The organism is Flavobacterium sp. KMS (assembly GCF_000813005.1).
Taxonomy (GTDB): Bacteria; Bacteroidota; Bacteroidia; order Flavobacteriales; family Flavobacteriaceae; genus Flavobacterium.
Genome location: NZ_JSYP01000009.1, coordinates 1 through 115,343 on the forward strand (window position 1 = coordinate 1; position 115,343 = coordinate 115,343).

General features: G+C 32.7%; 103 protein-coding genes and 1 tRNA gene (1 of these 104 running past the window's edge). 52 read left to right on the plus strand and 52 right to left on the minus strand.

The window, feature by feature from the left end:
* Positions 1–339: 339 nt before the first annotated feature.
* The 6 genes from accC to pdxA form a co-directional block, all read right to left on the minus strand.
* Positions 340–1,686 (minus strand): acetyl-CoA carboxylase biotin carboxylase subunit, encoded by a 1,347-nt coding sequence (gene accC, locus OA93_RS10235; protein WP_039113095.1) that lies wholly within the window; start codon positions 1,684–1,686, stop codon positions 340–342.
* 89 nt (positions 1,687–1,775) lie between these two features.
* A complete protein-coding gene (gene accB / locus OA93_RS10240) occupies positions 1,776–2,255 on the minus strand; it encodes an acetyl-CoA carboxylase biotin carboxyl carrier protein (RefSeq protein WP_035617503.1) in 480 nt (159 codons plus the stop codon).
* 22 nt (positions 2,256–2,277) lie between these two features.
* Positions 2,278–3,276, minus strand: a complete 999-nt coding sequence (locus OA93_RS10245) for a beta-ketoacyl-ACP synthase III (RefSeq protein WP_039113096.1) — start codon at positions 3,274–3,276, stop codon at positions 2,278–2,280.
* Positions 3,277–3,448: 172 nt separating this feature from the next.
* A complete protein-coding gene (rpmF, locus tag OA93_RS10250) occupies positions 3,449–3,643 on the minus strand; it encodes a 50S ribosomal protein L32 (protein WP_007137315.1) in 195 nt (64 codons plus the stop codon).
* Positions 3,644–3,652: 9 nt separating this feature from the next.
* Positions 3,653–4,195: a DUF177 domain-containing protein gene (locus OA93_RS10255; RefSeq protein ID WP_039113097.1), complete on the minus strand. Its 543-nt coding sequence runs from the start codon at positions 4,193–4,195 to the stop codon at positions 3,653–3,655.
* Positions 4,196–4,302: 107 nt separating this feature from the next.
* Positions 4,303–5,352, minus strand: coding sequence for a 4-hydroxythreonine-4-phosphate dehydrogenase PdxA (gene pdxA, locus OA93_RS10260; protein WP_039113098.1), 1,050 nt, complete (start codon positions 5,350–5,352; stop codon positions 4,303–4,305).
* A 58-nt stretch (positions 5,353–5,410) separates the two neighbouring features.
* Between pdxA and OA93_RS10265 the strand changes: the two genes are divergently transcribed.
* On the plus strand, positions 5,411–5,998 hold the full coding sequence (locus OA93_RS10265) for a riboflavin synthase (protein WP_039113099.1): 588 nt from the start codon (positions 5,411–5,413) through the stop codon (positions 5,996–5,998).
* A gap of 35 nt (positions 5,999–6,033) precedes the next feature.
* Here the strand turns inward: OA93_RS10265 and OA93_RS10270 are convergent, their stop codons facing one another.
* Positions 6,034–6,249, minus strand: a complete 216-nt coding sequence (locus OA93_RS10270) for a hypothetical protein (RefSeq protein WP_039113100.1) — start codon at positions 6,247–6,249, stop codon at positions 6,034–6,036.
* A gap of 458 nt (positions 6,250–6,707) precedes the next feature.
* On the opposite strand from OA93_RS10270, the gene OA93_RS10275 reads away from it, so the two are divergent.
* Positions 6,708–7,997, plus strand: a complete 1,290-nt coding sequence (locus OA93_RS10275) for a cytochrome P450 (protein ID WP_052259423.1) — start codon at positions 6,708–6,710, stop codon at positions 7,995–7,997.
* A 63-nt stretch (positions 7,998–8,060) separates the two neighbouring features.
* Here OA93_RS10275 and OA93_RS10280 read toward each other — a convergent pair.
* The 4 genes from OA93_RS10280 to OA93_RS10295 form a co-directional block, all read right to left on the minus strand.
* A tRNA-Ile gene (locus OA93_RS10280) sits at positions 8,061–8,134 on the minus strand.
* A gap of 145 nt (positions 8,135–8,279) precedes the next feature.
* Entirely contained in the window at positions 8,280–8,681 is a 402-nt protein-coding gene (mce, locus tag OA93_RS10285; protein ID WP_039113101.1) for a methylmalonyl-CoA epimerase, read from the minus strand.
* A 9-nt stretch (positions 8,682–8,690) separates the two neighbouring features.
* On the minus strand, positions 8,691–11,066 hold the full coding sequence (locus tag OA93_RS10290; protein WP_039113102.1) for a hypothetical protein: 2,376 nt from the start codon (positions 11,064–11,066) through the stop codon (positions 8,691–8,693).
* Positions 11,026–12,030: a hypothetical protein gene (locus tag OA93_RS10295; protein WP_039113103.1), complete on the minus strand. Its 1,005-nt coding sequence runs from the start codon at positions 12,028–12,030 to the stop codon at positions 11,026–11,028. The genes OA93_RS10290 and OA93_RS10295 overlap by 41 nt, the downstream gene beginning before the upstream one ends.
* Before the next feature lie 205 nt (positions 12,031–12,235).
* Here OA93_RS10295 and OA93_RS10300 point away from each other — a divergent pair, with 205 nt between their 5' ends.
* The gene (locus OA93_RS10300) at positions 12,236–13,903 is read left to right on the plus strand and encodes an Ig-like domain-containing protein (RefSeq protein WP_039113104.1); all 1,668 of its coding nucleotides are present in this window, start codon (positions 12,236–12,238) and stop codon (positions 13,901–13,903) included.
* A 156-nt stretch (positions 13,904–14,059) separates the two neighbouring features.
* Here the strand turns inward: OA93_RS10300 and OA93_RS10305 are convergent, their stop codons facing one another.
* Positions 14,060–14,317, minus strand: a complete 258-nt coding sequence (locus tag OA93_RS10305) for a hypothetical protein (protein ID WP_039113105.1) — start codon at positions 14,315–14,317, stop codon at positions 14,060–14,062.
* A 257-nt stretch (positions 14,318–14,574) separates the two neighbouring features.
* On the opposite strand from OA93_RS10305, the gene OA93_RS10310 reads away from it, so the two are divergent.
* On the plus strand, positions 14,575–14,769 hold the full coding sequence (locus tag OA93_RS10310; RefSeq protein WP_131474473.1) for a hypothetical protein: 195 nt from the start codon (positions 14,575–14,577) through the stop codon (positions 14,767–14,769).
* Between the two features lies 1 nt (position 14,770).
* Here the strand turns inward: OA93_RS10310 and OA93_RS10315 are convergent, their stop codons facing one another.
* Positions 14,771–15,541, minus strand: coding sequence for a nitrilase family protein (locus tag OA93_RS10315; protein ID WP_039113107.1), 771 nt, complete (start codon positions 15,539–15,541; stop codon positions 14,771–14,773).
* A gap of 248 nt (positions 15,542–15,789) precedes the next feature.
* Here OA93_RS10315 and OA93_RS10320 point away from each other — a divergent pair, with 248 nt between their 5' ends.
* The 8 genes from OA93_RS10320 (at position 15,790) to OA93_RS10355 (ending at position 26,432) form a co-directional block, all read left to right on the plus strand.
* Positions 15,790–18,945, plus strand: coding sequence for a SusC/RagA family TonB-linked outer membrane protein (locus OA93_RS10320; RefSeq protein WP_039113108.1), 3,156 nt, complete (start codon positions 15,790–15,792; stop codon positions 18,943–18,945).
* A 12-nt stretch (positions 18,946–18,957) separates the two neighbouring features.
* Positions 18,958–20,490: a SusD/RagB family nutrient-binding outer membrane lipoprotein gene (locus tag OA93_RS10325; RefSeq protein WP_039113109.1), complete on the plus strand. Its 1,533-nt coding sequence runs from the start codon at positions 18,958–18,960 to the stop codon at positions 20,488–20,490.
* Between the two features lie 14 nt (positions 20,491–20,504).
* On the plus strand, positions 20,505–21,824 hold the full coding sequence (locus OA93_RS10330) for a gluconate:H+ symporter (RefSeq protein ID WP_039113110.1): 1,320 nt from the start codon (positions 20,505–20,507) through the stop codon (positions 21,822–21,824).
* A gap of 4 nt (positions 21,825–21,828) precedes the next feature.
* Positions 21,829–22,296: a RidA family protein gene (locus OA93_RS10335; RefSeq protein WP_039113111.1), complete on the plus strand. Its 468-nt coding sequence runs from the start codon at positions 21,829–21,831 to the stop codon at positions 22,294–22,296.
* A 234-nt stretch (positions 22,297–22,530) separates the two neighbouring features.
* The gene (locus OA93_RS10340) at positions 22,531–23,562 is read left to right on the plus strand and encodes a sugar kinase (RefSeq protein ID WP_039113256.1); all 1,032 of its coding nucleotides are present in this window, start codon (positions 22,531–22,533) and stop codon (positions 23,560–23,562) included.
* A gap of 14 nt (positions 23,563–23,576) precedes the next feature.
* Positions 23,577–24,224 (plus strand): aldolase, encoded by a 648-nt coding sequence (locus OA93_RS10345; RefSeq protein WP_039113112.1) that lies wholly within the window; start codon positions 23,577–23,579, stop codon positions 24,222–24,224.
* 4 nt (positions 24,225–24,228) lie between these two features.
* A complete protein-coding gene (locus OA93_RS10350) occupies positions 24,229–25,344 on the plus strand; it encodes a D-TA family PLP-dependent enzyme (RefSeq protein WP_039113257.1) in 1,116 nt (371 codons plus the stop codon).
* A gap of 17 nt (positions 25,345–25,361) precedes the next feature.
* Positions 25,362–26,432 (plus strand): membrane dipeptidase, encoded by a 1,071-nt coding sequence (locus OA93_RS10355; RefSeq protein ID WP_039113113.1) that lies wholly within the window; start codon positions 25,362–25,364, stop codon positions 26,430–26,432.
* Here OA93_RS10355 and OA93_RS10360 read toward each other — a convergent pair.
* Complete coding sequence (locus OA93_RS10360) at positions 26,429–27,202, minus strand: DeoR/GlpR family DNA-binding transcription regulator (RefSeq protein ID WP_039113114.1); 774 nt, start codon at positions 27,200–27,202, stop codon at positions 26,429–26,431. The genes OA93_RS10355 and OA93_RS10360 overlap by 4 nt on opposite strands.
* 203 nt (positions 27,203–27,405) lie before the next feature.
* Here OA93_RS10360 and OA93_RS10365 point away from each other — a divergent pair, with 203 nt between their 5' ends.
* On the plus strand, positions 27,406–29,709 hold the full coding sequence (locus tag OA93_RS10365; RefSeq protein WP_039113115.1) for a family 20 glycosylhydrolase: 2,304 nt from the start codon (positions 27,406–27,408) through the stop codon (positions 29,707–29,709).
* Positions 29,710–29,777: 68 nt separating this feature from the next.
* On the opposite strand, the gene OA93_RS10370 is transcribed toward OA93_RS10365, so the two are convergent.
* The 3 genes from OA93_RS10370 to OA93_RS10380 are packed head-to-tail and all read right to left on the minus strand — an operon-like array spanning position 29,778 to position 33,251.
* Positions 29,778–30,524 (minus strand): succinate dehydrogenase/fumarate reductase iron-sulfur subunit, encoded by a 747-nt coding sequence (locus OA93_RS10370; RefSeq protein WP_035617551.1) that lies wholly within the window; start codon positions 30,522–30,524, stop codon positions 29,778–29,780.
* A 49-nt stretch (positions 30,525–30,573) separates the two neighbouring features.
* Positions 30,574–32,574, minus strand: a complete 2,001-nt coding sequence (locus OA93_RS10375) for a fumarate reductase/succinate dehydrogenase flavoprotein subunit (RefSeq protein ID WP_039113116.1) — start codon at positions 32,572–32,574, stop codon at positions 30,574–30,576.
* 11 nt (positions 32,575–32,585) lie between these two features.
* Positions 32,586–33,251 carry a succinate dehydrogenase cytochrome b subunit gene (locus OA93_RS10380; protein ID WP_039113117.1) on the minus strand — a complete coding sequence of 222 codons (666 nt, stop codon included), beginning with the start codon at positions 33,249–33,251 and terminating at the stop codon, positions 32,586–32,588.
* Positions 33,252–33,570: 319 nt separating this feature from the next.
* Here OA93_RS10380 and OA93_RS10385 point away from each other — a divergent pair, with 319 nt between their 5' ends.
* Positions 33,571–34,932: a hydroxymethylglutaryl-CoA synthase gene (locus tag OA93_RS10385; protein WP_039113118.1), complete on the plus strand. Its 1,362-nt coding sequence runs from the start codon at positions 33,571–33,573 to the stop codon at positions 34,930–34,932.
* Between the two features lie 188 nt (positions 34,933–35,120).
* Here OA93_RS10385 and OA93_RS10390 read toward each other — a convergent pair whose 3' ends face one another.
* Genes OA93_RS10390 through OA93_RS10405 form a run of 4 tightly spaced genes read right to left on the minus strand, consistent with a single transcriptional unit; the run spans position 35,121 to position 38,117 of the window.
* The gene (locus tag OA93_RS10390) at positions 35,121–35,558 is read right to left on the minus strand and encodes a GNAT family N-acetyltransferase (RefSeq protein WP_039113119.1); all 438 of its coding nucleotides are present in this window, start codon (positions 35,556–35,558) and stop codon (positions 35,121–35,123) included.
* Between the two features lie 44 nt (positions 35,559–35,602).
* Positions 35,603–36,232: a hypothetical protein gene (locus OA93_RS10395; protein WP_131474474.1), complete on the minus strand. Its 630-nt coding sequence runs from the start codon at positions 36,230–36,232 to the stop codon at positions 35,603–35,605.
* 1 nt (position 36,233) lies between these two features.
* Positions 36,234–37,595: a polymer-forming cytoskeletal protein gene (locus OA93_RS10400; protein ID WP_039113121.1), complete on the minus strand. Its 1,362-nt coding sequence runs from the start codon at positions 37,593–37,595 to the stop codon at positions 36,234–36,236.
* A gap of 57 nt (positions 37,596–37,652) precedes the next feature.
* Complete coding sequence (locus OA93_RS10405) at positions 37,653–38,117, minus strand: GNAT family N-acetyltransferase (RefSeq protein WP_039113122.1); 465 nt, start codon at positions 38,115–38,117, stop codon at positions 37,653–37,655.
* 223 nt (positions 38,118–38,340) lie between these two features.
* Here OA93_RS10405 and OA93_RS10410 point away from each other — a divergent pair, with 223 nt between their 5' ends.
* The 5 genes from OA93_RS10410 to OA93_RS10435 all read left to right on the plus strand — a co-directional run bounded on the left by OA93_RS10410 (position 38,341) and on the right by OA93_RS10435 (position 42,823).
* Positions 38,341–38,748 carry a helix-turn-helix transcriptional regulator gene (locus tag OA93_RS10410; RefSeq protein WP_039113123.1) on the plus strand — a complete coding sequence of 136 codons (408 nt, stop codon included), beginning with the start codon at positions 38,341–38,343 and terminating at the stop codon, positions 38,746–38,748.
* A 15-nt stretch (positions 38,749–38,763) separates the two neighbouring features.
* Positions 38,764–39,129, plus strand: a complete 366-nt coding sequence (locus tag OA93_RS10415; protein ID WP_039113124.1) for a hypothetical protein — start codon at positions 38,764–38,766, stop codon at positions 39,127–39,129.
* The gene (locus OA93_RS10420) at positions 39,122–40,138 is read left to right on the plus strand and encodes a putative phage abortive infection protein (protein ID WP_039113125.1); all 1,017 of its coding nucleotides are present in this window, start codon (positions 39,122–39,124) and stop codon (positions 40,136–40,138) included. Before OA93_RS10415 ends, OA93_RS10420 begins: the two co-directional genes overlap by 8 nt.
* 505 nt (positions 40,139–40,643) lie before the next feature.
* On the plus strand, positions 40,644–41,936 hold the full coding sequence (locus OA93_RS10430) for an aminopeptidase P family protein (RefSeq protein WP_039113128.1): 1,293 nt from the start codon (positions 40,644–40,646) through the stop codon (positions 41,934–41,936).
* A gap of 104 nt (positions 41,937–42,040) precedes the next feature.
* Entirely contained in the window at positions 42,041–42,823 is a 783-nt protein-coding gene (locus tag OA93_RS10435; protein WP_039113129.1) for an alpha/beta hydrolase, read from the plus strand.
* Here the strand turns inward: OA93_RS10435 and OA93_RS10440 are convergent.
* From OA93_RS10440 to OA93_RS10475, 8 genes are all read right to left on the minus strand, one after another.
* The gene (locus tag OA93_RS10440; protein WP_039113130.1) at positions 42,820–43,491 is read right to left on the minus strand and encodes an ATP-binding cassette domain-containing protein; all 672 of its coding nucleotides are present in this window, start codon (positions 43,489–43,491) and stop codon (positions 42,820–42,822) included. The two genes, OA93_RS10435 and OA93_RS10440, sit on opposite strands and share 4 nt — an antisense overlap.
* Positions 43,488–43,790, minus strand: a complete 303-nt coding sequence (locus OA93_RS10445) for a hypothetical protein (protein WP_039113131.1) — start codon at positions 43,788–43,790, stop codon at positions 43,488–43,490. The genes OA93_RS10440 and OA93_RS10445 overlap by 4 nt, the downstream gene beginning before the upstream one ends.
* Positions 43,787–46,552, minus strand: a complete 2,766-nt coding sequence (locus tag OA93_RS10450) for a PD-(D/E)XK nuclease family protein (RefSeq protein WP_039113132.1) — start codon at positions 46,550–46,552, stop codon at positions 43,787–43,789. Before OA93_RS10450 ends, OA93_RS10445 begins: the two co-directional genes overlap by 4 nt.
* A 64-nt stretch (positions 46,553–46,616) precedes the next feature.
* The gene (locus OA93_RS10455; protein WP_039113134.1) at positions 46,617–48,068 is read right to left on the minus strand and encodes an OmpA family protein; all 1,452 of its coding nucleotides are present in this window, start codon (positions 48,066–48,068) and stop codon (positions 46,617–46,619) included.
* 112 nt (positions 48,069–48,180) lie between these two features.
* Complete coding sequence (gene kbl / locus OA93_RS10460) at positions 48,181–49,374, minus strand: glycine C-acetyltransferase (RefSeq protein WP_039113135.1); 1,194 nt, start codon at positions 49,372–49,374, stop codon at positions 48,181–48,183.
* Positions 49,375–49,445: 71 nt separating this feature from the next.
* Positions 49,446–52,604 carry a UvrD-helicase domain-containing protein gene (locus tag OA93_RS10465; RefSeq protein WP_039113136.1) on the minus strand — a complete coding sequence of 1,053 codons (3,159 nt, stop codon included), beginning with the start codon at positions 52,602–52,604 and terminating at the stop codon, positions 49,446–49,448.
* An 85-nt stretch (positions 52,605–52,689) separates the two neighbouring features.
* Positions 52,690–53,286, minus strand: coding sequence for a lipoprotein signal peptidase (locus OA93_RS10470; protein WP_039113137.1), 597 nt, complete (start codon positions 53,284–53,286; stop codon positions 52,690–52,692).
* Between the two features lie 93 nt (positions 53,287–53,379).
* Positions 53,380–53,601, minus strand: a complete 222-nt coding sequence (locus OA93_RS10475; RefSeq protein ID WP_039113138.1) for a hypothetical protein — start codon at positions 53,599–53,601, stop codon at positions 53,380–53,382.
* Positions 53,602–53,775: 174 nt separating this feature from the next.
* On the opposite strand from OA93_RS10475, the gene OA93_RS10480 reads away from it, so the two are divergent.
* Both OA93_RS10480 and OA93_RS10485 read left to right on the plus strand, forming a co-directional pair.
* Positions 53,776–54,132: a roadblock/LC7 domain-containing protein gene (locus OA93_RS10480; protein WP_039113139.1), complete on the plus strand. Its 357-nt coding sequence runs from the start codon at positions 53,776–53,778 to the stop codon at positions 54,130–54,132.
* 27 nt (positions 54,133–54,159) lie between these two features.
* Entirely contained in the window at positions 54,160–54,540 is a 381-nt protein-coding gene (locus OA93_RS10485; RefSeq protein WP_039113140.1) for a hypothetical protein, read from the plus strand.
* Between the two features lie 146 nt (positions 54,541–54,686).
* On the opposite strand, the gene OA93_RS10490 is transcribed toward OA93_RS10485, so the two are convergent.
* The 7 genes from OA93_RS10490 to gdhA form a co-directional block, all read right to left on the minus strand.
* Positions 54,687–55,067, minus strand: a complete 381-nt coding sequence (locus tag OA93_RS10490) for a TraR/DksA C4-type zinc finger protein (RefSeq protein WP_082001802.1) — start codon at positions 55,065–55,067, stop codon at positions 54,687–54,689.
* 7 nt (positions 55,068–55,074) lie between these two features.
* A complete protein-coding gene (ileS, locus tag OA93_RS10495; RefSeq protein WP_039113142.1) occupies positions 55,075–58,476 on the minus strand; it encodes an isoleucine--tRNA ligase in 3,402 nt (1,133 codons plus the stop codon).
* A 261-nt stretch (positions 58,477–58,737) separates the two neighbouring features.
* Positions 58,738–60,657, minus strand: a complete 1,920-nt coding sequence (locus tag OA93_RS10500) for a hypothetical protein (RefSeq protein ID WP_039113143.1) — start codon at positions 60,655–60,657, stop codon at positions 58,738–58,740.
* Positions 60,658–60,713: 56 nt separating this feature from the next.
* Positions 60,714–62,606, minus strand: a complete 1,893-nt coding sequence (locus tag OA93_RS10505; protein WP_039113144.1) for a PQQ-binding-like beta-propeller repeat protein — start codon at positions 62,604–62,606, stop codon at positions 60,714–60,716.
* 124 nt (positions 62,607–62,730) lie between these two features.
* The gene (recO, locus tag OA93_RS10510) at positions 62,731–63,444 is read right to left on the minus strand and encodes a DNA repair protein RecO (RefSeq protein ID WP_039113145.1); all 714 of its coding nucleotides are present in this window, start codon (positions 63,442–63,444) and stop codon (positions 62,731–62,733) included.
* 85 nt (positions 63,445–63,529) lie between these two features.
* On the minus strand, positions 63,530–65,818 hold the full coding sequence (locus OA93_RS10515) for a two-component regulator propeller domain-containing protein (RefSeq protein ID WP_039113146.1): 2,289 nt from the start codon (positions 65,816–65,818) through the stop codon (positions 63,530–63,532).
* 130 nt (positions 65,819–65,948) lie between these two features.
* Positions 65,949–67,292 (minus strand): NADP-specific glutamate dehydrogenase, encoded by a 1,344-nt coding sequence (gdhA, locus tag OA93_RS10520; RefSeq protein ID WP_039113147.1) that lies wholly within the window; start codon positions 67,290–67,292, stop codon positions 65,949–65,951.
* A gap of 323 nt (positions 67,293–67,615) precedes the next feature.
* Here gdhA and OA93_RS10525 point away from each other — a divergent pair, with 323 nt between their 5' ends.
* On the plus strand, positions 67,616–68,410 hold the full coding sequence (locus tag OA93_RS10525) for a hypothetical protein (RefSeq protein ID WP_039113258.1): 795 nt from the start codon (positions 67,616–67,618) through the stop codon (positions 68,408–68,410).
* 70 nt (positions 68,411–68,480) lie between these two features.
* Here the strand turns inward: OA93_RS10525 and OA93_RS10530 are convergent, their stop codons facing one another.
* Entirely contained in the window at positions 68,481–69,623 is a 1,143-nt protein-coding gene (locus OA93_RS10530; protein WP_039113148.1) for a cystathionine gamma-synthase, read from the minus strand.
* Positions 69,624–69,814: 191 nt separating this feature from the next.
* Between OA93_RS10530 and OA93_RS10535 the strand changes: the two genes are divergently transcribed.
* Positions 69,815–70,558, plus strand: a complete 744-nt coding sequence (locus tag OA93_RS10535; RefSeq protein ID WP_039113149.1) for a DUF3298 and DUF4163 domain-containing protein — start codon at positions 69,815–69,817, stop codon at positions 70,556–70,558.
* 109 nt (positions 70,559–70,667) lie between these two features.
* Here the strand turns inward: OA93_RS10535 and OA93_RS10540 are convergent, their stop codons facing one another.
* From OA93_RS10540 to OA93_RS10550, 3 genes are all read right to left on the minus strand, one after another.
* A complete protein-coding gene (locus tag OA93_RS10540) occupies positions 70,668–71,804 on the minus strand; it encodes an ATP-binding protein (RefSeq protein ID WP_039113150.1) in 1,137 nt (378 codons plus the stop codon).
* A 211-nt stretch (positions 71,805–72,015) separates the two neighbouring features.
* Positions 72,016–72,768 carry an SDR family NAD(P)-dependent oxidoreductase gene (locus tag OA93_RS10545; protein WP_039113151.1) on the minus strand — a complete coding sequence of 251 codons (753 nt, stop codon included), beginning with the start codon at positions 72,766–72,768 and terminating at the stop codon, positions 72,016–72,018.
* Between the two features lie 120 nt (positions 72,769–72,888).
* Positions 72,889–73,761, minus strand: coding sequence for an aldo/keto reductase (locus tag OA93_RS10550; protein ID WP_039113152.1), 873 nt, complete (start codon positions 73,759–73,761; stop codon positions 72,889–72,891).
* A gap of 212 nt (positions 73,762–73,973) precedes the next feature.
* On the opposite strand from OA93_RS10550, the gene OA93_RS10555 reads away from it, so the two are divergent.
* The 8 genes from OA93_RS10555 (at position 73,974) to OA93_RS10590 (ending at position 83,355) form a co-directional block, all read left to right on the plus strand.
* Positions 73,974–74,978, plus strand: coding sequence for a MoxR family ATPase (locus OA93_RS10555; protein WP_039113153.1), 1,005 nt, complete (start codon positions 73,974–73,976; stop codon positions 74,976–74,978).
* A gap of 82 nt (positions 74,979–75,060) precedes the next feature.
* Complete coding sequence (locus OA93_RS10560; protein ID WP_039113156.1) at positions 75,061–75,924, plus strand: DUF58 domain-containing protein; 864 nt, start codon at positions 75,061–75,063, stop codon at positions 75,922–75,924.
* A gap of 157 nt (positions 75,925–76,081) precedes the next feature.
* Positions 76,082–77,713: a hypothetical protein gene (locus OA93_RS10565; RefSeq protein WP_039113158.1), complete on the plus strand. Its 1,632-nt coding sequence runs from the start codon at positions 76,082–76,084 to the stop codon at positions 77,711–77,713.
* Entirely contained in the window at positions 77,713–78,714 is a 1,002-nt protein-coding gene (locus OA93_RS10570) for a VWA domain-containing protein (RefSeq protein WP_039113160.1), read from the plus strand. The genes OA93_RS10565 and OA93_RS10570 overlap by 1 nt, the downstream gene beginning before the upstream one ends.
* Positions 78,715–78,788: 74 nt before the next feature.
* Positions 78,789–79,823 carry a VWA domain-containing protein gene (locus tag OA93_RS10575; protein WP_039113161.1) on the plus strand — a complete coding sequence of 345 codons (1,035 nt, stop codon included), beginning with the start codon at positions 78,789–78,791 and terminating at the stop codon, positions 79,821–79,823.
* 48 nt (positions 79,824–79,871) lie between these two features.
* The gene (locus OA93_RS10580; RefSeq protein ID WP_039113162.1) at positions 79,872–80,651 is read left to right on the plus strand and encodes a tetratricopeptide repeat protein; all 780 of its coding nucleotides are present in this window, start codon (positions 79,872–79,874) and stop codon (positions 80,649–80,651) included.
* A gap of 103 nt (positions 80,652–80,754) precedes the next feature.
* Positions 80,755–82,509, plus strand: coding sequence for a BatD family protein (locus tag OA93_RS10585; protein WP_039113163.1), 1,755 nt, complete (start codon positions 80,755–80,757; stop codon positions 82,507–82,509).
* A 96-nt stretch (positions 82,510–82,605) separates the two neighbouring features.
* Positions 82,606–83,355: a tetratricopeptide repeat protein gene (locus OA93_RS10590; RefSeq protein WP_039113164.1), complete on the plus strand. Its 750-nt coding sequence runs from the start codon at positions 82,606–82,608 to the stop codon at positions 83,353–83,355.
* Positions 83,356–83,439: 84 nt separating this feature from the next.
* Here OA93_RS10590 and OA93_RS10595 read toward each other — a convergent pair whose 3' ends face one another.
* The 3 genes from OA93_RS10595 to OA93_RS10605 form a co-directional block, all read right to left on the minus strand.
* Complete coding sequence (locus tag OA93_RS10595) at positions 83,440–84,987, minus strand: VWA domain-containing protein (RefSeq protein WP_039113165.1); 1,548 nt, start codon at positions 84,985–84,987, stop codon at positions 83,440–83,442.
* 480 nt (positions 84,988–85,467) lie between these two features.
* Positions 85,468–86,034 carry a 5-formyltetrahydrofolate cyclo-ligase gene (locus OA93_RS10600; protein ID WP_039113167.1) on the minus strand — a complete coding sequence of 189 codons (567 nt, stop codon included), beginning with the start codon at positions 86,032–86,034 and terminating at the stop codon, positions 85,468–85,470.
* Positions 86,024–87,004: a succinylglutamate desuccinylase/aspartoacylase family protein gene (locus OA93_RS10605; protein WP_039113168.1), complete on the minus strand. Its 981-nt coding sequence runs from the start codon at positions 87,002–87,004 to the stop codon at positions 86,024–86,026. Before OA93_RS10605 ends, OA93_RS10600 begins: the two co-directional genes overlap by 11 nt.
* Positions 87,005–87,103: 99 nt before the next feature.
* On the opposite strand from OA93_RS10605, the gene OA93_RS24095 reads away from it, so the two are divergent.
* The 16 genes from OA93_RS24095 (at position 87,104) to OA93_RS10690 (ending at position 106,323) form a co-directional block, all read left to right on the plus strand.
* Positions 87,104–87,631 (plus strand): hypothetical protein, encoded by a 528-nt coding sequence (locus tag OA93_RS24095; RefSeq protein ID WP_131474475.1) that lies wholly within the window; start codon positions 87,104–87,106, stop codon positions 87,629–87,631.
* Positions 87,632–87,739: 108 nt separating this feature from the next.
* Positions 87,740–89,539, plus strand: a complete 1,800-nt coding sequence (gene uvrC, locus OA93_RS10615; protein ID WP_039113169.1) for an excinuclease ABC subunit UvrC — start codon at positions 87,740–87,742, stop codon at positions 89,537–89,539.
* A 4-nt stretch (positions 89,540–89,543) separates the two neighbouring features.
* Positions 89,544–90,044: a hypothetical protein gene (locus OA93_RS24100; RefSeq protein WP_052259426.1), complete on the plus strand. Its 501-nt coding sequence runs from the start codon at positions 89,544–89,546 to the stop codon at positions 90,042–90,044.
* 73 nt (positions 90,045–90,117) lie between these two features.
* A complete protein-coding gene (locus OA93_RS10625) occupies positions 90,118–92,487 on the plus strand; it encodes a patatin-like phospholipase family protein (protein WP_039113170.1) in 2,370 nt (789 codons plus the stop codon).
* Positions 92,488–92,743: 256 nt separating this feature from the next.
* Positions 92,744–93,901, plus strand: coding sequence for a homogentisate 1,2-dioxygenase (locus tag OA93_RS10630; protein WP_039113171.1), 1,158 nt, complete (start codon positions 92,744–92,746; stop codon positions 93,899–93,901).
* 125 nt (positions 93,902–94,026) lie between these two features.
* Positions 94,027–94,389 (plus strand): four helix bundle protein, encoded by a 363-nt coding sequence (locus OA93_RS10635; RefSeq protein WP_039113172.1) that lies wholly within the window; start codon positions 94,027–94,029, stop codon positions 94,387–94,389.
* 85 nt (positions 94,390–94,474) lie between these two features.
* Positions 94,475–95,635 carry a 4-hydroxyphenylpyruvate dioxygenase gene (gene hppD, locus OA93_RS10640; RefSeq protein WP_039113173.1) on the plus strand — a complete coding sequence of 387 codons (1,161 nt, stop codon included), beginning with the start codon at positions 94,475–94,477 and terminating at the stop codon, positions 95,633–95,635.
* 292 nt (positions 95,636–95,927) lie between these two features.
* Positions 95,928–96,695, plus strand: coding sequence for a DUF3108 domain-containing protein (locus OA93_RS10645; protein ID WP_039113174.1), 768 nt, complete (start codon positions 95,928–95,930; stop codon positions 96,693–96,695).
* Positions 96,695–97,636 (plus strand): tryptophan 2,3-dioxygenase family protein, encoded by a 942-nt coding sequence (locus OA93_RS10650; RefSeq protein ID WP_039113175.1) that lies wholly within the window; start codon positions 96,695–96,697, stop codon positions 97,634–97,636. Before OA93_RS10645 ends, OA93_RS10650 begins: the two co-directional genes overlap by 1 nt.
* A gap of 19 nt (positions 97,637–97,655) precedes the next feature.
* Positions 97,656–98,876, plus strand: coding sequence for a peptidoglycan DD-metalloendopeptidase family protein (locus OA93_RS10655; protein WP_039113176.1), 1,221 nt, complete (start codon positions 97,656–97,658; stop codon positions 98,874–98,876).
* A 35-nt stretch (positions 98,877–98,911) separates the two neighbouring features.
* Positions 98,912–99,532 carry a hypothetical protein gene (locus OA93_RS10660; protein ID WP_039113177.1) on the plus strand — a complete coding sequence of 207 codons (621 nt, stop codon included), beginning with the start codon at positions 98,912–98,914 and terminating at the stop codon, positions 99,530–99,532.
* Entirely contained in the window at positions 99,532–100,284 is a 753-nt protein-coding gene (locus OA93_RS10665) for a hypothetical protein (protein ID WP_039113179.1), read from the plus strand. Before OA93_RS10660 ends, OA93_RS10665 begins: the two co-directional genes overlap by 1 nt.
* A 134-nt stretch (positions 100,285–100,418) precedes the next feature.
* Complete coding sequence (gene pgi / locus OA93_RS10670; RefSeq protein ID WP_039113180.1) at positions 100,419–102,062, plus strand: glucose-6-phosphate isomerase; 1,644 nt, start codon at positions 100,419–100,421, stop codon at positions 102,060–102,062.
* A 320-nt stretch (positions 102,063–102,382) separates the two neighbouring features.
* The gene (locus OA93_RS10680; protein WP_039113182.1) at positions 102,383–105,199 is read left to right on the plus strand and encodes a TonB-dependent receptor; all 2,817 of its coding nucleotides are present in this window, start codon (positions 102,383–102,385) and stop codon (positions 105,197–105,199) included.
* 105 nt (positions 105,200–105,304) lie between these two features.
* Positions 105,305–105,727 carry a hypothetical protein gene (locus OA93_RS10685; RefSeq protein ID WP_039113183.1) on the plus strand — a complete coding sequence of 141 codons (423 nt, stop codon included), beginning with the start codon at positions 105,305–105,307 and terminating at the stop codon, positions 105,725–105,727.
* 86 nt (positions 105,728–105,813) lie between these two features.
* On the plus strand, positions 105,814–106,323 hold the full coding sequence (locus tag OA93_RS10690; RefSeq protein ID WP_039113184.1) for a septal ring lytic transglycosylase RlpA family protein: 510 nt from the start codon (positions 105,814–105,816) through the stop codon (positions 106,321–106,323).
* On the opposite strand, the gene OA93_RS10695 is transcribed toward OA93_RS10690, so the two are convergent.
* Positions 106,316–106,771 carry a DinB family protein gene (locus OA93_RS10695; protein WP_039113185.1) on the minus strand — a complete coding sequence of 152 codons (456 nt, stop codon included), beginning with the start codon at positions 106,769–106,771 and terminating at the stop codon, positions 106,316–106,318. The genes OA93_RS10690 and OA93_RS10695 overlap by 8 nt on opposite strands.
* A 75-nt stretch (positions 106,772–106,846) precedes the next feature.
* Here OA93_RS10695 and OA93_RS10700 point away from each other — a divergent pair, with 75 nt between their 5' ends.
* The 5 genes from OA93_RS10700 (at position 106,847) to nadD (ending at position 109,943) form a co-directional block, all read left to right on the plus strand.
* Positions 106,847–107,200 (plus strand): ArsC/Spx/MgsR family protein, encoded by a 354-nt coding sequence (locus OA93_RS10700; RefSeq protein ID WP_039113186.1) that lies wholly within the window; start codon positions 106,847–106,849, stop codon positions 107,198–107,200.
* 58 nt (positions 107,201–107,258) lie between these two features.
* A complete protein-coding gene (locus OA93_RS10705) occupies positions 107,259–108,119 on the plus strand; it encodes a YicC/YloC family endoribonuclease (RefSeq protein WP_039113187.1) in 861 nt (286 codons plus the stop codon).
* A 71-nt stretch (positions 108,120–108,190) separates the two neighbouring features.
* The gene (gmk, locus tag OA93_RS10710) at positions 108,191–108,763 is read left to right on the plus strand and encodes a guanylate kinase (RefSeq protein ID WP_035617693.1); all 573 of its coding nucleotides are present in this window, start codon (positions 108,191–108,193) and stop codon (positions 108,761–108,763) included.
* 61 nt (positions 108,764–108,824) lie between these two features.
* Positions 108,825–109,247, plus strand: coding sequence for a DoxX family protein (locus OA93_RS10715; RefSeq protein ID WP_039113188.1), 423 nt, complete (start codon positions 108,825–108,827; stop codon positions 109,245–109,247).
* 114 nt (positions 109,248–109,361) lie between these two features.
* The gene (gene nadD, locus OA93_RS10720; protein ID WP_039113189.1) at positions 109,362–109,943 is read left to right on the plus strand and encodes a nicotinate (nicotinamide) nucleotide adenylyltransferase; all 582 of its coding nucleotides are present in this window, start codon (positions 109,362–109,364) and stop codon (positions 109,941–109,943) included.
* 242 nt (positions 109,944–110,185) lie between these two features.
* Here the strand turns inward: nadD and OA93_RS10725 are convergent, their stop codons facing one another.
* From OA93_RS10725 to OA93_RS10760, 8 genes are all read right to left on the minus strand, one after another.
* A complete protein-coding gene (locus OA93_RS10725; RefSeq protein ID WP_039113190.1) occupies positions 110,186–111,655 on the minus strand; it encodes a nicotinate phosphoribosyltransferase in 1,470 nt (489 codons plus the stop codon).
* Positions 111,656–111,671: 16 nt separating this feature from the next.
* Positions 111,672–112,403: a metallophosphoesterase family protein gene (locus OA93_RS10730; RefSeq protein ID WP_039113191.1), complete on the minus strand. Its 732-nt coding sequence runs from the start codon at positions 112,401–112,403 to the stop codon at positions 111,672–111,674.
* Between the two features lie 34 nt (positions 112,404–112,437).
* The gene (locus OA93_RS10735; protein ID WP_052259427.1) at positions 112,438–113,040 is read right to left on the minus strand and encodes a macro domain-containing protein; all 603 of its coding nucleotides are present in this window, start codon (positions 113,038–113,040) and stop codon (positions 112,438–112,440) included.
* A 9-nt stretch (positions 113,041–113,049) separates the two neighbouring features.
* Positions 113,050–113,592 carry an RNA 2'-phosphotransferase gene (locus OA93_RS10740; RefSeq protein WP_039113192.1) on the minus strand — a complete coding sequence of 181 codons (543 nt, stop codon included), beginning with the start codon at positions 113,590–113,592 and terminating at the stop codon, positions 113,050–113,052.
* 5 nt (positions 113,593–113,597) lie between these two features.
* A complete protein-coding gene (locus OA93_RS10745; protein ID WP_039113193.1) occupies positions 113,598–114,233 on the minus strand; it encodes a DUF4291 domain-containing protein in 636 nt (211 codons plus the stop codon).
* Between the two features lie 65 nt (positions 114,234–114,298).
* Positions 114,299–114,769 (minus strand): macro domain-containing protein, encoded by a 471-nt coding sequence (locus OA93_RS10750; RefSeq protein ID WP_039113194.1) that lies wholly within the window; start codon positions 114,767–114,769, stop codon positions 114,299–114,301.
* A gap of 6 nt (positions 114,770–114,775) precedes the next feature.
* Positions 114,776–115,303 (minus strand): NADAR family protein, encoded by a 528-nt coding sequence (locus OA93_RS10755; RefSeq protein WP_039113195.1) that lies wholly within the window; start codon positions 115,301–115,303, stop codon positions 114,776–114,778.
* 3 nt (positions 115,304–115,306) lie between these two features.
* On the minus strand, positions 115,307–115,343 hold the 3' end of the coding sequence (locus OA93_RS10760; RefSeq protein WP_039113196.1) for a TIGR02452 family protein. 785 nt of this gene lie beyond the right edge of the window; 37 of the gene's 822 nt are visible here — the last part of the coding sequence; its start codon lies off the right edge, out of view; the stop codon is at positions 115,307–115,309.

Consider the following 115,343-nt stretch of genomic DNA (forward strand, 5'->3'; position numbering starts at 1 on the left):
AACTGAAGTTGGTAAAGTTGTTGCAAATGAAGATAAACTTCCTAATACGATTGCGGCTGATAAGATTAACTTTTTCATAATAATAGATTTTAAATTATTTGTATTGTTTTTACACTTCAGATAAAGAAATTATTATGCCGCAAAATTCAACGAACCACAAAACAAGTCAATTAATTAATTATCAGACATTTAAATAAAATACATTATATTCTACCCAGTTACAAAGTGTGTAAACTGGATAAAAAGTGTGTAAAAAGTATACACAGATTCATTAGAAAAGAACAGAAACAAAAAAAGCCTCACATTGCTGTGAGGCTTTTAGAATAATATAGTAATGTTTTATTCTGGATCTTTCATTTTAAATGTATCCATAAAAGCAGTTGTATAATCTCCTGCGATATAACGTGGATCATCCATTAATTGTCTATGGAAAGGAATTGTAGTTTTTACTCCTTCGATTACAAATTCATCCAAAGCTCTTCTCATCTTGCTAATTGCTTCTTCACGAGATTGTGCAGTAGTAATTAATTTAGCAATCATAGAATCATAGTTTGGCGGAATGCTATATCCTGAGTACACGTGAGTATCTAAACGTACACCGTGACCTCCTGGCATATGAAGCGTAGTAATTTTTCCTGGTGAAGGGCGAAAATCATTATAAGGATCTTCAGCATTAATACGACATTCTATAGCGTGTAATTGTGGCAAGTAATTTTTTCCAGAGATTGGAATTCCAGCTGCCACCATAATTTGCTCACGGATCAAGTCATAATCAATAACTTGTTCTGTAATCGGGTGCTCAACCTGAATACGCGTATTCATCTCCATGAAGTAGAAATTTCTGTGTTTATCTACCAAGAATTCTACTGTTCCAGCTCCTTCATACTTAATAAATTCAGCAGCTTTTACAGCAGCTTCACCCATTTTTTCACGCAATTCATCTGTCATGAATGGCGAAGGAGTTTCTTCAGTTAATTTTTGGTGACGACGTTGTACAGAACAATCTCTTTCAGAAAGGTGACATGCTTTACCGTAAGCATCACCAACAATCTGAATTTCGATATGACGTGGTTCCTCGATTAATTTTTCAAGATACATTCCGTCATTACCAAAAGCAGCTAATGATTCTTGACGAGCACTATCCCAAGCTTTTTGAAGTTCTTCAGCTTTCCAAACAGCTCTCATACCTTTTCCACCACCACCGGCAGTAGCTTTAAGCATTACTGGATAACCAAATTCTTCAGCTAATTTTTGTGTTTGTTCGAATGATTCTAATAAACCATCTGAACCTGGTACACAAGGAACTCCTGCTTCTTTCATTGTAGCTTTAGCAGAAGCTTTATCCCCCATTCTGTCAATCATTTCAGGAGCAGCACCAATAAATTTGATACCATGTTCCTGACATATTTTAGAAAACTTTGAATTCTCAGAAAGAAATCCGTATCCCGGATGTATTGCATCTGCATTAGTAATTTCGGCAGCAGCAATAATATTTGACATTTTCAAATACGATAAGTTACTCGGAGGTGGACCTATACAAACCGCTTCATCTGCAAATTTAACATGCAAACTTTCAGCATCGGCTGTAGAATAAACGGCAACAGTTTTAATCCCCATTTCCTTACATGTACGAATTACACGAAGTGCAATTTCCCCTCTATTCGCAATTAATATTTTTTTAAACATCTTTTTAAAATTAGATAATTAGATAATTAGATAGTTTGATCATTAGATTATAGAAAATTTCTAAAACCCAAAATCTAAAATCTAAATTTTTATGATGGATCTACTAAAAACAATGGTTGATCAAACTCAACTGGAGACATATCGTCTACTAAAATCTTAACAATTTTACCAGAAACTTCAGATTCAATTTCATTGAATAATTTCATTGCTTCAATAACGCAAAGAACATCTCCTTTTGCAATTGTTGAACCTACCTCTGCAAAAGCTGGTTTGTCTGGTGAAGGTTTTCTATAAAAAGTTCCAATAATTGGAGATTTTATAGTGATAAATTTAGAATTTTCAGCTGCTGCTGGAGCTTCTGTATTTGTTACTACTGGAATAGCCTGTGGTACTACAGCTTGTGGTAACGTTGCTTGAGTAGGCAATTGTTGAACATACGTGGTTTCTGTTACATTACCCTCTAAAGTTGTTCTAATGGTGATTTTAACATCGTCCATCTCCAACTTTACTTCAGCAACTCCCGAATTTGCTACAAATTTGATTAGGTTTTGAATTTCTTTTAAATCCATAATATTCGTTTTTAGTTTAAATTTATTTTTTATCGTAAGCCCATTTTAGGTAAATAGATCCCCAAGTGAATCCACCTCCAAAAGCGGCAAAAATAATGTTATCTCCTTTTTTGAATAAATGCTCAAAATCGCTAAGTACCAATGGTAATGTAGCCGAAGTTGTATTTCCGTATCTTTCGATGTTCATTAATACTTTTGAGTCTTCTAAATTCATTCTGTGCGCAGTAGCATCTATAATACGCTTATTTGCCTGATGTGGAACTAACCAATTTACGTCCTGATTTGTTAAGTTATTTCTCTTAAGAATCAATTCGCTTGAATCAGCCATATTGGTAACAGCATATTTAAATACTGTTTTCCCATCTTGAATAATATTATGTCTATTATTTTGAACTGTTTCTAAAGTAGTTGGGATTAAAGATCCTCCTGCTGGTATTTTTAAGAAATCACGGCCTACTCCATCACTACGCAAGTATTCGTCTTGCAAGCCTAAACCTTCGTAATTTGGTTCAAATAATACTGCTCCTGCTCCATCTCCAAAAATAATACAAGTTGATCTGTCTGTATAATCTACTATCGAAGACATTTTATCTGCTCCTATTAGTAATACTTTTTTATATCTTCCTGATTGAATGTATGCTGCAGCCGTAGACATTCCGTAAAGGAAACTAGAACAAGCTGCTTGTAAATCGTATGCGAATGCATTTGTTGCGCCTATTTCTGTAGCAACATAAACTCCTGTAGAAGCTACTGGCATATCTGCTGTAGCGGTTGCCATTATTATCATATCAATCTCCAGAGGATCAATATTAGCTTTGGCTATTAAATCTTGTGCTGCTTTTATGGCAAGGAATGAGGTTCCTTTATCAGTATCTTTAAGAATTCTTCTTTCTTTTATTCCGGTGCGGGTAGTAATCCATTCATCGTTGGTATCTACCATAGTTTCTAAGACTTTGTTTGAAAGTACAAAGTCTGGAACATAAGCTCCAACAGCGGTTATTGCGGCTGTGATTGTATTCATTATATTCAATTATTTCCTTCCAAATACTGGTATTTGAAAAATTTTTAAAAGACTTGAAAATTACAAAAAAAATTCTAAACGTAATGTCTTAATTTTCTTAAATAAAGAAAATTATTACTAACAAAAAAAACTCTCACATAGTGAGAGTTCTAATATCATTTACAAAAATGTATTAAGCAACAGCTACAGATTTATCTATAACAACTTGCCCTCTGTAGTACATTTTCCCTTCATGCCAGTAAGCTCTGTGGTATAAATGTGCTTCTCCAGTAATAGGACATGTAGCGATTTGAGCTACAGTAGCTTTATAATGTGTTCTTCTCTTATCTCTTCTTGTTTTCGAGATTTTTCTCTTAGGATGTGCCATTTTACTATATTATTTATCCGTTAATAGTTTCTTTAATTTGTCCCAACGAGGGTCAATATCTTCTTCTTTTGTACTCTCTACTTTTTGTTCTTTTATAGTTAACTCATTCAGCTTATCCAAAGCTTCAGTTTTTAAACTTCCGTCTTTAATTCCTGGATGAATTCTTTTTAGAGGAACCGAAAGTGCAATCATTTCATAGATATATTGTGCTATATCTATTTCGAATTCACCATAAGGCAGAATAAGCAATTCTTCATTGTCATTATTAAAAGCTTCTCCAAAACGCACTATCAACTTCATATTACCCTTTAATGGTAAATCAAAATCTTCGCTTGTTAAGTCACATGGTACATTTACCGTACCCTTGTGTTTGAAACCCAACTCTAACATGTTGCTTTTCTTCTCTAAAACTACATTTACCTTGATATCAGAATTTTGAAATTCTTCATAATCAAAGTTCTCAAAGAACACATTATTTATTTGATACTCAAAATGGTGTTTCCCTAACTTTAATCCTACGAAAGGAATTAAATATTCTTTTGTCTTGCTCATTTCAACATCATTTTTCCTAATTCATATTCTGAACCACAGAAGTCTGAATCGGGGTGCAAAGATATAAAATTATTGTAAAACTAATAATCTTATTCACCTTTTTTTGTTTATAACTGTTTTTCTTTTATTTTAAGAGGTTTTTTGCTAATCTCCTCATATTGATTACGAGAGCGAAATATGTCTATTGCCAAATAAACAGCCTCTTTAAATGAATTGTAATCTGCAACGTCTTTCCCTGCAATATCATAAGCTGTACCGTGATCCGGCGAGGTTCTCACCTTGTTTAAACCAGCTGTATAATTAACTCCTTTACCAAATGCTAATGTTTTAAAAGGAATCAATCCCTGATCATGATATGTAGCTACAATTGCATCATATTTTTCATATTGACCACTTCCAAAAAAACCATCTGCAGGAAAAGGTCCAAAAACCAATGTCCCTTTATCAAATATTTTCTTTAATGTCGGCTTTAAAATCGCATCATCTTCTTTACCAATTACACCACCATCTCCACAATGCGGATTAACTCCTAAAACTGCAATTTTCGGTTTATTGATACTAAAATCCTGAATCAATGATTGTTTAATCGTTTGAATTTTACGCTCTATTAATTCTTCTGTAAGATGCGATGCAACTTCACTTAACGGAATATGATCTGTTAACAAACCAACTCTTAGATTATCCTGAACCATCATCATCAAGGCATTACCCTCTAACTCCTGATCTAAATAATCTGTATGCCCAGGAAATTTAAACGTTTCCGATTGAATATTATACTTATTGATAGGTGCAGTTACCAAAACATCTACAATTCCTTCTTTTAAAGCTTTAGTAGCCGCAACAAAAGACTTTATCGCGTACTCCCCTACTTTATCATCATTAGCCCCCAGATTAATATCAATCCCTTCTCTCCAAAGATTAAAAACATTAATTTTTCCCGGCAAAATCTGATCTAATTTATCAATTCCATGCAACATTACCGATGAAGTAAAATTCTTTTTGATAAAAGAGAGAATTTTCACATTTGCAAAAATAACTGGTGTACACAGCTCAAGCATCCGAGAATCTTCGAATGTTTTAAGAACAACTTCGCTTCCAATACCGTTTAAATCTCCTATTGAAATTCCAACGATTATATTTTCTGCATTTTTTATCATGACCTCAGGTTATTTATTACTAATTTTGATGTGCAAATTTAGTAAAATAAAATAAGAAATGTTTACAGGAATCATAGAAACCCTTGGCAAAGTAACCGAAATAAGAAAAGACAGAGACAATCTTCATATAACTGTAGATTCTACAATCACAAACGAACTTAAAATAGACCAAAGCGTATCCCATAATGGTATTTGCTTAACTGTTGTAAATACACAGGACTCACTCTACACCGTTACAGCCATCGCCGAAACAATACAAAAGACAAATATTGGAGATTGGAAAACTGGTGATATTATCAATCTAGAAAGAGGCATGAAACTAAATGACCGTCTTGATGGGCACATTGTACAAGGCCACGTAGATCAAACAGGAAACTGTATTGCAATAGAAGAAGCCAACGGTAGCTGGAACTACACTTTCGAATATGACGAAAATCTGAACAATATTACAATCGAAAAAGGGTCAATTACCGTAAACGGAGTTAGCTTAACGGTTGTAAACTCTAAGAAAAACCAATTTAGCGTATCGATAATCCCTTATACTTTTGAAAATACTAATTTCAAAGATTTTAAAGTTGGAACTAAAATAAATCTAGAGTTTGATGTAATCGGGAAATACGTATCGAGATTATACAAAAACAACTAAAAAAAACAAAAGCATTAATAAACAAAAAACTCCAGCTATGCTGGAGTTTTTTGTTTATTCTTATATATAATATATATCCCGAACGATAATGCTCCTACAAGCAATAGCGAAAGGTTTTCATCAATTGGAGCAACAGGTGGTTTTATTGGCCCTTTTTGTGGAGGCCCCGGCGTAGGGGAACCTGCCAAAACTGTAGCGACATTAAACATGAAGAAAAAAACCATTAAAAACTTACTTGAAATAATTTTCATATAAAAATATTAGCTACCTGAGTTCAACACAATAAATAAAGGAAATCCGTTTTTTTTATTAAATCTTGCAATGAAAAAACTCAAAACAAAATTGCTGGACAAATGTATAAATTTAATAGAAAGCTGCAATACCTTAATAAAAAAAGCTTAAACAAATTCTAAAAAACACAACAATTATCATCAACAAAAACACACAACCACCTGATTATAAGCTATTTTATTTCTTATCACATCCACACAATTCAGCATTTAATAAACTAAAAATCCTACACAAAAAACATTACCAAGACATAAGCTAAAACCCAAAAACCGCTCCTCATTATCAAATTCTTATTTACTTCAGAAGTACAAAAACAATTAATTTACTAAAAATCAATACTTTAATTACAAATTGAACGATTTTTCCTTGTTTTTATAATGAGTTTCACCCAAACACAACTCCTTTAAAAATACCTACTATGAAAAATCCCGTTATCAACAACAAGATTGACTTTACCAAAACCCAAAGCACTTGTCCTTATGCTACGAAATCACACGTCCCTCTTGATTTTTACGACGAATCATTTATTGCAAATCCTGAATTGACGTTTCAGAAACTAAGAAACATTGCTCCAATTCAGCAAATTACATTGGGGGAAGAATTCCCCATATGGCTAATTTCCAAATACGATGACGTAACCAACATGCTACGCGACCCCAGATTTGTCAAATCTCTAAACAACTTGCAAACACTTAACAACGAATCCTCAAAAGAAAAAGCCAAACGAACAACAGCCACATATATACTAAGAAGATGGCACATGCTTTCCAGCGATCCACCTCAACATACACGACTGAGAGGTTTTGCACAAAAAGCTTTTACCCCAAAAATAGTTGCCGAGATGCGTCCTCGAATTCAACAAATAACCGATGAGCTAATAGATAAAATCTACGACAACAAAAAAATAGATTTCCTTGATGATTTTGCTTACCCACTTCCTTTTACAGTAATTATCGAATTATTAGGTATCCCGATTGAAGACCAAGAAAAACTTAGACGCTGGTCAGATGTTTTGATTGAGTCTCATATAACTGAGAAAAACAAACAATCTCTCAATGAAAGTTCTGAAGCTTTTATCGACTACATGAAAAACATACTAGATTTACGCAGAAAAAAACCTGGTAACGACCTTATCAGTGCTTTTTTAAAACTGGAAGAAGCCGAAGACCATATGACAAAAGACGAACTTTACGCCTCTATCCCACTACTTATCATCGCTGGCCATGAAACCACACTTAACCTTATTAGCAACGGAATGCATGCTTTATTATCTCACCCTGACCAGTTGGAGCTTTTAAAAAACAATCCAAAACTAATTCATTCTGCTATCGAAGAGATGCTACGATACAATAGCCCCCTTTTTGCTTCAACAATGCGATTGGCCGCAGAAGACATCACTATCAAAGGGATTACAATTAAAAAAGGAGAAGGAGCATTGGCATTATTCTCATCTGCAAACCAAGACGAAGCTGTGTTCAACGATTCACTTCGCTTTGATATAACCCGAGAGAACAACAAGAATCTTGCTTTTGGTCATGGAATACATTTCTGTATGGGAGCGGCCTTAGCTCGCCTAGAATGCGAAATAGCCATAAATACTATTTTAAACCGATTACCAAATTTAAGATTCGATAAAGAAGCCAAAGTTCTTAAATGGCGCCCCAGTAACATAATACGAGGATTACATAAATTCCCTGTTGTTTTTTGAACCCTAAAAATTTTTATCCATAAAAAAAGCCTTTACATTGCTGTAAAGGCTTGATTTTAGTAGTGGTCCCACCTGGGCTCGAACCAGGGACCACCTGATTATGAGTCAGGTGCTCTAACCAGCTGAGCTATAGGACCGGTTTTGAGGTTGCAATATTACCACTATTTTTCATTTGTAGCAAATATTTTGCAATGATTTTTACATTAATTTCGTTAATAATTTCAGTAAAATCAAAACTATCTGATTCTTAAGCTTCTAATTTCCGTATTAAATACTCTAAAATTATTTAATTTCCTGACAAAGCTCAATCAAAACCTCATTTGTGCTTTTGGGATGTAAAAAAACAACTAGTTTATTATCTGCACCTTTTTTGGGATTTTCATTTAAAACAACAAAACCTTCCTTTTTCAACCGCTCTACTTCCGCAACAATATCTGTTACATCAAAAGCGATATGATGAATTCCTTCCCCTTTTTTTTTTAAAAACTTAGCAATCGGACTTTCTGGGTTTGTCGCTGCCAGAAGTTCAATTTTATTTGGTCCGTTTTGGAAAAATGAAGTCATCACTCCTTCACTTTCCACCGCTTCTGATTTATAAGCAGGAGCTCCAAAAAGCTTTTCAAACAAAAGATTCGAAACTTCTAAATCTTTAACCGCAATCCCTATATGTTCTATTTTATTCATCATCTCAATTTATTGATTAACGTATGTATTAAAATAACCACATTCGGCAATAACATCCTGATAATATTTTGTATCCGAATAATCTTTTTTCAGCACTTTAAAATTATTCCACGCCAAGAAATTTATCTTATCATCATCTGCAGTCCACCAATTTTTAACCGCAATATACTTTTTATTGTAATATTCATTTCGCTCACATTTTGCCAGCATATAAGTACACTTTGCCTTTTGCTCTTTGGTTGTAGCAGCTTCCAGAGCTTTTTGATAATACATTTTAGACACTGAGCAATCTGTGATCATTTTTTTCATAGAATCTCTAAATGAATACGGACTTGAACCATAGCCTACAATTCCGATCTCATAAAAACTTCTTCCGTTTCCAAAATGGGTGATATTATAAAATGCATTCCCTAGTAATAAACTGTTTGTATATACATCTTCGTTTTTAGCCAGTTTATCTTGCATGGCTTTTATAGTCGTTAAAAATTCTATTTGAGAATATTTCTTTTTTTGGAATGCAGAATGGTCACAATCATGACAATCTTTTATATTTCCGTTAAACGGATTTCCATAAAAAACTGCATTTTGTAATGTATCCGTTTGTTGCATGAAAGTAATTGCTTCAGGGATTTTATTTTGATATGTTGCCTGTATTGCTTGAAAATTATTGATGTTATTTAAATTCAAATTATAAATACTGTAACCTATTTTCTCAATTTCGGTTTTATCCGGCTTAGCCAAAAATGCTTTCATTCCTAACAAATTCTTTTCGACATCATAAAAAGAATTCCCTGTTCCCCAATAACCATAAGCCGACGTATTAGCAAACAACTCTGCCATTACATAATTTTTTTGCTCTGTATAAAGAGTCATTAAATACATTTTACTCCAGCTTGAAGCGTTTTCATAACGAAAATCACCTACTTGTTGCTTCGGAAGCTCTTTGTACAACCAATTTAGATCTTTAAGAATTGTTTTTTCATTTTTAGAATTTAACTTATCAATCTTGCTCATATTATTTACAAAACGAAGTAATCTAAGCTGATTATTTGCCAACTCTGTTTTAGGCATTGTCTTTTCGGCTTTGGCAAAATTCTCATCAGCCTTAGCAAAATTCCCTTTTAATGTTTGCAAATACGCTAAAGCAATATCCCACAAATAAGGCTTTTCCGTATTTCCTGCTGAAGCAATTTTAGACACTAAATCGAATGCTTTTAAATCAATTTTCGCTTGATTTCCTTTCTTGTTTTCAGCAACAGTTTGTTTTATTGCAGGCGCACCATAATCAGTAGAGCCCTCAGAATTGACTCTAGCCAACTCAAATGAATTATTAATCCCTTGCTCTTGCTGATTAACTAACCTTGTAAGCAAATAATTTAAATGTTCATTTTTTGGATCTAATTGATAAATTTTATCAATCGCTTGCGCTTCATCTTTATAATACCCATGAATTGCCCAAAGCGCTGCTTTTTCTTTATTATTTTTGGCCATAGTCAAAGATTTATTCCAGTCTGCTTCATTTTCTGGGTGAAAACTATAAGCTGTAACAATTCTCATTTCTGGACATTTATCAAAAACTTGCGCATATAAATAATTAGAAATCGAATATTTACCTTGCTGATGATTTATTCCTGCCACATAAGCAAGCGCACGATAATACAATACATTTTTAGGAACAGCTGCTTCTGTTTTATTAAAAAACGTAATTGCTTTTTGCTTATTACTACTATAAAAATAAGCTTTCATGGTAAGAAACCAATACCTGTTTTTTAAGAACGGATCTGATATAGTATTATACACGTTTTCGATAGATTGAATCATTTTTAAATCATCAAAGGTGTTAGCAACCCTAGGTTCATAACTCCAATAATCTTCTCCAACTGAAACTGTTTCTATCTTTTGTGCCAAATATAAAAACTCGATAAAAGCCTTCGTTTTATCATCTTTCAAATTTATTTTTTTACCCCATTTTAAAGAAGCCTGATTTCCTTTTTTGTTTTTAAAAAAAACATGAAGCTGTTCAATTTCTTCCTTATATTTTGAAGCATTTTCTTTATCATACGAATATCTTGAAGTATTATCCCCAATTAAAAAATAACTTACCGTAGCAGTATCAACCTTAGTTTTTAAATAGGCATTCCAATCTGATTTGATGTCATCATTAAATCTAGAATTATGTTGAGTATCAAAACCAATCCCGTAAAAAACTTCTCCAGAGTAAAACAATGGTCTGTATGATTTTTCGACAAAAGTTTCGGGAGTAAAATTCGAACTATACCCCATTCCCCAATCATCTCCGCCTCCGCAAGCATAAATTATACCATAGGCAAACAATAAAACACCACTAAAAACAAGAAAGAACTTGTTTAAAAACATTTTTTTCATAATTTTTTAAATTGAATTCATCTAAGTCGTAAAAAATAATCTCTTTAGGATATTGAGCCGTATTCTCCTCCAGATCGGAAGCCATTTCTAGCAAATCATCCTTAGAAATCGCTTCTATTTTTAAAACATCACCTTCTTTGTAAAAAGTACCTTTTTTATAATTGGAGTTCTTTACAGTAAAGTATTTTTTTCGACTTAATACAAAATTAGTATCATTTTGCAATTCTTCTATATCTATTTTACTTTTTAATCCTATTACTTTATTGTCTCGAATATGAACCGCCCAAGAATAAATTGGCAAGGCAAAATCAAGCGGTAAAGGATATTTCTTTAAACTTTTTATGTATCGCTGCGCAACTCTTCTGTCGTAAATAGAGTTAAGAGAATCGGGCGCAATTGTTCCCATATTATAATACATTAAAACCCCAGTATCAACATTTGGAATTTTAGTCTTTTCAAAATATTTTACCTGATGCAACCGTATTGTAGCTGAGAGCTTTTTATGAGATATCTTCTTGAAAGTTTCTATAAATTTTAAATAATTTAATTTACTTGCCAATGTCCAATCGCAATCGATTTGGATTTCCTGACACGAAATTCCATTTTTTTTATTGATTAACTCGACAAAATCAAATGTTTTTTTAGCTAAACTATCTACATCAATTCCTTTTTTCAACATCACTTTATTCTTGATGTATACCACTGGAACAACTGCTAAGTTTTCTATCTTACTTTCAAAATGTATTGGACTAAGCGGGAATGCTTCTTGAGTTTTTGGATGCAAATCGACATCAAAATACCGGATATAAATCTTACTGATATTATTTTGCTGCAAAGCTTCTTTCTCTTCTGTAGATAATTTAAAGATAGTTTTCCAATAATAAAAAGCTGCAACTGGTTTTTCTTGTTTATTACATGAAATCAATAATAAAAACAAAACACTAAAAACAATGCGAAATTTCAAAATATTCTAAATTAAGTTTACTGTCAAATGTAAGGATACATTTTATTTTATTAATAAATACAAACGAGTTTATCTATAAATAATTTGAGGTAAATCTAACTTACCTTTATTTTAATCCAAAGCAACAACTCCCAATAATTCGATAAAAAATTTCGATTAAAGCAAATATAATTGTTATTTTGTGCAATAAAAATCTAAACCGATTATGTTGAAAAGCAACTTAAAATATATTTTCTTTTTATTAACCTTATTAATGGTAAGTTGCGCCAAACGCGGAAGCATAACCGGAGGATTAAAAGACACCCTTGCACCTGTTTTATTATCTAGTGTTCCTAAAAATTTTAGCACAGAATTTAAAGGCAATACTATAAAATTGACATTTGATGAGTATGTAAAAATTAAAAACGCGAATAAACAATTGATTATTTCGCCACCAATGAAGCATGAACCTCTCATAAATCCTACAACGGCGAGCAAATACATCACTATAAAAATAAACGACACTTTACAACCTAATACTACCTATAGTTTTAATTTTGGGCAAAGTATTACTGATAATAATGAGGGAAATCCGTATAACCAATTTAAGTACATTTTTTCTACAGGAAGCTATATAGATTCCTTGGCCCTTGGCGGAAAAATAAAAGATGCACATGATAAACAATCAGACTCATTTGTATCTGTAATGCTTTATGAAATAAACGACACTTATAAAGATTCGGTTGTTTACAAGGAAAATCCACGATATATTACCAACACATTAGATAGTTTAAAGACGTTTAGATTAGAGAATCTAAAGGCTGGAAAATATCTTCTGGTTGCTCTAAAAGACAAAGGAAATAACAATAAATTCAACCCTAAGGATGACAAAATAGGATTTATAAAACATCCTATTACAATACCTAATGATACTATTTATGAATTAGAATTATTTAAAGAAGTACTACCTTTAAAAACACATAAACCTGCTCAGGTTTCAGGAAACAGACTAGTTGTAGGTTACGATGGAAAACAAAATTTTAAGAACTCCAGACCTAAGATTATCTTAAAGAACAACGGAGAAATTCTCCCAACAATTGTTACTCAATTTCCTAAAAAAGATTCACTTCAGGTATGGTATAAACCTCTAAAAGTCGATTCTCTATCGATGGAAATCACCAAAGACAACTACAAAAAGAATTACTCTTTTAAGATAAAAGATCAAAAGAAAGATACTTTACATATTAATGCGCTGCAAAGTGGAATTATCCATTTTAGAGACCGATTTACATTAGAAAGCGGAACCCCTTTGGTTCGCTTTGATGAATCAAAAATAAAACTAATAAACAAAGATTCTGTCGCAGTTCCTTTTAAAACTGAATATGATGATTTTGATCAACGCCTATTCTTTGACTTCAAAAAAGAACCTTCTGAAAAATACTCATTTACTTTTTTACCTGGAGCATTGATTGATTTTTACGAAAAAACAAATGATACTTTAAAATATACTTTAACAACAAAAACTCCTGCTGATTATGGGAATCTTACCCTTAATTTACAGAATGTAAAACGCTTCCCTATAATTGTTGAATTAACCAATAAAAAAGGTGACATTATCTTAGCCAATGATTACTCTGAAGATAAAACTACGTTTGAGTTCAATCTTTTGGAACCTGATGTATTTACAGTTCGCGTGATTTATGATGATAATAAAAACAAACAATACGATCCAGGTAATTATTTAGAAAAAAGATATGCCGAAGAAGTCAATTATTATCAAAAAGAGATCAATGATGTTCGAGCCAATTGGGATGCCACACATACTTTCGATTTAAGCATACCATACAATCCCGAACTTGAGAAAAAAGAAGAAGAAAAGAAGAAGAAAAAATAATTTTAAATTTGAATAAAACATAGAAACTCCTTTTTGTTCTTCAATTGCTAATTATTTATCCCATCTAATTTTAAAGAACATTTTTTTAGCCTTAACTATAATAAAACTTTTAATAATAAAAAAGCCTCCAAGATTCATAATTCTGGAGGCTTTTTATTAAAGTTTTTCTGGTTTCTCACCAATAGGACCAATAAAAATAGGATCTTCATAAGGGGCTTGCATTCCTACCTGAATAATAGTATAGTCACCATCACACAAGCTAGAAGCATACGCCTTAGCCTGACTCATAGTTGAACCACTTGACGATGCACCACCTCCACCTTTGCATCTAATTTCTATATAACCTCCCGCACCAATCATTTTCATTTCACCTTTACTTAAAAAATGTACTGAGTCTAAATTAATTTTCTTCATAATATTAAATAATAAATTAAAATTTCACCTACTCTATTTTAGCTTTTCGGCTGACGCGTTATCTACATTAAATTATTAACCAACATCTAAAGTAAATGAAATTAACTTAAAATTAGTATTTTATTTACATATTTTTTACATATAACATTAATAATCTTATAATTATAATCCAAAAAAAAGAATATAAGAAGAATCACCTTCAGCCATCATTGAATATATTTCGAATTATACGTCTTTATATCCCAATTTTATTATTCATGATGTCCGTGAGAATAAAAGAAAAATTTATTTATTTTTTAGAAAAAAGATATGCCGAAGAGGTTATTTATTTCTCAAAAGAAATCGACGTTAGAGCCAATTGGGATGTTGATCAAGTTTTTGATCTAAGCATTCCTTATAATCCAGAATCTGATAAAAAAACAGACAAAAAGAAAACCGATAAAAAGAAATAAACTACAATCCCTGGATTATAAATTGATCTTTATCATTCAGGAAATCAAGTTTTTTTCTTGTTTCATACATTTTTTCTTTATCTAATTCCGTAATAAAAACACCTTCTATTTCTTGGGGAGTAATTAAATATTCTCCAAGAAAATCTATTACTTGTGAGTGCCCAATGTGCTCGTATCCATGATAATCTAAACCAATTCTGTTTACCCCTACCGAATAACACATGTTTTCGATAGCACGCGCTTTTAATAATGTATCCCATGCATTAGTGCGTATTTTAGGCCAATTGGCTACATATAATAGCAAATCATAGGATTCTGTATTTCTAGAAAAAACAGGAAATCTAAGATCATAACAAATTAGCGGACATATTTTCCATCCTAAATAATCTACAATTAGTTTCTGATCTCCTTTGGTATACACTTTATCTTCTCCAGCGAGAGTAAATAAATGTCGCTTATCATAATATTTTGTTTCTCCTGAGGGAAAAACAAATAATAATCTATTATAAAACTCCCCATTCTCCTCGATTACCAAACTTCCGGTAATTGCCCTTTTTGTAGCTCTAGCTAATAAACTCATCCACTCAACGGTTTCTCCTTGCATTGTTTCGGCAACGCTAGAAGGATTCATAGTAAATCCTGTAGAAAACATTTCGGGAAGCACAATCAAATCAACAGCTTCGCTAATTTCATGAATCTTTTGTTCGAAATAATTTCGGTTTTTTTCTGGGCTTTCCCAGTATAGATCTGTTTGAATTAATGCAATTTTCATATTGTAAAAATACTCTTTTTTAAAATAAATCAGCTCATTCGACTTTAACTCCAAATAGATTATTTCTTAAAATTCATCCAACTCAACAAACATCACACTTTTGGGAATAAAAAAACATTAAACAAAAAAATATTGCAATATTTTTGCAAAATATTGCAAAAATATTTCAAATCGTGAGAATAAATTATATATATTTGACCACATACAAATAACCAACCAAACCATAAAACAATGAAAACCAGAAAATTATGAAAACCAAATTATTATCTTTAGTATTTATTGGAGGAATGAGCCTAACAATAAACGCACATGAAAATGCAATAAAAAAGCATTTCTTAGAACAAAGCACGAGTCAAATTGAGATAACTGGTAAAGTAGTAGGTCAAGATGACGGAATGCCAATAGCCGGAGCGACCGTATACGCAAAAAGCAATAACCGAATAGCAACGATTACTGATGAAAACGGAAACTTTAAACTAAATGTTCCTGAAAGTGAAAGTTTTGTTGTCGTTAACTATATGGGATACGGAACAAGCGAATCCAAAATAAATGGCACAAATCAATTACTTATAAGTTTAAAACCATCTGAAAATGTTTTAGAACAAGTTTTTGTTACTGCATTAGGCGTTAAAAAAGTAAGCAAATCTCTAACCTATGCAGTAACCGAGCTAAAGGGATCTGAGTTTAACAAAGCAAAAGAAGCCAATATCTCAAATGCTTTGGTGGGTAAAATTGCCGGAGTAAACGTTAGTAGTACAGCAACAGGACCAAACGGTTCGACCAGAGTTGTAATACGTGGAAATGGCTCCTTAAACGGAAATAACCAACCTATGTATGTTGTAAATGATTTACCGATAGACAACACACAACTTAATCTACCCGGAACAGGAAATGCGCCTGGCTCACCAAAATTAAATGTTGACAGAGGAGATGGAACTGCTTTAATAAATCCTGACGACATCAAGTCTATAACAGTTCTTAAAGGAGGAACTGCTGCGGCTTTATATGGTGCTAATGCTGCCAATGGAGTAATCTTGATTCAAACCAAAAGAGGTTCTGCTCAAAAAGGCATCGGGATTGACTATAACACATCATTTACTCTAGAAACTCCCGCAGTTATACCAGATTGGCAATATGAATACGGAGCTGGAGATGCGGGCAAAAAGCCTTTAACCCAAAATGAAGCCATAGCTACCGGACGCTGGTCTTGGGGAGCAAAAATGGACGGAACTGATGTAGTGCAATTTGATGGAGTAAAAAGACCTTATAGCCCACAAAAAGATAATATTAAAAATTTCTACAGACCTGGAACTACATATATAAACTCAATTGCGTTATCTGGTGGTACCGACAAAGCAAGTGGCCGTCTTTCGTTCTCTAACATGAATAGCGAAGGTATTGTACCAAATGCCGACTTTAATCGCAAAACAATCAATTTAGCCAGTAATGTAAATCTAACTGATTGGTTAAAATTTGATGTGGTAACACAATACAACCTAGAAAAATCAAACAACAGACCAACTGTATCCGATGCTGAAGCAAACCCAAACTGGGGAACTTACTTAATTGCAAATACTGTAGACATTAGAAACTTAGCTCCTGGATATGATGAAAACGGAAGAGAAGTAGCATGGAACCCTGTTCCCGTTGCAACAAATCCTCAATTTGTAGTGAATAGAATTAAAAATAATGATACTAAAAACCGTTTTGTGGGGATGGCAAACGTAAAATTAAACTTTACGCCAGATTTATTTTTACAAGGTCGTATCGGTCAAGATTACACAAACTATGAATTCTTTGGATACATCCCTAAAACTTCTTTAAATACCCCTGATGGTTACGTTCAGGGTTCAAAAATGATATTATCTAATATAAATTCTGAAGCAATACTTAATTACACCAAGAAAAACATATACAGAGGAATTTCTTTAAGCTCATTAATAGGAGTTAATTCTAGAACGACACTAAGAGACGAAGTAAGAGTGGATGGAACAGGATTTGTTCTAGACGATTTTTACTCACTAACAAACTTAAAAACTGTAAGCTATACATACCCTTACGGAAAAACAAAAACCAACTCAGTTTACGGTGCGATAGATTTAGATTATAAAAATGTATTCTTTTTAAACTTTACAGGACGCCAGGATTGGTTCTCTACACTATCTAAAGATAATAACACCGTATTCTACCCTTCTATTGGATCTAGCGTAATAGTTTCAGACATATTAACAATGCCAAGCTGGGTTTCTTTTGCAAAATTAAGAGGTTCATGGGCACAAGTAGGTGGAGCAACTCCTGACCCATACGCATTAAATCCATCTTACTCTATGATTCAAGGAGGACATAATGGGCAACAACTCCAAGGTCCAACTAGCTCAAGAGTACCTAGCCCTACTCTAAGCCCTTTAACCTCAACAACATTTGAAATAGGTACAGATTTAGGTTTTTTTAATAATCGTATGAACATTGATTTTGCTTGGTACAATCGTAAAACAACCAACGACATTGTAGAAACTACTATTTCTAATGCATCTGGAGCAACTACTTCTTTATTAAATCTCGGAAAAATGAGAAACGAAGGTGTAGAACTTTTAATTAATGGAAAAATTATGAGTTCAGAAAATTTCTCATGGGATGTTACCTTCAATGGATCTTATAACAAAAACACAGTAGAAGCCTTAACCGAAGAATTAACCTCTATAACAATGGCATCTTCTGTAAATAATTATGCAATTATTGCAAGTGATGTTGGCAGACCATATAGTATCATAAAAGGATATAAACCTCTTAAAGATGCAAATGGAAACACTGTTTATAATGTAAGCGGAGGCTCGGCTACCACAGAAAGAGGACCACTTGAAGAATTAGGTCAAGGTGTACATCCTTGGGGAGCAGGTCTTAGTAATGAATTTAGATACAAAGCAATAACCTTTAGCTTCTTGATAGATGCGAAATTTGGAGGTAGCCTATATTCTGGTACCGATTTATATGGAACTCGTATGGGACTTACAAAACTTACTCTGGAAGGACGTGAAAATGGATTACCAATAAAAGGTGTCGATAAAAACGGAGGAACTGTAGATATGGTTATTGCTCCTGAAAACTTAAGAACGTATTATGACGGATTAAAAAACATAACATCTGAATTTGTTTATGATGCTAGTTTTGTAAAATTGAGACAAGTAATTATCGGATACCAATTGCCTATTAATAAGATTAAAGGTCTGTCTGTAATTCAATCAGCATCAATTTCATTTGTTGCCCGAAATTTATTCATTCTTTATAAGAAAACTCCAAACGTAGATCCTGAATCAGTTTTTAGCGCTGGTAATGCTCAAGGTATAGAACAATTTGGTGTACCTAGAACCAGAAGTTTTGGTTTAAGCTTAAGTGTTAAAATATAAAAATTAAAAGACATGAAAAAGATAACAACCCTATATATAGCAGGCATCCTTTTATTAAGCATATCAGCTTGTACTAAAGATTTTGAGGAAACTAATACAAATCCAAACGCAGTAGATAAACCTACTCCAAATTTCATTTTTAGCAGATCTCAGCTTGACGGATTAAACAATAATTATTTTTTTACCTCAATTATTGAATGTGGTCAAATGATGCAACATTATTCCACTTACAAAGAAGCATCAGGAGCAGGAGACAAATACCTTGACAACGAAGTATATTACTCTGCCTTTTTTGCACGAATATATCCAAATGCAATAAACGAAGTAACTATTGTAATAAACACACTAAAGGATAATCCAGAAAATATCAACAGGTATAATATTGCCAGAATTTGGAGAGCTTACCTATTTCACCGTGTTACAGATTTATATGGAGACGTTCCATACTCTCAAGCTGCAAAAGCAAATTCTGATCTGCTTTTTTTACCTAAATATGATAGTCAGGAATTTATATATAAAGATTTACTGAAAGAATTAGATGAAGCAGCATCAGCATTAACCACATCCAAACCTAGTTTTGGCGAGGCTGATTTAATATACGATGGTGATATTAATAAATGGAAGAAATTTTCATATTCATTAATGCTTCGATTAGGAATGAGATTATCTAAAGTTGACCCAGCGCTTTCTAAAACTTGGGTAAATAAGGCAATTACAGGTGGGGTAATCCTTAATGCTGCCGATAATGCCATAATGGAATATAAAGACGGGCCAAACGATATAAACCGTAATCCATCTGCTCTAGATCCAATAACTCTTGATTTTGCAAAATCATCTTTCGGACAAAAAAACAATGAAGGCGGAAAACTTAGTAAAACTTTTATTGATATACTAAAAACTACTAACGATCCAAGAATTAGTATATACGCAGGTGTTTGGCAAGGTACGGTACAAAATACAAGTCCTGCCGTGCAAAAAGGTTTTCCAAACGGAACTAAAATAGCACCAACTCCAATTGAGCAGGCTACTTATTCTGAACCAAACCAAAGTACCGTTCTTAAAGTTGATTCTCCTCTTATTATAATTAGTAATGCCGAAACTAATTTATATCTGGCAGAAGCCGCTCTTAGAGGATGGTATGTGGGAGAATCTGACCAAAGTTTATACGAAAAAGCGGTAAAAGCTTCTTTCCTAAATGCTGTGATTTATGGACCATCTTACGCCATAACTGATGCAACCCCATATTTAACTGCAAATCCATATTTAGCTGGAGGCACATTTGATCAAAAAATGAATCAGATACATACTCAATTCTGGATTGCTTTATTTGTAGATGAACAAGAGGTTTATGCAAACTGGAGAAGAACTGGCTACCCAATATTAACCCCTGTAAATTTTCCTGGAAACGTGACAAACGGCACAATACCAAGGCGTTTTAAATATCCAACTGCCGAATATTCTGTTAATTCTGCTAACTTAGCAGAAGCAGTTAAGCGTCAGGGCAGCGATGCGTTTACAACAAGAATGTGGTGGGATAAACAATAATATAAATAAATTAAATGAGTATTATAATTCTTTCGGCATGCATTATTTTTTTAGTGCTACAAATAACTTGGTTTAAAATCAACCCATTTATTGCCTTTATTATAACATCATTATTGGCAGGCCTATTATTAGGTTTGCCAATAATAACGTTAACACAAACCATTCAGAAAGGTTTGGGCGATATGCTGGGCTCAATTGCCCTAATTATCATATTTGGTACCTGCATTGGTAAACTTACTGTTTCTTCTGGAGCCGCATCTGTAATTGCAAAAACAGTTATGGAATGGACAGGCGAAAAATACGTACGATTAGGCTTAATGATTACAGGATTTATTGTTGGAATCCCTTTATTTTATAGTGTAGGCTTTATACTTTTGGTTCCCTTAATATTTTCTGTAGCCAATCAGTTTAAGCTACCCAAGGTATATATAGGTATTCCTATGCTTGCATCACTTTCGGTTGCCCATGGTTTTTTGCCTCCTCACCCATCACCAATGGCTTTAAGCAATACCTTAAGTGCCGACATTGGCTTGGTTTTAACCTATGGTATTATTGTTTCTATACCAACTATTCTTATTGCAGGTTTATTGTTCTCTAACACACTTAAGAATATTAAATCTAATGATAAAAACATTATTGTTCCAACCGAAGAACCTACAAACCAAGCTACAAAACCTAGTTTTTTTACAAGTATAGCTTCTTCATTATTTCCAGTATTTGGTTTAACGATTACTTCCTTATTACCATTAGTCTGGAAAAACGAACAAGTAGAACTAATATGCAAAACTATAGGCGAACCTAGTATTATCATGTTAATTTCATTAATCATTTGCACCTACACATTAGGCTTTCGTACAGGTAAAAACATGAAAACCATTATGGAGGAATATGCAGTTGCGATAAAAGACGTTGCATTAATAGTACTTATTATTGGGGGAGCCGGAAGTTTAAAAGAAGTAATGATGGTAAGTGGCGTAAGTCAAACCATTGTCGAATCTTTAATACAAATAGACATTCATCCTTACTTACTCGCCTGGTTAATAGCTGCATTAATACGAATTTGTGTTGGATCGGCCACTGCTGCAGGCTTAATGACTGTCGGAGTTTTAGTACCTTTATTACAATTAAAATCATTAGACCCCAACTTATTGGTTCTTTCTATAGGCGCAGGTAGCCTGATGTGCTCTCATGTAAACGATCCAGGATTCTGGATGTTCAAAGAATACTTTGGCACCAGCATGAAAGACACCATTAAATCCTGGACAGTGATGGAGTCATTAGTATCCGTCCTTGGAATTATTTTTATTTTTATATTAAACATTTTTATACACTAATATTATGAGCTTATTACCACAAGAAAAATTTGAATCACTTGGCCTAACATTACCTCCAGCTCCTAAACCTTTAGGCATATACAAACCATTCTTAATCGATGGCAAATATTTATATTTATCTGGTCATGGACCTGTTAAAGACGATAAATCTTTAATTATAGGAAGAATTGGAGAAGATATGGACATTGAAGAAGGTAAACTAGCCGCAAGACAAGTAGGCTTAACAATGTTATCTACAATTGTTACCAATTTTGATAGTCTAAACGCAGTAAAAAGAGTAATTAAAGTACTCGGAATGGTAAATTGTACCTCTGATTTTTTACGTCATCCTTATGTTATTAATGGATGTAGCGAATTATTTGCTGAGGTATGGGGACAAGAAAACGGAATCGGAGTAAGAAGCGCCGTAGGAATGGGTTCTTTACCAGATAATATTCCTGTTGAGGTAGAAGCGATTTTCGAATTATATTAAAAAAGCTATGTCACTCCCGATAGCTATCGGGATTCAATGATTAACATTGATTTTTTTAATTAAACCATTAAGACATTAAGTTTCATTAAGAATCTAAGCTTAATTTTTCTTAACCTACTAATTTTCATTAAGAAGTCAAACTTAATTTCCTTAATATCTTAATGGTAAAAAAATATTAAATGTTTGATCTGTGAATCCCGATAGCTATCGGGAGTGGCAAAAAAAATAATAACTATGAACACAAATACCTCACAAACAAAAATTGCAACATTTGGAGAACTTCTATTACGAATGGGCATAGCCAATGGCAATCGATTTACGCAAGCCAAAGAAATGCAGGTTCATATAGGAGGAGCCGAAGCAAATGTTTGTGTACTACTTTCACAATTAGGCATAAATACCAATTACATAACTCGTTTACCTAACAACGACCTATCTCAGCTTGCATTAAATGAACTCCATAAGTACAATGTAAATACCACAGATTGTATTTATGGAGGAGATAGAATTGGCTTATATTTTATCGAATCAGGTAATCAGATAAGGCAATCGCAGGTAATCTATGACCGTAATAATTCGGCTTTTGCAACTATTGCCGAAGATGAAATAAATTGGGATAAAGTTTTAGAAAATACAACCCATTTTCATTGGTCTGGAATCAGCCCAGGAGTTTCTAACGAGGCAGGTTTAGTTTGCAAGAAAGCAATATTAGCCGCTCATAATAAAGGCATAACAATATCCTCTGACTTTAACTTTCGTACAAAATTATGGCAATACGGAAAAAGTCCTTCCGAAATTATGCCCGACCTTCTTTATTACAGCACAATTACTGTCGCCGACTTAGATTCGACAGAAATATATTTTGGCATTAAAACAGATAAAAACGATTCCGATTCTAATCGGTTTCTAAAAACATACGAATTGCTAAAAGAAAAAATGCCTTACCTAAAAACATTAGCTATGAGCTTCAGAAAATCAGAAGGTCAAACCCATTTGTATTCGGGCATGTTATTTCACGAAGGTAAATTTTACGAATCAAAACAATATCTAATACATTTAGTTACCGACCAGATTGGATCAGGAGACGCCTTTACCGCAGGATTACTTTACAGCCTTAAAAACAATCTATCAGGACAAGAATGTATAGATTGGGCAACGGCATGTGGCGTTATAAAACAAAGCGTAGTAGGAGACTTTGCAATAACCACATCCGAAGAAATAAACCATTTTATCAAATACGGCTCAAGTAATAGAATTAATAGATAAAACATAATTACAAAATGTATAATATTTTAAAAGCACAAAGAGTACTTCCTTTAGTCACACAAATCAGCATTAAAACTGCCGAGATTATACTAAAATCTGCTTCAGATTCAGGAATTAAAATCATTGAATTTGCTGCACGTGCTGATGACGCAAAAGAAGTTTTTGCCCAAATGGTAAATTTTAGAAACACAAATAACCTAGATATAAAATTGGCTGTTGGATCTGTCCTGACCTTAAATGATGCCGAAACGTACCATAAACTTGGTGCAGATTGCATCATATGCCCACATACAGATTTAGAAATAGGAGATTATTGTTTAAAAAATAACCTTTATTGGATTCCGGGAGCAGCTACATTAAACGAAGTTCTTCATGCTAATAAATTAGGAGCCGAAATAGTTAAGCTTTTTCCTGCTGATAAAATAGGAGGTCCTGATTATGTAAAAGCTATAAAAGCGCCATTTCCAAATTTAAAACTGATGCCTACTGGCGGTGTAACATTAGAAGAAAGCAATTTAAAATCTTGGTTTAAAGTAGGAGTTGTTTGTATAGGAATTGGCTCTCATTTGTTCTCCAAGGAAATGTTATCTCAATTAGATTATAATAAATCATTTGAAGCTTTTAAAAATTTAATTGCTATTGTTGATAAAACCAGAAAATAAAGACATGGAAAATAATTGGTGGGAAATAAATCCAGAAACGCGTATTGACACTCCTTTTTTAGCGCTTTATATCGACCGTATTCGATACAATATCGAGCACTTAATTGAATCTGTAAATGGGAATACTCAAAAATTAAGACCACATATAAAAACGCATAAACTTGGAGAAATTCTCGATTTGTTTAAAAAATATCAAATAAACAAAGTAAAATGTGCCACTATTGCCGAGGCCGAATTATGTGCCATTCATAATGTTCCTAATATATTATTAGCCTACCAACCCACAGGATTAAAACAAAAACGCTGGATTACCTTACTACATAAATATCCTCGCCTTAATTTTTCGACTATTGTTGATAATATCGACACAGCAAACGAATTGTCCGAGTTAGGCAAAAGCTACAATTTAAAGCTAAACATCTACCTTGATATAAATGCTGGAATGGATAGAACCGGAGTAAATTTTAAAAGCAATTGGAGTGATTTAGCCAGTGCCATAATCCAATTACCAAATATCAATTTCTTAGGATTACATATTTATGATGGCCATTTAAAAGGCACTATCGAGCAACGAACAAAAGAAGCATCAGATTCATTTACCCAGATAACAGATAAACTTTCTACACTTGAGCAAAAACTAGATTACAAACTAAAAATTGTTGCTGGTGGCTCTAATACATTTCCGTTTTATGCCACTCAGGAAAATGTAGAATCTAGCCCAGGTACATTTGTATTTTGGGATATTAATTATCAGACTAATTTACCTGAGCAGAGTTTTAAACCCGCAGCGGTTTTAGTGGGAACAATTATTTCTAAACCCACAGAAAATACTCTATGTATCGATATCGGATATAAATCTGTAGCTTCAGAAAACCCAATAGACAAACGTTTGACAATTTTAAATGACGATAAGTTAATTCCAATATCGCATTCCGAAGAACATTTAGTTCTCGAAAACAAAGGAAATAAACAATACAAACTAGGCGATACCATTTATGCAATCCCCTACCATATTTGTCCTACTTGTGCTTTACACGAAACAGTTCAGGTAGTAAACTCTCAGCAAGATATTTATAATCAATGGACTGTTCTTGCCCGCAATAAAAAAATAAGTATTTAAAAATAAAATACAACACTATGTTCATATTTGATGCACACCTAGACCTAAGCATGAATGCTATGGAATGGAATAGAGATTTAAGAAATGATGTATCTACATTGCGTCATTTAGAAAAAGGAATGAATGACAAACCAGATAGAGAAAAAGCTACTGTATCATTCCCAGATTTAAGAAAAGGAAACATCGGGATTGTAGTAGCAACTCAAATAGCACGATTTGTTAAACCCGATAGTAAAATTCCTGGTTGGAATTCGCCACAACAAGCTTGGGCGCAAACACAAGCACAAGTCTCCTGGTACAAATGCATGGAAGAGGAAGGCGAGATGACTGCAATTACCGATAAGAAATCATTACTAAAACAAATTGAATTATGGAATGATGGTACTCCAAATGACAAAAAACCTATTGGCTATATTTTAAGTCTCGAAGGTGCAGATTCCCTTATTGATGTTTCATACGTAGAAAAAGCGCACAATTACGGACTAAGAGCTATTGGTCCTGCACATTATGGCCCAGGTCGTTATGCTAACGGAACCGATTCTACAGGAAAAATGGGCGCAAACGGAATCGCATTGCTTAAAGAAATGGAACGTTTAAATATTATTCTGGATGCAACACATTTATGTGACGATGCTTTTTGGCAAGCCCTAGAAAACTATAACGGTCCAGTTTGGGCAAGTCACAATAATTGCCGAAGCTTAGTAAATCATAATAGACAATATAGTGATGATCAAATCAAAGAACTCATTTCCAGAGGAGCAGTTATAGGCGGCGCATTAGATGCATGGATGTTGGTACCAAATTGGGAACGAGGCGTTTCTACTCCATTAGGAATGCAATGTAATCTCGAAACCGTTTTTAAACATATGGACCACATATGCCAATTGGCAGGAAATGCAAATCACATTGGTGTAGGCTCAGATTTAGATGGCGCATTTGGGACAGAACAAACACCATATGATTTAAACACTATAGCCGATTTACAAAAATTAGTCTTCATCTTTAGAAGCCATGGATATTCAGAAGAAGATTTAAAAAATATCTTCCATCAAAACTGGATAAACTTCCTAATAAAAAATTGGGATTAAATAAAAGTCAAATTTGGAACAGCCTGCTTATACGATTGAAGTTTTTCATGATTAGGATCAACCTCAGTTATTACAAAATCTACTTCGGATAAGCTGGCAATTTTCATCTTTAAAACCGTATCCAATTTTTCGGATATTGTAAGTATAGCCGTTTTTTGAGAAGCCTGAATCATTGCTTTTTTTACCTGAACAGTTTCCCAATCAGAGTCTGAAAAACCTCCTTTGATATCTAATGCATTTGTTCCTAAAATTAATAAATCAACCTTAATACTTGATAACTGATGATACACATCTCCGCTCACACACATTTGACTATAAGGCGAAATACTCCCACCAATCATTATCACTTTCACATTAGGTTTATCCAAAAGTTCAACTGCAGATAAAACAGTTACGGTAAAAATGGTAAGATTTAAATCATTAGGAATTAATCGAATAAACTCTCTAATTGTAGTTCCTCCACCAATTAACAAAACCATTCCGTCGTGAAGCAATCCAACAGTTTTTTTTGCAATTATTTGTTTAGATTCACCAGCGTAAGTTTTTGTTACCGAAGAATGGTGATATGCTTTTGTCATAGCACCACCTTTCACCTTAATCAGTAAAGACTCTGATTCAAGTTCATTTATATCTCTTCGAATTGTATCCTCAGAAACAAACAATTGATTAGAAAGTGTGTCGAAACTCACTCGGGTATGTAAGTTAATCTCTTTTAAAATATGAGCTTTTCTTTCTTCCTTGGTGTAATTTACCAATTCGTTATCATTCATGCGTTTCCATTTATTATAACAAAAGTAAACAAATAATGCAATAATATTGCTGGAAGAAATAAAAAACTAACACAAAAACAACACAAAAAACATCATTTACAATACATTAAATACAAAAACACACATTGCAATTTTTTTGCAAAACAACTAATTTAAATCACTATAAACTTTAAATTTGTTTTTAACCAACCAAAAACCCTAACATGAAAAAAATCCTCCTATTTATTTTAACATTGTGCTATTCATTAGGGAATGCCCAAGAAACTTCAAACAATACAACTATAATTCCTGCACCTAATTTTTATAAAGCTACAGGTGATAGTATCGCTATAAAAGGACAAATAAAAATTGTTTTTAAAAACAATAAATACACCCCCAAAGAACTCAAAACAGCTCAAATTTTTGAATCTGTTATAAACAAAAACTCTTCTAAAAAGAAAGCTGATATTTTGGTTCAATTTACAACCGAATCCGCTTCCGCAAAAGGAGATAAGGAAGCTTACAAAATAAATATTACTCAAAAAGGTATTTTTGTTACAGGTCAAGAGCAAGGGCTATTTTATGCAGTACAAAGTTTACTTCAACTTTTGCCAAATAACTTAACAGTAAGTTCTCAGATCAAACTACCATGTATCGAAATTATCGATGAGCCTAGATACCCGTATCGAGGATTACATCTCGATGTATGTCGTCACTTTTTTTCGACAGATGTTATTAAAGATTTCATTGCCCAAATGTCTTATTACAAACTAAATAATTTTCATTGGCATTTAACTGATGATCAAGGCTGGAGAATCGAAATAAAAAAATATCCTAAGCTTACCGAAATCGGATCCAAAAGAGCACAAACACTCGTTGGGAATAAATTCGAACGATTCCCAAGATTTTTTGACAATACTCCCTACGGAGGTTATTACACACAGGAAGAAATCAAAGAAGTTGTAAAATTTGCCGAAGAGCATTTTGTAAACATTATTCCCGAAATCGAAATGCCAGGACATGCCTCTGCTGCCGTAGCTGCTTACCCAAACTTAGCCTGTTTCCCATCTACAGACTTAAAAGTAATTGAATCTTGGGGAGTTTTCGAAGATGTATTTTGCGCAGGCAAAGAAGAAACTTTTCTTTTCTTAGAAGATGTTTTAAAAGAAGTAATGGTCCTTTTTCCAAGTAACTACATACATATCGGTGGAGACGAATGCCCAAAATCACGATGGGAAAAATGTCCGAATTGTCAAAAGAGAATAAAAGACCTTGGCTTAAAAAATGAACATGAGCTACAAAGTTATTTTATTAAACGCATGGAAAAATTTCTAAATGCAAACGGAAGACAGATTTTTGGATGGGATGAAATTCTAGAAGGCGGCCTTGCTCCTAATGCAGCAGTTATGTCATGGCGTGGAGAATCTGGTGGAATTGCAGCAGCTAGAGACAAACATAAAGTCGTTATGACTCCGGAAGATTATGTTTATTTCGACCATAATCAGGGCTATTCTTTACAAGAACCATTATCTGTTGGTCGATTAACCACAGTTCATGAAGTATACAACTACAACCCAACTCCCGTAGATAGCCTAACCATAGAACAACAAAAATACATTCATGGAGTTCAGGCTAATATTTGGTCGGAATATGTAACCAGTCCAGCAAAACTAAATTATATGCTTTATCCAAGATTATTTCCATTTGCAGAAATAGCCTGGACTGAGACAAAGAATAAAAATTATTCGAATTTAATGCTAAAAAGATTCCCACATCATATAGAAAAATTGGAATCCGAAAAACGATTATATAAAGTCCCTACTCCATTTGGAATTCAGGACACCACTGTTATAGCGTCAAAATTTATTCTAGAAATACAACCAACCATTAAAAATGGACAAATTTTCTATACCATCGATGGTTATAATCCAGATGAAACAGCCAGTAATTATACAAAACCAGTTACGGTTTATATCCCAAAAGGAGAATTTAGAAACATCAAAGTAGTACAAATAAGTCCAAGCGGAAGAAGAAGTTCCATTACCACAATTTCAGTTAAAAATTCCGAAACCCAACCAGCTTTAGCTATTAAGCCAACCAAAAATGGCTTAAAATATTCCTATACAAATAAACTCGTTCAACAAACACTAGAACTAGATACTATCAAATTTATTAAGTCAGGCATTCATGAAGGAGTAATTGAAATGAAAAGATACAAATCAAAAGAGAACCTATATATGGGTTTAAAATTTGAAGGCTATATCTATATTCCTGAAACTGCACAATATGAGTTCTCGACTATTGTAGACGATGGTGCAAAATTATTTATAGACAACCAGCTCATGGTTGATAACGACGGAAGACATTGGATTAATGAAGCTTTTGGGGCAGCAAAACTCGAAAAAGGATTTCACAAAATAAACATCAGTTATTTTGATGCAGCAGGAAGTTCGACTCTACAATGCTTTATCCGACAAGAAGGAAAGGAAAAACAAGAAATAAGTGCTTCGCAATTGTATTATGAATAGGTAAAAACAAAAAAACGCATTCGCCGTGGCGAATGCGTTTTTTATAAAAACTAAATTGCATTTTATTTTTATCCTTTCAAGCTTGCAGATAAATACTCACGGTTCATACGTGCAATATTTTCAAGAGAAATTCCTTTAGGACATTCTACTTCACAAGCTCCAGTGTTAGTACAGTTACCAAAACCTTCGTGATCCATCTGGTGTACCATGTTTAATACACGATCAACAGCTTCAATCTTACCTTGAGGTAATAAAGCATATTGAGATACTTTTGCAGCAACGAATAACATTGCCGATGAGTTTTTACAAGTTGCAACACAAGCTCCACAACCAATACAAGCAGCTGCATCGAATGATTTATCTGCATCGTGTTTGTTAATCGGAATTGTATTTGCATCAATTGTATTTCCTGAAGTATTCACCGAGATAAAACCTCCAGCATGTTGAATTCTGTCAAAAGAACTTCTATCAACAACTAAATCTTTAATTACTGGGAAAGCTTTTGCTCTAAATGGCTCGATAAAAATCGTATCACCATCTTTAAACATACGCATGTGTAACTGACAAGTAGTTACTCCTCTGTCTGGTCCGTGTGCTTCTCCATTGATGAATAATGAACACATACCGCAGATTCCTTCACGACAATCGTGATCAAATGCTACTGGCTCTTCTCCTTTGTTGATTAATTGTTCGTTAAGAACATCAAGCATTTCAAGGAAAGACATATCTGGTTCGATTCCGTCGATTGGGTAATCAACGATTCCTCCTTTATCTTGGGCGTTTTTCTGACGCCATATTTTTAATGTAAGTTTCATTTTGTATAAGTTTTAAGCATTAAAGCAAGTATTAAGACTTCTTTAAATACTATTTGTAGCTTCTTTGAACTAATTTAATGTTTTCGTAAACTAGAGGTTCTTTGTGCAATATGGCATCACTTGGTTTTCCTTTGTATTCCCAAGCTGCAACGTATGCAAAGTTTTCATCATCACGAAGTGCTTCTCCTTCTTCTGTTTGGTATTCTTCACGGAAGTGACCTCCACAAGATTCATTACGGTGTAATGCATCTTTTGCGAACAATTCTCCTAACTCTAAGAAATCGGCAACACGTGTCGCTTTCTCTAATTCCTGATTAAATTCGTTAGCGCTTCCAGGAACTTTTACATCTTTATAAAACTCTTCACGTAAAGCGGCAATCTCAACAATAGCCTCAGATAAACCTTTAGCATTACGAGCCATACCTACTTTATCCCACATGATTTTTCCTAATTTCTTATGGAAATAATCTACAGAATGAGTTCCTTTATTATTGATAAATCTATCGATTTGATCTTTTACTTCTTTTTCTGCTGCTACGAATTCTGGTAAATCTGTAGAAATTTCTCCCATTTTAATATCCGGAGCAAGATAATCTCCTATAGTATAAGGCAATACGAAATATCCATCAGCTAAACCTTGCATCAAAGCAGAAGCTCCAAGTCTGTTTGCTCCGTGATCAGAGAAGTTAGACTCTCCAATTGAGAAACATCCAGGAATTGTAGTCATTAAGTTATAATCAACCCAAGTTCCACCCATAGTGTAGTGAACCGCTGGGTAAATCATCATTGGTGTTGTATAAGGATCCTCATCGACGATTTTGTAATACATTTGGAATAAGTTTCCGTATTTACTCTTCACGATTTCAGCTCCTAATTTAGTCACTAAAGCAGCATCTTTATCATCTAAACCTTTTACAAAAGCTTCTTCAGTTCCGTAACGTTTAATTGCTGCAGCAAAATCTAAGTAAACAGCTTCTCCAGTTTTGTTAACTCCAAAACCAGCATCACATCTTTCTTTTGCAGCACGAGACGCTACGTCACGAGGCACTAAGTTACCAAAAGCAGGATATCTTCTTTCTAAGAAATAATCTCTATCAGCTTCAGATAAATCAGTTGCTTTTTTCTTTCCTTCACGGATTGCTTTAGCATCTTCTTGTTTTGCAGGAACCCAAATACGACCATCATTACGTAACGATTCAGACATCAAAGTCAATTTAGACTGGTGATCTCCTGAAACCGGAATACAAGTTGGGTGAATTTGTGTATAACACGGATTTGCGAAAAACGCTCCTTTTTTATGAATTTTCCAAGCTGCTGTTGCATTACTTCCCATAGCATTTGTTGACAAGAAAAACACGTTTCCGTATCCTCCAGAACCAACTACTACAGCGTGAGCAGAATGTCTTTCTATTTCTCCAGTAACTAAGTTACGAGCGATAATACCTCTCGCTTTTCCGTTCACGATAACAATGTCTAACATTTCGTGACGGTTGTACATTTTTACTTTTCCACGACCAATCTGACGGTTCATTGCAGAATAAGCTCCTAACAATAATTGTTGTCCTGTTTGTCCTTGTGCGTAAAATGTACGAGAAACCAAAGTTCCTCCAAAAGAACGGTTATCTAAAAGACCACCGTACTCTCTTGCCAATGGCACCCCTTGAGCCACACATTGGTCAATAATATTAGCCGAAACTTCAGCCAAACGGTGAACGTTTGCTTCACGCGCACGGTAGTCACCCCCTTTTACAGTATCATAAAATAATCTGTAAACCGAATCACCATCACCTTTATAGTTTTTTGCTGCATTGATACCACCTTGAGCTGCAATAGAGTGCGCACGTCTTGGTGAATCCTGAAAACAAAAAGCTTTTACGTTATATCCCTGCTCAGCCAAAGTAGCCGCAGCTGAACCTCCAGCCAAACCTGTACCAACAATAATAATATCTAAATTACGTTTGTTAGCAGGGTTTACTAAATTAATATGATCTTTATAATCTGTCCATTTGTCCGATATTGGGCCGTGTGGAATTTTTGAATCTAATGCCATTATAATTTATATTAATTATTGAAATGATGAAATAATGCGATTATAACGAAAAGGGCAGGTACTACTACCGCAAATCCATAACCGAATCTACTTAAAGATCTTGAGTACTTATTGTTCATCCCCATAGATTGAAGAGAAGAACTGAATCCGTGCCAAAGATGGAATCCTAATAACACAAAAGAAATACAATATAACCCAGTACGAATTGGGTCATGAAATTTATGAACTAACTCTCCATAATATCTCGTAGCATCTGGTGCTGTACCTGCAATGTATTTGTAGGCAACTTCAGGAAACCAAAAATCATAAAAATGCAATCCTAAGAATGCTAAAATAACCAATCCAGAAATAATCATATTTCTAGAACTCCAAGAAGCATTAGCCGCTCCATTGTATTTTGCATACGCAATTGGTCTTGCAGCGCTATTTTGTAAAGTCAAAACAAATCCCATTACGAAATGGAAAATTACCCCGATTGCCAAAACTGGTTGCATTACATATTGAATCAGCGGATTGTATCCCATAAAGTGAGAAGCTTCGTTAAAAACATCTTTACTAATAATAGAAATAAAATTTAAAGAAACATGCAGCGCTAAAAACGTGATTAAGAATATTCCCGAAAGAGCCATAGCCACTTTCTTTAAGATGGAAGCATTCAATAGTGCAGATTGTGCCATAAGTGTTTAAGTAGTTTGTTTTAAAAAATTATACAAAAATAACTCAAATAGACATGAACTACAACCATTTCGTTGTTATTTATAATGATTTTAAAGAGTTTTAAAAGATTTTATTGCAAATTATTTAAAAACAATAAAATACATTTTCCCCAAAGGTTGTTTTAGCAAAATCCTGCTTTTTATATAATTACCAAATTGTTATTTTTTCTAACATTTTAATTTGTTTTCCTCAAAAGTATCCCAAAACCGAATTTTATCCTTTTAAAACAATTGAAGTTTGATAGCTTAATTTTACCTTTATCGCCTCAAAGAAACCCGAATGAAAACAGGAATTGACGCTATTACATTTGATGTAGCCAAAATACATTTACCTATAAAAACATTGGCAACCGCCAGAAATATAGAACCCGAAAAACTAGAAAAAGGCTTGGGTTTAATCAAAATGACGCTTCCAGACACTTATCAAGATACTGTAGTTTTTGGAGCAAATACCTTAACCAAATTAATAGAAGACAATAAAATCGATTTAAGCGAAATTGGTCGTATTTATGTTGGAACCGAAAGTGCCATTGATAGTTCTAAACCTATTAGCTCTTTCTTGATTGCTTTGATGGAACAGAAATTTGGAGAAGATACTTTAGCCGAATGCGATGTTGTCGATTTTACATTTGCTTGTATTGGAGGCGTAGATGCTTTACAGAATTGTATTGATTATGTAAAATTAAATCCGACTAAAAAAGCCATTGTAGTTACTACAGATTTTGCAAAATACGATTTAAATTCAACTGGAGAATATACTCAAGGAGCTGGAGCTCTTGCAATGCTTGTAACTTCAAATCCTAGAATTATTGCTTTCGAAAACAATTGGGCAACAAGCACAAAAGGCGTTTTCGACTTTTTTAAACCATACCGTACTATTTCGAAAGAATCTATAACAGGAAGCACAACCAATGAATCTTGGCTTGACAATCTTGAAGCCGAAATAGAAATCCATAAGGACCAACCAGTTTTCGACGGACAATATTCGAATCAGTGTTATATGGATCGTACTCGAAATGCTTATTTTTCGTTTAAGAAATTAAAAAACACTTCAGAAACTGTTTACAATTCCTGGAAAAGTATCATCATGCATTTACCATACTCTTTTCAGGGACGCAGAATGTTATCAGAAATCTATGCTTTAGACAGCGAAACTAAAATTATTTCGGGAGATGAATCTGCATCTGAGTATCAAAATAAGCTAAAAGAAATAAGCAAATCCGAAGCATACAAAACTTTTGTTGTTGATAAATTACAACCTGCCGAATTAGCTTCTTCTTTAATAGGCAACCTTTATACAGGATCTATTTTCATGGGATTATTATCGACTTTGGCTTATTTTTATGACACCAAAAATGAAATTTCAGGAACTCAATTCGGCTTTTTAGCTTACGGAAGTGGATCTAAATCGAAAGTTTTTGAAGGAACAATTCAACCTGAATGGAAATCTGCTCTTACCGAAACTAATCTTTTTGAAACTTTAGAAAAAAGTACCGAAATTGATTTTGAAACCTACGAGAAACTTCATAAAAAAGAACAAAAACAAAGCATCCGAACTCCCAAAAACGAATGGGTTCTGGATAGAATCGAGAAAGAAATTCCTAATTTAATTGGGGCGAGATATTATAAATGGGTTGATTAAAATTCCAATTTAATTAAATGCGTAGAACCTTTGTCAAAGTTTAAATTTTTGATAAAGGATATATTTATAGGCAATCTTGTCATTGCGAGGAACGAAGCAACCGCCCTAACAAAACCAACCAGTGGTAAATACAAAGGGAGATTACTTCGTTCCTCGTAATGACTTTACAACTACTTCATTTTGAAGCATTACCTATAGATAGTAAACTTATTATGTGTTAATCCAAAACCTAGATTTTCATAAATCAAGACATTTTCTACTCTTCTGCGATTAGTAGTTACCTCAATACTTTTTAGATTATTCTGATCGGCGTAATCCATTATCTGCTGTATTAATTGTCGCCCAATTCCTTTACCTCGGTAATCTTTATGGATGAAAAACTCCTGAATTTCGCCTACTAATCCGCAATGATGCAAAAGATTCTGTGTATGAAAACTAATAAAGCCTACGCCTTCATTCTCATTTTCAGCTAATAAATATAAATTCTTCGGGTTAGAAATATTTTCATTGAAAATCTCTGTAAAAACTTCGAAATCTAATATCTCATTTTCAAGTTCGCATATCGACTTGTACACGAAATCTAAATCTTGTTTCTCTACTTTCCTGATTTTTATTTTCGAATCCATATTCTACTTACAAATTATCACACAATTAAAAATGCCCACTTTTGCTAATACATTTGAGAAAGTTTTACACTTCCATTCCTGATTTTTCTTAATTCTTCATCATCCAACAACCATTCAATTGCTATAAATTTCGAACAGTCATTTCTTAAATCAGCAACCCAGTCTATTAAAATGGCAGCACCTTCACTTTTAATTTCATCTTTAACAAGCTCTAATGTTTTAGTAAACTGCAAAGCACCTTCTCCTCTCATATCAAAAACAATATTTTTTGTTCTTGAAAAAACGGCACTTAAAGAAATCCTCTTTTTTTGACTTGTCTCAAGATTTTTCATCTTGTCTTTTTTAGTAAAAGTATCTATTTCGAAAATTTTCGATACTATTGGATTATTTACATCTGCATTTTTTTTCAAATAACTGCCTACTGTAACTGGATAAAATATTCTTCTAAAAAATGATTCTGCAAAAGGTTCTGCAAAAGTCAAATGCTTATATATCTTTACATTTTTACGATGTACTCTTCCTGTAAGAATATCTGTTAATTGTTTTTTTATTTCGTCAAAACAAGGCCCACTATACAAACAAACAACAACAAACTCCCCTTCTCTCAACTCAAAAGGTGGTATAAAGTACTGATCAGTTTTTATTCCTTTACATTCAATTATAAGGTCTTTCATTTTACTTGAATAAATATTCATTTAAACTAATACGTTCAAATTTAACCCTGTATTTCTCAACATAATTACGCCACTCTTCTTTGTACTTTTCATTATTATAAATAGACGCAGCATAATCGACTATTTCTTTACTGAAATGATTTCCCAAAACAGTATCTAAATATTCTATTCCAGAATCAACTACTTGTTTTAGAATAAATAATTTATCAATTCCATTTTCTTTGCAAGCCTTATCAAGCCATAATCCTCTTCCAATTTTTACATATTCTTTGAGCAAACTTTCGGTGATAAACGCAGAAGGAACATCATTAATATCCGGTTGATGTTTTCCGTTCTTGAAAATTAACAGAATCAATTCTTCAGAATAATATTCTTCTGGAATTAATCTTAACATTGTTCCCTTTTCAGCAGCTTTAAAACAAAGCTCTTTTGTTATAAATTCATCCGGAATAACTTGAATTGCAAAACCATCTTTACCAACTAATTTATCGCAGAATTCAAAAGTTATTAAGTTCTCATCAATAAATGACAAAGCATGATAGCTAATATTTAATGCCAGATTACAAAGTTCCTCGGTTTTAAATTCTTTCGGAATCAATTTAAGATCTCTATAATTTGATAAAACACGACCGCGCCAATATTCATACGTTTTTGCAGGAGGATTATTTTGTTTTAAAATCAATTCTCCAAATTCTAATTCTCGTTTTAATTCTTCGAAAGTTTCTATTAACGGATTATCAAGATGTTTTCGCAATTCTATTGAGATAATATCTTCTCCTGAAACTTCATCGTATTCACATTCGTTTTTAGCATCAAAATCGTCTGTTTTATCATTATAATAAAACAAATCATTTTTACGCTCCGCAAATGTTGTATAATGATCCTCTACTATAAATACTGGCGTTTCTATAAGTCCTGTGCATTTAAAATTACCATGATTATAAGAAGTCATTACAACTTCCTTTGCTTTTACATTTCCTATTATTTCGGTATAAGAACCTCCTAATAACAAACTCTGACAAGTAACATTACCATTAATATAAATGTAAGGACCATAATCACCTTCCGCATTTATAATCGTTCCATTGGTAGAGAAATCTCCGTTTATTAAAATACCTTCGATTCTTCTTGCATCAATATCTTTTAACGGTAGATTTAATACATTTGTAAGCCATTTTTTCTCTTTATCTTCATAAAGATCTAAATAGAAATTACCTTCAAAATTTACATTTCCGTTTGTTACAAGAAAGAAATCCTGATCTTCCCATTCTTCAAAATAATCGAATCCTTCACGCTCTATCAAAAATGGATATTGTGATTTGACTTCTTTGATTGTTATTAATTTAAAATCTAACTTATTCATTTTTTACTGCCTTATTTTAAATATATTCTAGCGTATGCATTAATAAATTAATACTATCTATTTCGTATTTTCTTCTAGTTTCATTTCCATAATTGGCATGAACCTATTTTTTATTGAAGTTTCGAATTCTCCAACTTTTACAAATCCAAGCTTCGAATAAAATGCTTCTGCATTTGGCTCAGAATCGAGTATTACTTTTTCGAATTTACTTTCTCTAATCCTGTTTAAAAAATCGTCCATTAAGTATTTCCCGAATCCTTTTCCAATATATTCTGGTCTTATAAATAAGTTGTCCAGTATTACATTCTGTTTTTCTTCAATAAAATAGGAATAATAACCAATGGTTAAATCTTCGCTTAGTAACTTAAACACATAATTATCTTTAATATACTCTTCGGTAATTGTTAGATTTTTATCCCATTGCAAAATCTGTTCTGCCGAATATCCCCAATATGCTTTTGACTTTTTGGTTATTTCAGTTAAGATTTCGTGGTCGATTATATTTGCTTTTTCTATTGTCATAACTTTTGGTTGTTTTTTAATACAACAATATTACAAAATCTTGTCATTTTACAGGAATACTAAAAACCGATACAAATTAGGAATATTCTTTTCAAAATCAACAATCATCAGAAAAATTGTATTTTTACACCATGGGAAACAAATTACAAAATGTATCTCACAAACAAAGGCTTGTTTTCTACCGAAAACAAAAATGTAAAAGAATTTTAAATATCTTTGAACTATGAGCACAGCACCAAAACCTAGACACATCGGACGAAATATAAGCCGAATCAGAGAGCTTAGAGATATGAAACAAGAAGCACTTGCTCTTGCAATTGGCACTACACAACAATCTATTTCTATTATTGAAGGAAGTGAAAGCGTTGATGACGAAAAACTAAAGGCAATTGCCGAAGCTTTGGGCGTTCCTGCTGAAGTAATAAAGAATTTTTCGGAAGAAGCTGTTTTTAATATTATTGGAAATACATATGATAATGGTTCTTCTTCTATAAATCAAAATTGCACTTTTAATCCGCTTGATAAACTTCTTGAAGCTTTTGAAGAAAATAAAAAACTTTATGAGAGATTGGTTGAAGCCGAAAAAGAGAAAGTTGCTTTTTTAGAAAAGTTGTTAAACGAGAAAAAGTAAATCAAATTAAGTTTAATGAAAAAATATACTGAAGCAGAGAAAAACTCACTTTACAATACTGCAAAAGAAGAACTAACAAATTTCTCAGAATCTATAATAACAAATTATACAACTTTTTTAAAGGAATTAAAGTCAAACAAGTTAAAAAACAAAAATCAATCTGCCTTTGATGAATTACAAAAAGCAGAGAATCAAATCTCTAACTTTATTTTTATTAATTTTCCGAAAAGTGATGAGATTTTCATTAATGGGTTAGTTTATTATACGGTCGAAACATTTATTCATGTAAACTTAACTGTAGAATCTTTTAAAACACTAAAGACTCTACAAGAATTTTTTAAAAATTTCTTAAATAGTTTTGATCAAAAAATTCATGAATAAATTAAACAAATCTTTAAGCAAAAAAGAAGTATATCTAGTAATCTCAATTGCAATTGTGCTTATTGCAATTCCATATTATTCTATAAATTTTGAATCATTAGAACAAGGTAACTACGTTGCAACCATGTTATCACCACTATTAAGCTTTATTGGAAGTGTAATTGTTTACATAACATTTAAAGCTCAGATTGAAGCAAATAAACAAGTTCAGGAACAATTTAAAATCCAAACATTTGAAAGTATATTTTTTAAAATATTAGACAATCTATCAAATCGAATTAATAATTATGAACTTACAGAATTAGATACAAATAATACACACAAAGGAACTAGAATTCTCGATTACTTTTATTCACATCTTTCTAAAGAGTGTGATTCTTTAAAATATAAGTCTGGATTACAAATCTTATTAAACTCTCCGTTTTATTTTTCTAAATTTCATTTTCAAGAGATATTCAACAAATTCAATTATGAAAACTGGACTTCTATAAATGAAGTTGAAAAATTTTTTGAATATTCTAATGAAAAATCAAAAAAAGACTTAAAAACAAAAGCACTTAACAAAATTGAAGAAAATTGTGATCTTGAAGATTGGGAAAAATTTATTGGAGGAGTATTTGACAAATTTTTCTATCATCAAAATATTTGGTTTTTTCGCGATTATTATTCCCAATTAACCATTAGAATAAATGAAAATTATGCAACTTTTTTTGATGGTTATTTTAAAAATATAAAACTAATATTACTCCATATAGAAAAACAGACTGATCCCCAAGAATACATTGATTTTCTTACGGAACATTTAACCACATTTGAAAAAGTTTTAATTCTATTATGGATTGCAAGCGGAAAATCTGGTGATCGATTTCGAAATTTGATTAATAATTACAAACTTTTAGAAAGTTTGAATGATGTTAAAGGTATAAGACCCGCTAGAATAAATAATGAAGAACGATATAAAGACCACATAAAACAGCTACTTACTGACGAGGGATTACCTCTTTATTAATTACAACCATCTTAAAAAACTTTTCTAAAACAGATTTCAATAAGTTTTTTAACTAAGCTTAAAATGGACCTTTGACCAACTTTAGAAACATCTAAAACCAAGTTCGCGTGAGGGATAGAGGCGGTATCCTTTTATGAAGCGATAGCGGAATAAAAGATATAGCCGAAAGCCCGACCCGGAGGGGCACGCCATTATTGAGATTCTAGGTTCTAAGGTTCTGAGAATCTAAGTTGCTAAGACTTTAGAAAGTTTTATTTATCCTCAATTTTGTCAATTTCGACGGAGGAGAAATCTTCGCGAGTAGCTCAACAATCTGGAGATGCTTTGTATGAGTGCCATGTGGAGATTGCTTCGCCAATTCGCTATCGCTCGTGTCTTCGTTCCTCAGAAAGACAAGTTTGTGTGAATATTGTATAGATAAATAAGAAAATTTTAATAAACCAAACCAATCTAGTATTTCTAAAATTAGTATTTTTGAGTATTCAAAGTATAAAACTAAATTAATATGAAATATCATCAAATAAACAGCTCTCTTTTTATAAAAAATCGCGAAAAATTCATGGCTCAAATGAAGCCTAATAGTGTAGCGGTTTTTAATTCAAATGATATTTACCCAGTTAGCGCCGATAGCACATTACCTTTTGCTCAACATAGAGATATTTTTTACTTAAGTGGTGTAGATCAGGAAGAAAGTGTCTTGTTGCTTTTTCCTGATGCTCCATACGAAAATCAGCGTGAGATTTTATTTTTAAAAGAAACCAATGACCATATTGCTGTTTGGGAAGGGGAAAAACTTACTAAACAACGCGCATTTGAAGTTTCGGGAATTAAAACCGTTTATTGGTTACAAGATTTTCATAAGATTCTAAACGAAATGATGACTTATGCAGATACTATGTACATTAATACTAATGAGCATTATCGTGCAACTGTGGAGACTGAAACTCGTGAAGCTCGTTTTGTAAAATGGTGGAAGGAAAGATATCCAGCGCATCAGGTTGCAAAAAGCAACCCTATATTGCAACGCATTCGTTCGGTAAAAGAAAGTGAAGAAATCGATTTGATTCAGCACGCTTGTAATATTACCGAAAAAGGTTTCCGAAGATTATTGTCTTTTGTAAAACCAAATGTAACTGAATACGAAATCGAAGCAGAGCTTATTCACGAATTTATTCGTAGTCGTTCTAAAGGTTTTGCTTATACTCCGATTATTGCTTCTGGAAATAATGCAAATGTTTTACATTATATCGAGAACAATCAACAGTGTAAAGCTGGAGATTTAATCTTGCTGGATGTTGCTGCCGAATATGCTAATTATTCTAGCGATATGTCGCGTACTATCCCGGTTTCAGGTACTTTTACAGCGCGTCAAAAAGCCGTTTATAATGCTGTTTTACGTGTAAAAGATGAAGCTACAAAAATGCTTACTCCTGGAACACTTTGGAAACAATATCATATAGAGGTTGGAAAAATAATGACTTCGGAATTATTAGATTTAAAACTAATAGACAAAGCCGATGTACAAAACGAAAACCCTGATTGGCCAGCGTATAAAAAATATTTCATGCACGGAACTTCTCACCACATGGGATTGGACACACATGATTACGGATTATTACACGAACCGATGAAAGCTAATATGGTTTTTACGGTTGAACCTGGAATTTACATTCCTGCTGAAGGTTTTGGTATTCGATTAGAAGATAATATTGTGATTCAGGAAACTGGAGAACCATTTAATTTAATGCGTAATATTCCTATCGAAGCTGATGAAATAGAAAGCTTAATGAACGTTTAATTCAGTTCACTAAATTCATAAAATAAACGGCTTTCAGAAATGTTAGCCGTTTTGCTTTTCCTTACATAACAAACCGCTATTTTTGCAACATTAAATCTATCTCATTGAAAAATATTCTTTTTAAAAATACCAATATTTCTTATTCAGACACAGGAAAAGGTACCGCAATTGTACTTCTTCATGGCTTTTTGGAAAACAAAACTATGTGGAACCACTATGTTGATGCATTCTCTAAAAATTACCGTGTTATTACTATTGATTTATTGGGTCATGGAAAAACTGAGCCTCTAGGTTACGTTCATACCATGGAGGATAATGCCGATGTAGTTAATGAAGTTTTATCTCATCTTAATGTTAATAAAGCTATTTTTATAGGACATTCTATGGGCGGATATGTTGCTTTGGCTTTCGCCGAATTATATACCGAAAAAGTAGAAGGGTTGGTTTTATTAAATTCTACATCTAAACCTGATAGTGCAGAACGAAAGCTAAATCGAAATCGAGCTATTAAAGCCGTTAAACAAAACTATGCTGCTTTTATAGGTCTTGCCATTGGAAATTTATTTAGCGAAAACAATAGAGAAAGACTTGCTACAAATATAGAACTCGTAAAAGAAGAAGCCTTAAAAACTCCACTTCAGGGGATAATTGCATCCTTAGAAGGAATGAAGATAAGAAAAGACAAGGAAATTATTTTACATACTAATCTTTTCCCGATGTTATTAATTTTAGGAGAAAAAGACCCTGTTTTAAATTATGAAGAAAGTATTTTACAAATAAAAAATACAAATGTATCTCTTGTTACTTTTCCTGATGGACACATGAGTTCCATAGAGAATGAAACAGAATTAACTACTGTATTATTAGATTTTTTAAAAGGGATTTAAATCATCTCTGGACTTAAATATCCTTTTTCGATCAGTTCGTTTTTATCTTTTAGATGATTTAATTTTCCATCTTTGATTAAAACCAATCTTGTCGAAATACTAATTACATTTCTGTAATTATGGTCGGATATTATGATTCCCTTTTTACAGGAATTCATGATAATTAATTGATTTACCTTTTCAATCATTAAAGGAGATAATCCGTTATAAGGTTCGTCGAGCAATACAAACTTTGAAGAATTTTCTAATACCAGTTTTATTTCGAGATAACGCAATTCGCCTCCAGACAAATGCGAAATCTTTTTGTCGGTTATTACCTGTATCATTTCGTCATTACAAAACGAATCAATCCTTTCTTTTGCAATCGAAAGCCGAATTGCTTTTTTAACAGAAAAAACATTAGGAATAAAATTATCTTGACTCAAATAACTTATTTCACTCATTAATTCCCTAGTCTTGGTTTTCATAACTCCATCAATTCTTACAAACTTAAAATCTGCCGATATAACTCCGAAAATAATTTTAAGAAAAGTAGATTTACCCGAGCCATTTCTTCCCAGAAGCCCAATAATATCATTTGTTTCACATTGCAAATAGACATCGGAAAGAATTATTTTCTCACCAAAAGACTTTTTAACACTATCAATTTCTAAAATATGTCTTTTCAAAATAATCTATTTATTAGATTAAAAATGAAAATTCCAGATATTAAAAGAATAAAATTAAAGCACCAAGAATAAAACCAAAGAGCTCCTTTAGAAAGTCCATTATTGAAATAAAATAAATACTCCTTTTTAGAATTAATTTCTTTTACCGCTAAACTTATGGCAAAACCAAAACTCACAACCGAATAATTAAAGAGAAGTAATCCTCCAAAAAGCAAAGGCAAGATACTAACAGCCAAATTAATTGCTATTGTACCTTTAAAAAACTCAAAAGCATTCCCTAACTTCTTAATTATTCTCATAATATTTTCTCTTCAAAAGGAATTGTAATATTCAATATTTCATTGAGCAGCAACACGATTTGCTCCAAATAACTATGCATTATTTCATTGTTAATAATCATATTAACATCCTTTTCTTCTTTAAAGCCAAAAGGTAAAAACCCTGATTTTAAATTCTTAAAAGAAATGATTCCTGCTTCAATAGGCAATCCTTTGGCATTATTCTCATACATAAAAGCATACGCTAAAACCTGAATAATTTTGTCGTTTTTTATATCTGCTGTAAGTCCGTCCCAATTCTTAAGAACAACATTTGCCTTTTCGACCTTGCCAGTTTTGTAATCTATAATTCTAAGTATTCCGTTACGTTGTTCAATCCTATCAACATTTCCTTTTATTAAAACCGGAAATGGCAAACTTGGATGCGTTAATATTCTTTCAAAAGTTTCTTCGATTGCCAAAATCTTAATTGCATCACCATCTTTAATACTATCAAGCTCAACTTTTAAGAAATTAGAAACATTACGCTTAGCAACTTCAAAAGCCAAAAGGTTACGTCCTTTTTTAATCTCTCCCTCTTTGTAAACTACCTTAAACTGTTTCAATACTTCAGCATCTAATAATTTGAAACAATTAGCAATATCACTTTCTGAAATAAACTTTCCAATAAAAGGCTCGTAAAGCGCTTTCAACGTTTCGTGAATAATAGTCCCTAAAGTATTTAAAGCAATATTCTCTTCAACCTCTTCGACTTCACGAATTCGCAATATCTTTTGAAAATAAAACTGAATTGGGTTTCGAATATAACTCGTTAATGCCGATGGTGAGAATCCTGTAGTAGCTATTTCCTTCAATCGTGTCATTACAGCTTCAGATTTCGGAATAACCATTGGCTGATAAGCTGTTTCAGGTAAAACTGCATTATAAATTTCCTGAGTCAAATTATGTTTAGGCTTTTTTTCGACTTCTAGTTGTGTTATAAAACGACTTCTTTCTCCCGCATCTAGTCCTTCACTTTCGGTATTATATAGTAAATAAATATTCTTGGCACGTTGCAACAAATGATAAAAGTGAAATGTATAGATTGCATCTTTTTCTTTAAAGGTTGGTAAGCCTAATTCGCGTTTTACATCATAAGGAATAAACGAATTCATAGATTTTCCTGCTGGAAATTTTCCTTCATTCATAGAAGTGACTATAACGGTATCAAAATCTAAAACACGACTCTCTAAAACTCCCATTATCTGTAAACCGTTTAAAGGTTCTCCTTCAAACGAAACTTCAGCAACATCAATAACCTGCTTATAAATAGCATACAGCGTTTCTATCTTATCGATATGTCTATGTTGAGAGTAATAGTTAATTAATTTATTGATTACTTTAAAAATGGCAAAAACAAATGTCTTAGCTATTTTATCTTCTTCATTATCATTACTTAAATTCTCTTTTATTACAAGTAAGAGGGTAGAAATATTATTTAAAACAACTACAGAACCTGAATCCCATTTCTGAAAAAGTAATAAAAATAAATCCGATGGATTTTCATTAAGTTCAATGATTTTAGAATGAGTAATAAAAGTATAATTATTCTGATTTATCTTTTTTACCAACTCTTTTACATTTGCAAAAGGCTCGACTAATGGATGAGTTAATATATCCAAAACATCTTTGTAATAAAAAACATAAGACGCTCCATTTCTAGACAATGCATTAGTATGCATTTTAAACAACTTTGCAATTAAAATTTGAGTTGGATTGTTTTTACTAGAATAACCCATCGTAATATTTAAAGCACCAACTGTAGAAGGCAAAGCATATAAAAGCGGAATCAATAAATTTTCATCTCCTAATACTACAGCAACTTTATCTAGTGAAGAACCTGGATTATTTGTAATTATTTCTTCAATTATACTACCTGTTATTTTAGCTTGCCCAATTGTTTTTGGTGTTCCAATGACCTGTATGTTTTTAGATTGAGAAAAATCATCAAATATCCACTCAAAATCATTTGCTTTATAATGTTTCCAGTCTTGTTTAAAACGTCGCACAAACAATCCCGCATCGTGATAAGGGTCATTTAAGAATACTCTATCAATATCCCAATATATCCTAGCTTGGTCAGAAGCAATTAAATGTTGAATAATTTTTTCTTCCGCAGCATTTAAAGCATTAAATCCTGCAAAAACAAAATGTTTCCCTAGAACTGAATTAGTAAAATGATTTATATTATTAACAGCCTCTCTATAAATCAATCCTTGATATCCGATTTGCTTATTCAACAAATGAGTATACAGCGATTCATAATAATTAGGTAACAGTTTCCAGAAATCTATATAATTCTCTAATAATTTTGTTTTGTTTTCAACCTCAATTCCCCATTTTTTGATATCCTCAATGTCTTTAAGATAGGAAAGGACATGAGAAGGGTCTAGTAGATACCTGTCAATCTCGTTAAAATCTTGTAATAATGTTTTTGCCCAGTTTGCAAACAATTCAAAAGACTGCTGATTCTGTTTGTCAGTAACAGATAGGTAAACTTCATAAAACTCAAACAACAATTCAATAGAATCAATAGAGCGCACAGAAGCTATATCTTGGATAAAGTCTTCTATACTAATTATTTTTGGACTAATAACCGTACTAGTAATTTGTTTTTTTAAAGCTTCAATAAGAAAAATTTTAGCTCTTTTATTCGGCAACACAATTGTAGTTTCGGCTAATTTACCCGAATAGTTTTCAATAATAACCTTTGCAATCTTATCTAAAAAGTAAGTCTCTGTCATTGTATAAAAATAAAAAAAGCCATTCAATTAAGAATGGCTTTTTAAAATTATTTAGAAAAGTAAATTACAATTTACCTTCATATTTAGAACCTACGTGTCTAATTTCAGTTCTTCTGTTTTCAGCTCTTCCTTTAGCAGTTTTGTTACTTGCTACTGGTTGAGATGAACCGAATCCTTTAGCAGTTAAGTTTGCTGGATTAACACCTCTTGCGATTAATGCGTTCATTACAGCATCAGCTCTTTCTTGAGATAATTTATCGTTAATTTTTGCAGAACCTGTACTATCTGTGTGTCCTTCAATGCTGAATTTAGCATTTGGATAATCTTTAAGGATTTCTTTGATAGCATCTAATCTAACTGGAGTTTGAGCATCACCTTTTTTGAAAGTAGCTTTTCCAGTGTCAAAGAATACCGCTCTAGCTTGAACTTTAAGATCATCTAATACAGCAGTAGTTACTTCTGGACAACCTCTGTTACTAGCTGGACCAGCTACAGTAGGACAATCATCATCTTTGTCAAGTACACCATCTTTATCAGCGTCTGGCCAAGGACATCCACCGTTTTCTTTAGGACCTGCTACAGTAGGACATTTGTCATCTTTATCAGCAATACCATCACCGTCAGCATCTGGACAACCTTTTAAAGCAGCTAAACCAAATACGTCTGGACAAGCGTCATCTTTATCAGCAACACCGTCTCCGTCTCTATCAGGACAACCGTTTAAAGCAGCTAAACCAAATTCAGTAGGACAAGCATCACTTGCGTCAACGATTCCGTCTCCGTCAGTATCAGGACATCCGTTGAATTGTTTTAAACCAGCAACATCTGGACAAGCATCATCTTTATCGTAGATTCCGTCTCCGTCAGTATCTTTACCTCCGAATTTGAAAACGATACCAGCAGTGTGTTGGAAAACAGATCTGTCAGTAGCTTTAGTTTCGTTAGGAGAAACAGCCCATTTGTATTTTGTAGCAAGCTCAAGACCAATAGATTCAGTAAACCAAAAAGTTACTCCAGCACCTGGATTAACTGTACCAAAACTACTATCTCCGAAGAAAGTATAACCTCCACCTACAGTTAACGAAGGATCGATTACTTTAGATTTGATTAATTCTTGGAAGCTATATCTAATAGTAGCATCAATTCCGTAGTACATTAAATCTCCAGGATTACTTACAACATTTCCTCTTGAATCATGTGCAGGATTACTTGGATCAAAAGTAACTAATTTATCAATTTTGTTCACAGAACCTTGCAATCCTACAGAAAAATTACTACCAACGTATCTAGATACACTAATATAAGATACAGAAGGAAGAATATTCCAGTTGTCTTTCACTGCGAATGGCTGAGAAAAGTGTTGATCAAAGAAACCGCTCCCTGCACCAGAACTGGTTCTAGTGTCAACGGCATTAACTCCAAAAGAGATCGCCCATGGATTGTTACTGTCTTGTGCGTGAGAAGTTAAACCCATCGCCATCATCACAGCAACTAAAAGTTTGTTAAGATGTTTCATACTTAATTTATTTAATTACAATTTAGTTAATTATAGACAAAAGTAATGCGTAAATTTTTAACTACAAAATGAAATGTTAAAAAAAAGCAATAAGAAGTGTAAAAAGTGGGAATTATACAACTTTTAACATTTTACCTACTTTAACAAAAGCCGCTAAGGCTCTGTCTAAATGGTCTTTAGTATGAGCTGCAGATAACTGTACTCTTATCCTTGCTTTTTCTTTAGGAACTACCGGAAAAAAGAACCCAATTACATAAATCCCTTCCTTTAGAAGCTCATTTGCCATATTTTGCGATAATTTTGCATCATATAACATAACTGGAACGATAGCCGAATCTCCATCTATTATATCAAAACCAGCTTTCTTTAAACCTTCTTTAAAATAATTAGTATTCCACTCTAATCTATCTCTTAATACAGTATCTTTTTCTAAAAGCTCAAATACCTTAATCGAAGCTCCAACAATTGCAGGCGCTAATGAGTTTGAAAACAAATAAGGTCTTGATCTTTGGCGTAACAATTCTACAATCTCTTTTTTAGCAGTTGTATAACCTCCCATAGCTCCACCTAAAGCTTTACCAAGTGTTCCTGTAATAATATCAACCCTACCCATTACTCCTTTTGCCTCAAGAGTACCTTTTCCTGTTGCACCAATAAATCCAGCAGCATGACACTCATCAACCATAACCATAGCGTCATATTTATCTGCTAAGTCACATATTTTATCCAATGGAGCTACAAGTCCATCCATAGAGAACACTCCATCTGTAACAATTAATTTAAAACGGGTTCCCGCAGCATTAGCTTTTATTAGCTGTTGCTCCAAGTCTTCCATATTACTATTTTCATAACGATAACGAGCTGCTTTACACAAACGAACTCCATCTATAATAGAAGCATGATTTAAACTATCTGAAATAATCGCATCGTTCTCTCCTAATAAAGGCTCAAAAACACCACCATTAGCATCAAAAGCTGCTGCGTACAAAATTGTATCTTCTGTTCCGTAAAAATCAGCAATCTTTTTCTCTAATGTTTTATGAATATCTTGCGTACCACATATAAAACGTACAGATGACATTCCGAAACCATGAGTATCCATAGCGTCTTTTGCAGCTTGAACCACTTCTGGATGAGAAGACAATCCTAAATAATTATTGGCACAAAAATTCAAAACCTTCTCTCCTGTAGAAATTGTTATTTCAGCATCTTGAGCAGAAGTTATTATTCGTTCTTTTTTAAAAATTCCGTTTTCTTCAATAGTTTGCAATTCATTCTGCAAATGCTCTTTAATTTTTCCGTACATTTTTATTTATTTAATATGTTAAATTTTAACAAGTTAGTCTGACTCTTTTCTTTAACGTCTGATTAATTTTTTCACAAATTTACTACAACGATATCGGTTCCTATATACACCAATGCTTTTTTTAACACTTTGAAACCCATATTTTCAATAGCATCCTGATATTCTTGTAACTGTTGTATGTATTTTGGATTACTCAAACCAGTTTTATAATCCAAAAGATAAGCTTCTCCTTTTGGAGTAATAACTACCCTATCAGGCTTCAATGTCTTTCCTGCTTTCTGGATTATTGTTTCCTCATTTAAAACCCTATTACCCTCCTCAAAACAAATACTGATTTCTGAATGATTTACAATTTCCTTAATCGTCTTTAAAACTATCTCTTTTTGCTCAAATACAATTAACCCATCTTCTAATGCTTTTACAATTGCCAAATCAACATCTGATTTATATTTCACAAACGCTAAGATTTCATGAATCACATTTCCATAAGATATAGCTTCCTGCTGATGCGTTCCCCACATTAATGCTTCACGTTGTGCAATTTTAATATTTTTTGGATTTAAAACTTCCGAAACTAGCGGAATCGTCTTTGTAAACGAAGAATGTTTATCTCCCGAAGATAATTTTACTGAATTTCCAAATTCATATTCCAATTTACTCTCATCATAAACCCCCAGATTAATTAAATATTTTATAAAAAAAGACGCCATATTACCTGGGAACTCTCCATCTTTTCTAGGCTTTATTTCCTGAGAAATAACATATAATTGCTCTTCAGCACGAGTCAAGGCAACATATAAAACATTTACATTATCAAGTAGCTCTTCTTGTTTTTTTGAATTAAAAACAACAGCGGCATCTTCTCCAAAACCAGCTACCGCACTACTATTATCTATTAACACTTTTGGCAATCCAAAGTCTGACTCCTCCGCATTTAACCATAACTTATCTTTTGGTTTTCGACTATAATCTTCTTCTGCGAAAGGCATAATTACCACTGGAAACTCTAATCCTTTTGATTTATGAATTGTCATTATACGAACAGCATTATTCCCCTCAGGAGACGGAATACTAAATTTCCCCGCATTCTTATCCCAATAACTTAAGAAATCCGAAATACCAGCTTGATTCCTAATATCGCGCTCCAAAACTATATCAAGAAAATATTGCACATAGGCATTATTATATTCCAGACGCACAAATTCAGAAACGATAGTTTCTACGGCTTCATAAAGTGATTTCTTTCGAATATTTTCAAACGAAAGCAAAATATCAAATTTCTCTAACCATTTTTCAAAAGCAATTTCATTTCTCTCTGCCATTCCTTCGGCTATAAAGTCATGAACAGGCCTTTTAATCTCAATATTCTTAGTTAAGAAATGCAAAAAATTAGCTTTAGCTTCTAAGTCTGCATTGTTATTCAAATACTTTAATAAATGAATAATTAATCGAACTTCGGTTGCATTCTGAATCATCAATGTTTCTGATGATAATAACGGAATATTTTGCTCTGTGAGATAATTTGCTACAGCGATACCCTGATCTCTTTTACGAGTCAAAATAACAATATCTTTATACTCAAATCCTTCACGTAAAACTTTCTGGATTGTATTTAAAGTTGCCAAAACATACAAATCAGTTTTCTCCAGAGCAGCATCATCATCAATTTGTTCATTTTTATCAATAACTGGAAGAAACGAAATATTTACATAACCGCCTTTCTTCGCATTTGTCTTTTGATAACTATGATTCTCATATAAATCTTTATAGTCTGCATTTTCAAACTCTGAAGAGATTAATTTAAAAAAGCCATTATTAAATTCAATAACCTCACTATAACTTCTGTAATTAGTATCTAAATGTGTTATTTTCTTATCTGGATTATTAAACGGATTTAAATCCTTACTTAATTCAATAAACTGCTCCGCTTTTCCTCCTCTCCAACGATAAATAGATTGTTTCGGATCTCCCACAATCATCAAAGTCCCTTTTACCCCATAATCATCTTGCCCAGAAAGAGCATTATCGATTAGCGGAATTAAATTCTGCCATTGCATTTCGGAAGTATCCTGAAACTCATCAATAAAAAAATGACGGTATTTTTCTCCTAAACGTTCATAAATAAAAGGCGCAGGTTGATTTTGGATTTCGCGATGAATAATTGCATTGAACTCAGAAATAGACAAAACATTTTGTTCGTTCTGAATCTTTTCTAACTCATTGCTTACTGTATTCAGCAATGACAATGGCGTAATATTTTTAAGAAACGCTTTGTAGAAATCCCTCTTTTCGAAATTTTTATAGATCTTATCCAGAATTTGAAGTAATTCTGGAATAATATTTTCTATTACGGCTTTGTCTTTGGCCGTTTTATTAATTGCAATATCATCAAACTCATGAAATGTTTTATTCTTGGGATTAAACTTCCCATCTCGAATGCTCTCCAGATGATTCGGAAATGTTCCTCTTGAAAAAGATTTTAAATCGATTCCGTTTTTCTCAATTAACAAAAGAGCTTCAGTTGCAAAAACAGCATTTTCTTCCTCAAGATTTTTACACAAATCCTTTAGCTTATTTTTTATCTCAACAAACTCCCCAATTGATTTATCATGAAAATGAGTAATCTCATTTCGATTATTTTCATTTAAAATTAACCTTCCTGTTTCAAGAATTTCACGAGAAACATCCCAACTTTTATCATCGTCGGTTTTCTCCATCGTAAAATCAATCAGCAACTTGGTCAAAGTTTCATCTTGTCCCGCTTGTGCAATAATTGCATCGACTGCCTCTATGAGTAAATTTTCCGTATCCAGAGTTACCTCAAAAGTCATGGGTAAATTTAAATCATGCGCAAAAGCACGAATAACCTTATGGGTAAATTTATCGATTGTAGAAATATCAAAAGCAGCATAATTATGAATAATATGCTTAATGATATTTTGTGATTTTGTTTTTAATTCAATGATTGAAAGGCCAGTATCCCTCGCCAAATCCTCCATTAAATCTATCGCTTTCGCGGAAGGTTCTTCTTTGGCAAACTCAGATAAGCTACCTACAATTCGGCTTTTCATCTCATGAACTGCCTTATTTGTAAAAGTTATTGCAAGAATATTGCGATACGCATCATTTTTAGGAGCCGAAAGTATAATTTTAAGATATTCCTTAACTAGGGTATATGTCTTTCCTGAACCTGCGGATGCATCATATATAGAAAAGGAAGGTCTTTGCATTTTTTAATTTTTTCGAACTGTAAAAATAAAACATCCCGAGAACTATTCGGTTGCAAAAAACTAAAATTCTATAAAGTAAAATTAATTAGTGCTTATTAAATGCTTTTTTATTAAAAACAATTAAAATACCAACACCTGTAGAAATTGCCATATCGGCAAAATTAAAAATTGCATTAAAAAATTTAAATTGTTGTCCACCCCATATTGGCAACCAAGTTGGTAGATTTCCTTCCCAAATAGGAAAATACAACATATCTACTACTTTACCATGAAACCACGTTCCATAATGTTCAGGAGCAAATAGTGTTGCTAAGTTGTTATAACTGTCATCGAATATTACACCATAAAAAACAGAGTCTATAATATTTCCTGCAGCTCCAGCCAAAATTAAAGCAATAGCAACAACTAAATATGTTGAGCTTTGTTTTTTAATAGAGTCATACAACCAGTATCCAATACCAAAAACAGCAAAAATCCTAAAAACGGTTAAAATCAATTTCCCGTATTCTCCTGGTATTTTTGTTCCCCAAGCCATTCCTTCATTCTCAATAAAAAGAATCTTAAACCACTTAAAAACCTCCACTTCTTCGCTTAAAACGAAGTTGGTTTTTATATAAATTTTAGAAAGCTGATCAATAAGTAAAATAATGAAAATAAGTAAATACGCTTTTCGTAGTGACATTTTATAATTTTTTATTGGCGCAAAAGTAACAATTAAATCAAAAAAAACGCCCCCTTAGGAGCGTTAATTATTTCGTAACAAAATGTTTCATTATTATTTTCCATTATTTCTAACTGGCTTAGATCCTTCAGAAAAAAAACTTGAGATTGAATTGAACAATCCTTTAGCTTCTTTTTTCCCATCTGTAGTCTTAACAATATTACCCTGTGCCTTTTTTGCTTTGGCAACATTCAACTTAACCCTTATTTTATCAAATTCCTTTATTCTACTATCAACATCCGACTTCACATCTTTAAACTTCAACACTTTAGCCATAACGTTTTATCTTAAATTAATACTTACTTAATCCTCCATTCCTTTCTTACAATAATACGCAAAAATTTTATATTTTTTAAATAAATTAACGAGATAATACATGATAAAGCTATGATTTTTTAATTAAATTAGCTTAATCAATTATTTTTTAACAACTCCCCAAATCTCCACACAATGAATGAAATCACTTCCATGCTAAATGAGTTTTTAATTCAGACCAAATCAACATCGGCACTTATATCGGGTACAAAAGGAAAATTGATTACCTCTTTACACTTAGAATATAGTGACAGTGTTGCCGCAATGAGCGACGCAATCCTATCTATGAGCGACAAATTCCTTAATGACTTAGACAAAGGACTACTTAAACAATTATACCTTAAAACCACCAATGGAGTCGCTGTAATGAACAAAATAAACAATTCTCATAGCATCATCGTTTTCTCTAATGATGGTAGCAATCTCGGATTATTTCTGCGCAATATCGATGAACTAGCCACTCAGCTTAACAAAAACAGTCTTTTAAAATAATTAATAACCAATAAATCCCCAAAAATTATGAGCAACGACTTTTTAAATGTTTTTCTAACTGAAATGAAAACAAATGTGAATGGTTTTATAGCTGTAGCTGTAACCGAGATTGAAACAGGGCTTAGTTATGGTAATTTAAGCATCGATTCGGCATTTGATCCCGAATTAGCTTCTGCATACAACCTTGAAGTAGTTAAAGCTAAATTAAGTGCTGTAAAGGCCTTAAATTTAAAACAAGACATCGAGGATATCTTAATTACCCTTACCAATCAAATTCACATTATTGATATTTCACCAAATAATAAATTCATGGTTTATCTAGTCGCAGACTCTACAAAAGCCAACTTAGGAATGACAAGAGCTGTTTTAAGAAAATACAAAACTGATTTGGAAAAAAATCTAGCGTAACAGCATTACTTTCTTAATTAAAACTGTCTTGCACAAAGACAGTTTTAATTTAACTACTTCCTTTTTTACACTTAAATTACTTCTCTTCATTTTGATGCAAAAAAAACGCCCCTTAAATAGGAGCGCTTTATTATTTATTTAAAAAACTATCGTTGCAAGTTTTTTGCTTCAATACTCATTGTAGCATGAGGAACAATCTTTAATCTTTCTTTTCCGATTAACTTTCCTGTTACTTTGCACACTCCGTATGTTTTATTTTCTACACGAAATAACGCATTCTTTAAATCTCGAATAAACTTTTCTTGTCTGATAGCTAACTGTGAGTTTGCTTCTTTGGACATAGTTTCGCTTCCTTCTTCAAATGCTTTAAATGTTGGAGACGTATCATCTGTACCGTTATTTAAATCATTCATGTAAGCACTTTTAATCAAGTCTAAATCTGCTTGCGCTTTTTGTATTTTACCCAAAATGATCTCTTTGAATTCAGCTAAATCAGCGTCAGAGTATCTTGTAATTTCATCTACCATTTTTATATTATTTTGAAATTAATATCATTGTTTTTATATCATCAAATTCAATTTCTATGCCGCTTTCTAATTCGTCTAAAAAAACCAAACTATCTGTTAATGTTTCAGACTTAATATAGTCTTCATTTTTAAGAATTGCAGTTTCTAATATACCACTTCTCTTTATCTGTACCTTTATCTTATCAGTTACTTCAAATCCAGAATCTTTACGGATGTTTTGAATTCTATTAACCAATTCTCTTGCGATACCCTCATTTTTCAGCTCTTCCGTGATCGTAATATCAAGCGCAACTGTTATTCCGTTTGAATTTGCAACCAACCAACCTTCGATATCTTGTGATGTAATTTCGACATCTTCTAATGATAAAGTTACATTATTTCCTGCAATAACAATATCTAACGAACCTTCCTTGTCTAACTGACTGATTTGCTGCGCTGTAAAAGACTGTATCTCTTTGGAAATCAAGCCCATATCTTTACCAAATCGAGGTCCTAATGCTTTAAAATTAGGCTTAATTTGTTTCACCAAAATACCCGAAGCATCATCTAAAAGAACGATTTCTTTCACGTTAACTTCTGCTTTTACAAGCTCTGAAACTGCCTCAATTTCACTACGTTGATTATCGTCAAGTACTGGAATCATTACCTTTTGCAACGGTTGACGTACCTTAATCATTTCCTTCTTACGAAGTGATAAAACAAGTGATGAGATAGTCTGCGCTTTCTGCATTTTGCTTTCTAACGTTTTATTAACAAAGTTTTCAACGTATTTTGGAAACTCTGCCAAATGTACACTGTCATAATTTTCTGACTGTGTTGAAGTTGTTAAGTCTCTGTAAAGCTTATCCATAAAAAATGGAGCAATTGGAGCACTTAGTTTACTTATAGTTAACAAACAAGTATAAAGTGTTTGATAGGCTGCTATTTTATCATGCGCGTACTCTCCTTTCCAAAAACGACGACGACATAAACGAACATACCAATTGCTTAAATTCTCTTGTACAAAGTCTGAAATTGCACGAGCAGCTCTTGTTGGCTCATAATCGGCATAAAAGCCATCAACTTCTTTGATAAGTGTATTTAATTCAGAAATAATCCACTGATCAATTTCTGGTCTTTCGTTTATCGGAATTTCTGCTTCAGCATATTTAAATCCATCGATGTTTGCATACAACGAAAAGAATGAATAGGTGTTATATAATGTTCCGAAGAATTTACGACGAACCTCAGCAATTCCCTCAAGGTCAAATTTTAAATTATCCCAAGGATTTGCATTCATAATCATATACCAACGTGTGGCATCAGGACCGTATTCTGCAATGGTTTTAAAAGGGTCAATTGTATTTCCTTTACTCTTAGACATTTTTATTCCATTTTTGTCTAAAACCAAACCATTTGAAACCACATTTTTATAAGCTACTTTATCAAAAACTAAAGTTCCGATTGCGTGAAGCGTATAAAACCATCCACGAGTCTGATCGACACCTTCAGCAATAAAATCAGCTGGAAAATCTTTATTCTCGTCAATTTTATCTTTATTCTCAAAAGGATAATGCCATTGTGCGTAAGGCATTGCTCCAGAATCAAACCAAACATCAATTAAATCACTTTCGCGTTTCATTGGCTGGCCTGAAGCCGAAACTAAAGTTATTTGATCGACTACATTTTTATGCAAATCGATTAAATCATAATTAGATTCAGACATATTTCCGATTTCAAATCCTTTAAACGGATTTTCTTTTTGAAAACCTGCTTCGATAGATTTCTCAATCGCATTGTACAATTCTTCAACAGAACCAATAAGAATTTCTTCTTTTTTATCTTCAGTTCTCCAAATTGGCAACGGAATACCCCAATATCTAGAACGAGATAAGTTCCAGTCATTGGCATTTTTAAGCCAATTTCCAAAACGCCCTTCACCAGTAGACTTAGGCTTCCAATTGATAGTTTCGTTCAGGTCGAACATTCTATCTTTTACATCGGTTACTTTAATGAACCAAGAATCTAGTGGATAATATAATAACGGCTCATCAGTTCTCCAGCTATGTGGATAACTGTGCACATATTTCTCTACCTTAAAGGCTTTATTTTCTTCTTTTAATCGAATAGCAATTTCAACATCTACAGAACGCTCTGGCGCCTGACCTGCATCATAATATTCATTTTTCACATATTTACCAGCAAGATCTCCTAAATGTGAAGTGAATTTTCCTTGTAAATCTACCAAAGGAACTGCCGTTCCAGTTTCGTCAAGAACCAACATTGGTGGTACTTCAGGCTTAGCCTCTTTTGCTACTTTAGCATCATCAGCACCAAAAGTTGGAGCGGTATGTACAATACCCGTTCCGTCTTCGGTAGTCACAAAATCTCCTGCTATTACTCTAAATGCATTTTCAGCATTTTGATATGGCAATACATATGGTAATAATTGTTCGTAACGGATCTCAACTAAATCAGCTCCTTTCGCTTCCGCTAAAATTTTATACGGAAGTTTTTTATCACCTTCTTTTACATTCTCGAAATCGGCATCATCTTCACTTGCAAAAAATCCTTTTCCGAATTGTTTTCCAACTAAATTTTTAGCCAAAACAACATTTACAGGCTCAAAAGTATATTGATTGAAAGTTTTTACCAAAACGTAGTCAATTCTTGGACCAACTGTTAAAGCTGTATTCGATGGTAATGTCCATGGAGTTGTCGTCCAGGCCAAGATGTGGATATCTCCAAAACCTTGTAAAAACGAAGGCAATGTTTCTGGCAATGTTTTAAATTGTGCTACAATTGTAGTATCTGTAACATCTCTATAAGCTCCAGGCTGATTTACTTCGTGAGAAGACAATCCTGTTCCTGCTTTTGGAGAATAAGGCTGAATAGTATATCCTTTGTACAACAAACCTTTATCGTAAATTTGTTTCAAAAGCCACCAAACAGACTCCATATATTTTGGTTTATAAGTTACATATGGATCTTCCATATCTACCCAATATCCCATTTTTTCGGTTAAGTCATTCCATACGTCGGTATAACGCATTACGGTTTTTTTACACGCTTCGTTATATTCTTCGATAGAAATTGTTTTACCAATATCTTCTTTTGTAATTCCTAGTTCTTTTTCGGTACCTAACTCTACAGGCAATCCGTGAGTATCCCAACCAGCTTTTCTTTTTACCTGAAAACCTTTTTGAGTTTTATATCTGCAAAAAATATCTTTAATCGCACGTGCCATCACGTGGTGAATTCCTGGTAATCCATTTGCCGAAGGAGGACCTTCAAAAAATACGTAAGGCACTGCACCTTCGCGAGTAGTTACACTCTTTTCAAATATATTTTCTTTCTTCCAAAAGTCAAGTACTTCAGACGCTACAGTAGGCAAGTCAAGTCCTTTGTATTCAGTAAATTTTGTGCTCATTTTATCCTTTTCTTAAATCGAAGTGCGAAAGTAAGGAATTTTGATTTTTTTAGCCACCAATTCACTAATTAAATTTGTTAATACATTTATAATTCCGCATTTATCAAAAAATAGTTATTGATTTAAACAGAAATATTTTCTCAAAAATTAAAAACCCTAAGGATTCAATCTTCAAGAAAATATTTCTTAGTGTCCACAAAAGCGAAAACATAACAGTCTTTTATTAGCAAAAAAGACGGTCGTCATTAATAGTATTAATCTTTATTTAAAACTTCCGAAATAAACTTCTTTCATAAAAATTCTATTACCAAAAACGGCATTTACTTCCACTTTTTCGCGGTTTTCCTGATAGGAAGTATCTCCGTAAAAATCTTCAATTTCATAATTAATCTTATGCGGAATTTTTCCTGAATTTAAAGCTGCTACAGGACGATAATCTTTGAAAAGCTTTCGCTCAAAAAAACTTTTATTTCCATCATCAAATTCTGTTCTTTCCGTTGCAACAATCGAAAAATCTTCTTTATCAATAAAAAGATGATAATCTGTTTTAGGAATGGTTCTATTACTTGTGTTCAATGTTTTTTCGAAATAATTAAAGTGATAACACCATTTTCCGTCAACCATTTCATCTTGCAATAGCTCCAGTTTATTCCATAAATCAAGTCTAAAAGCAGTTAAGAAATTCACAGGGTCCAAATTTGCAGAAAGATTACTATACTTGTAAATTGGCAATTTTGCCCATTTGGCTTCCACTCCACTTTCGCGATCACTGTGACTCCATGCTTCTGGTCCATTTACGATTTCATAATAGGTTTCCGGCATTTTCTTTTTCAAAAGATAATTTGTCGTTGTCGCCCATCTTTCTTCGGTGTGAGGTATATTACTTTCTTCTAAAGTTAACTTAGACACCAAATGTGTTTTCTCTACTTTTTTTAGAATATTGCTTCCACCAAGATTAGCAATAATCTTCGCTAACAAATCCGGATTAGATTGATATGCAATAGAATCAAGCATATTTTCTCGTTGAATTTTACTTTTTTCTAAGGCTGCCGCTCTATTTTCTTTTTCGATATTCCAATCAGCTTCCTGACGGTCAATTTTTTCAAAAAAAGCTAATCTCAACTCTTCTTTTTCTTCGGCAATTTTTAAACCTAATTTTTTAAGCTCTGCAAAACGAGGTGTATGGCTTCTTATTTTTTTATCTGCAAAATAGCCATTATTAACTCTTTCGATAATTGTAGATCCTCTCGAATCTTGTTTATCATTTTCAATTAATAAATTAGCATATTTCAGGGCTTTTTCTTTATTCTCAAGTAAAAAATAAGTTTCAGCCAAATTGTTGGTGACAATAAAACGAATATCTTCATTTGCCGGAGAAAGTGGGTATTTTACCAACAGACTTTCTAAATACTGCAAATGTGGCGTTAGTAATTTCTCGTCTAAACCTTTCTCAAGAGTTACTTTCTCCAGCTGAGCTGTAATTTCTGTCTCGAAAGCAAGCATTTGTTTGTATTCCGAATGCCCTTTTGAAGTTACAAACTCAAATTTTTCCTTTACTACACTAGTTGAATATCCAAATTTATAATTTAAAAAATCTTGGATTCTTATTGCCGCTTTGTAGACAACATTATCAAATCCAAGCCCTACATCACTGTAATCTGAGTTCTTTACAGCTGTCTTTACTTTTTTATCCTGTTCTGAGGCTACAACTTTCAAAGCACCCATACTATTTCCCACACTTACCGAATAAGAATCTGAACCTCCAAAATCCTTAGTCAATATAATTTTATCGCCAAGCTTAACATCTAATTTTACATTATTTATATAATTAGAGTGCGCATTATAAGTCCAACGATTTTTTTCCTTATCATACACACTATCTATTTGAGTGTCTGTATATCTGGGCATCGCAAAGGTCAAATAAAGTTTAAGCTTTCCGTTTACAGGATCTTTTATAAATCCATCAATATTAAAAAAATCCTTCTTTAAATTAGATTCTTCTTCCTGCAGCGATTTATCCATTTGATAAAAAGCCGTTTGCGTTAATACATTATCAAGAGCTGGAAATTCAGAATATCTAATTATCGGAATTTTAAATTTCTTTGTTTTTGAGCTTATTTTTTCTTGTGCCTGAATTGATCCAATTACAAGCAAAGCCACTAAGAGTAATACTTTTTTCATAGGCAAAAAAAAAGCCACCAGAAATAAATTCTGATGGCTTTGGGTTTTTATTTTTCTTATTTTTTATTAAAGATCTGAATAGATTTATCCGAAACATAAAAAATGTTTTGTGTTGCAGGATCTACTTCATAAACCGGTTTGTTGTTTGTAAAAATAATTTTATCAACCTCAACACCGTCTATTTTACTTACTTTTACAAGAATTTTTTCTCCTGTTTCTGCTTTTGCAAAAATATAAGAGTAATCTCTATTTTGTTTCATTGCATTAAAACGAGAATTAAATTTAGCTGCTACAATACCAAGAGCTACAGATCCGGCTGCATAAGCATTTGCCTGATCCTTATTCGTTTGATCTTCTGCCTTCACAACTGTAGTTCTCATGTTTCCGCCAGAATCACGATATGTCATGGTTACTTCTGAACCTTTAAAATCACTTACTCCTGCAGCAACTCCTAAACCGATACTTCCTACAATGGCAGCACTTTTTAGAAGGCGTCTTGTTGACTCTCCTGGTTGTGTATAAGTAAGGTGATATTTGATTGTACCATCCATATTAACTCCCATTACCTCAACTGGTCCTGAAAGCACTACTCCCCAAGGAAATAATTCGATGCTGTTTAAGTCTTTTTCTTTTTTGATATTTACTTTAGCAAAAGGCTCTGGTTTATCTTTAATACTTGGATCAAATTTATATAACTTCTCATCATTATATACTAAGTACGAGTTTGTTGCTTCATCATAAGTTGGTAAGACCGGGCGGTTTTTATCAAAGTTGATATTACGTTTCCAAAGTTTAACTCCGGTCTTATAATCAACCATGTTTCCGTAAGTACCTGTAAGATACATTACTTTTTCACCTACTTTACCTAAATAATAAATTGGATCTTCTTTATCATCTGAAATTTCAATAAATTTTTTCCAAAGTTTTTCTCCGTCTTTATTGATCAACATCATTTCGTTCTCAGCAACGTATAAAAAATCCTGATCGATAGGAATTACTCTTTTCAAACCATCTCCACGAGCATCTTTTTTCCAGATTTTCTCACCTGTTTTTAAATCAAAAAAGTTAAAACCACTATAGTGAGCTACTAACAATTTTGTTCCCCAATCTTCAAGATAAACAACTCTCTTTGTTTTGATTGATTCTTTCCAGATACTTTTTCCGTTTTCTGTATTCAAAACATTCAAATATTGTTTATTCGAAAAAGTTCCAGTGTTGTTTACTACAACAATATTTTTATCATTTTGTGTCAGGAAGAATTTTGAATAATCTTCTTCACCTTTCCAGTTTAACTTTCCGGTAGCTCTGTCAAAAGAATATAATTTTCCGTACAGTAAATAATAAATTACTGATCCGTGTACTTTAGCAACGTTTGTATTTACTGATTCTCTAAAAGAGAAGCTAAATAATGATTTCGCTTTATCTACAGTAGTATTCCATTTTAATTCGCCAGTCGTCATATCCAATAATGCAATTGCCATGTCGCCATCTTTTTTCAAAGTAAGCAAATACTCATTTGTCTCAGGAATAAAATCTGATTGTGTTACCCAAAAAGATTCTTTTGAAGAGTTGTAAACCACTTTACCAGTATCAGTATTGATGATAATGTACTTGTTATTGATGTAAGCTTCAACATAAGGACTTCCGGCAACGGTAGTTAAAGCACTTTTATCATCAAAAAGCTTTGTAAGATCGGTATCACCTATGATAGTCAATGCTGATTTACCTCCAAAATCATCTTTGGTCAAAGTCCATACAACTTTTTTAGTTTCAGGATCTAAACCTTTTATTGTTCCTCCTTCATTAAAAACAACAATTCCTGTAATTCCATTTTGTACCATATCTTGTACGGTATTCTCTGTGTTAACTATTTCGTCATATTTCCTTTGGGAAATAGCCGAAAAGCTGACTAATAAAAGTAAAATAATCGAAAACGTAATTTTCTTCATGTTTGGTTTTTTAAAATTTTATAGTTAAGAATGAATAATGTTCTTGAAATTAATTATAAAAGATTGAAAACTTCAAAATTTTATAAAAATTACAGCGCAAATATATAAAAATAGGATTCGATTTTTAAGAAAATATTTCTTTCAAAACCTCTAGTGATTTCGGCCTTTTAAAGCCATCTAAATGAAAACTATAATAGTCTATTAAGATTTTCAGGAGTAGTTGTCGTTCAATAACATGAAAAACTTTTTGATCATTATCAAACTTCAAATCTATTAGCTTTTTGAACAAATTAGTTTCATGTTCGGTTAGGGCACTTAACCCATAAAAAAGAGTAAAAACACCTTCATTCATTTCGAAAAACGGCAGATCGGCATCAGAAACATCGGGATAGAAGCCTAGGTACTTAGTAGTTTCTAACATCAAAATAAGATGGAAATTGGTAATTTCATCATGTTGATCCAACCAAAACAAAGCTGTTTCTAAAAAAATAAAAAGTGATTCATTCTTTTCTTCTTCCTGAATTGAATAATGCAGAATCTCGGATAAGAACATGACAATCGTACTTTTTACAATGTCGGTATGAATGGTCTGAAAAGGAGTTCCAATTTTTATTTCCTTGAAATTTTCTAATGTCCCTTTATTTTTATGTACAGCCTCAATCTCAAGAATAGTTAATGGCTGAAAATAGGCTATTTTCTGACTGGATTTACGAGTTGAAAAAGCATCTCTAACAAAATAAGTTTTCAATCCATGCGAAAGCGTAAAACACTTGGCAATCAAGCTTTTTTCTTGGAATTTTATAGCTGAAATGACAATTGCTTTGGTTTTAACTTGCAAAATAGACTTCTTAGATTATTTAGACTTGCTTAGACTTCTTAGATTTTTAGAAACTGAGACTGATTACTGGGACTGACACTAAAAACTATCGTATTATCATTACTTTCTTAACTTTGGTTTCTCCTCCGTCTTCAGCCGAAACAACAATCATATACACACCAGAAGCTACTTTATATTTTCCAAAAGCAGTCGTATCCCATTCGATTGTTCCTCCTTCGGATGTTGTTTCGTACACAAGATTACCTTCGATATCTGTAATTTTAATATTGGCTTTATCTAGTAATCCTGCAATTTTTACTGTTCCCGAAAATTCTGGACGTACAGGATTTGGATATACATATACATTATTTAAATTTTCATTGGCTTCAGTAGCGATTCCTTTAAACGAAACCATTCCTTTACTTGTCGCAATATAAACTTCTCCAGTGACACTGTTTATCCCAATATCATTAATTTGATTGCTTGGTAATGGCGAATTATTTATCGTAAAGTGATATTTAGTTTCCTGACCATTTGGTGAAACAAAAAAAACACCTGAATCTGTGGTTCCAATCCATTTATTATTTGCCCCATCTACAACAATTGCCGAGATAAATTGCTCGTAAAGTAATTCCTGAGCCAAACCATCATCCATTATTATTATAGGATTTGTTTTTAATTGATTTTCTGTTTGAAAATTATTTACATTACTCAAAACACGAAGTCCTCTTGTTGTACCTATCCAAAGCTGATTTTTAGCATCTACGGCAACTGCTCTTACATCTGTAGTTGGTAAATTTCCATTATCGATACCAACTGCAATTTTTTTGGCTGTATTTGTACTTTCATTAAAACCAATTACGCCATCTCTATTTGTACCAATCCATTTTGTTCCATTCTTATCTATAGTCATACTACTAAAACTAGCATCCTCAGGCTTACTAAGAACTGCACCAATAGGAAATGTTTGCCATTGCCCATTAGCTCTCAACACCTTTAGTCCATTTTTAATTAAACTATTGGTTACCCATAAATTTCCTGACTTATCAAAAGCAGTTCCGTTTATTCTAACATCTATATAATTCGGTCCCAAAAATGTTAAAGTCTCTAATCCGCTATTTGATTGATTAAATAAAATTGAAGGAGTCTCATTATCTATTTTTAATAATCCTGAAAAAAAAGAACTTGCATATACTTGATTTTCATTATTAGGGTTAACTATAATCCTTGATATAGATTTTGCCTGAAATAATTTTTCGTATGGTATGTTTAACCATCCCGCAGTACTAAATTTACTAATCCCATAACTATCCAATGGATATGGATTATAAAAAACATCATAATTACCATAAACTGCCCAAAGTGAATTTGGCGTAACATTAATAGCAAAAATATTATTTTGTGATGGCCCAGCTGGCATCGTGTTTTCAAACATAGATGCCCCTGAAAGCGTAGAAACAAAAAGCCCACTTTCATTTGTTCCAATATAGATATTATCGCCAATAGCAGTTGCGCAAGTAAAACTCAATCCTGTTGTCGAAACGTCACTATTATTTATTTGACGTAGTAAAACCATTTGATTATTATATACATAAACTGCACTTGCTGTAGTTATAAATAAATTATGATTTTTAGCTCTCATATCTTTTGATGGTTGAGGAAGCGACATAAAACCAACAAAAGTATTAGAACCTGAATCGTAGTTATTAATATAACCTGAAGTATTAATTGCAATCAGTTTTGTGTCATTTGTTTCTACACTTGACCAATCGCCCGCAGTAACTAATGACCATTGAATATAATCGACTAAATTAAGATTCGTAATATTAGCTTTCCTTATACCACTATTAGTCGCTGCATAAATAAATCCGTTGTAAATCGTAGTTTGTCTTACATTAATTTGAGCTCCACTGTCTCCAATAAAATAAGTATCTCCAAACTGCAATGTTTTTAGATTAAACTGAACAATTCCAAAATCGCATGAAACATAAACCATCCCATTATATTCCATGAAATGATTAATTTTTTTAAGATTCGCAGGGAGTTGTTTATTAATGATATCAACCACTTTTACGATACTACCATCAACTTCATTAATTATTGTCATCAATCCGTTTTCATACCCAATAAGTGTTTTACGAAATGATTCACTATGATATAAAGACGAGATAGACTGCCCAGAAAGGCCATCAACAGTATTTATTGTCTTAACAATATTTGTTGCGGTATTTTTAGAAAACAATGCGTTTTCTGTAGCAGCATAAATTGCTGTAGGAGAATCCGAAACATCTTTTATTTGGTTATAAGAGAAATAACCTTGCCATAATAATTTGTTTTGTGCAAAACCAAATTGCATGAGCAATAAGAACAAAACGTAAAGAAACTTTTTTTCCATTATCTATACCTATACAATTGGTTCCACAAATATAATACAAACAAAAGTATTTGAATTTCGTTCTGATATAAATAAAAAATGCCTCCGATTCGAAAATCCGAATGGAGGCATTTTAATTGTATTTAAAAAACTATACTACTCCTTGAGCAAGCATAGCATCTGCTACTTTTACAAATCCTGCAATATTAGCTCCTTTTACATAATTTACGTAACCATCTGCACCAACTCCATATTTCTTACATTGGTTATGGATTCCTACCATTATGTCTTTTAGTCTAAGATCTACTTCTTCACTAGTCCAGTTTAAACGAATTGAGTTTTGCGTCATCTCTAATCCAGATGCAGCAACTCCACCAGCATTTGCAGCTTTTCCTGGAGCAAAAAGAACTTTCTTACCTACAAATTGTTTTATTGCATCAAGTGTACATGGCATATTTGCTGCCTCTGTAACACATAAAACACCATTTGCGATTAATTTCTTAGCATCTTCTTCGTTCAATTCATTTTGAGTAGCACAAGGAATAGCGATATCCACTTTTACTTCCCATGGGCTTTTCCCTTTATGGAATTGAGCATTTGGATATTTCTTAACATACATTTCTGCTCTGTTATTTCCACTTGCTCTCATTTCTACCATATGCTCGATTTTCTCTCCAGAAATACCTTCTTCATCATAAATATATCCATCAGGTCCAGAAATTGTTACCAACTTCCCTCCTAATTCATTTATCTTTAAAGCTACACCCCAAGCAACGTTTCCGAAACCAGAAATCGCAACTCTTTTTCCTTTAATCTCATGTCCGATAGTACGTAACATTTGGTCTGTAAAATATACAACACCATATCCAGTAGCTTCTGGTCTGATTAATGAACCACCGTAAGCAATTCCTTTACCTGTTAAAACTCCTGTAAACTCATTTTTGATTCTTTTGTATTGACCAAATAAGTATCCAATTTCTCTAGCTCCAACACCAATATCTCCGGCAGGTACATCTAAGTCTGGTCCGATATGACGACATAATTCGGTCATAAACGATTGACAAAAACGCATAATCTCACCATCAGATTTTCCTTCAGGATCAAAATCAGAACCTCCTTTTCCACCTCCCATAGGAAGTGTAGTTAAACTATTTTTGAAAACTTGCTCGAAAGCTAAAAATTTCAAAACTGATAAATTTACTGTATGGTGAAATCTAATTCCACCTTTATATGGTCCGATTGCCGAATTCATCTGAATTCTAAAACCTCTATTTACTATAATTTCTCCTTTATCGTCAACCCACGGCACTCTAAAAATTATAGAACGTTCCGGTTCTGCGATTCTAAGAAGCAAGTTCTTACCGTCATATTTTTTTTGTTCAGCAATGAATGGAATTACTGTTTCAGCAAATTCTCTAACTGCTTGAATAAATTCAGGCTCATTTGGATTTTTTGACTCTACAAGAGCCATAAATTCATTTATTTTTTGTTTCATTTTCTAAAAAAATTATCAAATAAATTAATTTTATTATTTACTCAACCAAACAACAAAAAACACACATAAAAGTATCCTTTTGTTATTTTCCACAAATATACGCCTAATAAAGAAATTGGGCTTGATATTTTATAAATTATGAGTAGAATTGTATTATTAATACATATTTTTTAAAATAGATATTTTTAACGCAATGTCTTGCACGAAAACGTTATAGTTTTAATGTCAAAACAACATACTCCTTAGCATTTTTATTTTTTTTGAAAATTTTATGATTTGTGATGGATATTTATATCTTTGTCGCGAAAAGAAATTTAAACCTAATGCTCAAAAACACAGTAATCTCACTATTAATTTCGTTTATTTTTTCATACAATTCCAAGGCACAATCTAGGCTAGCTCATGAAGTTGGTGTTATTTTTGGCCCCTCTGCTTTCAAGTCAGACTATGGCCAAAGAAATGATAACTCTACAAATACCAAAAACACAGGTTTTGGTATTGGTGTAGTACACTTTTTAAATTTTTCATACAATTCAAGACGTGAAGCGTATTTTAATGAACACTTTAAAGTACGTACTGAAATTTCATACAACCAAACAAGTTTAGACCACTTTGGTGAAACGGTTAATGGCAATCCTAATAAAATAGGAGTTATTCAACTTAAAGCAATGAGCGGAAAAACATCATTGGTTAATCTTGGTACACAACTAGAGTATTCGCCATTTATGAAAATGCATGATTACGAAAATACTATGGGTAGTTTTAGCCCCTATATAAGTGGAGGAATTCAGTTTAGTTATTACAACACTAAAGTAAGTTCTTCTCTTGGACCTTTAGGAGATCCTGCAACTACTTTTTATAAATACTTAGTTCCTTCAGACGGGCACCCATACGGGTTTTCTAGCGAAAGCGGAACTGTATTATCATTAACCGCTGGTATCGGAACACGATTTAAATTAGCTCCTATGCACGATTTATTATTTGAAATGAGAGCTCAATTTTACAACTCAGATTGGATTGACGGATTGAACCCAAATTCGAAAGTATTCACAGAAAATAAATCCAATGATTCTCAGGTTTGGTTTACATTAGGTTATGTTTACTACTTGGATTATTAGAAACTTTCACATAAAGCAAAACCCCAACATTTTATAAATGTTGGGGTTTTTTATTTCTCTTATTTTTCTATTATTCTAAAGCTTGTTTCAAATCAGCAATTAAATCTTCTGCATCTTCAATACCCACGCTTAATCGAACCAAATCATCTGTAATTCCTACTTCTGCTCTTTTATCCGCGGGAATAGAAGCATGAGTCATTAAAGCCGGATGATTTGCCAAAGATTCTACTCCTCCTAAAGATTCTGCCAAAGTAAAAACTTTCAATTTTTCCAAGAAAGTGATCGAATCTTCTTTTTTACCCGAAACAAAAGTAAAGGAAACCATTCCTCCAAAAGCTTTCATTTGTTTCTTAGCAATTTCATGAAACGGATGACTAGGTAAACCTGGATAATAAACTGTTTTTATCTTTGGATGATTACTTAAAAAATCAACCACTTTTTCTCCATTCTCACAATGTCTTTGTACTCTTAGCGAAAGCGTTTTAATCCCTCTTAAAACCAAAAAGCTATCCATTGGCCCTAAAGTTCCTCCAGTAGCAAATTGCTGAAAATGTAATTGCTCACCCAAAGCTTCATCTTTTACAATTAAAGCTCCTGCAATAACATCTGAGTGTCCACCTAAATATTTAGTAGCAGAATGCATTACAATATCAGCTCCTAAATCAAGAGGCTTTTGTAAATATGGTGTCGCAAAAGTATTATCGACTGCAAATAATATTTTCTTCTCTTTAGTGATTTTGGCAATTTCCTGAATGTCCGCCAATTTCATCAACGGGTTTGTAGGTGTTTCTACCCAAACCAATTTTGTATTTTCGTTTATTAAAGACTCAAATTTTGCGATATCATTCATATCTACAAAATGAAATTTTATTCCTGAATCTTTATAAATTCGTGTAAACATACGGTATGTTCCTCCGTATAAATCATCCATAGCAATGATTTCATCACCAGCTTTAAATGAGCGTAAAACACAATCAGTAGCAGCTAATCCAGATGAGAAAGCTAATCCACGTGTTCCGTTTTCAATACTAGCCAAGGCATTTTCCAAAGCACTTCTTGTAGGGTTTGATGCTCTACTATATTCGTAATCTCCAAGAGGTTGTCCTGGGCTTGTTTGGATAAACGTAGATGTTTGATATACTGGAGGCATTACTGCTCCTGTACTTGGGTCATGATGCTGACCACCATGTATAACTTTTGTATTGAATTTCATATGTAGATAATATTTATTTTTTTAGTGCAATATGGCACTGTTTTTACTTAATTATAATTTTATGCTTGAAATCTTATCAATTTCATACCTTTATATTTTTGAGACTCCAAAATACTCTACAAATTTACCCATTAATTTATTTTAATCAAGTTACAAGTTAATACCTTTGTATTTAATTAACATTTTTCAAGATGAGACAATATACCTTTTTATTCGTAAGCCTTTTGTTTTTAACAAGTTGCACCAAAGAACTTTCTTTTAAAGAACAAACATTCGAAAAGAAATCAGCTTTACCTTGCAAAACCAATTGTCCTCAGATTAGTTTAAAAGTTCCGATTGCTCAAAATGTTCCAATCGTAGCAGATAGCATCAATAAGAAAGTATTTTCTGTCTTAAAAGAAATCGTTTATTTTGGAGAAAAACCATTCCAATCTACCGACTATAATGACTTAACTGCATCCTTTATTAGCTCTTACGAAGAAATGCAGAAAAAATTTCCCGAAGATAAATTTGGTTGGGAGGCCAAAATTGAGGGTAATGTAGAATATCAATCTGATAGCATTCTAAACATAAAATTTAACCATTATACCTTTACTGGTGGCGCACATGGTTACCAAGGATATCGTTCTTTATTATTTAATCCTAAAACAGGAAAAACAATTACAAACAATCAATTATTTAAAAGCGAAAAAGATTTTAAGGCTTTCGCCGAAAAAGAATTCAGAAACAAATATAAAATTCCTGCCAGCGGAAGCATCAATGCAACAGGATTAATGTTTGAAAATGAAAAGTTCAATCTACCTTTAAATATTTTTTATACTAAAGAAGGATTACTACTTTATTACAATTCGTATGAAGCTGCTTCGTACGCAGATGGTCCAAAAGAATTATTATTGCCTTACGATAAAGTAAATGACTATTTAATTTTTAAATAATCATTAATTTGAATATTAAAAATTAGATTTTTTTGAGTTAGACGCACTGCGGTGCGTCTCTACGAAAAACCTTTGAACCTTTGCCTCTCAGAGCCTCAGCACCTTCACACTAAACATCATATTTCATCTTTCTCAAGATTCGTAAAGCTTCTTTAAAAGATAAATACACTTGAGTAAAAGGCTTTAAAAGTAATTTTGCATCAATTAATTTTTGTTTTGCATCTTCAAAACCGTTAAGATAACAAATCATAAAAGTCGAAGGTAAATTCTCCAGATCAATCATTTCACGATTAGACAAGGCGACTCCTTTTTGTAGTTTGCCAAGCAATGCAATATTGGAGTTGTATATATGATAAAGCATTTTTCGATTAAACTCTGGCGGCTGAAAAAGTATTTCTCTATCTATTTTATAGTAGCCATTATCAAAAAAATGAATTGTTTGTTGTTCCAGCGGATAATAACTTGTTTTATCATTTAAGCCCAACGGAACGTATTCGAGAATAGTAAAACTATCTTCATCAAAAGTAATTGTGACCACATCTTGTGCCGAATAAAACAACTTAATTTGTTCGTTTATCAGCTCGATATCTACACGGGACAAAAACGTTTTATCACGAGATTTATTAGGAACTCCAGCCCAACAAATAACAAATAATTCTTTAAAAACTTTATACTTAGGCGACATATCTTTATGTCGAAAATTCATAAAGTCGATTACACCATCCAGCGTATACTCTATACTATTACGGGAACTATTCTCTATCCCAATTACGGTTTCAGTATTTTGATAATTTTTCTCCACTTCCCCTTCAACCGGAACCGAATTACTTCCTCGTCTAATAAATACACTATTAGCAACAATGGTATGAATTCCTTTTTTAAAATAAGAGATCTTACTTTTAGGCTTAATTGTAACTAATCCTATTACTTTATCTTTTGGAAGATTAGGAAAAGGTACATTTTCATATTGAATTTTTGGAGGATTTTCAAGAAAAGCATTTACCAGATTCTGAATCCGACTGTCGTCAAAAAAGTCATCTCCTACAATCTCATTATCCTGGTCCTCAACACCTACAACTATATAAGAATTATTAGTAGGGTTCGAGTTTGACAAAGCACAGATATGCTTTAAAAACTTTGCTTTCCCTTCGCGAGAATGCAAGTTCAATTGCCTTTTTTTATCATAAAAACTACTCTCATCATTATGAGCGAGTAGGTTTTTTATTAAAAGGCGTTTGTTAATCATTATTTAGACTTCTTAGGTTATTAGACTAGCTTAGACTTCTTAGACTGTTGGATTATTTGATTACTGGATTGTTCGATTGTCTTATCGTAAGACAACATAAATAAAACCATCTTAATTCATATTAGTGCAATTATTAAAACCTCAATTATCTCATTTAACGATTTTTATTAGTCTAAAAATCTAAGAAGTCTAAGCTAGTCTAATAATCTAATTAATTTCTTTTAACAATAGTCGAGGATGCCTGAGCTGTGCACGTAACTACTAAATCGGCAATATTTACATGATAAGGTCTTGAAACCACAAAATGAATAATATCCGCAATATCTTCTGGTTGCAATGGAGCAAACCCTTTGTAAACATTTGAAGCTCTCTCTACATCGCCTTTAAAACGTACTTCGCTAAACTCAGTTTCAACCATTCCAGGATGAATTGCTCCTACTCTAATTCCGTATGGATTCAGATCTATTCGCATTCCTTTACTTATTGCATCAACAGCGTGTTTTGTACCACAATATACATTTCCGTTAGGATAAACTTCCTTGGCTGCAGTTGAACCAATATTGATAATATGTCCCGATTTTCGTTCTGTCATTTGCGGAATAATCGCTTTAGAAACATACAAAAGTCCTTTCACATTAATATCAATCATTGCATCCCAATCGTCTAAATCTCCTGTTTGAATTGGATCTAATCCATGCGCATTTCCTGCATTATTGATAAGAACATCTACCACAGAAAATGATTCTGGCAAAGAACTAATGCGCTCCAAAACAGCTTCTTTATCTCTAACATCGAATGCCAAAGTATGCACTTCCGTAAATTCCGAAAGTTCCTTCTCTAATTCTGATAATCGATCTTGTCTTCTACCACAAAGAATAACTTTATAGTTATTTTTTGCCATTAATTGTGCCGTGGCTTTACCTATACCACTTGTAGCACCAGTAATTAGAACTGTTTTTTTCATTCTATGTTTTTTATTTTTTAGCCACAGATTAAAAAAATATTTTTAGTCTTTTAATCTGTGGCAAATATTTTTTCATACTAATAGCTGCTGAAAACTGAATACTGACACTTAAAACTATTATTAAGGCACATCGTCTCCCATACTTTCTGTCCAGATAGCAAACCAATCTTCTTTTTCTAATTCTAATTCTACCGCTTTCATTAACGATTGAATTCTGGCTACGTTTACTGTTCCAGCTATCGGAAGAGCTTTTGCAGGATGTCTTAAAATCCAACTTAGTAAAATAGTATCTGACCCTAAGCTATATTTAGAAACCAATGTTGCCAATAATTTCTTTAATCTTCGCGTTTGTTTATTGTCTTCTCTAAAAACTGTCCCTAGCGGATTCCATGACATCGGACGAATTCCGTGCATTTGCATATAATCAAAGCTACCATCAACCATCGGCTCATAATTTGTAGCCGAAAATTGTACTTGGTTAAAACTAACATCGATTTTTTGGCGGATTAATTCCGTTTGTGCACTTGTAAAATTAGACAATCCAAAATCTACAATTTTACCTTCAGTTCTTAGTTTCTCAACAGCTTCGGCAATTTCATCAGCTTGCATTAAAGGGCTTGGTCTGTGTAGTAAAAAAACATCTAAATAATCCGTTTTAAGATTCCTCAAAGAGTTTTCTACAGACCAAGTAATATATTCTTTAGAATAGTCGTAATGCTTAATTTTATTGTTTCTGTTTTCGGCAATCATCTGGATTCCGCACTTCGAAATCAGTTGCAATTTCTCTCTTGAAACTTTACTTGCTGCGAATGCTTTTCCAAAATCAGCTTCGGTAGTATATGAACCGTAAATATCTGCGTGATCAAAGGTGGTTATTTTATTCTCTAAACATATTTGGATAAGGTTTTCCATTTCTTTGGGAGTTAGATTTTTATCCCAAACTCCCCAATTCATAGTGCCCACAATTATAGGCGATAATAGCGTTTTGCTCATGGTAATATAACATTATTTGTAGTAATAAATCTTGCTTTCTAAAACATAATCATCAAAGTTCTTAAAAATATAAAAATAGAATCACAATTCAACCTTAAAATTAGAGCTTTGGTCGAAGTTTTAACCATTCTTTAACATCTTACTTCTCAAAAAATATTCAATTTGCACTCTCAAAAGTAAGGCATTAAATTCAAGGTTTTAAAAATATTTATATGGAAGAAAATACAACGACTTTAGACATTAGAGCGATCAATGAAAAAATTGAAAGAGAAAGTGCTTTTATAGACCTTCTCACAATGGAGATGAACAAAGTTATTGTGGGTCAGAAACATATGGTCGAACGTTTATTAATCGGACTTCTAGGTCAGGGTCATATTTTATTAGAAGGTGTTCCTGGATTAGCCAAAACATTAGCGATAAATACACTCTCCCAAGCAGTGCAAGGTTCGTTTAGCCGTATCCAATTTACACCCGATTTATTACCTGCCGATGTTGTTGGTACGATGATATACAACATCAAGGCAAATGAATTTTCTATCAAAAAAGGACCAATTTTTGCCAATTTCGTCCTTGCCGATGAGATTAACCGTGCTCCTGCCAAAGTACAATCGGCACTTTTGGAGGCGATGCAAGAAAAACAAGTTACTATTGGGGACACTACTTTTAAACTAGATCGCCCGTTTTTAGTACTTGCAACTCAAAACCCTGTTGAGCAAGAAGGAACATACCAACTACCAGAAGCGCAAGTTGACCGTTTTATGCTTAAAACCGTAATTGACTATCCAAAAATGGATGAAGAGCGTCTAGTAATTCGCCAAAATTTAAAAGGAAGTTATGAGAAAGTAAATCCAGTTGTTTCTGTTGAGCAAATTTTACGTGCACAAGAAGCTGTTCGTGAAGTTTACATGGATGAGAAAATAGAAAAATATATTCTTGATATTGTTTTCGCAACGCGTTACCCAGAAAAATACAAATTAGCTGATTTAAAACCACTTATCAGTTTTGGAGCATCTCCTCGTGGAAGTATCAACTTAGCCAATGCAGCAAAATGTTATGCTTTTATTAAACGTCGTGGATATGTAATTCCAGAAGATGTTCGTGCAGTTGTTCACGATGTATTACGTCACAGAGTAGGTATTACTTACGAAGCAGAGGCTGAAAACATCACTTCTGTAGACATCATCAATAAAATTGTAAACGAAATTGAAGTACCTTAAAAATTTGTTTAATGTTTAAAGTTTCAAATTGTCGCATATCGAACTTGAAACCTTAAACTCTTAAACTTTAAACAAATTAAAAATGGATACAAAAGACCTATTAAAAAAAGTACGTAAAATAGAAATCAAAACCAAAAGATTGAGTAATCATATCTTTTCGGGAGAATATCACTCTTCATTTAAAGGTCGTGGTATGACTTTTAGCGAGGTGCGTCAGTACCAATATGGCGATGATATACGTGCTATCGATTGGAATGTAACCGCTCGTTATAATGAAGCCCACGTAAAAGTTTTTGAAGAAGAACGCGAACTTACCATGATGCTTATGGTGGATATTTCGGGTTCTGAAAGTTTTGGTTCTAAAAATCAGTTTAAAAAAGATATTGTAACCGAAATTGCAGCCACAATGGCTTTTTCGGCAACTCAAAATAATGACAAAATAGGTTTAATCTTATTCTCGGATACAGTCGAATTGTATATTCCACCTAAAAAAGGAAGATCTCACGTATTGCGTATTATCCGCGAATTAATAGAATTCGAACCTAAAAGTCATAAAACTGATATTGCACAAGCATTAAAGTTTTTATCAGGTACACAAAAAAAGAAAGCCATCGTTTTTGTAATCTCCGATTTCATGTCTGATGATTATGAGCATACCTTGAAAATTGCATCCAAAAAACACGATATTACAGGTGTTCGAGTATATGATATTCGAGAAGAAAAAATACCAAATATCGGAATGGTTTCAATGCTTGATGCCGAAACTGGTAAAACACAATTAATCAATACAGGTTCCAAAACAATACGAGCAAATTACGAAAAACACTACCATAGCAAAGTAGCTTATTTTAAGGAGACTTTTAGCAAATCGGGTGCAGGTGTTGTAAATACTCGCGTAGACGAAAGTTATGTAACCAAATTATTAGGCTATTTTAAATCGAGATAAGAGAATTAGATTAATTAGACTTCTTAGATTGTTAGAAAATTAGATTTTAAACATAATTCGAAGAAAAAAATAAAAATAAAATCTGCTTAAATCTGTATCATCATCGTTCCATTTTTAAGCATTCGTTTTAGACCAAAATCTGAATCAAAAAAATCAAATGAAATTAAAACTTTACATATTTTTATTCTTGCTATCGGCAACTGTTTTTGGACAACAAAAACAGATTGAGACTAGTATAGATACTACTAAAAATAAAATTGGAGCTGAGTTTAAGTTAACAATTAAAACTTCTGTCGATTCTAAGTCGAAAGTTGTTTTCCCTAAACTTAAAAATATTGGCCCTCTTGAGGTAATTAAATCATATCCAATTGATACTGTCAAAAAAGATGACCGTTATGAATTGATTAAAAAATATGGTTTAACTCAATTTGATTCTGGAAGATATACTATTCCTAGTATTCAAATCCTCATCGATAAAAAACCTTACCTATCTGATTCTATTCGAGTAGAAGTTGCAAATGTAAAAGTAGATACATTGCAACAAAAAATGTATGACATTAAAGACATTACTAAAGTTGAAGATGGAATTGGAGATTGGTGGAAATACCTTTTGATTCTAGCCTTAATTTTAGGAATTGGTGCTTTTGTATATTGGTTTATCAAAAAAAGACAGCAAAAGAAAATTGAAGAAGAAGTTTATAAAACTCCTATCGAAAAAGCAACAAGTTTGCTTAACACATTAGAGAAAAAAGAACTTTGGCAAAAAGGTGAAGTTAAAGCCTATTATAGCGAGTTGACTGATATTGCCAGAAATTATATCGAGGAAGCAATCGAAATTCCAGCAATGGAAAGCACAACCTCTGAATTAATACAAGGAATTAGAGCAGCATCAGTAAAGAAAAAAATGGCATTAACGCCAGAAACTGTCGAGAACTTAGAGCGTGTATTAAAACAAGCTGATTTAGTAAAATTTGCAAAATCTAAACCATTAGATTTTGAAATTACCGAAGACAGAAATAAAATTCAAAAAGCAATCCTTACTCTAGACAGCGCAATTCCTGTAGAAGTAGTTGTCGAGGAAGATACTTTATTAAACGAAGCGCAAAGACAGAAACAAATAAAACTTCAGTTACTAAAAAAACGCAACAAACGTATTGCCTTATCAGTAGCAACTGTATTGTTTTTGATTGTTCTTGTTACCAGTTATTTTATTGCGACCAAAGGTTTTACTTATGTAAAAGATAATATTATCGGGCATCCATCTAAAGAATTATTAGAAGGAGAATGGGTAAAAAGTGAATACGGAAATCCTGGCATCTTAATTGAAACTCCAAAAGTTTTAAAAAGAATGGATTTGACTAAAATGTTCCCTAAAGAAGGTTTAGCGTTAATTAAAGAAATGCAATCCTTTGGATACGGAAGCTTGGTTGATAATTTCTCATTGATGATTTCTACTTTAAAATATAAGGAAGAAACTCAAATTGATTTATCAAAATCTCTAGAAGTTACCATAAAAACTATCGAAGCACAAGGAGCACGAAATATGATTGTAAAACAAGAAGATTTCGAAACCAAAGAAGGAATTCGTGGAGTTAAAGGTTACGGTACTTTCTCTAGTATAGATGAAGGCACTAAATCGAGTACCAAAATGTATTACGAAATCCTTTTATTTAGCCAAGAAGGCGGATTACAACAAATAATGATTTTTCACGAAGAAGGAGATACTTATGCCAATGATATTGCAGACCGCATATTAAACTCTGTAGAACTAAAAAAAGCAACTAATTAATGGATAAAATAACTTTTTTAAACCCTGAGTTTTTCTGGTTGTTTCTTTTGATTCCCATTGCAATTGCTTGGTTATTCTGGAAAAGAAATCAGCAATCGGCAACATTAAAAATGAGTTCACTGCAAGGTTTTAAATCTTCAGAATCATTATTAGCAAAACTAAAACCTTTTTTGGGTGTATTTAGAATTTTAGCTTTAAGCTCTTTGATAATTGCACTAGCAAGACCTAGAACGGTAGATGTAAGTAATAAGACAAAAACAACAAAAGGAATTGATATTGTAATGGCAATAGACGTTTCTGGAAGTATGCTTGCACGAGATTTAAAACCAGATCGTATGCAAGCGCTTAAAAAATTGGCTGCCGACTTTGTTAGCGAAAGACCAAACGACAGAATTGGACTTGTTTTATACGCATCTGAAGCTTATACAAAAACTCCGGTAACAAGTGATAAAGCAATTATTCTTGAGGCTATTAAAAGTATAAAATATGACAATGTTCTTGTTGACGGAACTGGAATAGGAATGGGATTGGCAACTGCCGTAAACAGACTTAAAGACAGTAAAGCCAAAAGTAAAGTTATTATATTAATGACCGATGGTGTTAATAATGCTGGATTTATTGAGCCAGATACAGCAGCAGATATTGCAAAACAATACGGTATTAAAGTATATACAATTGGTATTGGAACTAACGGAATGGCAGAGTTTCCTTATGCAATTGCTCCAAATGGTCAGTTCTTGTTTAGAATGATGAAAGTAGAAATTGATGAGCAAATGATGAAAACCATTGCAAACAAAACTGGCGGAAAATATTTTAGAGCTACAAGTAATGAAAAATTAGCTTCTATCTATAACGAGATTAATAAACTGGAAACAACCGAAATCGAAGAATTAAAATTCTATGATTATGATGAAAAATACAGACCTTTTGTGATATTAGCTGGTTTATTGCTATTATTGGAAATTGGATTACGAAATACTGTTTACAGAAGCTTTATTTAATATTTCAGTATTCAGTTACAGTCACAGTAAATAACTGAGAGCTGAAACTAGAAACTGAAAACTAGAATTTAAAAATGGAATTAGACGAAAAAAAATATTTATACCTTCTTATATTGCTTCCAATTTTGGTGTGCATTTTTCTTTTCAATATGTATTGGAAAAGAAAAAAACAACGCGAATTTGGAGATTTGGATTTAGTAAAAAAACTAACTCCGGAGCATTCTGTTTTTAAACCATTTTTAAAGTTAGGAGTTATCCTTTTGGCTTTCGCTGCATTAATTTTAGGATTGGTTAATCCGAAAATTGGAACAAAAATGGAAACTGTAAAACGTGAGGGAATTGATATTGTATTTGCAGTAGACGTTTCTAAAAGTATGCTTGCCGAAGATGTTGCTCCAAGTCGTTTAGAAAAAAGTAAACAATTAGTATCGCAAATTATCAATCAGCTAGGAAACGACCGAATAGGAATCGTAGCCTATGCAGGTAGTGCATTTCCAGTTTTACCAATTACAACAGATTATAGCGTTGCCAAAATGTTCTTGCAAAGCATGACTCCAGACATGGTTTCATCGCAAGGAACCTCACTTGATGAAGCTATAAAATTATCTGCAACTTATTTTGACGAAAAAAGCAAAACAAGTAAGCTATTGATTTTAATCTCAGATGGAGAAGACCACTCTGAAGGAGCCGAATCTGCTGCCGAAGAAGCCAATAAACTAGGAATGAAAATCATTACTATTGGTATCGGAACTGAAAAAGGAGCTACAATCCCATTGAAAAAAAATGGAGTTGTTGAGAGTTTCCAAAGAGACAATAACAATGAAGTCGTTATAACAAAATTAAATCAAGAAGGGCTAAAAGCTATTGCAAAAGCGACCAAAGGTGGTTATGTTTATGGCAGTAATACCAAAGAAGTTTTGGATTATGTAAAAAATGCTTTAGATAATATCCAGAAAACAGAATTTGAAGCTACGCAAATGGCCGATTTTCAGTCTCAATTCCAATGGTTTATTGGTATTGCATTTGCATTATTATTCATTGATCTTTTCTTATTAGAAAGAAAAACAAATTGGGTTAAAGAGTTGAATTTATTTAACGAAACAAAATAATTGTTTCAACACAGTTATCTTTTGAAACAAAAAAACAAAAAAATTAGAATGAGAAATTTACTTCTATATATTTTATTAACGCTTTCTTTGGCTGTTTCGGCTCAAGAAAAGGACAAAGCGTTGCCTAAAGCTAATGAAGAATATAAACAGAATAAATTTGTAGATGCCGAAGCTGATTATAGAATCTCGCAATCTAAATTCCCAAATCGTAGCGTTGCACCTTATAACTTAGGAAATGCTATTTATAAGCAAAACCAAGCTAGCGAAGCTAAATTTGCTTACGCAAAAGCATTAAAGAATGCCAAAACACCATCTCAAAAACACAAAGCACTTCACAACCTTGGTAATGTTTTTATGAAAGAGAAAGATTATGGGCAAGCTGTTGAAGCTTATAAAAATGCATTACGTAACAACCCTACAGATGAAGAAACACGTTACAACTTTGCATTGGCTAAGAAAATGCTAAAAGAAAATCCTCCTAAAAACGATAAAAACAAAGACAAGAATAAAGATAAGGACAAGGACAAAAAAGACGACAAGAAGGACGATAAAAAAGACAAGAAAGACGACAAAGGAGATAATAAGGACAAGGATAAAAAAGATGATAAGGGAGATCCTGATAAAGATAAAAAAGACGGAAAAGACGATAAAGGCGACCCTAAGAAAGATGATAATAAAGGAGAACCAAAACCTACACCTGGCGGAATCTCTAAAGAACGTTTACAGAATCTTCTTGATGCAGTAAATAATGAAGAAAAGAAAATTCAGGATAAAGTAAACGGTCAAAAAGTAAAAGGCGCTCCTAGAAAAACTGAAAAAGACTGGTAAAATAAAGTTGAATCGTTTAACTGTTTATTTGTTTATTTGACAAACAATAAATGGTTAAACGATTAAACAGTTAAACGATTTAAAAAAAACGATTAAACAGGTAATGAAAAGATATTTAATTCTATTACTATTAAGTTTCCAAGGGCTTATGGCTCAAGTTCAATTTGAGGCCAGAGTAAGCAAAACTACGCTTGGTTTAAACGAAAGACTTCGAATTGACTTCATTATGAATGTTGATGGCGATAACTTTGTTCAGCCCACATTTGAAGGTTTTAGAATTGTTGCAGGACCAAGTCAGCAAGTAAGTCAGTCATGGGTAAACGGAAGAAGTTCATTCGAGAAAGTGTATTCCTATTTCTTATTACCAAACCAAAAAGGAAGCCTTGTTATAAGACAAGCTGCAATAGAATATAATGGTCAGGTTTACAAAACATCTCCTATAAAAATAAATGTTACTGCTGCAGTAGCACAAGAAAGAGATCCAAATGATCCACAACAAATATCTGCCGATGATAATTTATATCTAGTTGCCGATATATCTAAGACGAACCCATATATTAACGAACCAATTACTGTTGTTTACAAATTGTATTTCAGCTATAATATCGGTATCACAAATTGGAGAGAATTAGACAAACCTAAATACAATGATTTCTGGAGTCAAAATATTGACATTAAGCAACTAGTTGCTGAAGAAGGTATGTTTAAAGGCGAAAAATATCGTTACGTAGTACTTAGAAAAACGGTATTATATCCACAAAAATCAGGTAAATTAGTGATTGAACCTTTAGCATTAGATATCGATGTGCAATTACCTACTAACCGAAGAAATATGTTTGGTCAGGTTGTAGTTACCGATGGCAACAAACGTGTATCGGCAGGTGCCAAAACTATCAATGTAAAAGCACTTCCTGAATCTAGCAAACCAGAAGGATTTTCGGGTGCTGTAGGTCGATTTGACTTTAAAGTAACGCCATCTAAAACTACGTTAAAAAACGGAGAAAGCCTGGAGTTAGTTGTTAGTGCTGCTGGTAGCGGAAATATGAAATTATTTACCCTGCCTAAACCAGTTGTACCAAATGCGCTAGAAATGTACGACCCTGTACATGACGAAAAGGTAAGCACAACACTTAGCGGAATGTCTGGAAAAATATCAGACACCTATACCATTATACCACAATACAAAGGGAATTATGCCATAAAACCAATGCAGTTCTCGTATTTTGATTTAAATACAGGAAGTTACAAAACAGTTACTTCTCCAGAAATCATGGTGAATGTTCTTGATGGTCCAACGCCATCAGATGCAAATGTGGCTTCTAGCCCAACTGCAAAAAACAAAATATCGGCTACAGAACAGTTCAAGTATATTAAGCTAAAAAGCAATTTTACCTCTGTCGTAAACGATGATTTTTATGGATCAAACTTGTTTTATGCCCTATTGTTTTTACCATTCCTGATTTTACCAATTATAGTTTTAGCTAAGAAGAAAAAAGAAGCTATTGATGGTGACATTACTGGAAACAGAATTAAAATGAACAATAAACTGGCTAAGAAATATTTATCTGAAGCTAAAAAACAAATCAATAACAAAGAGCCGTTTTATATTGCGCTTGAAAAAGCAATGCATAATTTCCTGAAAGCCAAATTACATATCGAAACTTCAGAAATGAGCAAGGATAATATCACAGAGCTTTTATTGTCTCGAAAAGCAAATCCAGAATCAGTTAAAAATTTCATTAGCCTAACCGAGAACTGCGAGTTTGCACGATATGCACCAGCATCTAGCGCTTCTATTCAGCAAGATTTTGATAAAGCTGTATTGATAATTTCAGAATTAGAAAAACAAATTGTTTAATATAGTTTCTAACCACACAAGTTCGCTAAGAAATTAAATTTAGCTTACGCTGAATTAAGGTTCGCAAAGTTGAAACTCTTATTACATATCAATAAAATGAAAAATATTCTTTTATACCTATTCTTATTATTATCCCAAATTTTCTTTGCTCAAAATAGCTTTGATAAAGCGAATGCTTTATACCAAGAATCAAAATACGAGCAAGCAGTACAAGAGTATGAAAACGTTATAAAAGTTGATAAAAAACAATCGGCTGAATTATATTATAATTTAGGTAATTGCTATTACAAACTAAATAAAGTAGCTCCAGCAATATACAATTACGAAAAAGCTTTAGTATTAAACCCTAATCATCCAGAGGCTCTAAACAATTTAAAATTTGCTAAAAAACTAACAATCGACGAAATAAAAGAAGTTCCTAAAGTGGGTTTTGCAAAACTCATCCGAAACTTTACCGGAATATATCATTACAATACCTGGGCATGGATTTCTGTAGGGATAGCATCGGCATTCTTGCTTTGCTTTATTGGGTACTATTTTTCGCAACTTACACGTTCTAAAAGAGTTTATTTTATCGGAATGTTTTTGATATTACTTGCTTTATTGGTAAGCTTAACAGCAGGGTTTTTAGAAAAAAGTCATTTTGATAACGAAAGACCTGCTATAGTATTTGCAGAAATTGCCGAAGTACGTAGCGAACCTCAAAAAGCTGGTTCACCAATTTTCACCCTTCACGAAGGAGCAAAAGTATACGTAAAACAGTCATTACAAAACTGGAAAAAAATAGAATTAACCGATGGAACCGAAGGTTGGATAGAATCCTCGGCTGTTAAAGAGGTGAAATAATTCATTTGCTTAAAAAAATAAAAATCCCAAATTCAATATTATATAATATTGAATTTGGGATTTTCTTTTGTTTGCTACATCTATCTAATTTACAGCATCTACCAATCGTATAAATTCGGCTTTATAACCTTCATCATCATTTGCTAATCCTGATTTTGCTAACTTTTTTATATCCGCACTAGAACTATTCGCAATAAGTTTGGAATCTCTTAATTTTAATCCAAACCAAGCAACTGCTGTTGTAAATTTAAAATCCGAAGAACTACTATCCAAAGAGACTTTCTTATTATCAATAGTACTTACCATTTCTATACTTTTATCACCATCTGGTTTTTTGTATCTAAATTTAATAGTTGCAAGCTCATCATTATAATTCGACTCATCCGATTTTACTTTTGTATATTTTAAATCAGAAGGAATATAATCACTTTCAACACCTGTTGGAATAATTTCATACAATGCCGTAACCGTGTGGCCACTTCCTAATTCTCCAGCATCAATTGCATCATTTTTAAAATCTTCGGGCTTTAATTTACGGTTCTCATACCCAATTAATCGATAAGCCTGAACATGCTTAGGATTAAATTCTATCTGAATTTTTACATCTTTTGCAATGGCAAACATTGAACCTTTAAATTCTTTACCTAAAAATCGATTAGCTTCCTGAATGTTATCAATATAAGCGTAATTCCCATTCCCCTTATCGGCTAAAACTTCCATTTTGCTGTCTTTATAATTCCCCATTCCAAATCCAAGAACAGTTAAAAAAACACCCGATTTTCTTTTATCTTCAATTAGTTTTTCCATCTCCATGTCTGAAGAAGCTCCTACATTAAAGTCTCCATCAGTAGCAATAACAACCCTGTTATTTCCTTCCTTAATAAAGTTTTGTTGTGCCAATTTATAAGCCAATTCAATTCCTTCTCCACCAGCTGTACTTCCGCCTGCGCTTAAATTATCAAAAGCATCTAAAATCTCTTCTTTATTATCTCCCGAAGTTGGTGTTAATACCACTCCCGCAGAACCAGCATAAACTACAATCGAAACTTTGTCTTCTCTACGGAGTTCTTTTACTAAAATCTTCATAGATTCTTTTAATAGCGGAAGCTTATTATCATCACTCATAGATCCAGAAACATCTATTAAAAAAACAAGATTTGATGCTGGTAAATTCGTCATTGGAATATCTTTTCCTTGCAAACCAATTTTTAGTAATTGACTGTTTTTATTCCAGGGACTATCGCTTAATTCTGTATTAATCGAAAATGGATTTTGTCCTTCTGGTTGTGGATATTTATACTTAAAGAAATTCATCATTTCTTCAACACGAACAGCATCTTGAGGAACCTTTTGTCCGTTGTTAATAAAACGCCTGATATTGGTATAAGATGCGTTATCAACATCAATAGAAAAAGTAGAAAGTGGTGATTTTATAGGAGATTCAAAAGGATTTTCTTCAAGGCCAACATAACTTTCGGTATTAGAATCTGGAAGTATGTTTTCGGGAATTTCCGTATCATAAACTACTACATCATCAGCCGCCGCCGCCTCATCGCTGTACTCACGTTTTTTACAACAACTAAATAAAACAAGAACAAGGAATGCCATCAAATAAAAATGTTTATTTTTCATTTAAATAAATTTTAAGAATTAGTAAATTGATTTTTCTTTCAAATAATGGCTAGCATTCCGGATGTACTAGTTAAAATTATCTGCGATTTGAGCCAATTCAAATTCAATGCCAAAATTTCTTTAAAAATTTTCTACAAATGAAAATAAACGATTTAAAATTGAATGTTGTTTTCTTAAACTTTGCGAGTCTTAGTCCAGCGCAAGCTAAATCTAATTTCTTAACGAACTTTTCAATAAAAAAAACAAACGGAGAAACTTTGCAAACCTTAATTCAACACAAACTAAACATAATCTCTTTACGAACTTTGCGGTAAAAAACCAAACGGAGAAACTTTGCAAACCTTAATTCAACACAAACTAAATATAATTTCTTAGCGAACTTTGTGGTAAAAAAAACAAACGGAGAAACTTTGCGAACCTTAATTCACCACAAACTAAACCTAATTTCTTAGCGAACTTTGCGGTAAAAAGACCCAAAACCTAGAACTTATATACCTTCTCAGGCGTAACACAATAATCAAGTTTTATATCCCCTTCAAAAACATCTGTAATTTCAGTTTCAGCCTCAAAGAAAGACAAACCTATTTTAATTGTTTCTGGTTTACATTCAGATAAAAACTTATCGTAGAATCCTTTTCCATATCCTACTCTATTTCCAGAAGTATCAAACGCTAAAAGAGGAACAAAAACAACATCAATTTTACTCGACGGAACTTCCAGACCATCAACAGGTTCAGGAATATTATATTCGTTCTTCTTTATTTTAGTATTATCAGTAAGCAAGAAATGAGTCATTTCTCGGGTCTCAAAATCACTTTTAGAAATTACAATTTCTTTGTCTTTTCCGGCAAGTAAATGCAAAATAAACTCCGTATTTACTTCTTTATGTTCTACTATTGGTAAAAAAACATGAAAATAAGTTTTCTCCCAAATTGGTAATGAAAGTACTTTATTGGCAATAACCAAACTCAATTCGTCAATATCAGTTTCAGTAAGTTGTTTCCTCAACCCTTTTTTTTGTAAGCGCAATTCTTTTTTAGTTGTCATCTTCTTCTAGATTGTTTTTGGACATATGATAAATAGCATCCCCTTCGTACACAATTGGCGAATGGTTTGCATTAATAATATACCCATCATGCGGTGCTTTTACTTTTCTTTCAAACTTACCAAAAGGATCGGTAATAATTGCCAGAATAGTTCCTTTCTTAACAAACTTTCCAATTGTATTGTAGTCATGTAGTAACCCTGAGCATTTAGCTCGTAGCCATACCGATTTTTCGATATAAATAGACGGTTCTTCAGGCGTTGCAACAATATGATTAGAATCTAACATTCCTAAATAAGCTAGCAAACGCTTTACTCCATCAATACCAATATTAGCAATTTCATGATTAATATCTAATGACTTTCCGCCTTCAAAAAGCAACATTTTTACTTTTAATTTTTCGCTGATACTCCTAAACGAACCCGAAATGTTTTTAGAATACAAAGTAAAAGGTGCGCTAAATACATCCGCCAGAATCTTTAAGTCATGATTATTCTCAGAGAGTCTAATCTGCGGTGCATTAAAACGGCTTGCTCCACCAGCATGAAAATCGACAGCATAATCTACAATTGGCAAAACATCGGTAACAATATGATAAGCAAAACGGCTTGCCAAAGAGCCTTTTTTACTTCCAGGAAAAACTCGGTTTAAATCACGTCCATCAGGAAACTCACGCGCTTTATTTACAAAACCGTACATATTTATAACCGGAATACAAATGATAGTTCCTTTTTGCGGACGATTAATTCTCTTGCTTATTATCTGACGTACGATTTCGACACCATTAATTTCGTCACCATGAATCCCTGCCGAAAAAAGCACAACAGGCCCTTCAATCTTCGAACGTCTTACAATAACAGGAATGTTTAATTTGGTTGTAGTGTGCAGTCGAGCAATTTCGACGTTAACGGTTTTGCTTTCACCTGGTAAAATGGATTCCCCAAAAATCACCAATGGTTTACTATTTCTCATATTCAATAATAAAAGCTAAATATAGAAATTATATTTTAAATTTATATCTTTGACTTTAACACTTATAATCTTAACCAACTAACCACATCAAAATTTAAAATGAAAAAAATAGCAGTTTTATTTGGCGCATTAACCCTTCTGGTTTCCTGCATGAGTAAAGAAGAGAAAATGAAAGAAGCAGAAGCTGACGGAAACGAAGCAGTTGCTGTAAAATCTAAATTAATAGAAGGTGCAGGAAAAGCACTCCAAGAACAAGGAAAAGACGCCGCCAAAAGCGCATCTAAAGGAATTGGAGATGTTATAAAAGGAATAAACTCAGGAATGAGCGAAAGCATCAACACCTCTAAAGTGACTTCTGAACCCACTTTTAAAGCAAACTTTGAGGAATGCAAAGCCGAAAAAATATACGGAGCAGATACTGATAAACAAAAGAAAGTAACAATTTACTTAATTGCTAAAAAAGATTTTAAAGGAAATCTTGTTTTAAAAGCTTTTGATGCCGATAAAAAAGAAATCGGAAGAAGCAGTTTAGAAGTTTCTATTAAAAAAGACGATGCAAAATATGTAGACTTCTCATTTGATGAAAGAACGCATTTACTACAAACCGAATACTTTACAATTAAATAAAAATTCCAAATAAAAAAAGAGCCCGTTTTCTATAAAAAAACGGGCTCTTTTTTTGGAAGAAACTCAAAAGAATTATAAAATTCAAACTCAAAAGTTTAAATTTGTTGTATGCAGACTCCTCTCGAACTTCAAATCCAAACTTTACCAGATAATCCTGGCGTATATCAATATTATGATAAAGATGGAAAAATATTATATGTAGGCAAAGCCAAAAATTTAAAGAAAAGAGTTTCTTCTTATTTCAATAAAATTCATGATACTGCCAAAACCAATGTTTTGGTAAAGAAAATTGTAACGATAAAACACATTGTTGTTCCTACCGAAACCGATGCGCTTTTATTAGAAAACAACCTTATAAAAACCCTACAACCACGCTACAATGTATTATTGCGTGATGATAAAAGTTATCCTTGGATTTGCATAAAAAGAGAACCTTTTTCGCGTATTTTTTCTACACGCAGAATGGTCAAAGATGGTTCAGAATATTTTGGTCCATATACCAGTTTTAAAACCGTACATACAATACTAGATCTTATAAAAGAGCTATATCCGCTTAGAACCTGTAATTTCGATTTAAGCAAATCAAACATTGATAGTGGTAAGTTTAAAGTATGTTTAGAGTATCATATTGGTAATTGCAAAGGTCCGTGCGAAGGACTACAAACACTAGAAGATTATCAAAAACAAATCGATGCTATTCGCGAAATCCTAAAAGGAAATTTTAAAGAAAGCATGAAAGATTTTAAGCGTCATATGACCCAATTGGCGCAAGATTTACGATTTGAAGAAGCACAAAAAATAAAAGAAAAAATAGAAATTCTGGAAAATTATCAATCCAGATCGACTATTATAAATCCTAAGATTACCAACATCGATGTGTTCTCGATAGTTTCGGATGAAAGCGCGGCGTATGTCAATTTTCTTCAAATTTCGCATGGCTCGATTATTCGTTCTCATACTTTAGAAATCAAGAAAAAACTAGACGAAACCGATGCCGAATTACTCGAACTTGCTATAATTGAACTGCGTGAGCGTTTCCAATTATTATCCAAAGAAATCATTGTTCCTTTTGAAGTCGATTTGGGAGAAAACATTAAAGTTACCGTTCCACAACTGGGCGATAAAAAACAGATATTAGATTTATCGATTAGAAACGCTAAGTTTTACCGAATCGAACAACTCAAGCAATTACAAATCGTAGATCCCGACCGTCATACCAAGCGTATTATGGCACAAATGCAAAAAGATTTACGCCTGCCAGTTGAGCCACGTCATATAGAATGTTTTGATAACTCCAACATACAAGGAACAAATCCCGTTGCAGCCTGCGTGGTTTTTAAAGATGGAAAACCAAGCAAAAAAGATTATCGTCATTTTAATGTAAAAACCGTCGAAGGTCCAGATGATTTTGCCTCTATGACCGAGATAGTATATCGCCGTTACAAAAGATTATTAGATGAAAATGAACCTCTGCCACAACTTATAATTATCGATGGAGGAAAAGGACAATTATCATCGGCTTTAAAAAGTATCGACGAACTTGGATTACGTGGTAAAATTACAATAATAGGTATCGCCAAACGTCTCGAAGAACTCTTTTATCCTGGAGATTCAGTCCCATTATATCTAGATAAAAGATCCGAAACCCTAAAAGTAATTCAGCAATTACGAAACGAAGCACACCGATTCGGAATCACATTTCATCGTGACAAACGTAGCAAAGCAGCATTAAATTCCTCTATAGAAAGTATTCCGGGAATAGGCGAGAAAACCATGCTTACATTAATACAACATTTTAAAAGTGTAAAACGATTAAAACTGGCAACCGAAAAAGAAATAGCAGATGTTGTAGGTCCATCCAAAGCAAAAAAAATAACAACATTTTACAGTAACACCAATCAAGAATAACCCCATGAGAATAATCCTTTTAAACATCATTCTATTATTTTCATACCATAGTTATAGCCAGAAAAGTATTGAAATTTATCAAAAAAACAGTACGCAAATAAAAATAAAGGCAGTTAATGATTTCGAAAAAATAGAAATCACCACATCTAAAAATAATAAAACACAAATTATAGATAGCATAGAAACTTCAATTTCTGACAGGGAAATGCATTTTGCGATTGAAGATTACAATTTTGATGGCTATCAAGACTTTTCTACCTATCATCTAGACGATGGAATGGGAGTTTACACCATATTTCAACTTTTTATTTACGACCCAATAAGCAGCCAGTTTAAACAATTAAAAATGCCTCGAAACTTCGGACCAGAATGCGATGAGTTTTGCGACATCCAAATAAACAAAAAGAAAAAAACAATTCAATCAAGTTGTCGAGGTGGTGCACGATGGCATACTGATGTTTGGAAATTCGACAAAAACAAAAACCTTATATTATTGAAGAAATAATGTTATTAAAACAAAAATGACATATAAAGTTCGATAATATTTCCGACTTTTACAGAACAAACCAGCTATTTCTATGAGCCTCATCCAGCTGTCCATTACAAATACTCGATTAAAAAACTTTTTTTCTATTGCAAAAAAAGGAGCTTCTTGGGTCGCTCTTTTTCTACAAGAAAAAATAGTTTTTCTTCACTCGCAGTTTTCCATTCCCATCTGGGGCATAAAAACATTAGTTGTTTTAATAACATTAGGTTTCACTCAGAACACATTTGCTCAGGATACTATAAAAAAAGATAAAAATGATCCCTCTTATCGTCCAAAAATTGGTTTGGTATTAAGTGGTGGTGGAGCCAAAGGATTTGCTCATATTGGGGTATTAAAAGTTCTGGAAGAAGCAGGAATCAAAATCGATTATATAGGAGGTACCAGTATGGGATCCATCATTGGTGGACTTTATGCATCTGGTTACAATGCATCTCAGATTGATTCAATTTTTAAGAGAACCAATTTTGATGATTTAATAAATGACTACATTCCAAGATCATCCAAAAACTTTTACGAAAAAAGAAACGACGAATTATACGCTATAATTTTACCTTTTAGCAATTTTAAAATTGGAATTCCCGAAGCACTTTCCAAGGGAATGTACAACTATAATTTATTAAGCAGCCTTACTCGAAACGTAAGACACATTCGCGATTTTAATCAGCTACCAACACCATTTTTATGTATCGCTACCAATATCGAAACTGGCGAAGAAGTATTGCTTAACAAAGGAAATTTGGCGCAAGCCATGATTGCCAGCGCAGCATTCCCTTCCCTATTCTCACCTGTAGAAATAGACGGAAAACTACTCGTAGATGGTGGAGTTGTAAATAATTATCCTATAAAAGAAGTTCGGAATCTAGGCGCAGATATAATCATAGGTGTAGATGTTCAGGATGATTTATTAGATCGCACAAAACTGAAAGATGCTACTCGTATATTAGTACAAATAACCAATCTTCAATCTATCGATAAGATGAAGAGAAAAATTAAAAATACCGATATATATATCAAACCAGATATTAAAGAATATGGTGTAATCTCTTTTGATAAAGGAGAACAAATTATCCGAAGAGGAGAAGATGCAACCTTTGCGACTTACGAAAAAATTAAAGCATTGGTCGAAAAACAAGGTTATTACAAAAAACCTGAGTTAAAAGTAGCTTCAGATACATTGCAAATCGAAGATATAAATTGCAATCACCTGGAAAATTTTACTCACGAATATATTACAAGTAAATTACGCTTTAAAGCAGGATCAAAAATAACTTATAGTGACCTTTTAAAAGGTGTCAATAATATTAATGCCACCCAAAACTTTAGTGCAATTTCCTATTCATTAGATCCAAATGGAACTCGTGATGACTTAAATTTAACTTTAAAAGAAAATCCAACTCAAACCTATTTAAAATTTGGTTTGCATTATGACGGACTTTACAAAAGTGCAATTTTAGTAAATCTTACCCACAGAAAAACGCTCTTTAAAAACGACATTACTTCATTGGATATCATTTTAGGAGATAATTTTAGATACAATCTTGACTATTATATCGAGAACGGATTCAATATAAGTTTTGGATTCAAATCAAGACTAACACAATTTAATCGAAATATAACTCAAGAACTAAGTAGTCCGCTTCTTAAAAGTACAGATCCTAATTTAGTTAATGTTGATTTTCTCGACATAACTAATCAAGCCTATTTTCAAACACTTTTTGTCCAAAAATTCCTGATAGGTGGAGGAGTCGAATATAAATATTTAAAAATACACTCAAAGACCTTAGCCGCTATAGACCCAAACATAGACAAAAGCAGTTACTTTAGTTTATTTGGATATATGAATTATGACACCTTCGATAATAAAGATTTTCCTAAAAGAGGATGGGGTTTTTCAGGTAATATTCAATCTTATCTATTTTCCTCAAATTATACAAATGTCTTTGAACCTTTCTCTACTGCAAAAGCAGAAATTGGTGTAGCAAAAACCATATTCAATAAGGCAACTGTAGTTTTTAAAGCTAATGCAGGACTTACTTTTGGTCAAACAAGTGTACCATTTTTCAATTATGTTTTAGGAGGATATGGTTATTATAAATTAGATAATTTTAATTATTTCTACGGATATGACTTTTTAAGTCTTGCAGGAAACAGTCTTATAAAAGCCGAAGCAACCTTTGATTACGAAATATTCAAAAAAAATCATATTAATTTCACAGCCAACTTCGCAAACCTTGGAAACAATATTTTTGAAGGAGTCGAGTGGGTTTCAGTACCAAAATACACAGGTTATGCCGTAGGTTATGGCTTAGAGACAATAATAGGTCCTATAGAAATAAAATACTCCTGGTCGCCTGAAAACACCAAAGGCTATACATGGTTTAAAATAGGTTTTGTGTTTTAATTTAGTTTTTTAGAGAAAATTTATGTTATAAATAATATAATATGTAATTTTGATTCATAAAAATTACGACATTTGTTATAATGAAAACAAAATGGACAGGTTTATTAGAGTATCTTCAATTCCTTATCAAGAGAAATCCTGAATAAAACTACCGAATTGAGATAATTAGTCAATTACACAATATTGAGCTAATTATCTGTTCACACAATTCAAATTTTTCGAATTATCTAATTTAAAATTATCTAATAGAAAAGCCATGCCATTATATCATAAACTTGGAGATTTTCCTCAAAAAAGACACACCCAATTCGAAAAACCTAACGGAGGGTTATACTACGAACAATTGTTTGGAACCGAAGGTTTTCACGGACATTCATCATTGTCTTATCATGTTCACAGACCAACACAAGTAAAAGAAATTTTAAATTCTTATTCGGTTGAACCAAAAATTGCAATCGGAAAAAACATAAAATCATTACTTTTTAAAGGTTTTGAACTTAAACCTGAAAATGATTTTCTTGACAGCCGCAAAGCCATGTTAGTCAATAAAGACTGTATTATAGGTTTAGCAGCTCCAAAAGAATCGCTTAGAAAATATTACTACAAGAATGCCGATGCCGATGAAATGCTTTTCATCCATAAAGGAAAAGGAAAATTGAGAACCATGCTTGGGAATATCCCTTTTGAGTATGGCGATTATTTAATCATTCCGAGAGGTATTATTTATCAAATAGAATTTGAGACCGAAGAAAACCGCCTTTTTTATGTCGAATCCTTCGCTCCTTTTTATACCCCAAAGCGTTATAAAAACCAATCAGGTCAGCATTTAGAGCATTCTCCATTTTGTGAGCGTGATTTTATTTTGCCAAACGAATTGGAAACACATGATGAAAAAGGTGATTTTTTAATTAAAATCAAAAAAGAGGGCATGATTCACGAAGTGGTTTATGCCACACATCCTTTTGATGTTGTGGGTTGGGATGGATATAATTTCCCATACGGATTCTCGATTCATAATTTCGAGCCTATAACTGGTCGTGTACACCAACCGCCACCAGTACATCAAACTTTTGAAACGGCAACTTTTGTCGTTTGCTCATTCTGCCCAAGACTTTACGATTATCACCCGAAAGCAATTCCGGCACCATACAATCACAGCAATATAGACTCTGATGAAGTACTATATTATGTTGATGGTGATTTTATGAGTCGTAATAATATTGAGCAAGGTCATATCACTTTACACCCAAAAGGAATTCCGCATGGTCCAGCGCCAGGCGCAATGGAGCGTAGTATTGGTCACAAAGAAACTCATGAATTAGCCGTAATGGTTGATACTTTCCGCCCACTTATGGTCACGGAAGAAGCAATGGGTCTTGATGATGGACAGTATTACAAATCCTGGACGGAATAGTTAGTCAATGTGCCAATTTGATAATTAGATAATTTAATCAATTAGAAAATTTAATTAATTTATAACTTTAAACCTACAAATTAATTATCTCATTAGCGAATTTTCTAATTATCAAATTAAAACAAATGACTTTCAACGAAAAATATAAAGACAACGCTCTTTTAATTAAAACATTCAATTTCGCATTAAACATAATTGATTACACGACTGAACTTCAAGAACAAAAGAAATTCGTAATTGCAAATCAGTTATTAAAAAGCGGAACATCAATTGGAGCCAATTCAAAAGAATCTCAAAACGCAGAAAGTAAAGCCGATTTTATACATAAATTAAAAATAGCCATTAAGGAAGCAGACGAAGCAGAATATTGGTTGTTCTTATGTGATGCTCATAAAGGTTATCCAGACTGTAAAGGATTATTAAATGAATTATCAGAAATTTTAAAAATTTTAAACAAAATAATATCAACATCTAAGATGAAAAAATGAGATAATTTAAAAAATGTGTCAATTAGAAAATTAATTTAATTAACACGTCAAAAATTATCTAATTTTCTCATTATCAAATTATCTAATTATGAAACAGGTAAAATCAGTAGAATACGGATTAGAAAAAATCTTTGAAGGAGCACAAGATTTCCTTCCGTTATTAGGAACAGATTATGTAGAATTCTACGTAGGAAATGCAAAACAATCGGCACATTATTACAAAACAGCTTTTGGTTACCAATCATTAGCTTATGCAGGATTAGAAACAGGAGTAAGAGATAAAGCATCTTACGTTTTAAAACAAGACAAAATAAGACTTGTTTTAACAACCCCTTTAACACAAGATTCACCAATACACGAACACCTTAAAAAACATGGTGATGGTGTAAAAGTTGCCGCTCTTTGGGTTGAAGATGCAAGAAGCGCTTACGAAGAAACTATGAAACGTGGTGCACGTTCATTTATGGAACCAACTGTCGAAAAAGATGAATTTGGAGAAGTAGTACGTTCTGGAATTTACACTTACGGAGAAACGGTTCATATTTTTGTAGAAAGAAAAAACTATAATGGTGTTTTCTTACCAGGTTACAAAGAATGGAAATCAGACTATAATCCAGAACCAACAGGATTAAAATATATCGACCATATGGTTGGAAATGTGGGATGGAACGAAATGAATACATGGGTAAAATTCTACGAAGACGTTATGGGATTCGTAAATTTCTTATCGTTTGATGACAAACAAATCACAACAGAATATTCGGCCTTGATGAGTAAAGTAATGTCTAACGGAAACGGAAGAATTAAATTCCCAATCAATGAACCAGCCGAAGGAAAGAAAAAATCTCAAATAGAAGAATATTTAGATTTCTATGGCGGACCAGGAATTCAGCATATTGCCATCGCAACCGATGATATCATAAAAACAGTATCGCAATTAAAAGCGCGTGGAGTTGAGTTTTTATCTGCTCCTCCGCACACTTATTATCAGGCAATTCCTGAAAGATTAGGTGTTCATATGGATATGATGAAAGAAGATATCAACGAAATTGAAAAATTAGCAATTATGGTCGACGCTGACGAAGATGGGTATCTATTACAGATTTTCACGAAGCCAGTTCAAGACCGTCCTACCCTATTTTTCGAAATAATTCAAAGAATGGGAGCTAAAGGATTTGGTGCTGGTAACTTTAAAGCACTTTTTGAGTCGATTGAGAGAGAACAAGAATTGCGAGGAACGCTGTAAAAACGCATTTTTTATGCATTATGTGAAAAAATCCTCTTTAAACCGATGCTTTTTTTGCAAATGATATGTTAAACTCACTTTTTTACTATTATTTTTAATGTCTTTATATCTATCTTTGCACTCGCAAAACAGGAGGGGGTGGTTTCCTTCCTAAATTGATATAAATTTCATAATTTATAGTTTTTTGGTTAGTTAATAGCATAAAAACTCAGTCATTCCTTGACTGAGTTTTTTTGTTTTAATACATTTGGAATAGAATTTGCATTTATTTTATAAATTGTCAAAGAATCTTATGAAAAAACTAATCCTCTCCATATTCGTAATCCTTACACTTAGCTTCGATACTCAAAAAGAAGACTCATTTGATGTAGGTGAATGGTTCAAATTCAGAATTCATTATGGTATCATAAACGCTGGATATGCAACACTCGAAATAAAAGATGCTACTGTAAACAACAAAAAAGTGTTTCATGCCGTGGGTAAAGGTTACACAACCGGAATGTCACGTTTTTTCTTTAAAGTAGATGATTTATATGAAAGCTATTTTGACAAAGAAACTGGAAACCCATATCAGTTTGTACGAAAAATAGACGAAGGCGGCTACACCAAGAATCAAGAAGGTTTTTTTAACCAAGATGGGCGTGTTCTTGTAAAAGATTACAAACACAAGACAGAGAAAACAATTGTTATTGGTAAAAACGTACAAGATATTATGTCCTCCTTTTACTATTTAAGGAACCATCCTAATATAGACAAACTAAAATCAGGAGAATCGATAACAATTGACATGTTTTTTGACGACGAAACAACAAAATTTAAGTTAAAATTCGTAGGTCGTGAGGATATTACAACTAAATTTGGAACCGTTCCGACAATGATTTTTAAACCATTGGTACAATCAGGACGAGTTTTTAAAGAAAAAGAAAGCGTAACACTCTGGATAACAGATGACGATAATAAATTACCAGTCCGAATAAAAGCAGATCTTGCCGTTGGTTCTATAAAAGCCGATTTGGACGCATTCAAAGGATTAAAAAATCCATTTAAAGTAAAAAAATAATGAATATCACTGATAATTCAGAATCAATTTTAAAAGAAATTGATAAAAAATACCATGCTATTAACCAAAAAACAGACGTACAATTAGAAGGTCTGCTTTGGTCAAAACCTATTACGTATTGGGATTACATCCAAACTGATGCACTTTTAAATCTTCAAATACAAAGAACAACTCTTCCTGACGAAATGGTATTTATTATGTACCATCAGGTAAACGAATTAATCTTCAAGATGATTCTTTGGGAGATTGAGCAAGTTTCGGAAGTGGAAAATATTCAAACTGATTTTTTTAGTGAGCGCCTTTCCAGAATTACACGTTATTTTGATATGCTAACCAATTCATTTAGCATTATGGAAAACGGTATGGAAGTCGAGCAGTATATGAAATTTAGAAATACATTAACTCCTGCAAGTGGTTTTCAGAGCGCACAATATCGATTAGTCGAATTCTCTTCAACCGATGTAATCAATTTAACAGATCGCAGATACAAAGACCGCTTTGACGCAAATACCGACCTAGAAACTAGCTTTGAACATTTATACTGGCAAGCAGCTGGAAAAGATTATCAAACAGGTCAAAAATCATATTTACTTCAAGAATTTGAGAAAAAATACAAATCTCAATTTCTAACACAAATGAAAGAATACAAGACCAAAAATATTTGGCAAAAATTCAAACAACTTCCCGAAGAAGATCAAAAAAACCCAGCATTAGTTCAAGCAATGCGCCATTATGACCACACCGTAAATATTACTTGGGTAATGCAACATTTAAATACTGCCAGAAAATACATTCTTGAAAGCGGAAAAGGAAATGGAGAAGCAACAGGCGGAAGTGATTGGCAAAAATACATGCATCCTAAATACCAACGCAGGATATTTTTTCCAGAATTATGGAGCGCAGAAGAATTGGCCGATTGGGGAAATGAAAAAGAAATATAATTAATAAAAAAAGAAGAGTTTGAAACAAGTATCAGCAATTATAATAATGTTATTTTTAATAATATCATGTAATAAAACAACGGATAAAATTGAAACTAAAATTACCAAACCAAAACCACAAAAAGTTGATTTTGGGTTTAATTATGCTGACTACAATGTGGTTAATGACACTATAGAAAAAGGTGAAACTTTTGGGACTATTATCCAAGGACAAAACATTGGAAGCAAACAAGTCTATAATATTGTAGAACAAATTAAAGATTCATTTAATGTAAGAACCATTAGATACCATAAACCATACACGCTTCTTAGATCAAAAAACAAAACAAACGATTTACAAGTTTTCATATATCAACCCGACGCATTAAGCTACTACGTAGTCGACTTACGCGATAGTATTGCAAAAGCATACAAAAAAGTAAAACCTGTCACCCTTAAACGAAAAATAATAGGAGGAGTTTTAAAAAGCTCCTTATCAGAAACTTTAGGAAATGAAAGTGTAGAAACTGCACTTGCAAGCCGAATCACCAAAGTTTTCTCATGGTCTATCGATTTCTTCAAACTTAAAAAAGGAGATCGCTACGGATTAATTTTTACAGAACGTTTTATAAACGGCAAAACTTATGATGGCGTTGAAGAACTTGAAGCTGCATTTTTTGAATATAAAGGCAAAATTATATATGCCTTTCCTTTTGAAAGAGACACAACTTCAGGAAAAGTTGAATATTATGATGATGAAGGAAAAACACTGAAAAACTTCTTCTTAAAAACTCCAATCAAATTTAGCCGAATCACATCTAGATTTACTGCCAACAGGTTTCACCCGGTACAACATACCTGGAAAGCACACAAAGGAACTGATTATGCAGCTCCAACAGGAACTCCTATTTCAACCACAGCCTCTGGAGTTGTTGAAGCTACAGGATATACGGCAGGAAACGGAAACTTTGTAAAAGTAAAACACAACGGTACTTATTCTACTCAATACTTACATATGTCCCGAATATTAGTAAAACGCGGGCAACGTGTAACTCAAGGACAAACTATCGGATTAGTAGGAAGCACCGGACTTGCAACTGGACCTCACGTATGTTATCGTTTCTGGAAAAACGGCGTTCAGGTAGATGCTCTTCGACTTAATTTACCTACTGGAGAATCTCTAACAGGAAATGAGAAAACCCGTTTCATGAAACAAATAGAGCCTTTAAAGAGAGAATTGGATAGTATTGGGAATATATAATTTTTACTGAAACACATTCTCTAAAAACAGGAACAATGAAAAACACTCGTCTTAAAGCAATTTATAATGAAACTTTTTCGGGTTTAAAACTATTTTACAGAGATACAAATTTGCCCGAAGATTTAATTTCAAATTATAGAGTCGGACAGATAATTCAAGAAAAAGGATTTACTGACATGAGTACCCTTGGCGGTGGTCTTTCAGGAAATTTCAGATATTTAATTGCAAGCGCTAACGCAAAAGATTTGTCAATATTCAATCCTGATTCAGCAAAGATAGGTCACTATCTATTAGATACTATTGCTTATTTTAAAGTATTAGATATTCAGAGAATTGATGACAAAACACAAGTTTTTCTTTTAAACATTCCAGACAATTCATTAACACTATTTAAAAATTCATCTTCAAACCTGGAAGAAGAAATTACAGAAAAAGCAAGAGAGAAATTTATTAACAAAAGAAACTTGCCGCTAATTCCTGAACTACAAACCAACGATTGGAAAGAAAGAACCAAAACTCCAATTGGAATGAACGACAATGGCGAAATGTTCTTTGATGATTCTAAAATTAAAACGGAATCTCCAAAAAGAATAGAAATCAATACTGCCAAGAAAACAATTGAAGTAAACAAAAAACCTTGGTGGAAGATTTGGTGATGAAAAAACTACTCCTTATAATTATTATTTTAAGCATCACATCTTGCAAAAATGACGTTGAAAAAACTGGAACAAAAAAAGTATTCCTAGAGCCCAATCAAATTTCTTATGATTGGCAATTATTCGCAGTTAAGAATGGCATATCAAAAGATTCTGTTTTATCAAATGACATTCAATTTATCAACGATTCTATTTTAAAAGGAAAATTCAAATTAGACATTTCAAAATACGAAGCTGAAAGCAAAACAAAAGAATGCTTGCCTTTTAGACTTAAAAAGAAAATGTTTGATGAATATTATAATGAAGGGTTTAATAATCTAGGAGATTTAAATGGTGACAAAAAAGAAGATTATGTTTTTGTTTTACATGCATTGAATTATTGCGAAGAAGGAGATTCTTATTATTTTACAGATAATAGCATTCCCCGAATTTTAACCGACTCTAATTGTTGCCATCCTTCAAGTATTATAAACATTGGAGACATTGATAAAGATGGTAAAAGTGAAATAGCCGAATATTATTCATCATGCGCAAGTAGATACAAAGCAATTACGATATATAGCTTAAAAGATTCTAAGTGGAAAGAAATAAAATCATTCTCTTTTGTTTTAAACGATAAATATTTCATTGACAAAGATTTTAAAAAGCTATTCAGAAAAACATCTAAAAATAATCTTGAATATTATGAAATTAAAGATGTCAATATAGAAGGCAAACTAGTTGCATCATGGGAGAAAATTAAAATCCAATAATCATTATAATAGTATTTAGCCACATAAAACGTTTTCGTAACTATTTGTTATATAATCGTGAAGCGTTACACTATTAAAAACTAATTTCAGTATTTTTGTGTTTTAATAACCAAATTTTCAATTAAGACAAAAAAATGGCTTTAAACACAACAAACCCAACTGGGACTGAAGCGTGGAAAAATCTACAAAACCACTATAACGCAATTCACGAAACTACGATACAAGAATTATTTCAACAAGATGCAACTCGTGTTGAAAAATTCAATTTACAATGGAATGACTTTCTACTAGATTATTCTAAAAACAATATTAATCAGGAAACTATCTCTCTTTTATTAGAGCTGGCAAATTCTATTGGATTAAAAGACGCGATCTCTCAATATTTTGGTGGTGAAATAATTAACCAAACTGAAAACAGAGCTGTTTTACACACTGCTTTACGTGCGCCAGAATCTGCTGTAATAAAAGTAGACGGAGAAAATGTAATTCCAGAAGTTTACGAAGTAAAAAACAAAATCAAAAAATTTAGCCATGAAGTAATTTCTGGAGAAAGAAAAGGTTTTACAGGAAAAGCTTTTACAGATATTGTTAATATTGGTATTGGAGGTTCAGATCTTGGTCCTGTTATGGCTGTTGAAGCTTTACAGTTTTACAAAAATCATTTAACTACACATTTTGTTTCTAATGTAGATGGTGATCACGTAAATGAAGTTATTAAGAAACTAAACCCTGAAACTACATTATTTGTAATTGTTTCAAAAACTTTTACTACTCAGGAAACATTAACCAATTCTGAAACTATTAAAGAATGGTTTTTAAAATCGGCTTCACAAGAAGATATTGCAAAACATTTTGTTGCTGTATCTACTAACATTCAAAAAGTAACTGAATTCGGAATTAACCCTGACAACGTTTTCCCGATGTGGGATTGGGTTGGCGGACGTTTCTCCTTATGGAGTGCAGTTGGCCTAAGCATTAGCTTAGCAGTTGGTTTTGATAATTACAACCAATTATTAGACGGTGCTAATGAAACTGACGAACATTTTAAATCAGCTGAATTTGACCAAAACTTACCTGTAATTCTAGCTTTATTAAGTGTTTGGTATAATAATTTTTTCGGTGCCGAAAGTGAAGCACTAATTCCTTACACTCAATATTTACAAAAACTTGCTCCGTACTTGCAACAAGCAACAATGGAAAGCAACGGAAAAAGCGTAGGTCGTGACGGAAAACCTGTTAACTACCAAACAGGAACTATTATTTGGGGAGAACCTGGAACAAACTCGCAACACGCATTCTTCCAATTAATACACCAAGGGACAAAATTAATCCCAACAGATTTTATTGGATATGTAGAACCTTTATATGGTAACGAAGATCATCATAATAAATTGATGTCAAACTTCTTTGCACAAACCGAAGCTTTATTACACGGAAAAACGGCAGCACAAGTTCAGGCTGAATTTGACAAACAAGGACTTGCTGCAGACAAAGCCGCATTCTTATTGCCTTTTAAAGTATTTACTGGTAACAAACCAACAAATACTATTTTAATACAAAAACTAACTCCAAAATCTCTGGGTTCATTAATTGCCTTATATGAGCACAAAATATTTGTTCAGGGACTTATCTGGAATATATTTAGCTATGACCAATGGGGAGTAGAATTAGGTAAACAATTGGCAAATTCTATATTAGATGAGATCAATACAAAAACAGTAAAAAATCACGATAGTTCAACCTCTTTCTTATTAAATCATTTTTTGAAGAATAAGTAAGAACTAGAAACTTATAGTACATAATCCACAAAAAGCTTATTGATTCTGGCAATCAATAAGCTTTTTCTTATAATACTAATCCTCAAGTTATTCGCTTTATCTAAAATTAACATACGCTCGCTTTTTATTGATTTTATTTTTTGATATTTTAACAAAAAACCATCCATAAAATTTAAAAAAATGCCATTTTCCTTAGTATAAATCAACAAAATCACTTTAATACTCAAGAGATTACGCAAAACGATATTTTCTTAACGTTTTGATAACATTATCCGATTAAAATGTTATAATTTTGCCAAAAACAATTAACTAAATAACAAATGAAGACAATGAAAAATTGGTTACTCACGGGACTATTGTTCATGATGGTTTCAACCGTATTTTCGCAAGGAAAAATCACAGGTACAATTACCGATGGTTCTAATTCTTTACCTGGAGCTAATGCTGTAGTTAAAGGGTCATCAGACGCTGGCTCAAGCGATTTTGATGGTAAATTTTCTATTACAACTTCAGTAGCCTCTGGAGAAGTAGTTGTTTCTTACTTAGGTTACGACTCTAAAACAATTAAATTTTCTGTTTCTAATGGAGGAACTGTTAATTTAGGAGCTATCGTTTTAACATCAAACTCTAACCAACTAGACGAGATTGTTGTAAAAAGTACTGTAGTTGATATCGCTAAGGACAGAAAAACTCCTGTTGCTGTTTCTACTATTAAAGCTTCAGAAATCCAAGCAAAATTAGGAACTCAAGAATTTCCTGAGGTTTTAAGAAATACTCCTTCAGTTTACGCTACAAAAGGTGGTGGTGGATACGGAGACTCAAGAATCAACATTCGTGGATTTGACCAAAAAAACATTGCCGTAATGGTTAATGGTATGCCAATTAATGACATGGAAGGTGGAACTGTTTACTGGAGTAACTGGGCTGGACTTTCTGATGTAACTTCTGCAATGCAGGTACAAAGAGGTTTAGGTTCTTCTAAACTTGCTGTTTCATCTGTAGGGGGAACAATAAACATTGTAACTAAATCTTCTGACATCAAACAAGGAGGTTCATTTTCTTCTGGATTTGGTAATGCAAATTATTTAAAATTACAAGGATCTTACAATACTGGAAAATTAGATAACGGACTTTCTGCTTCTGTATTATTATCTCAAACAATGGGAGATGGATATATTAACGGAACTGAATTTGAAGGAACTAACTACTTCGTAGCTTTAGGATATGCTACAAAAGACAACAAACACGATTTTCAATTTACTGTAACTGGTGCGCCACAATGGCACAACCAAAGATCAACAAACATATCAATTGAAACTTACCAAAAATACGGTTCTCTTGAAAACCCAAATACAAGATACAACGCTGATAATGGGTACTTAAATGGTGAGAGATACAATATCAAAAAAAATTACTACCACAAGCCTGTTGCATCTATCAACTGGGATTATAAAATAAACGAAACTACTAAACTTTCTAGTGTACTTTATGCATCATGGGGACGTGGAGCCGGAGCAAGTGGTGCAGGAGGAATTAGAGGAAAAGTTTATAGCGATGCTGTTGCTTTTAGAGATGCTAACGGATTAGTAGATTATGATAAAATCGCAGCATACAACTCTGGTCAATCAGTTTTCATCAATGGTTTTACAGGTCCACAAACTAGAGCAAAAATAGACGGAGTTTACCAAAACGGTTTTAGTTCTGGAACTAATGCTCCTGAAGGTGCTAGTACTGGTACTTCTGGAATTTCACAAACTTCTTCTATCAACTCTCATGACTGGTATGGAGCAGTAATCAACTTGAATAAAAAATTAAGCAATACATTAACTTTAGATTTTGGAGTTGATGCTAGAACTTACAAAGGATATCACTATACAGTTGTAAATGACTTATTTGGTGGTGGAGAATTCTTTGATAACAGTGTTGCCGATTTAAAACCAGACGGTAGACACCTTACTTCTACTTACTCAACATCTGTACAATGGAATCCTTTCCAAAATAAGGATTATGACAAAATTTCATTTAACAGTACTGGAAATGTAAGATGGTACGGAGCTTTTACTCAACTTGAGTACTCTAAAGATAATCTAACTGCATTTATACAAGGAGCAATTTCTCAACAAGGATACCAAAGAGAAGATGATTTCTTATACAAAACTACAGATCCATTATCTTCTACAGATTTTAAAAACATCTTAGGTGGTAACGTAAAAGGTGGTGCAAACTACAACATTAATGAGAAAAACAATGTGTATGTAAATGCAGGTTATTACTCTAAACAACCATTCTTTAACTCAGTTTACCCAAATAACAAATCTACAGTAAACCCTAACCTTACAAACGAAAAGATTATTGGTTTTGAAGCTGGATACGGATTCCGTTCTCGTTTCTTTAATGCTACTGTAAACGTTTACAACACAACTTGGAATGACAGATACTTAAAAGGTAACCCACTTCCAACTACTACTGAATTCCCTTCAAATACAACTTATACAGAATATTTAGGACTTAATGAAGTTCACTCTGGAATTGAGTTTGAAGCAAATTCTAACATAACAGATAAATTAAAAGTTAACGCTATGTTCTCTTACGGAATTTGGGAATACAAAGGAAACGCAACTGTAAATGCTTATTTACAAGCAGATAACACTCCAATTCCAGCATATACAGGTGTTACCGTTTACATGGACAAAGTAAAAGTAGGTGATGCAGCGCAAATGACAGCTTCTTTAGGAGCTTCTTACGAAGTATTACCAAGAGTTACTGTTGATGCTAATTACAATTACAATGACAACTTATATGCAGGATTAAGCCCAGTTAACTTTACATCTCCAGATAACAAAGGAGCATTAGAGCTACCTAATTACGGAGTAATGGATGCAGGTTTCTCATACAAAATGCTTGTAGGTAAAGACAAAAACAGATCAATGAACTTTAGATTAAACGTAAACAACGTTTTAGACAAAATTTACATTGCTGAATCTAGAACTAATTATTTTACTGACGATTTCATCAATGGAAAAAATGGACCTACTTATGCTTCAGCTGGAAAAATATATGACGGTGTAGCAACAGGTAACCAAGTATTCTTTGGTTTCGGAAGAACTTGGAACTTTACTTTACGTTACGATTTCTAAAAAAATCACAACATAAAATTCACAAAAACGGCATTGGCTTTTTAGCTTAATGCCGTTTTTTTATGCCATAATTTTGCTTATATTTGTTTAAAAAACTTTAGTTCTATGTACGAATTCATACAAAAATTTCACTCAGGATGGGCTTATATTGTCTTAATCCTTCTATTAGTTGCAGTTATAAATGCAATTATTGGTTTTACCTCAAAAAAAGATTTTACACCAACAGATCGTAAAATTGGTCTTTTTACATTAATCGCTACTCATACGCAATTACTAATCGGATTAATCCTTTATTTCGTTTCTCCTCTTGGAAAAGCTGCTTTCGGACAAATGTCAAACGCAGACCTTAGACTTACATCATTAGAACACCCATTAATCAATATTATAGCTATCATTTTGATAACTATCGGATGGTCAAAACATAAAAACCTGACTACTAGCGAGTCAAAATTCAAAACATTTGCAATATTTTACGGATTAGGATTAGTACTGATTCTAAGTAGATTACCATGGAAGTTATGGTTCTAAAAACACAAATAAAGCCCTAATTACAGGGCTTTTTTTAATTTCGGCATATTATTTGTGTAAGTATATCCATCTTAAAAATAAAATTTATGAGTAATAAAACAACCATCATACTTTCTATCCTAATCATTACTTTTTTAAGCTGTGGTTTTTCATATCTAAACGGTCAAACCAAACCAGTAGATCCTAAAGTAATACAGGATACTTTAAAAAACCAAAAAAATAAAACTGTTGCCTCCCCTACTAATACAGAAAAAGACTCTATAACTATAGATAAAAATTCCAAGTTAAAAATTTACAAAAAATCTGCTCACGCTTCCTATTATTCAGATCGTTTTAATGGTCGAAAAACTGCAAACGGAAGTCGCTTCAACAACAATAAATATACTGCTGCTCACAAAAAACTTCCGTTTGGTACTAAAGTAAAAGTTACAAACGAAGCCAATGGAAAATTTGTAATTGTAGAAATCACAGATAGAGGCCCATTTGTAAGAACACGTGAAATAGACTTATCAAAACGTGCTTTTATGGACATCACTAAACACAAAGGTGCCGGAGCAATGACTGTAACTATCGAAACAATAGAAAAAATTAAATAAATTTTCGGATACTCATCATGATTCCAACATGGAGTGCTTCGTGGTAGTTGTTAAAAGACAATGCATCTTCAATATTTTTAAAGATAAAACCAAGACTTGTTGTTAACTCATTATATGTTTTAAACGCATTAGCATTATAATCTGCTTCTGTTTTCTTTATAGTTTCAAAAAGCAAAGATTTAATTTCTTGAAGTTCTGCTTGTGATACATCACCTTCAGGCTTGGTGTCTTTTCTATATTTTGCAACCAACTCGTCCGAAACCATCATTGGCAACCCTGATAACTTATAAACCAGAAGTTGTTGTGTAACAACAATATGCGCAACATTCCAAATTATATTATTATTAAATCCCTCAGGAACTTTGTTTAATTGCTCTAATGAATAATTATCTAAAAATTGTAAAATTAAATTTCTGCTTACTCTAGTTGCTTCAAATGCTTGATTCATGATTATGTTTTTTTTTATAAAAATAAACAATTTAAATATTAAATGAATTTTCTTTGCACTCAAAACTTTGATACTATGAACAAAATATACTACCTCGCTTCTTGCGATACTTGTCGTAAAATTATAAAAGGATTACCTAAAGATAATGACTTGGTTTTTCATGACATCAAGCAAAATCCAATTACTGAAACTGAGCTTGAGGAAATGCATCAACTATCTGGTAGTTACGAGGCTTTATTTAGCAAAAAGGCCCAATTATATAAATCTATGGATTTAAAAAACAAATCCCTGACCGAAGCCGATTTTAAGAAATACATATTAGAACATTATACTTTCTTGAGCCGACCTGTCTTTATTATTGACGAAAAAATATACATTGGCAACTCGCAACAAAATATCTTACAGGTAATGAAGGTTTTAACCAAATAACCATCATCAACAATACACCAAATATTTCATTATCTTTGCCCCTCTATATCCAATTTATATGATACAATCCATGACAGGGTTCGGCAAAGCTTCTTTGCAATTACCAACAAAAAAAATTACTGTAGAAGTAAAATCGTTAAACAGTAAAGGTTTAGACCTTAATGTGAGAATGCCTTCACTTTACAGAGAAATGGAGTTGGGTTTACGCAATCAGATTGCACTGAAACTAGAAAGAGGTAAAGTCGATTTTTCTATTTTTATCGAAAGTACTTCCGAACAAACATCTACGAAAGTAAATGTTCCTATCGTGAGAATTTATATCAACCAACTGAAGGAAGTTTATCCTGAAGCTGATGAAACTGAATTAATGAAAATGGCTATTCGTATGCCAGACACATTAAAAACGGAACGTGAAGAAATTGATGAGAATGATTGGGAACAAATTCAAACTGTAATCGAGGAAGCTTTACAAAACATCTTGAATTTTAGAAAAGATGAAGGTGAATCTCTTGAAAAAGAATTTCAATTACGAATAGGTAATATCCGTCAGTACATGACAGATGCTTTAGCATTAGACCCAGAACGTGTTCAGGCTATCAAAGACCGTTTGCAAACTGCAATTTCTGAACTTAAAGTAAATGTTGATGAAAATCGTTTTGAGCAAGAACTTATCTACTATCTAGAAAAACTAGATATAACTGAAGAAAAAGTACGCTTGACCAATCATCTTGATTATTTCCTTCAAACTATCGATGGTACTGAAGCCAATGGTAGAAAATTAGGTTTTATAACTCAAGAAATGGGACGTGAAATCAATACTATGGGTTCTAAGTCTAATCATGCTCAAATGCAAAAATTGGTCGTGATGATGAAAGATGAACTTGAGAAAATTAAAGAGCAGGTTTTGAATGTTTTGTAAAAACTAGAAACCAAAAAAGATATACTAAATAAAAGCTTAAAGCATAATGCTTAAGGCCAAAAGCATAAGTAATGAAAAAAGGGAAATTAATCGTATTCTCAGCACCTTCCGGTTCAGGAAAAACAACCATTGTTAGACATTTATTAAGTAAAGAAGATTTAAACTTAGAATTTTCTATTTCAGCAGCCTCACGTGAACCTCGCGGAGAGGAAGTTCATGGAACTGATTATTACTTTATTTCATTAGAAGAATTTAAAAAACATATTAAAGCCGAAGATTTCCTGGAGTGGGAAGAAGTATATCGTGATAATTTTTATGGGACTTTAAAAAGCGAAATCGAACGCATTTGGGCTTTAGGAAAAAATGTGATTTTTGACATTGATGTTTCTGGAGGATTACGTATTAAGCATAAATTTCCTGAAGAAACTCTTGCCGTTTTTGTAAAACCACCAAGTATCGATGAGTTGAAAATTCGTTTGAAAAAACGCTCGACTGAAAGTGAAGACAAAATTAATATGCGTATTGCAAAAGCATCTGTAGAATTGGCAACTGCTCCGCAATTTGATAAAATCATCAAGAACTACGATTTGGATACTGCCAAAGAAGAAGCTTACCAACTGGTAAAAGAGTTTATTAATAAATAAGATCACGCTCTAAAAAGCAATATAAACGCCAATTATTTTAAAAATAAAAAACAGTACTATTATGAACAGATTATTTCAGGTAAAAAGAAGCGAAAACAAAGTCGATTTTATTATTCTTATAATCCGATTATCAATTGCAACATTGATGATTTTTCATGGTTTACCAAAGTTAAATACACTTTTAGCCGGAGGTGAAATTCAATTTCCGGATCCTCTGGGAGTAGGTAGTACGTTTTCTTTAGGTCTTGCTGTTTTTGCCGAAGTTGTATGTTCATTTCTTATTGCAATAGGTTTAGCAACAAGATTAGCTTCGATTCCTTTAATAATAACAATGTTAGTTGCTGTATTTGTTGTTCACGGAGCTGACCCAATCGATGTTAAAGAAATGGCGATTTTATATCTATTATTTTATTTACTTCTTTTTGTAACAGGAAGTGGTAAATTCTCGATAGACAATTTCATTAGTAAAAAGAGTCGTTTTTAAGCTTAACAGCTATTATTTTAGAACAATTTGAAAGTAAAAAAGATAAAACCTCATCCAGTTAAAATACTGATGTAGTTAAAGCTATTTAATCTATCAAACAAAATTACCTTTTTTATGAAAATTGGTCTTTATTTCGGAACTTTCAATCCCATACATGTTGGGCATCTTATCATTGCCAATCACATGGCAGAACATGCCGATTTAGACCAGGTTTGGATGGTAGTTACACCACATAACCCTCTTAAAAAGAAGGATACATTACTAGACGATTACCATCGTTTACAAATGGTTCATTTGGCTACAGATAGTTTTGATAAATTAAAACCTTCAGATATTGAGTTTAAACTCTCTCAGCCTAATTATACTGTAAATACATTAGTTCATTTACAAGAAAGATATCCTAATCATGAATTTTCATTGATTATGGGCGAAGACAATTTAAAAACACTTCATAAATGGAAGAACTACGAAGTGATTCTTCAAGATTATGACATTTATGTTTATCCAAGAATTTCATCTGAAGTAGAAAATTTAGAACTAAAAAATCATCCTAAAATTCATTTAATAGATGCGCCAATTGTAGAAATATCTTCTACTTTTATTCGTAATAATATTAAAGAAGGAAAAAATATTCAGCCATTATTACCCGAGAAAGTCTGGGAATATATTGACCACAATAATTTTTATAAGAAGTAAAAAAGCTGTCTGAAAAATATTTTTCAGACAGCTTTTTTTATCATTTTAAAGATTCTTAACACACAATCTTGTCTTTTCGACGAAGGAGAAATCTACACAAGTAGCTCCTTCCTAATGTTGTGAGTCCTTGTCGAGTTTCTAGTGGAGATTTCTCCTTCGTCGAAAAGACAAATACAACGGCAAAACAAACATTACTAAGAACGAATTAATCCCGAAGCTTCGGAATTAATCCGTTGAAAACATTACACCATTACACTTAATTGAGTTTTAACTCTCGCTCTAATCTCAGTTAATGAGTGGTCGATTAATAATTTTCCATCTCTAAAGACTTCTTTTAATTCCCCTTTACCCTCTTCTTCCCAAGAAACATTATCTGTTAATTGATATACACCATCTACTAGGTCAATTTTCATTAATCCTTTAGCCGATTTTTTAGTTCCATCATCAGTAATTGGATCTTTAAAGATTGCTCTTCCTTCTCCGTTTACTTCACCATACGTAGCTTTCATTGCAAAACCAAAAGTATCTCTGGTATTGTATTGGTACGTAAATGATCCAATTCCTAAAACCACATTTGTAGAAGCAAAACCTTTGGCTTTTAATCTTTCGCAAATTTGAGTGGCTCTCGCTACAGTAATACTATCACCATATATTGCCCCAATTTGTGGTACTAATTCTTTATATCCTTTGCTATTTGTAGTTCCTCCAAAAACATCCCAGATTAACTCAATAACACCTTTCTTTTCTTGTTCTGTCTTCCCGTTTGGATTACCACAAATAATGTCAACAGGATCTCCACTATCAGGTCTAATTACTACTTTACCTTCTCTAGAAAGAATCTCTTCTTTTAATCGAGGCAAATAATCAATTAACACTTTCCATAAATCCCAAGTGTCAGAAACGATAGAAACAATTCCTTTAGGATACACTTCGCAAATCAATCTTTTAAAAGTTTCGCATTCTCCCTCAGTAGTTCCCATACACATTACAGAATGTTCTGTTGCAGCTACAGATCCAGCAACTAGTTCAACATCGGAATTAGCGTTATAATATTCCTCTAGAAAATCAATTGCAGGAATTGTGTCAGAACCTGTAAAGCTTAATAAATGTCCCGCAGATGAAGTTACCGCAGCTTCTATTCCTCCCATTCCTCTCATAGAGAAATCATGTCCTTGCCAATCTACAAACTCTGGAACTGATGAAGTTTCTTGTGCGTATTTATCAAGTACAATTCTATACTGCTTAGCAATTGTTGCAGAGTTACAAGGCAACCAAACTACTGCTGAAAGTAATGTTTCGAAATAATTTGTTAACCAAAAAAACTCTGGTATTGTATTATACATCGTAAACATAGGCACACGAACAGGAACGCTTGCTCCTTCTGGCAATGCTTTAAAAACCATCGGTATATATCCTAAATCATGTAAATCCTCAATATGTTTGGTTCCAACTTGGTTTTCGCCTAAATAATTATTGATTCTACGAGAGTATTTTTTTATAACTTCTTCTTTTGGTTGTTTAAAAAAGTATAAATCGAAATCCTGAATAATATATTTTTTGATAAAATATTGCAATCCAAAAAATACAACTTCATCAACTCCTTCGATTCTAGATTTTCTCGGTGTCCAGTTAGAATATACTAATGATGTTCCTGTTGGATATTGTCTTCTGTGGTCAACTTTGTAACCATCTGTTAATAATAGTGGGTTCATGGTTTTATTGTTATTATTATTTATTTCTTCCTTTTTCGTTCGGATATAATTCCTGAACTATATTACTTTGCCAAACTGTTTTTGTCTCAATATCCATACAGGATAATTTCCCGTAAAAAGCAGCTCCTGTATCAATATTCCAAACATTACAACCTTGCATAGGAACTTGAATATTGTAATTTAATGTTGGTGTATGACCTATGTATATTTCTTCGTAAAGTAATAATCTTTTGGGGTATAAAAGCGAATCTTTTTTTATTCGTTTATCCATTATCAACGCCATTTCCCATAATGTTCTGTCCCAAGAATAATTACTCGAATAATGTTCCTTCTCTGGACCGTGCATTGATGAAAATCCTGCGTGAATAAATAGGCGATTTTGCTCATCAACATGATAATCTTTCATACTTTCGAAAAAGAACAAATGCTCCATTATTTTCTCAGTAGCATAATTTTCATAGCTTTTTATAGTCACCGTTCCTCCGTGTTGCAACCAAATACTATTTGGCTTTCCTGATTGTAACCATTCTTGACACCAAATATCATGATTTCCTTTAATAAATATACAACTATGTGTTTTATTCAATTCGATAAGAAAATCAATTACAGCTGCCGATTCGCTCCAACCATCAACATAATCTCCCAAAAAAATAAGGTGGTCATTTTCTTTAACCTCCACTCTTTCTAATAATTGAACCAAAGCTTTTAAACCTCCGTGAATATCTCCAATAACTAATGTTCTCATTATATTTATTTATAAATGAAGTAGTGGTTTTTGTTACTTAATAATCCCAGATTAGTCCTTTTTCGTTTAGTCTATATTGGTACTTTTGGGTATCGCCGAAAGTTTTATATTCTTTGTAATTTCTATTTATAATTTCATCATAAGCCAAAAACATTTGATTAGAAGCAATATGAAAAGGCATTCTTCCGCATCCAGTACATAAACCCGGAATTGTGACTGTTTCTATTTTAGGATTATTTATACAAGCTATCAAAATTGCTTTCATAGCTAGAAAGGCATTTAGTGAAGTTGCAATATTAAAGCTCATCGGAACTCGCATAGTTGGAGCTGAGATTAAAAAGGGAACTTCACTATCTCCTGTTTCTAATGTGATTGATCTTCCAATTAAGAGTTCTCTTTCATCAAGTTGAGCAATTTTTACTTGAAGTTCATCCTGCAAATGCCATCCAAATCTTTCTGACAAATGCCAATCTAATCCTCCGTCCATGAATCCAAATGAATTTGCTGGACTTACTACTGCATCAGATTTTATTTTTGTAATATCCCCTTTTATTATACTGAGATTCTCACATTCTGAAAAATCATTTCTCCATGAATTGCCAAGTTCATCTTCTAAGTAAACCAATTTTATATGCAGCATATTTTTGAATTAAAATTGAATATATCTAACCGGAACAGCATCTGTTAACCAAACATTATTTTCAGACAAATAAAATTTAAATCCGTCTCTGTGCATGGCACCACTTCTAATGCTTAAAATCTGTGGAGATCCTCTTCTTCCACCCACTTTAATAGCTGTTTCTCTATCCTGGCTAAGATGTACGTGTTGACGGCTCATTTTCTGGAGTCCTTCTTTTTTGATACTATCCATAAACTTCCCAACTGTTCCGTGATACAAGAACTCCGAAGGTTCAGCTTCATTCAGGTTTAACTCAACCGAAATTGAATGCCCCTGACTTGCTCTTATTTTAGTTTTATCTTCATTAAAAGCAAATCTTTTCTTATCGTTATTTTCTACTACATAATCCAGAAGTTCTGAATCTAATGTATTTCCGTTTTTCGAACATTTTGCAATCAATTCTTCTACATCTGCCCAACCATTTTCGTCTAGTTTTAAATTTATGGTTTCTGGCGAATGTCTGAGTACTAAACTCAGGAATTTGCTAATGTTTTTTGCTATTTTTTCATTCATGATTTCTATGAAATTTTTAATTTCTTATTTAATTCTTCATCCTCAAAAAGGAAAGGTCTCTCAGCGGAAACCATCAAATATTCTAATTGTTTATTCTGAACAAATTCATATTGTTCTTTTACAAAATCTGAAATATCCTCGATTAATACTATATCCTCTTTTGCAAAAGATTTTATAAAGTCATCTCTTAAACCAATCTGAATGGCTCTTCTCTCTAACTTATTTCCGTAAGGATCATGATCTGGATCCCATTGTAATCTTATTGATGATGTTTTTACCTGCGTTTGCCATTCTTCACGACTTATTCCAAGTGATGAATCATAAGACGAGTAAACTGCATTTTGTAAATACCTATTGAATGCTGAAATTTTAAGATGAATTGCCAACACCACTTCTTGTCCTTCTTTTGTTCCCCATCCGTTTCTGTACATCATCCACAGAAAATTAGGCTTAATCCAAGTCATTCTAGTAAGACTAAACTCTCCACCAAAAAATTGATTTTCAACTGCAAAATCCCCTATTTCTTTTCGGTATGATTGATAAACTATTATTTCCTCCTCGTCATATTGAGCCATAATGTGATAACCTGATTTTGGCCATTCTGCAATTTGCTCATCATATTTTTTTAATTCTATTTTCATTTTATTTTGCTCACAATATGTTCATTGTGCTGTTTTAATTAAAACAGATTGATTTTTAATTTTATCTAAAAATCATATACTGTTGTTTCTATGTTATTATCAGAAAGTGTTTCCAAGATAATAGGTTCTATCATCTCCCACTTTCCTCCTGCTAAACCACAGCCAATTCTTGGCATATGAATACTAGCTTTATTCTTGTTTGCAAAAAGAGCAACTTCTTTTAAGCCTTGTTCGATAGCATCGTATCTTATTGGAGCATTTCCATTCTCGTCCTTATTAATTTTGTGCTGACCAATTAAATTAGCAACCCAAAGATCCTCTTCAACTTGGACAAATTGAACTTTACCCAATTCAAAATCAACTTTCGATTTAAACCATTCTCTATATTGATTTTCTGGTTTTTTCCATCGTTTTGAAATAGCCATTACAAACCCTTTTCCCCATCCACCTATGTCATTACATATGTGAACAATTATCTTATTATGTCCAGATTCTGGAGATGTTGCATCGCCTTTTATATATTGAATATCTTTCATACCCTACTATTTCAATTCATCTCTAACTTCCATCAAGGCAAAACCCAAAAGATTCAACCCTTTCCATTTTCCAGGATTCATAACATCTTTATGATCGCTCGCCATCCCGATTCCCCAAATTGCATCGACAGGACTTGCTTCTACTAGAACCCTCTCTTTTGTATTTAACAGAAAAGTCTTTAATTCCTCATTTTGACTGAATTTATGGTAGTTCCCTTCTTTTACAATTTCAAATCTAGCGGCTAACCAAAGAGTTTCATTATAATTCTTTACTTCTCTTCCCAACTTTTTAGCTTCGGCTGGAGAATTTGCTTTAATAATTTTTGGTAAAACTTCATTGTCTTTAAACAGTTCGGCTTTTTTAGCCATCATCCAATGTTCTGCCGTTTTGTAAACTACTTTATCAACTTCAAAAGAACTTAACCACCACTGACTGAAACAAGTTTTAGAGATACTTCCGTCTTTATTGGGCTGATGTCCCCAGAAAAATAAAAACTTACTTTCCGATGTTAGGTTTTCTATAATGTATTTCATGATTTATTTTTTAAAAGTATCCTCAAAACACTTAAAACTT

Coding starts and splice junctions, on each gene's coding strand:
- accC (WP_039113095.1), bottom strand. CDS start 1,686: ATGTTTAAAAAAATATTAATTGCGAATAGAGGGGAAATTGCACTTCGT.
- accB (WP_035617503.1), bottom strand. CDS start 2,255: ATGGATTTAAAAGAAATTCAAAACCTAATCAAATTTGTAGCAAATTCG.
- OA93_RS10245 (WP_039113096.1), bottom strand. CDS start 3,276: ATGAATACAATCACAGCCGCAATAACCGCTGTTGGAGCTTATGTTCCA.
- rpmF (WP_007137315.1), bottom strand. CDS start 3,643: ATGGCACATCCTAAGAGAAAAATCTCGAAAACAAGAAGAGATAAGAGA.
- OA93_RS10255 (WP_039113097.1), bottom strand. CDS start 4,195: ATGAGCAAGACAAAAGAATATTTAATTCCTTTCGTAGGATTAAAGTTA.
- pdxA (WP_039113098.1), bottom strand. CDS start 5,352: ATGATAAAAAATGCAGAAAATATAATCGTTGGAATTTCAATAGGAGAT.
- OA93_RS10265 (WP_039113099.1), top strand. CDS start 5,411: ATGTTTACAGGAATCATAGAAACCCTTGGCAAAGTAACCGAAATAAGA.
- OA93_RS10270 (WP_039113100.1), bottom strand. CDS start 6,249: ATGAAAATTATTTCAAGTAAGTTTTTAATGGTTTTTTTCTTCATGTTT.
- OA93_RS10275 (WP_052259423.1), top strand. CDS start 6,708: ATGAAAAATCCCGTTATCAACAACAAGATTGACTTTACCAAAACCCAA.
- mce (WP_039113101.1), bottom strand. CDS start 8,681: ATGAATAAAATAGAACATATAGGGATTGCGGTTAAAGATTTAGAAGTT.
- OA93_RS10290 (WP_039113102.1), bottom strand. CDS start 11,066: ATGAAAAAAATGTTTTTAAACAAGTTCTTTCTTGTTTTTAGTGGTGTT.
- OA93_RS10300 (WP_039113104.1), top strand. CDS start 12,236: ATGTTGAAAAGCAACTTAAAATATATTTTCTTTTTATTAACCTTATTA.
- OA93_RS10305 (WP_039113105.1), bottom strand. CDS start 14,317: ATGAAGAAAATTAATTTAGACTCAGTACATTTTTTAAGTAAAGGTGAA.
- OA93_RS10310 (WP_131474473.1), top strand. CDS start 14,575: ATGATGTCCGTGAGAATAAAAGAAAAATTTATTTATTTTTTAGAAAAA.
- OA93_RS10315 (WP_039113107.1), bottom strand. CDS start 15,541: ATGAAAATTGCATTAATTCAAACAGATCTATACTGGGAAAGCCCAGAA.
- OA93_RS10320 (WP_039113108.1), top strand. CDS start 15,790: ATGAAAACCAAATTATTATCTTTAGTATTTATTGGAGGAATGAGCCTA.
- OA93_RS10325 (WP_039113109.1), top strand. CDS start 18,958: ATGAAAAAGATAACAACCCTATATATAGCAGGCATCCTTTTATTAAGC.
- OA93_RS10330 (WP_039113110.1), top strand. CDS start 20,505: ATGAGTATTATAATTCTTTCGGCATGCATTATTTTTTTAGTGCTACAA.
- OA93_RS10335 (WP_039113111.1), top strand. CDS start 21,829: ATGAGCTTATTACCACAAGAAAAATTTGAATCACTTGGCCTAACATTA.
- OA93_RS10340 (WP_039113256.1), top strand. CDS start 22,531: ATGAACACAAATACCTCACAAACAAAAATTGCAACATTTGGAGAACTT.
- OA93_RS10345 (WP_039113112.1), top strand. CDS start 23,577: ATGTATAATATTTTAAAAGCACAAAGAGTACTTCCTTTAGTCACACAA.
- OA93_RS10350 (WP_039113257.1), top strand. CDS start 24,229: ATGGAAAATAATTGGTGGGAAATAAATCCAGAAACGCGTATTGACACT.
- OA93_RS10355 (WP_039113113.1), top strand. CDS start 25,362: ATGTTCATATTTGATGCACACCTAGACCTAAGCATGAATGCTATGGAA.
- OA93_RS10360 (WP_039113114.1), bottom strand. CDS start 27,202: ATGAATGATAACGAATTGGTAAATTACACCAAGGAAGAAAGAAAAGCT.
- OA93_RS10365 (WP_039113115.1), top strand. CDS start 27,406: ATGAAAAAAATCCTCCTATTTATTTTAACATTGTGCTATTCATTAGGG.
- OA93_RS10370 (WP_035617551.1), bottom strand. CDS start 30,524: ATGAAACTTACATTAAAAATATGGCGTCAGAAAAACGCCCAAGATAAA.
- OA93_RS10375 (WP_039113116.1), bottom strand. CDS start 32,574: ATGGCATTAGATTCAAAAATTCCACACGGCCCAATATCGGACAAATGG.
- OA93_RS10380 (WP_039113117.1), bottom strand. CDS start 33,251: ATGGCACAATCTGCACTATTGAATGCTTCCATCTTAAAGAAAGTGGCT.
- OA93_RS10385 (WP_039113118.1), top strand. CDS start 33,571: ATGAAAACAGGAATTGACGCTATTACATTTGATGTAGCCAAAATACAT.
- OA93_RS10390 (WP_039113119.1), bottom strand. CDS start 35,558: ATGGATTCGAAAATAAAAATCAGGAAAGTAGAGAAACAAGATTTAGAT.
- OA93_RS10395 (WP_131474474.1), bottom strand. CDS start 36,232: ATGAAAGACCTTATAATTGAATGTAAAGGAATAAAAACTGATCAGTAC.
- OA93_RS10400 (WP_039113121.1), bottom strand. CDS start 37,595: ATGAATAAGTTAGATTTTAAATTAATAACAATCAAAGAAGTCAAATCA.
- OA93_RS10405 (WP_039113122.1), bottom strand. CDS start 38,117: ATGACAATAGAAAAAGCAAATATAATCGACCACGAAATCTTAACTGAA.
- OA93_RS10410 (WP_039113123.1), top strand. CDS start 38,341: ATGAGCACAGCACCAAAACCTAGACACATCGGACGAAATATAAGCCGA.
- OA93_RS10415 (WP_039113124.1), top strand. CDS start 38,764: ATGAAAAAATATACTGAAGCAGAGAAAAACTCACTTTACAATACTGCA.
- OA93_RS10420 (WP_039113125.1), top strand. CDS start 39,122: ATGAATAAATTAAACAAATCTTTAAGCAAAAAAGAAGTATATCTAGTA.
- OA93_RS10430 (WP_039113128.1), top strand. CDS start 40,644: ATGAAATATCATCAAATAAACAGCTCTCTTTTTATAAAAAATCGCGAA.
- OA93_RS10445 (WP_039113131.1), bottom strand. CDS start 43,790: ATGAGAATAATTAAGAAGTTAGGGAATGCTTTTGAGTTTTTTAAAGGT.
- OA93_RS10450 (WP_039113132.1), bottom strand. CDS start 46,552: ATGACAGAGACTTACTTTTTAGATAAGATTGCAAAGGTTATTATTGAA.
- OA93_RS10455 (WP_039113134.1), bottom strand. CDS start 48,068: ATGAAACATCTTAACAAACTTTTAGTTGCTGTGATGATGGCGATGGGT.
- kbl (WP_039113135.1), bottom strand. CDS start 49,374: ATGTACGGAAAAATTAAAGAGCATTTGCAGAATGAATTGCAAACTATT.
- OA93_RS10465 (WP_039113136.1), bottom strand. CDS start 52,604: ATGCAAAGACCTTCCTTTTCTATATATGATGCATCCGCAGGTTCAGGA.
- OA93_RS10470 (WP_039113137.1), bottom strand. CDS start 53,286: ATGTCACTACGAAAAGCGTATTTACTTATTTTCATTATTTTACTTATT.
- OA93_RS10475 (WP_039113138.1), bottom strand. CDS start 53,601: ATGGCTAAAGTGTTGAAGTTTAAAGATGTGAAGTCGGATGTTGATAGT.
- OA93_RS10480 (WP_039113139.1), top strand. CDS start 53,776: ATGAATGAAATCACTTCCATGCTAAATGAGTTTTTAATTCAGACCAAA.
- OA93_RS10485 (WP_039113140.1), top strand. CDS start 54,160: ATGAGCAACGACTTTTTAAATGTTTTTCTAACTGAAATGAAAACAAAT.
- OA93_RS10490 (WP_082001802.1), bottom strand. CDS start 55,067: ATGGTAGATGAAATTACAAGATACTCTGACGCTGATTTAGCTGAATTC.
- ileS (WP_039113142.1), bottom strand. CDS start 58,476: ATGAGCACAAAATTTACTGAATACAAAGGACTTGACTTGCCTACTGTA.
- OA93_RS10500 (WP_039113143.1), bottom strand. CDS start 60,657: ATGAAAAAAGTATTACTCTTAGTGGCTTTGCTTGTAATTGGATCAATT.
- OA93_RS10505 (WP_039113144.1), bottom strand. CDS start 62,606: ATGAAGAAAATTACGTTTTCGATTATTTTACTTTTATTAGTCAGCTTT.
- OA93_RS10515 (WP_039113146.1), bottom strand. CDS start 65,818: ATGGAAAAAAAGTTTCTTTACGTTTTGTTCTTATTGCTCATGCAATTT.
- gdhA (WP_039113147.1), bottom strand. CDS start 67,292: ATGAAACAAAAAATAAATGAATTTATGGCTCTTGTAGAGTCAAAAAAT.
- OA93_RS10525 (WP_039113258.1), top strand. CDS start 67,616: ATGCTCAAAAACACAGTAATCTCACTATTAATTTCGTTTATTTTTTCA.
- OA93_RS10530 (WP_039113148.1), bottom strand. CDS start 69,623: ATGAAATTCAATACAAAAGTTATACATGGTGGTCAGCATCATGACCCA.
- OA93_RS10535 (WP_039113149.1), top strand. CDS start 69,815: ATGAGACAATATACCTTTTTATTCGTAAGCCTTTTGTTTTTAACAAGT.
- OA93_RS10540 (WP_039113150.1), bottom strand. CDS start 71,804: ATGATTAACAAACGCCTTTTAATAAAAAACCTACTCGCTCATAATGAT.
- OA93_RS10545 (WP_039113151.1), bottom strand. CDS start 72,768: ATGAAAAAAACAGTTCTAATTACTGGTGCTACAAGTGGTATAGGTAAA.
- OA93_RS10550 (WP_039113152.1), bottom strand. CDS start 73,761: ATGAGCAAAACGCTATTATCGCCTATAATTGTGGGCACTATGAATTGG.
- OA93_RS10555 (WP_039113153.1), top strand. CDS start 73,974: ATGGAAGAAAATACAACGACTTTAGACATTAGAGCGATCAATGAAAAA.
- OA93_RS10560 (WP_039113156.1), top strand. CDS start 75,061: ATGGATACAAAAGACCTATTAAAAAAAGTACGTAAAATAGAAATCAAA.
- OA93_RS10565 (WP_039113158.1), top strand. CDS start 76,082: ATGAAATTAAAACTTTACATATTTTTATTCTTGCTATCGGCAACTGTT.
- OA93_RS10570 (WP_039113160.1), top strand. CDS start 77,713: ATGGATAAAATAACTTTTTTAAACCCTGAGTTTTTCTGGTTGTTTCTT.
- OA93_RS10575 (WP_039113161.1), top strand. CDS start 78,789: ATGGAATTAGACGAAAAAAAATATTTATACCTTCTTATATTGCTTCCA.
- OA93_RS10580 (WP_039113162.1), top strand. CDS start 79,872: ATGAGAAATTTACTTCTATATATTTTATTAACGCTTTCTTTGGCTGTT.
- OA93_RS10585 (WP_039113163.1), top strand. CDS start 80,755: ATGAAAAGATATTTAATTCTATTACTATTAAGTTTCCAAGGGCTTATG.
- OA93_RS10590 (WP_039113164.1), top strand. CDS start 82,606: ATGAAAAATATTCTTTTATACCTATTCTTATTATTATCCCAAATTTTC.
- OA93_RS10595 (WP_039113165.1), bottom strand. CDS start 84,987: ATGAAAAATAAACATTTTTATTTGATGGCATTCCTTGTTCTTGTTTTA.
- OA93_RS10600 (WP_039113167.1), bottom strand. CDS start 86,034: ATGACAACTAAAAAAGAATTGCGCTTACAAAAAAAAGGGTTGAGGAAA.
- OA93_RS10605 (WP_039113168.1), bottom strand. CDS start 87,004: ATGAGAAATAGTAAACCATTGGTGATTTTTGGGGAATCCATTTTACCA.
- OA93_RS24095 (WP_131474475.1), top strand. CDS start 87,104: ATGAAAAAAATAGCAGTTTTATTTGGCGCATTAACCCTTCTGGTTTCC.
- uvrC (WP_039113169.1), top strand. CDS start 87,740: ATGCAGACTCCTCTCGAACTTCAAATCCAAACTTTACCAGATAATCCT.
- OA93_RS24100 (WP_052259426.1), top strand. CDS start 89,544: ATGAGAATAATCCTTTTAAACATCATTCTATTATTTTCATACCATAGT.
- OA93_RS10625 (WP_039113170.1), top strand. CDS start 90,118: ATGAGCCTCATCCAGCTGTCCATTACAAATACTCGATTAAAAAACTTT.
- OA93_RS10630 (WP_039113171.1), top strand. CDS start 92,744: ATGCCATTATATCATAAACTTGGAGATTTTCCTCAAAAAAGACACACC.
- OA93_RS10635 (WP_039113172.1), top strand. CDS start 94,027: ATGACTTTCAACGAAAAATATAAAGACAACGCTCTTTTAATTAAAACA.
- OA93_RS10645 (WP_039113174.1), top strand. CDS start 95,928: ATGAAAAAACTAATCCTCTCCATATTCGTAATCCTTACACTTAGCTTC.
- OA93_RS10650 (WP_039113175.1), top strand. CDS start 96,695: ATGAATATCACTGATAATTCAGAATCAATTTTAAAAGAAATTGATAAA.
- OA93_RS10660 (WP_039113177.1), top strand. CDS start 98,912: ATGAAAAACACTCGTCTTAAAGCAATTTATAATGAAACTTTTTCGGGT.
- OA93_RS10665 (WP_039113179.1), top strand. CDS start 99,532: ATGAAAAAACTACTCCTTATAATTATTATTTTAAGCATCACATCTTGC.
- pgi (WP_039113180.1), top strand. CDS start 100,419: ATGGCTTTAAACACAACAAACCCAACTGGGACTGAAGCGTGGAAAAAT.
- OA93_RS10680 (WP_039113182.1), top strand. CDS start 102,383: ATGAAGACAATGAAAAATTGGTTACTCACGGGACTATTGTTCATGATG.
- OA93_RS10685 (WP_039113183.1), top strand. CDS start 105,305: ATGTACGAATTCATACAAAAATTTCACTCAGGATGGGCTTATATTGTC.
- OA93_RS10690 (WP_039113184.1), top strand. CDS start 105,814: ATGAGTAATAAAACAACCATCATACTTTCTATCCTAATCATTACTTTT.
- OA93_RS10695 (WP_039113185.1), bottom strand. CDS start 106,771: ATGAATCAAGCATTTGAAGCAACTAGAGTAAGCAGAAATTTAATTTTA.
- OA93_RS10700 (WP_039113186.1), top strand. CDS start 106,847: ATGAACAAAATATACTACCTCGCTTCTTGCGATACTTGTCGTAAAATT.
- OA93_RS10705 (WP_039113187.1), top strand. CDS start 107,259: ATGATACAATCCATGACAGGGTTCGGCAAAGCTTCTTTGCAATTACCA.
- gmk (WP_035617693.1), top strand. CDS start 108,191: ATGAAAAAAGGGAAATTAATCGTATTCTCAGCACCTTCCGGTTCAGGA.
- OA93_RS10715 (WP_039113188.1), top strand. CDS start 108,825: ATGAACAGATTATTTCAGGTAAAAAGAAGCGAAAACAAAGTCGATTTT.
- nadD (WP_039113189.1), top strand. CDS start 109,362: ATGAAAATTGGTCTTTATTTCGGAACTTTCAATCCCATACATGTTGGG.
- OA93_RS10725 (WP_039113190.1), bottom strand. CDS start 111,655: ATGAACCCACTATTATTAACAGATGGTTACAAAGTTGACCACAGAAGA.
- OA93_RS10735 (WP_052259427.1), bottom strand. CDS start 113,040: ATGCTGCATATAAAATTGGTTTACTTAGAAGATGAACTTGGCAATTCA.
- OA93_RS10740 (WP_039113192.1), bottom strand. CDS start 113,592: ATGAATGAAAAAATAGCAAAAAACATTAGCAAATTCCTGAGTTTAGTA.
- OA93_RS10745 (WP_039113193.1), bottom strand. CDS start 114,233: ATGAAAATAGAATTAAAAAAATATGATGAGCAAATTGCAGAATGGCCA.
- OA93_RS10750 (WP_039113194.1), bottom strand. CDS start 114,769: ATGAAAGATATTCAATATATAAAAGGCGATGCAACATCTCCAGAATCT.
- OA93_RS10755 (WP_039113195.1), bottom strand. CDS start 115,303: ATGAAATACATTATAGAAAACCTAACATCGGAAAGTAAGTTTTTATTT.